The following is a 115,343-nucleotide window of genomic DNA, read 5'->3' on the forward strand; positions in this document are numbered from 1 at the left end:
AACGTAATTAACTCTTTTATCGCTTCAGGAGCTCCACCGTGCTTTACGTGATTTACGCTGAAGATATTGCCGATTCCCTGGAAAAACGTCTTTCCGTCCGCCCTGCCCATCTGGCCCGTTTGCAACTGCTGCACGATGAGGGCAGATTGCTGACTGCGGGTCCACTGCCGGCTGTTGATAGTAACGATCCGGGCGCCGCAGGATTTACGGGTTCAACGGTCATTGCGGAATTCGAGTCGCTGGAGGCCGCCAAAGCCTGGGCGGAGGCGGATCCCTACGTTGCGGCGGGAGTGTATCAAAAGGTCGCGGTAACGCCTTACAAGAAAGTCTTCTAAAAGTAGTCAAGGCTCCCGAGGGAGCTTTTTAAAACATTGCAACACAATGAAATAAAAGGATTTATTTCAGGTCACGTCCACATACTGACCACATTGATACACAAAGCCCCGCTATGCGGGGCTTTGTGTATTGATCTGTAGGTGAAATGGGTAATAATCTGCTCCAATATGGTCGATTCTAAGCCGAAAAGCACGAAGCTTTAGCCAAGATGATGAATTGATAAGAACTGAAATTCACTATATCTTTAATGTCTATCTATCCGTTACGTAAGCGCAGAGAGCAGAATTTCAATCGCATATTGTTATTTATAATCGGCTTTGTTTAACATGATGATAATGTTTTCAAAGAAAGCTATCATCGATTCAATACAATGGGGCTGCCTCTTGTGCAAAAATTAACTATAAATTAGATAACTAACCATCAACATTAAACCACCTTATTTGGATAAAACATGAAATTTTTAGATGACATTATTTCTTCAATAGCTGGAAACGCTAAAACAAGGATAAATGATCCTTTCATTGGAACTTTTTTTTGTACTTGGATTGCTTGCAACTGGAATCACTTAGCCTTGCTTTTCTGGGGTGAAGGAAAAATTGCTGACCGCATAAATGCATTTTACAACTACTTATATGAAACTACTTTTTTTGAATTAAATTACATTTTTTTCATTCCATTTCTCATTACCTTATTTTACCTATTACTATTCCCTTGGGGGGCTTTAGCTATTAACTTTATCCAGCGCTGGGCTAGTGAAAAACTACATGGGCAAGCTGTCGATATCGAATTAACTAAAATAAGCCAACAAAAAGAGCTCAACAAAGAAAAACTTTTATCAGATCCTAATAAACAGTTCCTTGAACAACTGGTTCAACAGGATATTAATAAGAGAAATGAAATTCTAGAACACCTACGACAAAGAGGGTCACGCTTAGCTGCTAAGGCACTTGAGGCTAACGATAGAGCAAAAGAACAATCGTTAAAAACTCAAGAAGCGGAGAATAATGAAAAAGCATCAGCATTAGACTTAGAGAAAAAAACTAAGCAGGCAGAATTAGATAAGATTAGATTTGAAAGTAGCACTGCAAAGGCTAGGGCAGCCTTAGCTTCTCACCGTTTTCCTTCGGCATATTTTCTCATGTTAAAAATTGAAGAGAGTTTAAAAGAAGACGGTATAAAAATCTCACTAGAGTCATTAAGCAATATTGTCTCTGCCTTGTTTGGATATGAAAACTTCGAAGAATTACTGTCAGATAAAAACTTTAACAATGAGGTATTAGACAAGATTGAATTTGTCTATTATGACGATGAATTAGCAAAGCGCCTTGAGGATATTGTTTTAGATGAAGACTCAGATAATGATGATTTATCTGCAGACATGATTTTTAATCATCTCGAAATTATCTTCGACGATCTACCTTATTCATTAATATCTGCTGATGAGCTTGCTGAAAAATGTAAAGAAACCTTCGAGAATAATCGTTACGATGTATTTCAAACTGAGGGACTTTCAGGTCCAATAGCAGAATCAGATACTATTTTTGATGAAATTGATGATATTAATATTGAGCAGTTTGAATTTGATAATGGTTTTTATACAGATCTCTCTGCGAATGCTAGTGGTTACCATTACAAAGAAGACGGTGTTTCAGGACGAAGCATGTCAGTTTTGGTCCAGATGAAGAGTAATGTTCTAGTTGGAAAATTCGGCCTAGGTGCTATTGAGGAAGGGGATATTTCAGGCTCTTTAAATGATTATGACTAGTTTTTCTAGCTTTATTTTTTAGTGCTAAGTCGAGGGTTCCACATACATTTTGTAAGCCCCCGCATCTGTGGGGCTTTCTCGTTAATCACAGCCAGTGCATCTTTTGCTGGCCTGATGTTGTAGGGTGCGCAGGCGCTGGCACTACCTCACCCGGCGAAACGATAAACCGTTCGACCGTTTCAGTCGTGACAAAGGTGCAGCTGCAGTTGATGTTAGTGCGCTGATGGTAACGCTCTTTCGTCATGTCAGAAAAATAGCGGCTTGTGCGAGCATGTGCGGCGTAATGGCATTTAGGGCAATGAAACATGGCGAGCACCTTATTTTAATTTCCAATGCGCTAATTTTAACCATTAAAACCTATAATAACAAACACTTAAAATGTTACTCTTGATTTATTTCTTCGCTTTCGTACTCCACATCCGAAACCTTAACCTCAAGCTCTAAGCCCGTCGTGTAGCCGTTTCCGTTGAGGTTGTGCACCACCCGACTGATTAGCCATGCCTGCTCGTCTATAACGCGCTTAAAGCCTTTCACGGTAACCGGCGTTTCAGGAAATAAATCTGCGCGCCCGGTGGCAAGCGTAATAGAAAACTCGGCCACGCCGCGCTGTATTTTATCCCGCTTCGCCTGAGCCGCTCGCGTGGCCTGCGCCTTTGTCGCATAGATGGTCGTCAGCTCTAACATGTTATCAGACTCACCGGCCATGTACTTTCCCTCGCGAGCTTCCTGTTCTTTCTTCGCTTTGGCTTTGGCCGTGGTTTTGACGGCTTTTGGGTGCTGCAGCGCGCGCAGGTGATGCTCTTTGGGTTTGCGCTTAAGCTTCACCTTCTGTTTTTGCGGCTTCGGGTCTCTGGTGTGCAGCCATTTTGCCGTAACGCCGGTGTACGCTTCGCGGTCGGCGATAGCGAATGAATGTCGATCGCCGTCGCCGCGTTCAACCGTCATTTGCGGGATGGGTTTGCCACTGGCCGTGACGCCGCTCCCGGCTTTCAGGAAAAGCAGCTTACCGGCTTTTATCGAGACCGTTGCGCCGTTACGTTCAGCCAGGCGGGATAAAAATACCGCGTCCGATTCCTGGGTCTGGTCAGCGTGCGGCACCGCGATCGCTTTCAGTGTGTCGGCAACGCTGGCCGTCAGCTTGTTGCGCTGGGCGATGGTTTCCACAATCACGCCGAGCGTGGTGTCGTGCCATGACTGCTCCCGGCGTGAGTTGAGCGAGCCGCGAAAATCAGCACTGCGCCCCCGGATGGTCAGCGTATCCGGTGCGCCCCGGTGCTCGATTTCATCGACGGTAAAACTTCCCTTATTCAGCAGCGCCGAGCCCTGCCAGCCGAGCCAGAGCGTCAGGGATGCACCACGCAGCGGAAGCTCGACCAGACCGTCGGAGTCGTCGAGCTCGATATCGAGCTGGTCGGCCTCGAATCCGCGGTTATCCGTCATGGCCAGGCCGATAAGCCGGTCGCTGAAATTCTGCGTGATGTCGTTGCCATCCAGCTTGAGCATAAACGCCGGTGCAATTTGCGACCCGGCCTCAATCTTAATACCCGATACCCTCACGAGATAATACCGACACGGTGACGCAGGCAGGCTCCGGGCTGATCACGGAAATATCCGCGACCCGTCCGTCGGCGCTGCGGCCATGAAACTGATACGCACCGGTAGACCCGGCTGTCGTCAGCCCCTCCGGTGCCTGCTGAATGCGAAGACGATAATCGGTATCGGACTCCATCACGGCAGGCGTCGGCGGCAGCGTGGTTTCATCTGCAGGCGTGATGACTAAGCGCTCAACGCCGGAATTAGCGCCTAACTGGTCAAGGTCAGCGCCTGCGGAATAGGCCAGCATGACCGCACGCGCCGCCTCGTTAACACGCTGACGCCAGATAACCTCCCGATAGGCGTTCTCCTGCAGCAGCTTCACGAGCGGCTCAGACTCAAGCGTCAGTGTGCGCGCGATCGCCTCCTGCTGGTCTTCGGGATACAGCGAGACAAGCGTCGCCTTGCGCTCTTCAAGGATGGTTTCATAATCCAGCTCTTCCACGACATCGGGCGCGGCAAGCTGACTCAGGTCAACAATTGGCATGGCGTTTAACTCAGTGGGATGGTTAGGGAAAAGGGCTGGCCGGACGTCGCACGCGTGCCGGTAATATCGACATACAGCCCGCCGTCATTCTCTGCGCGCTCAAAGGTAATGGACGTCAGGCTGATGCGCGGCTCCCACTTCTGGATCGCGGGATAGCACACGGCCATAATCTGCAGACGCAGCGCCGGGTTTTGCGGCAGGTCAATCAGAGCTGAAAGCAGCGAGCCATATTCGCGACGCATTACCCGCGAGCCGATGGGTGTGACGAGGATGTCGCGCACGCTCTGCCTGATGTGCTCAGCCTCAGAGATACTGAGGCCGGTCTGGTTATTCATGCCGAGATAGCGAACCGTCATTTTGTCCCCTTAGTCCGTTCATCGCCGCCCTTCACGCCGCCGTGGTCGTGGTCATCCTTCTGCACCCCATTGGAGGTGAATTTGCCGCCGGTGTGGGTGATATCCCCCTTCATCGTTCCGCCTTTCTGCACTTCGAGTGAGCCGGTGATGAGCTTGTTGGTGCAGACCACTTCCGGCGTAACGAGCGTGATGCGGGTCTCGGCTTTCACAATCACCACCGGCGCGCTCGCCGTTATGAAGTTCAACGCGGTAACGTTGACGGTTTTGATACCGGAAACGATAAGCGCCTCGCTTTCGGATTCGTACTCGATGACCGCCCCATCGGGAAAGGCGATATGAAACGTATCGGGCGAGGCAGACGGCGCGGGGTTGTCGTCAGAGAAAATACCGCGCAACACAAATGCGGTGTCGAGCTCGCCGCCGATCGCAAGCAAAAGCACCTGCTCGCCCACCGAGGGAGCCCACCACGACCGCGAACGACTGGTGCGCGCCGTCAGCCAGTTGAGCCACGTCGTCTGGATTCCCCCGGTCTGGACACGACAGAGCCACCCGACGGGGTCGACGTCGGTCACAATGCCGGTGCGAATGAGGTTGCGGATCGCGCGTACGATTTCCTGCAGAGAATTTAAATTATTCATGGGGGAAAGGATGCCGCCGGGCAGCGTCAGCGGCAATCGAGGCTAGTTTTATGAGGGATGAAACAACATATGGTATTTTGAGCAATACTAACCTGACACAAGTGAGTCATGCCAGCCACATAAATAATCACTCTCTTCATAAATAGAAAGATAACGCATTGGAATATTTTAACGACTTAATAAAATTACACAGTTAAATCTAAAAGCCACGCATTTAATATTCCATCCATCCCCAGCAACAAGGCGCCTTCAGAATAGTAAATAATCACAAGCCAATGGTGATAGAATCAATCCACCAAACCAGCCTGCCTCCGCTCCCTCAATACTTTCGCAGCCTCATCTAATAAGAGCATATTTTGCACTTCGCTTAACCCCCGACCTTCTTTCAAATTATTTCTAATCGTGGACATCTCAATATCACTTGCCGAATAGAGACTTTCAACCTCACCCCGTAATTTCTGAATGGAACTGCCATCATTAAGCGTGAAAAATCTTTCCATCACAGACAATGACTCTATAATTAAATCCTGAACCTTATTACTTTCTTTTTTTAACAAAGCGATTGAGTTTTTCAAATTATCTAACTCAATTAACATGGATTGCTTGGAGGTTTCAAGCTCTTCTGTTACCAACGCTTCCCGTTTGCCACGTTCAATTTCCGCTTTAATATCGGCATCAATTTTCGCGTTTTCAGCCTCAACTGCTCTATCGGATTGAACTTTGAGTTTAGATAATTTCTTAGAATCTTCATAATCTGCTGATTTACTTAAGAATACATTATCTCTATGTTTATCCTCTGCCCATTTATGAGCTTTAGACAGCAGCCACTGAGCATAAGGAGTTACAATTGCCAAACATCCTCCAGAAACTACAGGAGCAACCATGAAATGAAGATAAAAGTATTGCTGGGATAAAATATAATCAATCCTGAACTTTACAGGTGCATCGCTCATAAACAGTATTGCTAGGTTTGGCCAGTTAAACCAGAACCACGCCAATATTATAAAACCCCACAAAGGATTTTTAATTCTTTCTTCTAACACGTGCTTTACAGACTCTACTACGCCGCCACTCATTTTCAGCTCCTGTAATTGTTTATTCCGTATCATAATCTGTAAAATCTTTTTTAGGAACCATCTTTATTAATGATTTACATCTAGAATGGCCAATCAGTGCAAAAAATCACTTTAAAGTCAATGCCAGCGTCTCGCCCTCAGAATCACCTAAATAAGCAGAACGTAAAGAAGGATTTATCGGCTCAAATGGCTTATAACCAAGCTTTCAATAAAATGCTGCTCGACGCGAGTAACCCCAAGTAACTGGCGTTCCGGATATTGCACATCCCACGGTGAGGGTTTGGCCGATCTTTTAGTCCATAATGATGAACCCGCGCGATACGCTGCACTTTGCCGATAAATTCCACTACTGCACTGTTATCACGGCCACTGGCTTTATGTACCGGCTCGTGCGCAACTTCTGAAACATCGCCCTTTTGATTCGCCCCGTCTTTGCCCTCAGCGGCTGACGCTTTCGCGCCTGATAGGGTGAGCCGTCTGGGGCTTTCTGCTGTTTAATCCGTTGCTGTTGCGCAGTTCTGAGTTGCTTCGCAATTTAATCGGCGAGTTTCCGACGCCCTGCAGGTGACAGAGAGGCAATCAGCCCGGCTAGCCGATCGTCAAAGGGTTTTAAATCACTCATCCCACTTGCTCACCAGCTCGCCGTTGTTATACAGCTCTTTTGGCGGGGTAACTGGTTCAGGCAATGGCGGCTCCGGGGCATAGCTGACATGCAGCGCGTCGTTTTCCTCTTTGATGATGGTGCGCTCGGTAAGCTGCAGGCTGATACTGATATCAACGTTGTCACCGTCGTTTAAATCCCTTGGAAGCGATAGCTTTTTTCCTCCTCTCATCCAGCGTGCAGATATCCGGCTGGTTTTCTCTGAGCCACGCCGCCACCGGCACGAATATCAAATCCGGGTCGCCGACAAAATCACACACGAGCACATTCAGGGTGTAAACCTTCTCGTGTGACAGCGAGGCCGCGAGGCGCGCATCGATATTCCCTTCGTCGGCGAAGATGCGCATCATTTCCGGGTTGGTTTTTAGCTGCGGCACGGCGTCAGTTAAGGCTTTGCGCAGGCTGCGTGCTTTCTTCATCGATTTTATCCTACATGCGTTACGGCACTCTTTCACCACGCAATTTATGATTAACGGGGGCAACATCATCACATTGCAGAGAATCTTGGGTCATACGAAAATTGCACAGACGATGGTCTACGCGCACTTCGCTCCTCAGTACCTGCAGGATGCGATTTCGCTGAATCTGTTGAAAGGTGCGGATGGTCGTCAGGGTGCCCACAATGCGTCCACACCCTCGCCGTTTATTATGTCTTTTGACTGCTTGTAGTAAAACGTGAAGCCTTATCTGCCGCGGCTTTCCAGCTAGTCAGACATTAAAAAGGCTCCCGAGGGAGCCTTGAATCACTGCAGCGATGCCAGCCTGGCAGCAAAACCAACAAACAACAGCCCGATTAAACCGTTGCCCAATTTGGCCAGTTTCTTTTTGGTTTTCAGATAACGGGTGACAAATGCCCCTGAGAAGATCAAAAAGCTCATATAAATAAAGCTAATCAGCTCCAGCGTCAGTGCCAGAATCATAAAAGAGACGCCGGTATGTTTGGCGTTGACATCAATAAACTGCACAAAGAAGGAGACATAAAACAGAATCGCTTTCGGGTTGGTCATACTCAATACCAGCGAGCGTTTCATGATCATTTTTGCCGGCTCCGCGCTGCCGGATTCGCCCTGCTGCTTATGCGTAATAACTGACCAGAGGATTTTTCCACCGAGCCACAATAAATAAAAAGCGCCCATATAGCGAACCACGTTAAAGAGAACCGGGGTCGTCTGAATCAAGGCTGCCACGCCCGCCCAGGCGAGGAACATCAGTACCGCATCACCAATAAAAACGCCACTTGCTGCAAGGTATCCCTTCTTCACACCGTGCCCAATTCCGGTTTTCAGCACAAACAGCGTATTAGGCCCGGGCACCAGTACGATAAAAATCGCACCGACGACATAAGTCCAAAAATTCACCACACCAAATTCTGCAAACACCTTTCACTCCTGTTGAAATTGCATAACCCGGCTATCTCCGGGTGACACCTGACTGACGAAGAGACGTTTTTTAACAACGCGCTTATATCGTCATGCAATGCGCCGAGAGGGTCAAAATATAGTCAATAAAGGCCGGTAAAGATGGCTGTTGTGTATATTCCCTCAACGCATCCACGATAAATAACGCAATAATTACCCAGAGAAATGGATTCATTGTTGTTATATCTGCGATACGGGGGCTATATCATACAGCAGCGGGCAAGGAAATTAACCCGATTAAGCGAAACGGTGGGAAAACTTAAAGGGTGAAGAGAACATCGGGCACCGCTGAGGGTGCCCTGGTATCGTTCACTGAATCTGAACGGCGAACAACAACGAATTTCGTTGGCGGTTCACACTGCATTTCCTGATGGCGTGGATACGCATATTGCGGCGGGATTGTGCTTCCAGCCACCGCGACTTGCGGCGGCTGCTCTGTCGCAACATGCGCCAGCGCCCTACTTCAGTTTTACTGCGCTTCATGTTTACAACTCTTGCCTTAACAGAGGCGCCATTATAGACCCTTACCAGACGCAAACCAGCGCTTTTATCTGCCGTTTTTATTTGCCAGAAAAATCCTGATGCGTAAACTCATAACAATACGCTTTCAAAAGGATTTTTTTTATGACGACCTTCTACACCGTGGTGAGTTGGCTGGTCATTCTGGGATACTGGCTGGTGATAGCCGGGGTAACGCTGCGCATACTGATGAAGCGCCGCGCCGTGCCGTCCGCGATGGCCTGGCTGTTGATTATCTATATTCTGCCTCTGGTGGGGATTATCGCTTATCTCTCCGTCGGGGAGCTGCACCTGGGGAAGCGTCGCGCCGAGCGTGCCCGTGCCATGTGGCCCTCGACGGCAAAATGGCTGAACGACCTTAAAGCCTGCAATCATATCTTTGCCGAAACCAACAGTGACGTGGCGTCGTCCCTGTTTAAATTGTGCGAACGTCGCCAGGGGATCGCCGGCGTCAAGGGCAATCAGCTGCAGCTGCTGACCTCTTCCGACGATGTCATGAACGCGCTAATCAGAGACATTCAGCTCGCCCGGCATAACATCGAAATGGTCTTCTATATCTGGCAACCCGGCGGTATGTCTGACCAGGTGGCGGAGTCGCTGATGGCCGCGGCCCGTCGAGGCATCCACTGCCGCCTGATGCTCGACTCCGCAGGCAGCGTCGCCTTCTTCCGTAGCCCCTGGGCTGCGATGATGCGCAATGCCGGCATCGAAGTCGTGGAGGCGCTGAAAGTCAACCTGTTGCGTGTGTTCTTACGCCGCATGGACCTTCGCCAGCATCGAAAAATGGTGCTGATCGATAATTACATCGCCTATACCGGCAGCATGAATATGGTTGATCCCCGCTTCTTTAAACAGGACGCGGGTGTCGGCCAGTGGGTCGATTTGATGGCGCGTATGGAAGGCCCCGTCTCCACGGCCATGGGGATTGTCTACTCTTGTGACTGGGAAATCGAAACCGGTAAACGTATTCTGCCCCCGCCGCCAGATGGCAATATCATGCCGTTCGAAGAGGCCAGCGGGCACACCATTCACACCATCGCCTCCGGCCCCGGCTTCCCGGAAGATCTGATCCATCAGGCCCTGCTTACCGCTGCCTACTCGGCGCGTGAGTACCTGATTATGACGACGCCCTACTTCGTGCCGAGCGACGACCTGCTGCATGCCATCTGTACCGCAGCGCAGCGCGGGGTTGATGTGAGCATTATTCTGCCGCGGAGAAACGATTCGGTTCTGGTGGGCTGGGCCAGCCGTGCCTTCTTTAGCGAACTGCTGGCCGCCGGGGTGAAAATCTACCAGTTTGAAGGCGGCTTACTGCATACCAAGAGCGTCCTGGTCGATGGCGAACTGAGCCTGGTGGGGACGGTGAACCTCGATATGCGCAGTCTGTGGCTCAATTTTGAAATCACGCTGGTCATTGATGACGCCGGTTTTGGCGGCGATCTGGCGGCTGTCCAGGACGACTACATCTCCCGCTCTCGCCTGCTGGATGCGCGCCTGTGGATGAAACGTCCGCTGTGGCAGCGAATTGCCGAACGACTGTTTTACTTCTTTAGTCCGTTGCTGTAAAACGTGCCCAACGATGTTAAACAGGTAGTCATCATGGAAATGGATCTGAACAATCGCCTGACCGAAGACGAAACGCTCGAGCAGGCTTACGATATTTTTCTCGAACTGGCGGTTGATAACCTCGATCCCGCAGACGTTATTCTTTTCAATCTGCAGTTCGAAGAGCGCGGCGGCGCAGAGCTGTTTGATCCGTCAGAAGACTGGGCCGAGCATGTCGATTACGACCTCAACCCGGACTTCTTCGCCGAAGTGGTGATTGGCCTGGCAGATGAAGACGGCGGCGAAATTAACGATATTTTTGCCCGCGTTCTGCTGTGCCGGGAAAAAGACCATAAGCTTTGCCACATTCTCTGGCGCGAATAAAAGAAAAAGGCTGCGATAGCAGCCTTTTTTATTGATGGTGTTCGCTTAGAGCGGGTCAACCTTCAGACAAGAGACCGCGTGGCGGAAGCTCCCTTCCAGCACCGGGCGCGTTTTAGCACACTCCGGTCCGGCTATCGGGCAGCGCGTACGGAACACGCAGCCAGACGGCGGATTAATCGGGGATGGCAGTTCACCTTCCAGCAACTGAATACTTTTGTTCTTCTCCAGATCCGGATCGGGTACCGGCACCGCCGACATCAGCGCTTTGGTGTAAGGGTGCAGCGGATTGTGGTACACCTCATCGTAGGTGCCCAGCTCAACGGCGTGGCCTAAATACATGACCAGAACGCGGTCAGAGATGTGCTTCACCACCGCCAGGTCGTGGGCAATGAAGATCAGCGACAGCCCCATCTCGCGCTGCAGTTTTTGCAGCAGGTTAACCACCTGCGCCTGAATAGAGACGTCCAGCGCCGACACCGGTTCATCACAGATAATCAGCTTCGGCTCAAGGATCAGCGCGCGGGCAATCCCGATACGCTGACACTGGCCGCCAGAAAACTCATGCGGGTAGCGGTTGATCAGGTTTGGCAGCAGCCCTACTTTCATCATCATCGCTTTTACGCGGTCACGCACTTCGGTGCGCGGCATTTTTGGATGATAAGTACGCAGCGGCTCAGCGATGATTTCGCCGATGGTCATACGCGGGTTCAGCGAGGCCAGCGGATCCTGGAAAATCATCTGGATATCGCTGCGCACATTGCGCCACTCTTCCGGCTTCATTCCCAGCAGATCTTTACCAAGCCAGGCAACCTTGCCGTCGGTAGCTTTCACCAGGCCAATGATGGCACGGGCGAACGTCGATTTACCGCAGCCCGACTCCCCTACCACGCCCAGGGTTTCGCCTTCATACAGACGCAGCGTGACGCCATCTACCGCTTTCAGCGTTTTTGGCGGCTGCCAGAACCACTGTTTGCCATCCTTGATGTCGAAGTGCACCTTCAGATCGGCGATTTCGAGCAATACGTTTCTTTTTTCGTCGATAGCGTTCATACCAGCTCCTCGTACGGCTTAAAGCAGGCGCGTAGACGGCCTGGTGCAAATTCCACCAGCGGTGGAGCGCTGTTACAGATCTCCATCGCATGCGGGCAGCGCGGCTGGAACGGACAGCCTTTCGGCAAGCGCAGCAGGTTTGGCGGGTTGCCCGGGATGGTTAACAGAGATTCACCCTCTGCATCGAGACGTGGTACAGCATTCAACAGACCGATAGAGTAAGGGTGCGCGGGTTGATAGAAGACATCGCGCGCTTTGCCATACTCCATGGTACGGCCGGCATACATCACCAGTACCTTATCGCAAATACCTGCCACAACCCCCAGGTCGTGGGTGATCATGATGATCGCGGTATTGAACTCACGCTTCAGTTCATTCAACAGGGTCATGATCTGCGCCTGCACAGTCACGTCCAGAGCTGTTGTCGGTTCATCGGCAATCAGCAGCTTAGGCCGGCAGAGCAGCGCCATAGCGATCATCACACGCTGACGCATCCCGCCAGAGAACTCGTGCGGGAACATGCGCATACGCTTACGCGCTTCGGGCATTTTCACCGCATCGAGCATTTTGACGGACTCTTCAAACGCTTCGGCTTTGCCCATCCCTTTGTGCAGCATCAAGACTTCCATCAGCTGCTCGCCCACACGCATGTAGGGGTTCAGGGAGGTCATCGGATCCTGGAAAATCATCGAAATCTGCTCGGCACGAAGCTTGTTCAGCTCCTGCTCAGGCAAATTCAGGATCTCCCGGCCGTTGAATTTAGCAGAACCGCCAATAACGCCGTTCGCCGCCAACAGGCCCATCAGCGCAAATGCCGTCTGGGACTTACCGGAACCCGACTCACCTACGATGCCCAGCGTCTCACCGGCACGCAGGCTGAAATTGAGATCGTTTACCGCAGTCACATCGCCATCAGGGGTTTTAAAGGTGACGCGCAGATCTTTTACGTCCAGCAGCGCGTTATCCTGCTGCTGTGCAATGGGTGCAGATGCCGTTTCAATAATTGTCATCACGGCGCTCCTTAGCGGTCTTTCGGATCGAGGGCATCACGCAGGCCATCGCCGATAAAGTTGAAACAAAACAGCGTCACGACCAGGAAACCAGCCGGGAACAGCAGCAGCCACGGTGAAACCTCCATGGAGTTGGCGCCATCGCTAAGCAACGCGCCCCAGCTGCTAAGCGGCTCCTGGGTACCCAGGCCGAGGAAGCTCAGGAAAGATTCGAACAGAATCATGCTTGGTACCAGCAGCGAGGCGTACACCACCACCACGCCGAGCACGTTCGGCACAATGTGGCGCACCACGATATTGCCGGTAGAAACACCGCCAACCTGGGCCGCTTCGATGAACTCTTTACGCTTCAGGCTCAGGGTCTGACCACGCACAATACGCGCCATGTCCAGCCATGACACCATCCCGATCGCCACGAAGATCAGCAGGATGTTCTGACCAAAGAAGGTCACCAGCAGGATCACGAAGAACATAAACGGGAAGGAGTTAAGAATTTCCAGCAGACGCATCATTACCGAGTCCACTTTTCCGCCAAGATAGCCAGAAAGTGAACCGTACAGGGTACCGAGGATCACCGCGACGAAGGCTGCGGCAATACCCACCATCAGCGAGATACGACCCCCGATGGCTACGCGCACCAGCAAATCTCGCCCGGAGGAGTCGGTACCAAAATAGTGGCCCGATTCCGCATCAGGGGCGCTGGACATCATGCCCCAGTCGGTATCGAAATAGGTGAATTGCGACAGCATTGGCGCCAGCGTGACGAACAGGGCAATGAGCACCAGCACAATCAGACTGGCAACCGCCGCGCGGTTGTGCATAAAGCGACGGCGAGCATCCTGCCACAGGCTGCGTCCTTCCACTTCCAGCTTTTCACTGAAGTTTTCCAGCGCCTCGCTATTTTTCTTACTTAACATCATCGCGAGCTCCAGGATCAGTAGCGAATTTTCGGATCGATAACGGCATAGAGCACATCGACGATCGCGTTAAAGAGAATAGTCAGCGCACCGACGAGAATGGTCAGGCTCAGCACCAGCGAGTAGTCACGGTTAAGCGCACCGTTAACAAACAGCTGGCCGATACCCGGCAGACCATAAATGGTTTCGATAACCATTGAGCCGGTGATAATGCCGACAAACGCCGGACCTAAGTAGGAGAGCACGGGCAACAGCGCAGGTTTCAAAGCGTGACGGAAAATGATCCGACGCATTGGCAGCCCTTTCGCACGCGCAGTACGGATGAAGTTAGAGTGCAGAACTTCAATCATTGAACCACGGGTGATACGCGCAATACTGGCGATATAAGCCAGTGACAACGCCACCATTGGCAAAATCATGAATTTCAGTGCCCCGCCGTTCCAGCCGCCGCCGGGCAGCCATTTCAGCGTGATAGCGAATATCATGACCAGTAACGGCGCCACGACAAAGCTCGGTATGACGACCCCGGTCATTGCCACCCCCATTACTGCATAATCCCATTTTGAGTTTTGTTTAAGCGCGGCGATGACGCCGGCAGTGACGCCGAGAACCAGAGCCAGCAAGAATGCTGCAGCGCCTAATTTAGCCGAAACGGGGAAGCTCGAGGCCACCAGATCGTTTACGGAATAGTCTTTATATTTAAATGACGGTCCAAAATCGCCGTGCGCCAGCTGCTTCAAATAATTGAAGTACTGGGTGGAGATCGGATCGTTTAAATGATATTTCGCCTCGATATTGGCCATTACCTCTGGCGGTAATGTACGTTCACCGGTAAATGGACTCCCCGGCGCGAGACGCATCATAAAGAAGGAGATCGTAATAAGGATAAATAGTGTTGGAATCGCTTCAAGACAGCGACGTAGGATAAATTTCAACATTGCCCGTACCTTCTGGCGTGTGCCTATATAGTGTCACGATGATTAGACACAGTGGGGCGAGCGCTGCCCGCCCCACTTATTGCCATTAATGCTTGATAATATACAAGTTTTTAACGTAGATATTATCCATCGGGTCTTTACCGGTATATCCACCTACCCACGGTTTCACCAGACGGGCGTTCACGTAGTAGTAGACCGGCACAATCGCGGAGTCTTTATCCAGTTGCTGTTCAGCTTTGGAGTAGAGCTCGGAACGCTGGGCTTCGTCAGTCGCTTTCAGCGTATCGCCAATCAGCTTGTCGAACGCTGGGCTCTTATAGTGTGCCGTGTTGTTCGAGCTGTCGCTCAGCATTGTGTTCAGGAAGGAAGTCGGTTCGTTATAGTCTGCACACCAGCCAGCACGCGCCACATCGAAGGTGCCCTGATGGCGGCTATCCAGGAAGGTTTTCCACTCCTGGTTTTCCAGCTTCACGTTCGCACCCAGGTTCTTTTTCCAGATGGAAGAGACGGCGATAGCCAGTTTCTTGTGCAGGTCAGAAGTGTTGTATAGCAGGCTGAAGGACAACGGCTTGTCAGCGGTAAAGCCCGCTTCGGCCAGCAGTTTCTTCGCTTCTTCGTTACGTTTTTCCTGAGACCAGCCAAACCACTCAGGCTGAGTCAGTTTCGCGCCATCAGTATACGGAGGGGTGTAGCTGTATGCCGGCAGATCGCCCTGGTTTTTCACCTTGTTAACGATAATGTCGCGATCCAGCGCCAGTTTCAGTGCGGTACGAACACGAACGTCATTGAATGGCGCTTTCTGGTTGTTGATTTCGTAATAGTAAGTACACAGATACGGGTCAACATGGACTTCAGCCGGGATCTCTTTCTTCAGTTTCTGGAACAGTTCGATCGGCATGTTGTTATAGGTCATGTCGATTTCACCGCTGCGATAGCGGTTAACGTCAGTCACTTCTGAAGAGATTGGCAGGTACGTTACCTGGTTAATAACGGTCTTGGCGTTATCCCAGTAGTTAGTGTTACGCACCAGGTCGATACGTTCGTTAACAACCCAGTCTTTCAGCTTATAGGCGCCGTTGGTCACGATATTTGCTGGCTGAGTCCACTTATCACCAAATTTCTCAACCGCAGCTTTTGGAACCGGGGAGACGGACGGGTGAACCAGAAGTTTGTAGAAGTACGGAACCGGCTCGCTCAGGGTCACTTCGAAAGTATTATCATCAAGCGCCTTAACGCCCAGATCGGTGACCGGTTTTTTGCCAGTGATGATGTCATCAATGTTGGCAATATGACCGTACTGCAGATAGCTCGCATACGGAGAGGCAGTGTTTGGATCTGCCAGGCGCTGCCAGCTATAGACGAAATCGTGTGCGGTAACAGGAGAGCCATCTGACCATTTCGCATCTTTACGCAGATGGAAGGTCCAGACTTTACCGTCTTTATTTTCCCATTTTTCAGCCACACCCGCTACCGGGTGGCCGTTTACATCAGAGACCAGCAGACCTTCGAAGAGATCGCGGTTAACGTTGGACTCAGGTACACCTTCAATTTTGTGCGGATCCAGAGACTGAACCTCGGCACCGTTGTTACGCACCAGCGTCTGTTTTTCCGCCAGTTGTACTCCAGCAGGAACGTCTGCAGCCATTGCAACGTTGCCTGCGATTAGCGCAGTCAAAATTCCCGCCGCTACCAGACTTTTTTTTGTGATGATGGACATTGTGTTGGTACTCCACTCATTATAATTACTGGTTTTTACCAGCCTGTTTAATTCCCCTGTTGGGGTTTCCTGACAACCCAGGAGTTTATGTGGCTGTCAGGTGTTTTTACTGCCTGCTATCACCGACTTTACTATTACCGGTGGTTCGTTCGACCACCTTATGTCGATTTTTCACACCCCTCTCCTGTCAGAGAGATGTATTTTTTTGTGAAAACGAAAACCTCAAATACAAATGATTCTCATCTTCGTGATATCTGCTGAAATTATAAGGCCGGAAAGTACCAAATGGCTGTAACCGGTGCCAATACATTTTGCAAATTTGTTAAGCAATTCTCTTTTACGAAAGATAATGACGCTTTGTGGGCTACCCTGCCGCGCATCGAAACCAGACAAATATTGCCAACTTTCAATGGGATAAAGAATGATGATGCACCCCGATCGTTATAAATCCAGAGGCGAGAGGCAATCTGTACAAAAAATTAACAACTGTCTATTTTTTAGCACATTCATCTACATGAATCATCAAATTACTAATATCATTTCATTAATCCCTCAGCAAGCCCCAGAGTATGGTGTGAGTAAAATAACAGGCTGGTTGCGTGCAATGTGAGCTTCAGAAGTGAGGATGTATAGACAAACTATTGAAAGTTAAGGGAACAAAATGATGAGTGGAAGTTCTTATCTTTCATGAAATTTTCAACTTTTATTATAGGATTTACTAATAATGATGAAAAAAAGCGAAGCCATTTGCTCCGCTCTTTCGTATGAAATAGTTATGACAAGAGTCCAGGGAATATCGACTTAATTCCAGTGACAATAAATTCAATACCCAGAGCCATTAACAATAACCCCATTATACGGGTAATCACGTTAATACCGGTCTGGCCCAGCAGACGAACCAGCCAGGGTGCCATGCGGAAGACGCCCCAACAACATAACGCAAACAGCGCAATGGCGAGGGAAAAGCCGATCAAGTGCATCCAGTTATGGTATCGGGTTCCCCAGACTATCGTTGAACTGATTGCCCCCGGCCCCGCCATTAAGGGCAGCGCCAACGGCACCACGCCAATACTTTCGCGTATCGCGGTTTCTGATTTCTCTTGTTTGTTCTGCTTATCTTCTCCGAGCTTGCCGCTGATCATCGACATCGCAATGGTAACCACCAGAATCCCGCCGGCGATCCTGAACGAATCGATGGAGATGCCAAAAATCTGCAATATGGAATCGCCAAGATAGAGCGAGGTCAGCAGGATGATCGCTACCGACATGTTCGCGGTAAGGTTAGTTTTGTTCCTCGCTACAGCCGACTGATAGCTGGTCATGCTGATAAAGACGGGAATGATACCGACCGGGTTAACTAACGCGAAAAGACCAATAAAAAATTTAAAATAAGTTTGAAAATCGAAGAGCGAGAGATCCACTGTTAGCTCCGGTAAAACGCAGTGCCTGAAAAATAAGGGCGGGGATAATAACCGCGCTGAAGATACGCTTTTTAGACCCAGACTTCATCACAATATTGCTCAATCCCTGGATTTAGGAATGTAAAATATTTGTATACTGAATGAGTCATTATGGTTCAATAATTTACGGAACTCATTAACACCTGATGAAATCACACGAAATGCCCCTGCTGAAAGGTATCAGCTTATGGATAAATTGATTTGGATCATGATTTTCGTACTCAGAAGTGAGTAATCTTGATTACGCCACCAGGGAGTTTCAATACTACTCAATAAGGTGTTGAAAGGAGGCTCTTTTAGTAAGTCAGGGGTTGCATAAACAAGATAAACCATTGATTTCAATGTGAGTTAAGCAAGTCACTTACGCACTGTCTATACTGTTTGTCGTGTCGAGCAGCTGATTTACTAAAAGAGTTTAACTTTATCAGGAGAGCATTATGGCTGTTACTAATGTCGCTGAACTTAACGCACTTGTAGAGCGCGTAAAAAAAGCCCAGCGTGAATATGCCAATTTCACCCAAGAACAGGTTGATAAAATCTTCCGCGCCGCCGCTCTGGCTGCTGCAGATGCTCGAATCCCTCTCGCTAAAATGGCCGTTGCCGAATCCGGTATGGGTATCGTTGAAGATAAAGTGATTAAAAACCACTTCGCTTCAGAGTATATCTACAACGCCTATAAAGATGAGAAAACCTGCGGGGTGCTGTCTGAAGATGACACCTTCGGCACCATCACTATTGCAGAACCTATCGGCATCATTTGCGGTATCGTTCCAACCACCAACCCAACCTCTACCGCTATCTTCAAATCGCTTATCAGCCTGAAGACCCGTAACGCAATTATCTTCTCTCCACATCCGCGTGCCAAAGATGCGACCAATAAAGCTGCAGATATCGTACTGCAGGCCGCTATCGCAGCGGGTGCACCGAAAGATTTAATCGGCTGGATCGATCAGCCTTCTGTTGAACTGTCCAACGCGCTGATGCACCACCCGGACATTAACCTGATCCTCGCGACCGGTGGTCCAGGTATGGTTAAAGCCGCTTACAGCTCTGGTAAACCTGCCATCGGTGTAGGTGCCGGTAATACCCCGGTCGTTATCGACGAAACAGCGGATATCAAACGTGCTGTGGCATCTGTACTGATGTCTAAAACCTTCGATAACGGTGTTATCTGTGCGTCTGAACAGTCTGTGGTTGTTGTTGATTCAGTATACGATGCCGTTCGCGAACGTTTTGCCAGCCACGGCGGCTACATGCTGCAGGGTAAAGAGCTGAAAGCCGTTCAGGACATCATCCTGAAAAATGGCGCGCTGAACGCGGCTATCGTAGGTCAGCCAGCGTATAAAATTGCTGAACTGGCAGGCTTTACCGTTCCGGCTTCTACCAAGATTTTGATTGGTGAAGTCACGGTTGTTGATGAAAGCGAGCCATTTGCGCACGAAAAACTTTCCCCTACTCTTGCCATGTACCGCGCAAAAGATTTCGACGACGCGGTAGAAAAAGCAGAGAAACTGGTGGCAATGGGCGGTATCGGTCATACCTCTTGCCTGTACACCGACCAGGATAATCAGCCAGAACGTGTTGCTCACTTCGGTCAGAAGATGAAAACCGCACGTATCCTGATCAACACCCCGGCTTCTCAGGGTGGTATCGGTGACCTGTATAACTTCAAACTCGCGCCTTCCCTGACTCTGGGTTGTGGTTCCTGGGGTGGTAACTCCATCTCTGAAAACGTTGGTCCTAAGCACCTGATCAACAAGAAAACCGTTGCTAAGCGAGCTGAGAACATGTTGTGGCATAAACTTCCGAAATCTATCTACTTCCGTCGTGGCTCACTGCCAATCGCGCTGGATGAAGTGATTACTGATGGCCACAAACGTGCGCTCATCGTGACTGACCGTTTCCTGTTCAACAACGACTATGCAGACCAGATTACCTCGGTACTGAAAGCGTCCGGCGTTGAAACGGAAGTGTTCTTCGAAGTTGAAGCGGATCCAACGCTGAGCGTGGTTCGTAAAGGTGCTGAACTGGCCAACTCCTTCAAACCAGACGTGATTATCGCGCTGGGCGGCGGTTCCCCGATGGACGCAGCAAAAATCATGTGGGTGATGTACGAGCATCCTGAAACCCACTTTGAAGAACTGGCGCTGCGCTTTATGGATATCCGTAAACGTATCTACAAGTTCCCGAAAATGGGCGTGAAAGCGAAAATGATCGCGGTAACCACCACGTCCGGTACCGGTTCAGAAGTGACTCCGTTTGCGGTTGTTACCGACGATGCAACTGGTCAAAAATATCCACTGGCTGACTATGCCCTGACTCCGGATATGGCAATTGTTGACGCCAACCTGGTGATGGACATGCCGAAATCGCTCTGCGCATTCGGCGGTCTGGATGCGGTCACTCACGCTCTGGAAGCATACGTCTCCGTACTGGCTTCCGAGTTCTCCGACGGTCAGGCCTTGCAGGCTCTGAAACTGCTGAAAGAGAACCTGCCAGCCTCGTATAACGAAGGGTCTAAAAACCCGGTAGCACGCGAGCGTGTCCACAGTGCAGCAACCATCGCCGGTATCGCGTTTGCTAACGCCTTCCTGGGTGTTTGCCACTCTATGGCGCACAAACTGGGCTCTCAGTTCCACATTCCTCACGGTCTGGCGAACGCCCTGCTGATTGGCAACGTTATCCGCTATAACGCCAATGACAACCCAACCAAGCAGACTGCATTCAGCCAGTACGACCGCCCACAAGCGCGTCGTCGTTACGCTGAAATTGCAGACCATCTGGGTCTGAGCGCACCGGGCGACCGCACTGCCGCGAAGATCGAGAAACTGCTGGCATGGCTCGACAGCATCAAAGCTGAACTGGGTATCCCTAAATCTATCCGCGAAGCCGGTGTTCAGGAAGCTGACTTCCTGGCTCACGTGGATAAACTGTCTGAAGATGCTTTCGATGACCAGTGTACTGGCGCTAACCCGCGTTACCCGCTGATCGCTGAGCTAAAACAGATTCTGCTGGATACTTACTATGGCCGCGAATACACCGAAGGTGAAACTGCTGCGCCTAAAGTTGAAATGCCAGTCAAGGCCGATAAGAAAGCGAAGAAAAGCGCTTAATTAACGGCCCAACAAAAAACCCGCCTTCTGGCGGGTTTTTTTATATATGGGGTTAATTGAGAATTGATTAAGTATTAACGGCGGTAGGCTTCTTGAATTGCGGTCAGGGAGCCTACTACCAGCGCGTCCTTATAATGCTTGCGGCATACCGATACGTAACGTTCGTTCCCCCCTATTACCACCTGCTCCCCTTCTGCATAAGGTTTACCATGCTGATCCAGACGCAGCACCATGCTCGCCTTACGTCCGCAGAAACAGATGGTTTTCAATTCCACCAGTTTATCTGACCATGCCAACAAATACTGGCTGCCAATAAACAACTCACCACGAAAATCCGTACGCAGGCCATAACAGAGCACGGGAATATCCAGTTCATCGACCACTTCTGAAAGTTCATGAACCTGCTGACGGGTTAAAAATTGGCTCTCATCGACCAGCACGCAGTGGATGGGCTGACGCGCATGTTCGGCGCGGATATCCTCCAGCAGGCTGGTCTGCGGGTTATAAAGCCGGGCGGGAGAAGAGAGTCCAATTCGTGAACTGACTTTACCGCTGCCAAAGCGATCGTCAATCTCAGCGGTATAGACGACAGTCCGCATCCCGCGTTCCTGGTAATTGTAGGAGGATTGCAGCAACGCCGTCGACTTACCGGCGTTCATTGCTGAATAGTAAAAATACAGTTGTGCCATTGGCCGTAAAACCCTAATGAATGTGTATTATTCCCGATGCGGCATTGTACCATATTTTGTCGGGGCATCCGTCTGGCCTTGCAACAGGCGGCATAGCCGCGCCGCGATGGAGTTGCTATTAAAATCTAAAATAAAGCGAATGGCATGTAACAAGAACCACTGTAAGTTCTGGAAAATGCAGTTATTTATTGCTTAATGTAATGCAGAAAAAATCCGAAATTAATTAAGAATTCCTAAGGATTACTGTCTATAACGCGCTAATACAAATGGTTGATATTTATCCCTGGAAACTATAATGCTGTGGGAACCGTCACAAAAGAAAGCGATTACCGTCAGGTTAAATCCGCATCTTTTGATAACTAACGTTGCTTTCAACTGAGTAAATTTAAGTTAGCGTATTTAATAATATCGTCAGATATTGGCTATTTTTTGAATTCCTTACATTCTGCCCTATTGCACATATCAATTTATGCCTCTATTATTACCTCAACAAACCCCACAATATAAGTTTGAGATTACTACAATGAGCGAAGCACTTAAAATTCTGAACAACATCCGTACTCTTCGCGCGCAGTCAAGAGAATGCACACTTGAAACGCTTGAAGAAATGCTGGAAAAATTAGAAGTCGTAGTTAATGAGCGTCGTGAAGAAGAAAATGCTGCTGCTGCAGAAATCGAAGAGCGTACTCGTAAACTGCAACAATATCGCGAAATGCTGATTGCTGATGGTATTGATCCTAACGAATTACTGAACAGCATGGCTGCGGCTAAATCTGGCACCAAGGCTAAACGTGCAGCTCGTCCGGCTAAATATAGCTACATCGATGAGAACGGCGAATCTAAAACCTGGACTGGCCAGGGCCGTACCCCAGCTGTTATCAAGAAAGCCATGGATGAACAAGGCAAACAGCTGGACGACTTCCTGATCAAGGAATAATTCAGAACGCTTTATAAAAAATCCCGCTTAAGGCGGGATTTTTTTATGCCCCTCTTTTATTGACAGAGACATCAGGTTACAGATTGTCTTATTAAGACTCATCCTGGTGGGCATAAAAAAAACCGGAGCCATGACTGGCACCGGTTTCAGAGGGGATAAAGCGAGCTTAGTTTTTAATACCCAGTGTCTCTTTCAACCAACCCTTGAATTCTTCACCCAGTGACTGGTGACGAATCCCATATTCTACAAACGCCTGCATGTAACCGAGTTTATTACCGCAGTCATGGCTCTTACCTTTCATATGGTAGGCTTCAACGGTCTCTTTCTCGATCAGCATATCGATACCGTCGGTCAGCTGAATTTCATCACCGGCGCCTGGAGGGGTTTTAGCCAGCAGCGGCCAGATTTCCGCACTCAGGACATAACGCCCTACCACCGCCAGATTAGACGGCGCTACGTCGGCTTTAGGCTTCTCTACAACGCCTACCATAGGTACGCTCTCGCCTGGCTGCAGCGCAATGCCTTTGCAGTCTACAACGCCGTATGCGGTTACGTCTTCGACAGGCTCAACCATAATCTGGCTGCTGCCGGTATCGTCGAAACGTTTGATCATTTCAGCCAGGTTATCCTGAGAAAGATCGGATTCAAATTCATCAAGGATAACGTCTGGCAGAATAACCGCGACAGGTTCATTACCTACAACCGGGTGTGCACACAGTACGGCATGACCCAGACCTTTTGCCAGACCCTGACGCACCTGCATAATAGTGACGTGAGGCGGGCAAATAGACTGAACTTCTTCCAGCAGCTGGCGCTTAACACGTTTTTCCAGCATGGCTTCAAGTTCAAAACTGGTATCGAAATGGTTTTCGATAGAGTTTTTGGATGAATGCGTTACCAGCACAATTTCAGTAATGCCAGCGGCAATACATTCATTGACCACATACTGGATTAATGGCTTATCAACGAGTGGCAGCATCTCTTTTGGAATTGCCTTCGTTGCCGGCAGCATACGGGTTCCTAACCCAGCAACCGGGATAACGGCCTTTGTGACTTTCGAATTTAGGGCAGCCATTGAAACTCTCCTGAACTGTTCAAGTTTTGAACTTATCTGCATAAATAACGCGTTTAGTATATCAGTCTCAGTTACCAGTCCGGGTCTGAAAAGGACGCGCTACCGATTAATTAGGATAAATACGAATGAAACTGGCAGTGATAGTAGCACTGCCCTTGAAACGACGGTAAAGCTATCTGTGGAGATATATTACAAATGCTTATTCCGTAGACAACATTAAGCGTAAACGGCCACCTGCCCCCCAAATTTGACACTGCCAGGATGCGCAGCGGTGACTTATTTGGTTTAGATAGGTATTTCCTAAAGTACCTAAAGGGACGCCGTTACTGACCTGAATATGATGTTCTCCAGTATTAAGCGTGGCATTAAGCCCAGCGGAGACCAAAATCAAATTTTTTAAACCGCTATGGTAATAACCCACCAGCAACGGGAATTGTCCCGGTAAATTTGCCTGACGCAGCAGCTGATTAACCTGTTTAAGCAAGCTGCCCAACTCGGGGAGCCGCTGCCGCTGATGAGAAAGCTGTTCTTGCAATAAACCGTTAAACAATGCGCGCAACAATAAAGCGGCCAGGACGCCATTATCCCCTGCGCGGGTAACATCCAGACAATAAAATGCCAGATCGTTATCCGATAACGGTGCAATATCCAGCACCAGCCCCGGCTTGTCGGCAGCAACCAGTTGGCGATAATTAACTTTGCACTCGGCGATGGTCTGCTGAACCGGAGGCTGTAACTCTTTCAGTAATTTCGCTGCCGCATGGGGGTTATTGACCAGTGCATCCCAGTCCTGGAAGAGGCGTTCTTCCTCTTCCACACGTGAATTGAACATATTGGGATAAAGGCAGGCGAAGACGGTTTCCCGCAGACGATTGAGATCTTTCACTGGTTTGAGCAGTACGTCCTGCACGCCCAGACGAAGCGCTTTCGCGATGTCAGCCATGTTCTCGGTGGCTGAAATCACCAGCACGGGCGTCTGATCGCCTTCATTGCGGAGGTGCTCGACGAGCGCCAGGCCATTCATACGCGGCATGGCGAGATCGCAGATCATCAGATCGGGCTTCATGCCCATCATAATTTCCAGTGCGTCGATACCATCACCGGCCAGTGCAGTTGTTGCACCTAACGATGAGAGCCAGGAGTCAAGCAGTGAACGGAAAACGGGCTCGTCTTCGACAATCAGGATATGTTTTCCGGCCAATGGTTGCGTCATGTTTTCTCCCCGGGCTGACAGTAGATCAATAGTGGCACGCTATCGGTACTATCGCCTGTCAGATTTTGCTGAAGTAATCAAAAAAAGGGGCGCTCAGTGTGTCGTGCGCACCAAAGGTATCAATTCATCCATTTTCTTTTCGACAGCTTGCACGCCTGCCGTAATGGCTGCTTCTGCCCGATGAAAATCGAGCGTCGAGATTTGCGGACAAAAAGGTTGAATCAGAATATCAGGTGGATCGCCCGCCATGCGGTTGCGTTTTAGGCGATTTTCTAGCACCTGGATGGAGGTCGTCATAATTTCCATTGCCGTAGGTGCCGCAACTAATTTACGCGCTGTAAAGCGTCCTAACCGTTCACGAAGGCGTTCATGCCATACTCGCTCCTCGCTACTGGTTTCATCAGAATGCGTGTTTACTGGCATCAGGTCTTGCTGCATAAGATGGGCATCATGCTGGAGATCAACGGCAATAACGATATCCGCGCCCATGGCGCGCGTCAGGGAGATAGGAATGGGGTTAACGACACCGCCATCCACCAGCCAGTAACCATTGTGCGGGACCGGTGCCATTAAGCCCGGCATACTGCAGGAGGCGCGCACGGCAAGGTGGATATCCCCTTCGGTGAACCAGAGTTCCCGGCCGGTGCTAAGGTTGGTGGCAACGGCGCCGAAGGGACGTTGGCAGTCGGCAAAGTCGCTCAGCGGCATAACCTGACGGTAGTGGTTGAAGACACGTTCACCGCGCAGTAACCCGCCACGTTGCCAGGAGAGATCCATCAGGCGCAGCACGTCCCAGTAGCTGAAAGAACGTACCCAGGTTTCCAGCTCGGGTAATTTGCCACAGGAGTACGCAGCACCCACCAGAGAACCAATCGAACAGCCTGCAACTATATCAATTTCGATACCAAGACGTTGTAAGGCATTGATCACACCTATATGCGACCAGCCCCGGGCCGCACCCGACCCTAAAGCCAGTCCAATTTTAACCTTTCTCATTCTTACCGTTTAGCGTCCCCTGGACTCCTGACAATGGCGTCATTGCAACCGCTCAGTTAACATAGTGCCACCCTGGCGTTTTCGCCGTTATTTTAGCTTTCAGGAAGAGAATGGTGTCTCAACTCTGTCCCTGTGGTAGCGCTCTCGAGTATAGCCTATGTTGCCAGCGATATCTTTCTGGTGAACAGGTTGCTCCTGATCCGTCACACCTTATGCGTTCACGTTACAGTGCTTTTGTGAGCCGTGACGCAAACTATCTGATAAAAACCTGGCATCCATCCTGTCAGGCTGAGACTTTTCGCCAGGAGATTGAAGCCGGTTTTGCTCATACCGAATGGCGCGGCCTCACCCTTTTTGACACGGCCAAAGGCCATGACGAAAACGAAGGTTTTGTCAGCTTTGTCGCCCGATTTTCCGAGCAGGGAAAAGCCGGGGCGATTATCGAGCGTTCCCGTTTCTTAAAGGAAGGGGGACAGTGGTACTATATTGATGGTACTCGTCCGCAGTTTGGCCGTAATGACCCCTGCCCCTGCGGATCAGGTAAAAAATTTAAAAAGTGCTGCGGGCAGTAGTCCCTGGCCACCTATAACAAGCCAACAATCAACAGGATTTACCGGCAATGCAATCAATTCAACGCAAAGTCTTGCGCACTATTTGTCCTGACCAGAAAGGTCTCATCGCCCGCATTACCAACATTTGTTACAAGCACGAACTGAATATTGTGCAAAATAATGAGTTTGTTGATCATCGCACCGGACGTTTCTTTATGCGTACCGAGCTGGAAGGGATTTTTAACGACGCCACGCTGCTGGCGGATCTTGATGGTGCGTTGCCGGAAGGTTCGGTTCGCGAGTTAACCCCAGCGGGTCGTCGTCGCATTGTCATTCTGGTCACTAAAGAGGCGCATTGTCTGGGTGATCTGCTGATGAAAGCGAACTACGGCGGGCTGGATGTGGAGATCGCTGCGGTAATTGGCAACCATGATACCCTGCGCACGCTGGTTGAACGTTTTGATATTCCTTTCCAGTTGGTCAGCCACGAGGGGCATACCCGCGAAGAGCATGATGCGTTAATGGCAGATGCCATTGATGCCTATAACCCGGATTACGTGGTTCTGGCGAAATATATGCGCGTATTAACCCCCTCTTTCGTGGCACGTTTCCCGAACAAGATTATCAATATTCACCACTCGTTCCTGCCTGCCTTTATCGGCGCGCGCCCTTATCATCAGGCCTATGAGCGTGGTGTTAAAATCATTGGCGCCACTGCACACTACGTGAACGATAACCTGGATGAAGGTCCTATCATCATGCAGGACGTGATTCATGTGAATCATACCTATACCGCAGAGGATATGATGCGTGCCGGACGCGATGTTGAGAAAAACGTCTTAAGCCGCGCGTTGTATCAGGTGCTGGCGCAGCGCGTGTTTGTCTACGGTAACAGAACAATTATTCTTTAATCCGTTGGGAAATGAATTGATTAGCTTTGCACCTTTACGGATAAAAAGCAGTCAAACAACGTCATTTACCTAAAGGAATGCTTTACAGGGGCGTCTCATTTGATATGATGCGCCCCGCTTCCAACAGGAAGCAGGCCAGTAATAGCATTACCCCGTGGTGGGGTTCCCGAGCGGCCAAAGGGAGCAGACTGTAAATCTGCCGTCATCGACTTCGAAGGTTCGAATCCTTCCCCCACCACCATTATTCACCACAGCAATGTGGTAACACCGGTGAGTTAACGTAAAGTTTGCGCTTATCGGGAAGGGTGAGAACCTTCGACTAAGGTTCGACTCTCGCGAAAGCGAGAGAACGTTGCAAAAAGCAACGGCCCGAAGGGTGAGGAGCGAAGCGACGAATAATCCTTCCCCCACCACCATCTTCACGCAGCACCTCAAAATAGTATTACCCCTGGTGGGGTTCCCGAGCGGCCAAAGGGAGCAGACTGTAAATCTGCCGTCATCGACTTCGAAGGTTCGAATCCTTCCCCCACCACCATCACTTACCTGTCGCTACAAACTTTCTCTTAGTTCAGTGCTCCATATTCTCCGAAACGGGAAGGATGAGAAGCTTCGACCAAGGTTCGATTCGAGCGAAGCGAGAAAGCGTTGCCGCAGGCAACGACCCGAAGGGCGAGGCGCAGCGCGCCGAGTAATCCTTCCCCCACCACCATCACTTACCTGTCGCTACAAACACTCTCTCAATTCACTGATGCACCATTAGCAGCTGCAGTTACATCGGCGGCAACCGGCGTTTCACCGGCGAACTCTTCACAATTGACGTGTTGCACTGGGCATGTTCAGCCAGACCGTCCAGCAGCGTATCCAGTTGACCGATAGAGCGCACCACCAGCCTGATCACAAAGCAATCCTCCCCCGTGACCTTATCGCTTTCAATGCACTCAGGCATGGCCTGAATATACTTATCGACCTTGTGCAGTAACCCTGGCAGCGGCCGAACGCGCACCAGCGCCTGAAAGGTATACCCCAACGCCGCGAGATCCACGCGTGCGCCATAACCCTGAATCACGCCACGCTCTTCGAGCCGCTTCAGACGTTCGGCCGTGCTGGGTGATGTCAGTCCAACCCGGCTGCTAAGCACCTTTAACGACATGCGCGCATCTTCAACCAGACAGGCCAGTATTTGCCGATCGATTTCATCAAGCAGGCTTTCCATCAGTTTCACCTTATTTAAAAAAGCATTTAACCCAATTCGCCTTATTTCCTCTCTGTAAAACATATCAGACTTTTTCGACAATAGAGTCTCAATCAGGAGGTGTGCGATGCAAGATATTCATAATGGCGTCTGGCAGATGGGTCTGGCGATGCTCATTTCAGGCTCAATTGGCGCGTTTGTTCTTCTTTCTGGTCTGCCGGTGACGGACGTCGTTTTCTGGCGCTGCGCGATCGGCGCCGTGACGCTGCTGGCTTTTATTCGGATCGGCAATAAACCGTTCAGCACCCTCACCCGCACTGCGCTGACGTTGGCAGTTATCGGCGGGGTCGCCCTGGTGGTGAACTGGTTACTTCTTTTCGCGGCCTATACGCGCATCTCGATTGGCCTGTCGACCGTGGTCTATAACACTCAGCCTTTCATGCTGGTGATGATGGGGATGTTTTTAGGAGAACGCGTCAGTCTGGTGAAATGGGGGTGGCTGCTGCTCGCTTTTACGGGCGTGGTGATTTTACTCTCCAGTGAACTTACCGGTGGCCATAACGCTGAATGGCTTACGGGCATCGGGCTGGCGCTCGGCGCGGCTTTTTTCTATGCGCTTACAGCAATCATTACCCGTAAGCTCCCCTCCGTCACGCCGCAACATATTGCCTTCATCCAGGTACTGGTAGGCGTGGTGATGCTGTTGCCGATGACGCATATGCCTACGTTTTCGGGCGATTTCCCGTGGCCCATTTTGCTCACCCTTGGGGTCGTCCATACCGGCATCATGTACCAGTTGCTCTACAGCGCGATTCAGAAACTACCAACGCCCATCACCGGCTCCCTCTCTTTTATCTATCCGGTAGTGGCTATCCTGGTCGATAACCTGGTGTTTGGTCACTCACTGAATCTGACACAGCTGGCGGGCGGCGCACTGATACTGTTTGCAGCGGCGGGTAACAATCTGGGCTGGGGCGAAAAAAAACCCCGCGAGTGCGGGGTTGATATCAAAACGGCGGATTAGCGACGGGCACGTACCAGCTGGTATCTGCGCGTCAGGTACTCCACCGGCGCGCTCCAGATGTGCACCAGGCGTGAGAACGGGAACAGCACAAACAGCGTCATCCCCAGCACCAGGTGCACGCGGAAGACAAAGGCCACGCCGTCCAGATGCTCAGAGGCCCCGCCGTGGAAGGTCACCACGGATTGGGCCCACCCCACGAGCTTCATCATCTCACTGCCGTCCATATGCTGCGCAGAGAACGGAATGGTCAGCAGGCCGAGCGCACACTGCACCATCAGCAGGGTAAGGATCAGAATATCCGCGCCGGTAGTCGTCGCACGCACGCGTGGGCTAAACAGACGGCGTTTCAGCAGTAATAAGCCCCCCACCAGGGTCATCACCCCGCAGGCGCCGCCTGCCAGCATCGCCATTTTCTGTTTCACTTCGATCGGCAACCAGGCTTCATACATCCAGTGCGGCGTGAGCATCCCCAGGAAGTGACCGGCGAAAATCCCCAGGATCCCGATGTGGAACAGGTTAGAGGCCAGGTTCATCCCTTTGCGGTCCAGCATCTGGCTGGAGGCCGCACGCCAGCTATACTGGCCATAGTCATAACGCAGCCAGCTTCCCACCAGGAATACGGTGCCCGCAATGTACGGGTAGATGTCAAAGAAGAACATATTAAGGAAGTGCATTATTGCTGTCCTCCGTTAGAGATATTCAAATATTGCGGGGCAACGGCTCCGGCAAAACGACGCTGGTGAGCCGAGATTTCAGACTCGCCGCAATTCTGGTCAGCAAAGAATTTCACCTGCTCCTCTTCCCAGACGGCATCCAGCGCCTGTGGGGTATCATCGCGGGCTTCGTCCGCGATTTTTTCCGCCACTTTTTCACTGTCGATTGCCGCTTTTGCCAGTTTCACCAGCAGTTCGAACAGAACGGCATACGCACTTTCACGCTGTTGCAGACGCGCGTTCAGCAATGCCAGAATCGGCGCGATATCCTGCAAACCGCCCAGCGCCTCTTCTTTCGGCAACTGCGCCAGATACTCCAGATAGAGCGGCAGATGATCCGGCAGCTCACGGCTGTCGAGCTGCAGGCCATGCTGCTCGTACTGCGCCATCAGATCCACCATCGCCTGACCGCGGTCGCGGGATTCACCGTGTACGTGTTCGAACAGCAGCAGCGAGGTTGCGCGGCCACGGTCGAACAGCTGGCTGTAGTCTGCCTGCGCATCAAGCAGATCGCGCGCAAGCAGATCGCGCAGGAACACGCCCAGCTTCTGGGCATCGGCTTTATCCAGATTTTCAGATGACGCGAGTGCATCGAAGAGTTCCTGTTGATGCTGCGCAAGCGCAGCATCCGGGTACTCGAGCAGACGCGAAACAATGACGAGTTCAATCATTGGTGCGGCTCCGTTTTGCTGGTCACATCCATGGCATCGATGCGGCGGCTGTTAAACAGGTTGAATTTGGTGTCAGACCCGTGGCAACCATCACCAAAGGTAAAACCACATCCGCTTTTTTCCGGGAAGGCTTCGCGCGCCTGCTCACGGTGGCTGCTCGGCACCACGAAACGGTCTTCGTAGTTCGCAATCGCCAGATAGCGGTACATCTCCTGCGCCTGCGCTTCCGTCAGACCTACCTCTTCCAGGGCATGGGTATCAATCACACCGTCCACGGTTTCAGTACGTTTGAAGTGACGCATTGCCAGCATACGTTTCAGCGCCAGCAGGACCGGCTGGGTATCCCCTGCGGTGAGCAGGTTCGCCAGATACTGAACCGGGATACGCAGGCTTTCTACGTCCGGCAGAATGCCATTGCTGCCCAGTTCACCTGCGTCAGCCGCAGACTGAATCGGAGACAGAGGCGGCACATACCAGACCATCGGCAGCGTGCGGTATTCCGGATGCAGCGGTAGCGCCAGCTTCCAGTCCATCGCCATTTTGTACACCGGCGATTGCTGCGCCGCGTCGATCACGCTCTGCGGTACGCCATCTTTCAGCGCCTGAGCAATCACTTTCGGATCGTTCGGATCGAGGAACACGTCCAGCTGGCGCTGATACAGATCTTTTTCGTTCTCGGTGCTGGCTGCGGTTTCAATTGCGTCCGCGTCGTACAGCAGCACGCCGAGATAACGGATACGGCCCACGCAGCTTTCGGAACAGACCGTCGGCATACCGGCTTCGATACGTGGATAGCAGAAGATGCACTTCTCGGATTTACCGCTCTTCCAGTTGAAGTAGATTTTCTTGTACGGGCAACCGGTGATACACATACGCCAGCCGCGGCACTTGTCCTGGTCAATCAGTACGATGCCGTCCTCTTCACGCTTGTAGATAGCACCGCTCGGACAGGTCGCCACACATGCCGGGTTCAGGCAGTGTTCGCACAGACGCGGCAGGTACATCATGAAGGTGTTTTCAAACTGGCCGTACATCGCCTTCTGCATGTTCTCGAAGTTTTTGTCTTTCGACAGTTTCTCGAACTCACCGCCCAGATCGTCTTCCCAGTTCGGACCTTTCTCGATCTTATCCATGCGCTGCCCGGTGATCAGGGAGCGAGGGCGCGCAATCGGCTGATGTTTACCTTCTGCGGCGTTATGCAGGTTCTGATAGTCAAAATCAAAGGGCTCGTAGTAATCGTCGATGCCCGGGAGATGCGGGTTCGCGAAGATTTTACCCAGCAGCATGGCACGGTTACCCATGCGCGGCTGAATTTTGCCGTTGATTTTGCGGATCCAGCCGCCCTTGTATTTTTCCTGGTCTTCCCAGTTGGTCGGGAACCCGGTGCCTGGCTTGGTTTCAACGTTGTTGAACCAGGCATATTCCGTACCTTCACGGCTGGTCCAGACGTTTTTACAGGTGACTGAGCAGGTATGACAGCCGATGCATTTATCCAGATTCAGCACCATGCCGACTTGTGAACGAATTTTCATTTTACGCTCTCCTGTACCTGGTCATTACCTTCGCCATCTAACCAGTTAATATTCTTCATCTTACGAACCACCACGAACTCATCGCGGTTAGACCCTACCGTACCGTAGTAGTTAAAGCCGTAGGCCAGCTGCGCATAGCCGCCGATCATGTGGGTTGGCTTCGGCGTAATACGGGTGACGGAGTTATGGATACCGCCGCGCTGCTCGGTAATTTCTGAGCCAGGAATGTTCACGATACGTTCCTGCGCGTGGTACATCATGGTCATACCTGCCGGTACACGCTGGCTCACTACCGCACGGGCGGTTAATGAACCGTTGCTGTTGAACACTTCGATCCAGTCGTTATCTTTAATGCCCAGATCCTTCGCATCCGCCTCGCTCATCCAGACAATTGGCCCACCACGACCCAGCGTCAGCATCAGCAGGTTGTCGCTGTAGGTGGAGTGGATACCCCATTTCTGGTGCGGCGTCAGGAAGTTCAGCGCTTTCTCAGGGTTGCCGTTGGACTTCTCACCCATCACCGCTTTCACCGAACGGGTGTCGATCGGTGGACGGTAAACCAGCAGGCTTTCACCGAAGTCGCGCATCCACTGGTGATCCTGATAGAGGGACTGACGTCCGGTGAGGGTGCGCCATGGGATCAGCTCGTGAACGTTGGTGTAACCCGCGTTGTAAGAAACATGCTCATCTTCCAGGCCTGACCAGGTCGGGCTGGAGATGATTTTACGCGGCTGGGCCTGAATATCGCGGAAGCGGATTTTCTCGTCTTCTTTATTCAGCGCCAGGTGCGTGTGGTCACGGCCGGTGAACTCGCTGAGCGCAGCCCAGGCTTTCACGGCCACCTGACCGTTCGTTTCCGGTGCCAGCGTGAGGATCATCTCTGCAGCATCAATGGCGGTGTTAAGCATTGGCTGGCCTTTGGCCGGGCCCTCTGCTTTGGTGTAATTGAGCTTACGCAGCAGGTCCATTTCGCTCTGGGTATTCCAGGCAATCCCTTTCCCGCCGTTACCGATTTTCTCCATCAGCGGGCCGATAGAGGTAAAGCGCTCGTAAGTTGCCGGGTAGTCACGTTCCACCGGAATAATGTGCGGCGCGGTGACGCCCGGGATCAGGTCACACTCGCCTTTTTTCCAGTCCTTCACGTCCAGCGGCTGCGCCAGTTCGGCAGCAGAGTCATGCTGGATTGGCAGCGTAACCACGTCGGTCTCTTTACCCAGATGACCCACGCACACTTCGGAGAATTTCTTCGCGATGCCTTTGTAGATTTCCCAGTCGCTTTTCGATTCCCATGCCGGATCAACGGCGGCAGACAGAGGATGAATAAACGGATGCATATCCGAGGTATTCATGTCGTCTTTTTCGTACCAGGTCGCGGTTGGCAGAACGATATCGGAGTACAGGCAGGTGCTCGACAGACGGAAGTCCAGGGTCACCACCAGATCCAGCTTGCCGTCCAGGCCGTTATCTTTCCATTCAACCTCTTCAGGCTTCACGCCGCCCTGCTTGCCGAGATCTTTGCCCTGGATACCGTGGTCGGTACCGAGCAGGTATTTCAGCATGAACTCGTGACCTTTACCGGAAGAGCCCAGCAGGTTAGAGCGCCAGATAAACAGGTTACGCGGGTGGTTTTTACCGTTTTCAGGCTGTTCCGCCGCGAAGCGAATGGAGCCTTCTTTCAGGGATTTGACGGTGTAATCTACCGGCGACATACCCGCTCTCTTCGCCTCTTCTGCGATACGCAGCGGGTTGGTACCCAGCTGTGGCGCAGACGGCAGCCAGCCCATACGCTCAGCGCGCACGTTGAAGTCGATCAGGTGGCCGCTATAACGGGATTTATCCGCCGTTGGCGACAGCAGTTCCTGCGCGGTGACCGTCTCGTAGCGCCACTGGCTGGAGTGGTTGTAGAAATAGGAGGTGCTGTTCATATGACGAGCCGGACGCTGCCAGTCGAGGGCAAACGCCAGCGGCTGCCAGCCGGTCTGCGGACGCAGTTTTTCCTGGCCAACATAGTGTGCCCAGCCACCGCCGCTCTGACCGACACAGCCACAGAAGACCAGCATGTTGATCAGACCGCGATAGTTCATATCGAGGTGGTACCAGTGGTTCAGACCCGCACCAACGATAATCATTGAACGGCCGTGCGTTTTATCAGCGTTCTCCGCAAACTCGCGGGCAATGCGAGTGATCTGCGCGGCTGGTACGCCAGTGATCTGTTCAGCCCAGGCCGGGGTATAGGCTTTCACTTCTTCATAGCCGGTGGCGCAGTTTTCATCATTCAGACCGCGCTCCAGGCCATAGTTGGCCATGGTCAGGTCGTAAACGGTGGTCACCAGGGCAGTTGAACCATCTGCCAGCTGCAGGCGTTTTACCGGCAGTTTGTGCATCAGGACGTTGTTCAGCTCGACCTTATTGAAATGTTCGGTGCCGTCGCCGCCAAAGTACGGGAAGCCAACGTCAGCGATCTCATCCTGGCTGCCCAGCATGCTGAGACGCAGCTCGGTTTCTTCGCCGGAGGTGCCGTCGCGCTGTTCCAGGTTCCATTTACCCTTCTCACCCCAGCGGAAACCGATAGAGCCGTTAGGTGCAACCAGCTCACCATTGCTGTTACAGGCAACGGTTTTCCACTCCGGGTTATTTTCCTGACCAAGCGCATCCACCAGATCGGCGGCGCGCAGCATGCGGCCTGCCGCATAGTAGCCATCGCGCTCTTCGAGCATCACCAGCATCGGGAAATCGGTGTAACGACGCACGTAGTCGGTGAAATACTGGCTCGGTTTATCGAGATGGAACTCACGCAGCATAACGTGGCCCATCGCCAGCGCCATCGCGGCATCGGTACCCTGCTTCGGTGCCAGCCACAGGTCGCACAGTTTGGCGATTTCTGCGTAGTCCGGCGTGATGGCAACGGTTTTGGTGCCTTTGTAACGCACTTCAGTAAAGAAGTGGGCATCCGGGGTACGGGTCTGCGGTACGTTAGAACCCCATGCCAGGATGTAGCTGGAGTTATACCAGTCAGCCGATTCAGGCACGTCGGTCTGCTCACCCCAGGTTTGCGGAGACGCTGGCGGTAAATCGCAGTACCAGTCATAGAAGCTCAGGCAGGTACCACCAATCAGGGAGAGGTAGCGGGCGCCGGAGGCGTAAGAGACCATCGACATCGCCGGGATCGGCGAGAAGCCAGCCACGCGGTCCGGACCGTACGTTTTCACGGTGTAGACGTTAGACGCGGCAATCAGCTCGTTCACCTCTTGCCAGGAAGAGCGAACAAACCCGCCGCGACCACGGGCCTGTTTAAAGCTTTTCGCTTTGTCAGCGTCTTCAATAATAGAGGCCCAGGCATCAACCGGATCGCTGTGCTGAACCTTCGCCTCACGCCACATTTTCATCAGGCGTTTACGCATCAGCGGGTATTTCAGACGGTTAGCGCTGTAGAGGTACCAGGAGTAGCTGGCACCACGCGGGCAGCCGCGCGGCTCGTGGTTTGGCAGGTCCGGACGGGTGCGCGGGTAATCGGTTTGCTGGACTTCCCAGGTCACCAGACCATTTTTAACGAAAATTTTCCAGCTACATGAGCCAGTGCAGTTTACGCCGTGGGTAGAACGCACAACTTTGTCATGCTGCCAGCGTTGACGGTAACCGTCTTCCCAGTCCCGGTTGGTCTCCAGAACCTGGCCGTGCCCATCGGCAAAAGTTTCGCCCTTCTGTTTGAAGTAGCGAAACCGGTCCAAAAATTTGCTCATCGGGTATCTCCTGTGTGGAGCCTGTGGCTCTCTAAATCGACATTGCTGATTTGCCGCGAAGGTAACGCTATGAAAGATGGTGAGAATTGATAACGATCAAGGCGAAGGAGGTCTGGAGCAAAGGACAAACGAAGCCATACCACCAAAGCGGTATAAAAATAAATCGATTAATTCTCTGTTTTTAAAGGATATTATTTATTTATCGTACAATATGTAAGGGGGCATTTCTGCCCGGAGGTATTAAGGGGTAGGTAGCCCTGTCAGACGATGGCGATCACACTGCTGCATGGGCTACCCGACTGCCCACACGGTTAAGTATGTTGTAACTAATTACGGCTAAAAAAAAGCGCGGCATCGAGCCGCGCAAACGGATAATCAAATATTACTTATTTTTATTGGAATTACGGCCATATACCAGCCAGGTCACCAGGACGCAGACGATATAGAAAACAAGGAAGATTTTCATGGCACCGGCCGGTGAGCCGGTCAGCTCAAGGGAGATACCAAAGGCTTTAGGGATAAAGAAGCCGCCAATCGCGCCAATCGCCGAGATAAAGCCCAGCGCCGCGGCGGTGTCGGTACCCGCTTCACGCATCGCCTGCTCTTCACTGCCGCCCTGGGCTTTGACGCGATCCATGGTCAGCTTACGGAAAATAACTGAGATCATCTGGAACGTTGAAGCGCTTCCCAGCCCGGCGGTCAGGAACAGCACCATAAATACCCCGAAGAAGGCAATAAAACTGCCCCCTTCCCCGTGCGATGGCAGCGTCATGAACAGCAGCGCACAGAAGATGGCCATCACCACAAAGTTCACCAGCGTTACGCGGGTGCCGCCCAGTCGGTCAGACACCATACCGCCCAGAGAACGTGCCAGCGCACCAATGAACGGACCAAAGAAGGCGAAGTGCAGGATCTGGACTTCCGGGAACTGCGTTTTTGACAGCATGGCAAAACCCGCAGAGAAACCGATAAAGGAGCCGAAGGTCGCCAGATACAGTAATGCCATCACCCACAGGTGCGCGCGCTTCAGCACCGGTAACTGCTCGCTAAGAGAGGCCTTCGATGCTGACAGATCGTTCATAAAGAACCACGCCGCCAGGGTAAAGACCACGAGGAAGGGTACCCAGATCCAGGCAGCATTTTCGAGGTACAAAGAGGAACCATCCGGTTGCTCAACTCCGGTTCCACCGAAGACAGCGAAGATGGACATGGAAATAGCCAGCGGAGCAAGCAGCTGCATCACGCTCACCCCCATGTTCCCCAGTCCACCGTTAATGCCCAGCGCACCCCCCTGCTTCGCTTTCGGGAAGAAGAAGCTGATATTCGCCATACTGGACGCGAAGTTTGCGCCGGCAAAGCCGCACAGCAGAGAGATGATGACAAAGACGCTAAACGGCGTAGAGGTGTCCTGCACCGCAAAACCCAGCCACACGCAAGGAATGATCATGATGCCGGTACTGAACGCCGTCCAGCGGCGGCCACCAAACACGGGCACCATAAAGGCATAAGGAACGCGCAGCAGCGCCCCGGACAATGATGGTAAGGCCGTCAACATAAAGAGTTGATCGGTGGTAAAATTAAAACCCACTTTGGGTAAGTTAACCGCTACCGCACTGAACAGCATCCAGACGCAGAACGCCAGCAGCAGACAAGGCACGGAAATCCATAAATTACGACTTGCAACACGTTGACCGCGCTGTTGCCAGAATGCCGGATCTTCCGGACGCCATTCTGTAATAACAGCCCCTGTTGCCCGCTCTGGGGCAGATGAGTGACTCATAGACACCTCTGATTATCAAAAGATGCTGCAAACATTAGGGTTTTAAGCTGGCGGTAAGTTGATGCAAATCAAAGGAAAAGTGGGCGAAAATTTGTTAAAAATTTCCACATCACTCGAAGTGAGTAGTATTTAACGCTTAAAAAGGTGTGGTTTTTCACGCTACTGCTCATACCGCCCTCGCGCCTCCTCCCATTCATCATACCTATGGCAATTTGTGGGTAATCCTTTAGAGGTATGGGTATACTCCAGGGTATGCCCGAGAATAAGGCTCCTCCGAGTCCAGGCATTGTCAGGAGCCACACCGCCCTATGTTTAAACGCTGTTTTTCGCCGCTCACCCTGGTTAATCAACTGGTGCTGATTGTGTTGCTGTCTACCGCTATAGGGGTGACCGGCATGGCGATCTCTGGCTGGCTGGTACAGGGCGTGCAAGGTAGTGCGCATGCGATAAACAAAGCCGGATCGTTGCGGATGCAGAGCTACCGGCTACTGGCGGCCGTACCGCTCGAAGAGAAAGATCAACCGCTACTCGACGAGATGGAGAAAACGGCCTTCAGCAAAGACCTGCAAAGAGCGGCACAACGCGACGGGCAACAAGCCCAGCTGCAGGCGCTGCAGGGTTACTGGCACGGCCAACTGGCACCGGGGCTTAAGCAGGCGCAAAGCGCAGACAGCGTGGCCGGCGATGTCGCGACCTTTGTCGGGCGCATCGACGCTCTGGTCACCGCCATCGATCTGAGTACGGAAAAACGCATCGAGCGGGTGGTATTCCTGCACCGGCTGATGACGGTATTTATGTGTTTGCTGCTGGTCTTTACCATCATCTGGCTGCGTGCTAAGTTGCTGCACCCCTGGCGGCAATTGCTGGCCATGGCGCGCGCCGTCACCGAGCGTGACTTTACTCGTCGCGCGAATATTAGCGGTCGCAACGAGATGGCGATGCTGGGCGATGCCCTGAATACTATGTCTGCTGAACTGGCAGAGAGCTATGCGGTGCTCGAACAGCGGGTACGCGAAAAGACCGCCGGCCTTGAACAAAAAAATGAGATCCTCTCTTTCCTCTGGCAGGCCAATCGCCGCCTGCACTCCCGGGTACCGCTGTGCGAACGTCTGTCGCCGGTACTGAATGGGTTACAGAATCTGACTTTGCTGCATGATATCGAACTGCGCGTCTACGACGTGGAGGATGAAGAGAATCATCAGGAGTTTACCTGCCAGTCGGACATGAGTTGCGACGAAATCGGCTGTCATCTCTGCCCGCGACATCTCCCTCCCCTGACCACCAGCGGCACCCCGCTTAAGTGGCGGCTGGCCGATAACCTCTATCAGTACGGGATCTTACTGGCGACGCTGCCCGCTGGCCGCCATCTCAGCCACGATCAGCAGCAACTGGTGGATACGCTGGTCGAGCAGCTGACGGCTACGCTGGCCCTCGACCGACATCAGGAAAAACAGCAGCAGCTTATCGTAATGGAAGAGCGCGCTACCATTGCGCGCGAACTGCACGACTCTATTGCCCAGTCGCTCTCCTGTATGAAGATGCAGGTGAGCTGCCTGCAGATGCAGGACGAGGGGCTGCCTGAGAGCAGCAAACAGCTGTTGAGCCAGATCCGCAACGAACTGAATACCTCCTGGGTACAGCTTCGCGAGCTGCTCACTACCTTCCGCCTGCAGCTGACTGAGCCAGGCCTGCGCCCGGCGCTGGAGGCCAGTTGCCAGGAGTATAGTGCCCGACTCGGTTTCCCGGTGCAGCTTGATTACCAGTTGCCGCCGCGCTTTGTCCCCTCCCATCAGGCGATACATCTGCTGCAAATTGCCCGGGAAGCGTTAAGCAATGCGTTGAAACATTCCGGTGCCACGGCGGTGACGCTGACCGTGAGTCAACATGAAAATCAGGTTCGACTCCGGGTCCGCGACAACGGCTGCGGCCTGCCGGAAAATGCCGAAAGAAGTAACCACTACGGTTTAATCATTATGCGAGACCGTGCGCAGAGTCTGCGCGGGGATTGCCAGGTACGTCGGGTCGACACCGGCGGTACCGAAGTGGTGGTGACCTTTATTCCCGAAAAGCCCCATTTATCTTCTCAAGGAGAACATGATGACTAACCAGGAGCCAGCCACAATCCTGTTAATCGACGATCATCCGATGCTGCGCACCGGCGTGAAACAACTGATCAGCATGGCGCAGGACATTACGGTGGTCGGTGAGGCCAGCAATGGCGAGCAGGGTATTGAACTTGCCGATGCCCTCGATCCGGATCTGATCTTGCTCGATCTCAACATGCCGGGGATGAACGGTCTGGAGACGCTGGATAAGCTGCGTGAACGCTCGCTCTCAGGCCGGGTGGTGGTCTTTAGCGTCTCCAATCATGAAGAAGATGTCGTTACAGCGCTTAAGCGTGGTGCGGATGGTTATCTGCTGAAAGATATGGAGCCGGAAGATCTGCTCAAAGCGCTGCAGCAAGCTGCCGCCGGTGAAATGGTCCTGAGCGAGGCTCTCACCCCGGTGCTGGCCGCCAGCCTGCGCGCCAACCGCGCCACCTCGGATCGTGATGTCAGCCAGTTGACTCCGCGTGAGCGCGATATCCTGAAGCTGATTGCCCAGGGGTTGCCGAACAAAATGATTGCTCGTCGTCTGGATATCACCGAAAGCACGGTAAAAGTGCATGTAAAACATATGCTGAAAAAGATGAAGCTGAAATCCCGCGTTGAAGCGGCGGTATGGGTCCATCAGGAGCGTATTTTCTAATCACTCTTCCGGCAGCAAGTTCCAGCGCGGGTCATCTGCAGGCGCCGCCAGCAGCGGTTCCGTCAGCGCGAGCGTGATCTCATTGGAGGAGACACGCTGCCCCTTTTCATCTTCCACCACCACTGACAACCGCCAGCGGTTACTCGCCCCTTCGCTATCATCCCAGGCGGGCATAATGATGCTCCAGCCATCGCTGTCATTCGCGTTAGCCGGCGAGGTCAGACTCAGCGCCTGAGCATCTCCCTGCCAGTGCAATTGACGCACGCCGTGAGCACTGCGTATTTGCAATTTGAGCATCACCGTCTCGCCCGGTTTCAGATCCCAGGGGGGCGTAGCCAGCCAAACGGAGAGCGTCTTACGCTGGCGAAACTCCATCACCGGCAGGTTCTGGCGCTCAACCGGATCGTAGCGACTGCCACGTAGCGATCGACTTGCGGCGACTTCGCTGGCCGAGAGCTGTTTCTTTAGCGGTACGCCAAAGCGATAATTTACCTTCAGCCCAAGGTTGTTCTGACTGACGCCGCTCTCGCCCTGTTTATGGGCTGCGGTAAAGGTCAACAGCGGGATGGGGGTGTAATCCAGCCCCAGATTCACCGCCAGCGGATTGTGGTAGCCGGTACCGCTGTGAAACAGATCAACGTTATCGCCAAAATATTGTTCGAAGCTGACGCTGGTATTGAGGTGATGGTAGAACGGCAGCCAGGCTCTGGCGGTCACGTCGTACCCCCGCGCCATCCGCTGCTCCTCCAGCGCAGTGGCGTTGCGCCAGCTGGCCAGCGGGTGGTAGTAGTTGGCCGACAGCCGCAAATATTCACCCCACGCCTCGGCCCCTACGCCCGCACGCTGCAGGTTTTCATCCAGCAGGTTGTCATAGAAGGTGTTGTAGCCCACCAGCCAGTTGCCGGCAATCCAACGCTGCCCCACCCCCGCATTACCGACCAGCCCGTCCTCCTGCTGGGTTAAACCCATCTGGCTATAGCTCAGGAAACGGTTGTTATCCTGCCAGGGGATAAACCAGCTACCGTGGCTGCCGGTGAAATTCCCCTCCTGATCTACCAGCAGATCAACGCTGGCGTTGCCCCAGGGCTGAAGCCAGGATTCGATTTGCTGATTGACCTGCTCGCTCACCACATCCCGCACCTGGCCGAAGGCAAACAGCCGGGCCTGCTCCTCGGTTGTCAGGCCGTTGTCGGTCATGCTGGCTTCACCAAAGGCTTTTGCCATCTCCGCCAGATGTTTCTCGCCCTCACCGGTAGGACGGGCGAGGCCGAGATCGGGTAAGCCATCGTTATTGTTATCGAAAGGATTTTGTGCCTGTTCAACGAAGGTGTTAGGCGCAGCAGTAACGCTTCCAGCGAGGGAAAGAAGGATCGGGATCAGGATTCTGACGCGAGGTAACACAGCCATTAATGTCGTAAAGGGGGCCCTGTGAAAATCAAAAACACCCCCATACTTTAACGTTTTGTGACGCCTTTTGCAGCCTTAAGGGGAATTTTCAGGAATAACCTGACACTGCGCCAGCAGCCCTTTTAGCTCCGGAATGCAGGAGCCGCAGTTGGTGCCACAGCGCAGTGCGGCGCCCAGGGCGATTGCCGACTCACATCCCCCGGCAATCGCCTGACGGATCGCCTCCTCCCCGACGCTAAAACAGCTGCAGACGATGCGCCCCTGCGCGGGGCGCTCGTTCGCCCCCTGCCCACTGAGCAGAGCATGCCGGGCATCCAGCGTCCGGGGCGGCTGGTCAAAGGCTTCGCTAATAGCCTGATGCGCCAGTTCAGGGCGTTCGGTGCCGCTCCAGAACCCCAGCATCAGCGCGCCATTGTGCCAGGCCAGCAGGTTACTCTGCGTCCCGCTCTGGGCCACCTGCAGTTGCCAGCCGCGAGCGCTGCAGTGATTCATTAGCTCCTCCAGCAGCGGTCGGTCCGCGGCCAGCGTAAACCGCTGCACACCGGTTGCCGCTTTACGCCACCAGGTGACATAACCGGGCAGTTCCGGCGCCTCGCGGCTGTAGAGCTCCCCCTGCCACCCCGGCTGCCAGGGCATGACCCGAACCGCAGTCTGTTTGCACTCTGGCTGACCGGAGAGCGGATCGCGCCGCCCTTCCACCAGCGCGTTGATCTTCCCCTGACGGGCAAAGACGCTGTTCCAGTGCATAGGGGCGAAGAGCTCGCTGTCGCGCAGGGCCGTGCTGACGCGGATCCGGGCCACCATCACCCCGCGAGGGGAGCTGATGCGGGCCAGACGATCGTCGTGCAGCCCCAGGCGTGCGGCATCGCTGACACTTACCTCCACCGTCGGTTCGTCGCAGTGCTGCATTAATCTGGCTACGTAACCGGTGCGGGTCATGGTATGCCACTGATCGCGCACCCGCCCGCTGTTAAGAATGAAGGGGTACAGCGCGTCTGGCGTGGCGCCGTGCCGCTGCGGCGTAACCGCCACCAGCTGCGCCCGTTGCAGGCGCGCCCTGTCCAGCGGCCACTGCCAGGGGGTGAGCGTATCCCACTGTTCCCGGCTCAGATTTGCCAGCGCTCCCAGATTCAGCGCCCGCGTGCCCGGGTTTTCGAATGCGGTGAGCGCGGCATGTTCACAGAAGATTTCATGGGGATGTTGCCAGCTAAAGGCCGCGCCGTGCCCAAGCTGCTCTGCGATACGGGCGATAATCCACCAGTCGGGTTTCGCCTCGCCTGGGGCGGGCAAAAACGCCCGCTGGCGCGAGATACGCCGCTCGGAGTTGGTGACGGTGCCCTCCTTTTCGCCCCAGCCCAGCGCCGGAAAACGCACATGGGCGAAACGGCTGGTGTCGGTGTCGCGCATCACCTCAGAGACGATCACCAGCGGACAGGCAGCCAGCGCCTGGCACACCGTGTGGCTATCGGGCAGCGACACCGCCGGATTGGTGCCCATGATCCAGACCGCCTTCACCTCACCCCGGGCGATGGCATCAAACAACTCTACCGCCATCAACCCCGGCGTTTGCGCCAGCCGCTCTGTACCCCAGAAGCGGGCCACCCGGCTAAGATCGTCCGGCTCAAAATTCATGTGTGCCGCCAGCTGATTGGCCAGCCCGCCCACCTCGCGGCCCCCCATCGCATTTGGCTGTCCGGTCAGCGAAAAGGGGCCGCACCCTTCGCGATCGATTTTGCCGCTGGCAATATGGACGTTGATGATGGTATTGCATTTGTCGCTGCCGCTGGCGGACTGGTTAATACCCATGGTGTAGAGCGTAATGGCCCGCGGGGCGGCGATAAACCACTGATAGAAGGTCTCCACGACCCTGGTGGGCAGTTCGCAGAAGGCCGCCACCCGGCTCACAGGCCAGTCGCGCGCTTGCTGTTGGGCCTCGCTATCGCCCGCGCCAAGCGCATTGAGCAAGCCGACAAAGAGGCCCGCGTCGCTGCCCGGCGCCAGTTTAATATGCAGGTCGGCGATATCGCAGGTAGCGGTACGGCGGGGATCGATAACCACCACCTTCATCGCCGGGTTCGCCGCGCGCGCCTGCACCAGACGTTGATAGAGCACCGGATGGGTCCAGGCGGCGTTCGAGCCTGCCAGCACCACCAGATCGCTGTTTTCGATGTCCTGATAACTGCACGGCACCATATCTTCCCCAAAGGCGCGCTTGTAGCCTACCACCGCTGACGACATGCAGAGCCGTGAGTTGGTGTCGATGTTGGCGGCGCCGATGAATCCCTTCATGAGCTTGTTGGCAGCGTAGTAGTCTTCCGTCAACAGCTGGCCCGAGGCATAAAACGCCACTGCCTGCGGGCCGAAGCGGTCAATAATTTCACGCAGCCGCTGACCCGCCGCATCCAGCGCCCGGGGCCAGCTCACCGGCTGGTTATCCAGCTCTGGTTGCAATAACCGGCCTGCTAATCCCGTGGTCTCCCCGAGCGCAGAACCTTTGACGCACAGCCGCCCAAAGTTGGCCGGGTGCTGCTCATCACCCCGCACGGTGATGGAACCCGCCTCAACGCGGGCCACTACGCCGCAGCCTACGCCGCAGTAGGGACAGGTGGTTCGGGTTTCACTCATGAGGCCTCCGCGCGCATGAGCAGCGCTTCGCTGCTGACCCACACCTGATTGCCTTCGATTTTAACCGGCCAGGCGCGTACGGCCTGCTCCCCGGTATCACACTGGCGGCCATCGCGCAGGCGAATGCGCGTTTTATAGAGTGGCGAAATCACCACCGGCTCGCCGCCCGCGTCGCCCAGAATACCGCGCGACAGCACATTCGCGCTGCTGCCCGGCTCCAGATCGTCCAGCGCATAGACCGCTTTGCCAAAACGGAACAGCGCAATCTGTTGTTCACCCAGTCGGGCGCCAATTCCGGCCTGCTCAGGGATCTCGTCAATCCCGCAGATCGCCTGCCAGCGTTTGTGCTGAACCGGTGCCGCCTCGTTAACCTGGCTGCGGAACAGAGCCAGACGGTGAGGATCGCCAAGGGTGGTTTGCCATTCGCACTGGTAGGTATCCACTACGCGCGCCATCTCTTGCTCCAGCTCCGCGGCAATACCGAGGCTGTCTTCTATGATCACCTCCCGGAGATATTCCAGCCCTCCTTCAAGGTTATCCATCCAGGTACTGGTACGCTGCAGACGATCGGCGGTGCGGATATAGAACATCAGGAAGCGATCCACCAGACGGATCAGGGTCGCGTCGTCAAGATCGCTGGCGAAGAGATCGGCATGGCGCGGCTTCATGCCGCCATTGCCGCACAGATAGAGATTCCAGCCCTTATCGGTGGCAATCACCCCCACGTCTTTGCTCTGGGCTTCAGCGCACTCGCGCGTACAGCCGGAGACGGCCATTTTGATTTTGTGCGGAGCACGCAATCCCTTGTAGCGATTCTCCAGGGTGACGGCGAGGCCGGTGGAGTTCTGCACCCCGTAACGGCACCAGGTCGACCCCACGCAGGATTTGACGGTGCGTAGCGATTTACCGTAGGCATGCCCGGTTTCGAAGCCCGCCGCAACCAGTTCGCGCCAGATGTCCGGCAACTGATCCAGCCGGGCACCAAAGAGATCGATACGCTGCCCACCGGTGATTTTGCTATAGAGTTGATAACGTTTGGCGATCTGTCCGATGGCGATCAGCCCGTCCGCCGTCACCTCTCCGGCGGCCATCCGCGGCACCACCGAGTAGGTGCCATCTTTCTGAATATTGGCGAAGTAGCGATCGTTGGTGTCCTGCAGGGGCAGATGCGCCGGCTTCAGCAGGTATTCGTTCCAGCACGAGGCCAGTACCGATCCCACCAGCGGTTTACAGATTTCACACCCGTGGCCCCTGCCGTAGCGGCTAATCAGCTGATCAAAGGTATGGATGCGGTTGACGCGAACCAGGTGGTAGATCTCCTGGCGCGAGTAGGGGAAGTGTTCACAAATATCTTTTTTCACCTCCACACCCTGGGCCGCCAGTTGGTACTCCATCACCTGCTTCACCAGCGCGCTGCAGCCGCCGCAGCCGGTGGCCGCTTTGGTGCACTGCTTGATGGCTCCCATATCGCCCGCGCCGCTGCTGACCGCCTGGCAGATATCCCCTTTGCTGACGTTATGACAGGAACAGATTTGCGCGCTCTCCGGCAGCGCCGCCACGCCGAGGGCTTTCGGCGCGTTCCCGGTGCTGGCGGGCAGGATCAGGGTCTCGGGATCTTTCGGCAGCGCAATGCCGTTGAGCATCATCTGCACCAGGGTGGCGTACTCTGCTGCATCGCCTACCAGCACGCCCCCCAGCAGGGTTTTGTTGTCGGCGCTGACCACGATTTTTTTATAGATTTGCTGCGGGCCGTGCATCCACTGATAGCACAGAGCGCCCGGCGTGCGACCGTGTGCATCGCCAAACGAGGCGACATCCACCCCCAGCAGCTTGAGCTTGGTGCTCATATCCGCCCCGGTAAAACCGCTCTCTTCACCGGCAAGGGTGGCGGCGGCTACGCGGGCCATCTGATAACCCGGGGCGACCAGCCCGTAGATCTTGCCCTCCCACAGGGCGCATTCACCAATCGCATAGATATCCTTATCCGGCGTGCGGCACTGGTTATCAATGCAAATTCCGCCGCGTTCGCCGAGCTGAAGCCCGCTCGCCCGGGCCAGGGCGTCCTGGGGGCGGATCCCCGCCGAGAAGACCACCATATCGGTCGCCAGCTCGCCGCCGTCGGCAAAGCGCAGCACCAGACCGGCCTGCGTCATGGCAATTTCGCTGGTCGCTTTGCTGGTGTGTACCCCTACCCCGAGGGCTTCGATTTTGCGTCGCAGCATAGCTGCCCCGTCGTTGTCGAGCTGCACCGCCATCAGATTGGGGGCAAACTCCACCACATGCGTTTCCAGTCCAAGCTGTTTCAGGGCGTTGGCGGCTTCGAGCCCCAGCAGCCCGCCGCCAATGACCACCCCGGTACGCGAATTTTTGGCCTGCGCGGCGATCTGGTCCAGATCGTCGAGGGTACGGTAGACAAAGCAGCCCGGTAGATCATGCCCCGGCACCGGCGGCACAAAGGGATAAGAGCCTGTCGCCAGGACCAGCTTGTCCCAGTGGGTTTCATGCCCCGAGGCAGACCGCACGACGCGCGCATCGCGATCGATCGCCACCACCTGCTGGGAAAGGCGCAGTTCGATCCCATGCCTGGCAAAGAAATCCCCCTCAACCATCGACAGAGAGTCGGCGCTGCGTCCGGCAAAATAGTCAGAAAGATGCACGCGGTCATAGGCGGCGTATCGCTCCTCGCCAAAGACCACTATCTGGTATTGCTGATGCAGATTGTGTTTTACGCACTCTTCCAGAAAATGGTGACCGACCATACCGTGCCCTACCACCACCAACGTTGGTTTTGTCATAGCGTTCTTTCCTGCAACCTGCGGCTGCGTTGTGAATCGATCGAACAGCCAGTCCGCCTGGGCGGGTTCTGACTGAGCCAGTAAGTCCGTGAAGGTTGCCGCGCTGCGGCACTCTCCCAGCAACAGCACGCCCGCAAGCCTGCCGTCGCGGATCAGTAATCGACGATAGTGCCGGGTCAGGGGATCCCAGCTGGTCCAGAGGGCATCCCCCTCTCCGGCCGCGACCTGACCGGCGCTGAAGAGCTCAATCTCTGTCACCTTCAGGCGCATTCCGCTTTCAGAGGCGGCAAAGGGTGCGCCATCTTCCCCTGCCAGCCGCGCCGCCAGCACCTCCGCCTGCGCCAGACAAGGGGCGACCACTCCCCAGGTCTGGCCGTCCAGTTCGCAACATTCGCCAATGGCGCTAACGCCCTCAATGGCGCTCTGCATCTGCTGGTTCACCAGGATGCCGCGCCCGCACGGGACCCCGCTCTCCTGGGCCAGCGCGATACGGGGTTTCACTCCCGTCGCCAGTAGCACGCGGGTGGCACAGAGGTCTCGCCCGGTGCTGAGCGTGACGTGCTGGGGGTGGATCTCGCGGATGGCGCACTCCAGCTCGCTGTGAATACCGCGCTCGCTCAGGGCCTCTTCCAGCAAGGCCCCGGCCTGCTGATCCAGCTGCTGATCCATCAGCCAGGGGCCGCGATGCACTAAAGTGACGTTGTCACAGCTTCGTTTCAACGCCGCGGCGGCTTCAACGCCGAGCACCCCGCCGCCCAGCACCACCGCAGGGCCAGGGGTCGAGAGAATGGCTTCAACATCGGCCTGGGTACGAAAGGTAAAAACATGCGGATGGTGACTGCCCGGGATCGGCGGCACGATGGGCTGCGAGCCGGTGGCGAATACAAGTTCATCCCACGCCAGACTACGCGCATCGGTATGAAGTAAACGGGCCGCGATATCGACCCGAACCACCTGCTCGCCGTTGATGACCTCGACCCCGCGCTGTTGATACCAGTCGTCATCGTGATAACCGATGTCGGCAAACGCCTTCTCGCCCCCCAGTACCGGTGAAAGCTGAATGCGGTTATAGGCGTGACACGGCTCATCGCCGATCGCGGTGATAGTAAAGCGACCTGGAGCACGGGCTGTCAGTGCCTCAATCAGTCGCGTTGCCGCCATGCCGTTGCCGATGATGACCAGTCGCATAGAGAGTCCTCAGGCCGCTTTCGGCTGTTTTTCGTAGAGAAAGTGCAGGATCTGCTGACGCATGTGGTGATACCGGCTATCGTCCGCCAGCTGCACCCGGTTGCGCGGGCGCGGCAGGTCGACGCGCAGGATCTCCCCCACCGTCGCCGCCGGGCCGTTGGTCATCATCAGCACCCGGTCCGAGAGCAGCACCGCCTCGTCGACGTCGTGAGTAATCAACACAATGGTGGTGTTAAGCGCCTGCTGAATGTTCATCACGGAGTCCTGCAGATGGGCACGGGTCAGGGCATCAAGCGCGCCGAACGGCTCATCCATTAGCAGGACTTTTGGCTTCATGGCCAGCGCCCGGGCGATGCCGACACGCTGCTTCATACCGCCCGAGATCTCCCCCGGGCGCTTGTGCAGGGCGTGCCCCATCTGCACGCGGTCGAGATTGTGCTCAATCCACTCTTTACGCTCAGCCTTGCTCATGGTGCGGCGAAAGACCTGATCCACCGCCAGCGCCACATTGTCGAAGCAGGTGAGCCACGGCAGCAGAGAGTGATTCTGGAAGACCACCGCCCGCTCCGGCCCCGGCCCGGCAATTTCGCGGTTATCGCAAATCAGTCCCCCTTCGGTGGGCAACGTAATCCCGGCAATCAGATTTAGCAGCGTCGATTTCCCGCAGCCGGAGTGGCCAATCAGGCTGACAGTTTCCCCTTCGTGGATATCGAACGAGACATTCTGCAGCGCCAGAAACTCGCCGCTGGCGGTGGAAAAACGCTGGCTAACGGCCTGGACCTGAATTAATGGTTTCATGTGCGCTCCTTATTTATCCTGCCAGCTGAAGCGGCGGGCGATGAGCATTAGCCCCTGCTCCAGCAGTAACCCGACCACGCCGATAATGACGATGGCGATGAGAATGTTTTCAACGTTGAGGTTGTTCCACTCGTTCCAGATCCAGAAGCCGATACCCAGTCCGCCGGTTAGCATCTCGGCGGCGACAATCACCAGCCAGGCAATACCAATTGAGAGGCGCACCCCGGTGAGTACCGCAGGCAATACGGCGGGGAAGAGAATGCGGCGCATCACGGTCCACTCGGAGAGTTGCAGCACCCGCGCCACGTTGAGGTAGTCCTCCGGTATGCGGCGTACCCCCTCGGCGGTGTTGATCACCATCGGCCAGATAGAGCAGATAAAAATGGTCCAGCTGGAGGCCGGTTCGGCTTTCTGGAATAGCAGCAGACCAATCGGCAGCCAGGCCAGCGGACTGACCGGGCGCAGCAGCGCGACAAGCGGGGTGAACATGCGTGAGAAGAAGACAAAACGGCCAATCAGGAAGCCAAGAGGGATCCCCACCAGCGCGGCGAGGCCGAACCCCACCGCCACGCGCTGCAGCGAGGCCAGCACATTCCAGCCGATACCCATGTCGTTTGGCCCGTCACGATAGAACGGATCTGCAAACAGGGTTCGCGCCGACTCCAGAGTGCTGAGCGGCGTAGGGAAACCTTTACTGTTGATGGCGGCCAGCTGCCAGCAGAGCACCAGCAACCCAAGACCCAGTACGGCCGGGATAAGCTGTTGTAAAAAACCGTTCATTCGGCGGGCAAATGCCGGGGCGCGCCGACGCACCTGAACCGGCGGCAGCGTAATGACTTCCCCGGTGACGGGCGTCTCCACCGCCGCTTTGGTGTTTTGCAGATGTTTCATATCAGGCCTCCGTACGGTGAATGGCAAAATTGCGGGCATAGGCTTTCGGATCGGTTCCGTTCCAGACGGTGCCGTCCATCAGGGTGCTACTGCGCATGGGTGAAGTGGGTGCGGTGATCCCGCCGACTGCCGTGGCGGCCTCCTGCCAGATATCAGTGCGATTGATGCGGCTGGCGAGAGCGGCATAGTCCGGGTCGCTTTTCAACAACCCCCAACGGCGGAACTGGGTCAAAAACCACATGCCATCGGAGTGCCAGGGATAGCTGACTGCCCCCTCGTCAAAAAAGCGGATCGGGTGACTATCCTGCCAGCGGTCGCCAAGGCCGTTATCGTACGCCCCCAACATTCGGCCCGTGAGATACTGCTCTTTCGTATTGAGCCAGGCCCGGCGGGCAAGAATTTGCGCGGTTTCGCGTTTATTCTCCGGCGAGGCGTCGATCCAGCGTTGCGCCTCCATTACGGCACAGACCAGCGCCCGGGCGGTATTGGGGTGCTGCGCTACCCATGCGCTGCGGGTACCAAGAATTTTTTCAGGGTGATCTGGCCAGATCGCCTGGCTGGTGGCGGCGGTAAAACCAATTCGGTCGTTGATGGCGCGGGCGTTCCACGGCTCGCCGACGCAAAAGCCCACCATGTTGCCGATGCGCATGTTCATCACCATCTGCGGGGGCGGCACCACCACGGTGCGCACATCGTTAAAGGGGTTAATTCCCGCGCTTGCCAGCCAGTAGTAGAGCCACATGGCATGCGTGCCGGTGGGAAAGGTATGGGCGAAGGTGTAGGTCCCCGGCGCCTGCTGCGAGACCTGCTTGTGCAGCCCTTCGGCATCCCGTATCCCCTGCTCCGCCAGATCCATCGACAGGGTAATAGCCTGGCCGTTCTGGTTCAGGGTCATCAGGTTCGCCATCGGCGTGGCCTTACCGGCAATCCCCAGCTCCAGGCCATACAGCAGGCCATAGAGAATGTGGGCCGCGTCCAGCTCGCCCGCGACCAGCTTGTCTCGCACCGCCGCCCAGCTCGCCTCTTTGGTGGGCACGATGGTGATCCCATATTTTTTATCGAACCCTTTGAGGGCCGCGATAGCCACCGGGGCGCAGTCCGTCAGCGGAATAAATCCGACGCGTACGGTTTCCAGTTCTGGCTTATCTGAGCCTGCAGCCCAGGCCGCCTGCATGATGCCGGGTAACATCATCGCCCCGCCTGCCAGCGCGCTGGCCTGTAAAAATCGCCGTCTCGTCCACTCCACCATGCCCACTCCTGAAAAAAAGCCAAAAAAAAGCGTCCGACAGTGCCGAAGCACTGCAGGACGCCTTTATCCCGAAGACTGACGCGCCGCCGTTGGCACGTCGTCGAAAAATGGTTAATGAGTTAATGCAAAGGTGATGCCAGCTTTTAACGGCTTCATTTCCGGGCTTTTTCACGCCAGGCGGAAGCAAAACGCACCCCAACCATGCAGCAAATGCCCACAGACCGTGCAACTACTCTTTTGGTGTTACCTGCCAGAGTGCCTTAACGGTGAGCAGCGCCCGGGCGATATCCACCATGCGCTGGTTCTTGTCCATCGCTATCTTACGCAGCTGACACCAGGCCTGATCTTCGCTCATCTGCTGATGAGTCATCAGCACGCTTTTGGCTTTATCGATGATCTTGCGCTCCTCCAGGGTGTCGCGCATCGATGCCAGCTGCTGCGATAGCTGCTCTATCTCGCGCGCCTGCTGGCGAACCAGCGGTAAGAGTGGCTGAACAGGATAGTGGCCGAGGGGCTCATTGACCGCCGCAGCTTCCGGCGGGTAGTCCTCGGCGTGGGTAATCAGCCGATCGACGGCAATCATCAGATCGGCAATGAGCAGCTCTTCCTGGCTGCGCAGGTGTTCCAGCCGCTCGGTCAGCAGTGAAAACCAGTGCAGGGCCAGCACGCCGTTGTCCGCAGCAGGCTGTCGGGTGCAGGCCAGACGACGCAGCTGTTCCGCCTCCGCGCCGGGGGTGCTTAAGGTGAAATGCTCCTGCAACTGCTGAGGGGTAAGTGAGAGAAAAACGTCAAAGCAGGCCTGCTGGCCATCGATGCGGTCCACCAGCGTCTGGCGCATCTCGTCGCTGAAGAAGCCCTGCGTAAAGCCGATGGCCCCCAGCGCCCGCTCCTGCCCGACCAGCTCTTTGCCCTGCATCAGACTATAAAGGGCAACAAAACGGCCCGCGATTTGCGGATCGTCAATGCTATCATTGAGTTGCGGCACGATACTGAGCAGGTGGCGCAGCGTGCGGCTATAGTGCTCCATGGCGCGGTCAGCCGCCAGGGTGCGGGCCATAATCTGTTCGCGCAGGGTGGGCAACTGTTCAAGATGATGCAGGGCATGGGCCACGCGCTCACAGAGCGCGGCGCTGGCCATCAGCGGTGAGCCCAGCGCCTGCTGTAAAGCGAGCAGCTGTTCATCCACCAGCGCGCGGCTGGCTTTACACTCCGGGGCATACAGCGCACCCTGTGAACAGAGCCAGATATTCGAGGCGCCGCGTTCGCACTGGAGCATATGCGCCAGATGGCTAATGCGGCTGACCAGCGTACCCAGCTGTGCCAGTTTGCACAGCTGCTGTTTACGCATCAATTTTGCGTGCTGTAACCATTCGGTGGCGCCGGGTGGACTGCCCGTTATTTTCATCATGCTTACTCTCCCGGGTCGGTGGTATCAGGATCAGTAAGCAATAACCGTGCCTTATCATTTAACAGGAGAAATTATGCAGAAGATCGTGATTATCGCCAACGGGGCGGCCTACGGAAGTGAATCCCTGTTCAACAGCCTGCGTCTGGCCATCGCCCTGCGTGAACAGGACAACGCGCCGGAGCTGAAGCTGTTTTTAATGTCTGATGCGGTCACGGCAGGGCTGCGCGGCCAGAAGCCTGCGGAGGGGTATAACATTCAGCAAATGCTGGAGATCCTGACGGCGCAAAATGTGCCGGTTAAACTCTGCAAAACTTGCACCGATGGGCGTGGCATCACGGCGCTACCGCTGATTGACGGCGTGGAGATCGGGACGCTGGTTGAGCTGGCGCAGTGGACTCTGTCCGCCGATAAAGTATTAACTTTCTAATAATAACCTTCAGTAGATATATTTTTCTTATGGACGCGGTTGCAGCATCAAGTTTGCCTCTGGGTTGCCGATAGGCTCTTTACAATCACTCAGCAGGTATTTCACTTATGTTCAGGTCAATTCGCGCACGCATTATCGCGGCGGCAGTCGGGTGTCTGTTCGTCGCGTTACTTCTTAACACCGTAATCAACTACCAGGTCACCCGCCTGGATAACCTGCAAACACAGCGCGATATGCTCGCCAGCAGCGGCTCTAGTCATAGCCTCGCCATTGGCGACTGGGTTGCGACCAAAATGACCGCAATTACCTCCCTGCAAAACGTGGCCCTGACCGAAGATCCAGTACCGGTCTTCAAACAGCTGGCGCTGGCAGCGGGTTTTAGTAACGTCTATGTGGGCTATGCGACGAAAACCGCGAAATTTTCTGACCCGACCGGCGTGCCCGCCGATTACGACCCCACCGTACGCCCGTGGTATCAGCAGGTGCTGAATGCCGACGCACCGGCGGTAACGGCCCCCTACGTGGATGCCGGCACCGGTAAACTGGTGGTCACCTTCGCAGTACCGGTTAAAGAGAACGGGACGCTGAAAGCCGTCGTGGCGGGGGATGTGGTGATGGACAGCGTGGTGGCGAACGTGCGCGAGATCCATCCCACGCCGGCCAGCAGCGGCCTGCTGGTCAACAGCGATGGCAGCGTCATTGCCGCCAGCGATCCGGCTCTGACGCTGAAACCCTTTGCAGAAGCCATCAGCGGTGCCGACCTCAATGCCCTGAAAAAAGGGGAAACCTCTACCGGCCTGCTGAAAGGCGCCGAGAAGAACTTTGCCGCCACGCCGATCCCGGGTACCCAGTGGATGCTGGTGGTGGCTTTGGATCAGCACGATGCCACCAGCGGTATGCGCTCGATGCTGAAAGCCTCCGCCCTGTCGCTGGTGATTTTGATCCTGCTCGCCGGCGCGGTAGTGCACGTCACCATTGCCCGCCTGCTTAAACGCCTGTCGGAAATTCGCGACGCCATGCACGCCATCGCCAACGGCACCAACGATCTCTCCCAGCGCCTGCCAGAGCAAGGCCAGGACGAAGTGGCCGAGATTGCCCACGCCTTTAACGCCTTTAGCGACAAGCTGTCGGTGGTGATGGCCCAGCTGCGCGACGCCAGCGCGTCGGTGAAAACCGCCGCCCAGGAGATTGCCGCCGGGAACCACGACCTTTCTGGCCGCACCGAGCAGGCGGCCTCAAGCCTGCGTGAAACCGCCAGCGCTGTCGAGCAGATCACCGCCTCGGTGGCGCAGTCGACGGAGTCGGCGGTACAAGCAAACGATCAGGCCTCCCGTGCCACCGAAGCCGCCTCGCGCGGTGGCAATGTGGTGTCTCAGGCGATCACCACCATGCAGTCTATTGAGAGCGCCTCGGCCAAAATTGGGGATATCACCAGCGTCATCGACGGTATTGCCTTCCAGACCAATATTCTGGCGCTGAATGCCTCGGTGGAAGCGGCGCGCGCCGGTGAGCAAGGGCGTGGGTTTGCTGTGGTGGCGGGCGAAGTGCGTAATCTGGCCAGCCGCAGCGCCCAGGCGGCGAAAGAGATCAAATCCCTGATCGACTCAACCACCCAGAGTGTGGCTACCGGCTCGCGTTATGTGCACCTGGCGGGTGAGAGCATGCAGGAGATCGTGGCCAGTATCGGCAGTGTGTCCGGCATCATGCACCAGATCACCGTCGCCACTCACGAGCAGATGAAAGGGATTCAGGAGATTAACCACGCGGTGAATCATCTTGACCGGATGGTGCAGCAGAACGCCGAGCTGGTTGTACAATCTGCCGCTGCCGCCAGCGCACTGCAGGGCCAGGCGGGCGAACTGGCTGAAACGGCCGGGCATTTCCGCATTTAATCTTAATCTGACGCGCATTCACCGTGAAAATGCGCGTCAGTGAAGCCCTTTCAGAAAGATTGTCATTTTTGTTTAAGGCTTATTCTTTTTTTTGATCAAAATCAGCACTCCAACCCCACCCCTTTGGTGTTATGCAGCGAGTGGATTGTGAACAACATCACGCTCAGGATTAACCGCAGGGAGCGCGTTTTTTCGCATAACGGGGTAAAAAATGGCACTGGTGAAAACAAGTTTAAAACTCTTTGGTGGGGATACGGTGGTGGTGCGCTGCTCAGAGCGTTGTCATATCCATCTGATGAACAGCAAGGCGCCGCAGAAAACGCAGGCAGATATACTCAGCGTACAAAACCGGGATAATGCCTGGCTGACGGTGCCCTATACCGGCACCTGGGAGGTATTAATCGATAGCCATAGCCAGTCGCTGGAGCACTCGATTAGTTTTGTGGCTGCTTAATGCGAAAACGCCCGGCTTACCGGGCGTTTTTTCAGGCGTAACCGGGGCGCAGATGGCTCTCCGGCGGGGTACAGTCCAGTAACGCTCGCACCTTCATTACCAGCTCATTCAGACACTCATCCTGCATTCCCAGACGCGTCAGCTCCTGGTCGAGTGAGAAAAGATATTGTGCGTTCGTGCCCAGCGGCCCGCTGGCGGCAGCGATCAATGGGGCGATAACCTGCGTGCGGGTATCAGATTCATACAGAGGATGCCGCGGATCCATAATGAACACCAGCGCGTTAACGGTACGACCATCGTCAAGTTCCAGTTTGCACCAGCTCGGCATATAGCAGCCGGTGATCATCTCGCGTTTCCACAGCAGCGCCAGCTCCTCTTCAAGAGCGGTATCGGGTAGACGGTAGGCCACCCCCGTGGTGCGTCCGCCCTCTTTCAGTGCAAGCATGCGTCCCGGCTGACAGGCGCTACCGCGTCCTGCCGTCAGGCGCAGACAGAACGCACGGTGCCAGCCCGGTAGCGTACCGGTGGCCGACTCGACAAATTCCAGCGCCGGGTTCCACATTAACGAACCATAGCCGAAGATCCAGACCGGACCCGCGTCCGGACGGCAGGCCAGCGTGGCCGCAAGCGACGCCGCACGCTGTTCAGCCGACCAGAGAAGCGACTCTTCAATCGCACCGAAGGCCGTTTTGCAATCGGCCTTCATTAAGAAATCTCGCGTTAACACATTGCACCTCCGCCACTGCATGCCTCCTTGCGACAACTTTTTTTGAACCATCCAGGTCTTTTTACTGCTCATTTAGAAAGCAGTTCCAGTGACGATATGCAATTCCCTCGCCGCTTGCAACCCGGCGGTAGATTAATCGCCTTATTCGTCAAAGTTTGCAGTGTTGCGGTGTGATAGCGCTCACGCCTGACGCGCGTTTAGCGCTTTTTATGCCACTTATCGTCCTCTCCCTTCTCGTAATCCTGTTTGACGGCGGCCCAGGCGACCTTATGCGCCGTCTCCTCCCGGCTGTCATCACCCCGGCGATCATCCTTATCTTTATATTGATCCCAGGCGCTATTGAAGGCCTCTTTATAGATCTCCTGCGCATGGGCAGGAAGCACATGCTGAACACTATCGGGTAAATCGCTTTTTGATTTATAGGGCATTGTGAACCTCTCTTTTTCTGAACTTATTAAGTGTGGTAGACAACGCCAAATGGCGCCAGAAAAAGAAAGTAACTGTTCGAAAACGATTTATAATTAATTGTTATTCATTATTTATTTAGAAAAGATGCTGAATAATAGCTTCTTTGCTCTAAAAAACTTAAAAACCGTAAAATCAAGTAAAGCATCATCAGAAATTGACTGAATTCTGTTAACTTATTGACCTTCAGTTTCTATCTATAATTACAAGCACCTGCATTGATGGAGAAACACATGACAACCACACATGAGGCGGTTAAGACCCGCCACAAGGAGACGTCACTCATTTTCCCGGTGCTGGCACTGGCTGTGCTGTACTTCTGGGGAAGCACACAGTCACTGCCAGTGGTCATCGGCATTAATATCCTGGCGCTGGTGGGGATCCTTTCTAGCGCATTCAGCGTGGTACGCCATGCGGATGTTCTGGCCCACCGTCTCGGCGAACCTTACGGCTCGCTCATTTTAAGCCTTTCCGTTGTTATTCTGGAAGTTAGCCTGATTTCCGCGCTGATGGCGACGGGCGACGCCGCGCCGACATTAATGCGCGATACGCTCTATTCCATCATCATGATTGTGACCGGCGGCCTGGTGGGCTTTTCGCTGCTGCTGGGTGGGCGCAAATTTGCCACCCAGTATATGAACCTGTTCGGAATCAAACAGTATCTGATCGCCCTCTTCCCGCTGGCGATTATTGTGCTGGTCTTTCCGATGGCGTTACCGGGCGGCAACTTCACCACCGGGCAAGCCCTGCTGGTGGCGCTGATCTCGGCGGCCATGTATGGCGTGTTCCTGCTTATTCAGACCAAAACGCACCAGAGTCTGTTCGTCTATGAACATGAAGATGACGGCGACGATCCGCACCACGGTAAGCCTTCCGCCCACAGTAGCCTGTGGCATGCCGTCTGGCTAATCGTGCACCTGATTGCCGTGATTGCGGTGACCAAAATGAATGCCAATCCGCTGGAGGCGCTGCTCACTGAGCTGAACGCGCCGGTGGCCTTTACCGGCTTCCTGGTGGCGCTGTTGATACTCTCCCCGGAAGGGCTGGGTGCGCTGAAAGCGGTATTAAATAACCAGGTGCAGCGCGCCATGAACCTCTTCTTCGGTTCAGTGCTCGCCACCATCTCCCTGACGGTACCCGTGGTGACCCTGATTGCCTTTATCACCGGCAATGAGCTGCAGTTCGCTCTGGGCGCACCAGAGATGATCGTAATGGTCGCCTCGCTGCTGCTGTGCCAGATTTCCTTCTCTACCGGGCGTACCAACGTGCTGAACGGTGCCGCGCATATGGCCCTGTTTGCCGCCTACCTGATGACAATATTCGCCTGAGTGCGTACCTGGCTTCAGGCCAAAAAAAACCCGCCGAGGCGGGTTTTTTTATTAGTTGCTGGTATCCAGCTCTTCAAAGTTCTTGACCAGATCGTCAATCGCTTTGATCTGTTTCAGGAATGGCTCCAGCTTATCCAACGGCAGCGCGGACGGGCCGTCGCATTTTGCGTTGGCTGGATCCGGGTGCGCTTCGATAAACAGACCGGCCAGACCGGTTGCCATCCCGGCGCGCGCCAGTTCAGTCACCTGGGCGCGACGGCCGCCAGAGGCGGCACCAAACGGGTCGCGGCACTGCAGCGCGTGGGTGACGTCAAAGATCACCGGCGACTGGTTAGAGACGTTCTTCATGACGCCAAAGCCCAGCATATCGACAACCAGGTTGTCATAACCGAAGTTCGCCCCACGGTCACACAGAATAACCTTGTCGTTACCGCCTTCGATGAACTTATCGACGATATTCCCCATCTGACCAGGGCTTACGAACTGCGGCTTCTTCACGTTAATTACGGCGCCGGTCTTCGCCATCGCTTCGACCAGGTCGGTCTGACGGGCAAGGAACGCAGGCAGCTGAATGACGTCAACCACGTCTGCGACTGGCTGCGCCTGTGCGGATTCGTGTACGTCGGTAATGATCTTCACGCCGAAAGTCTGCTTCAGCTCCTGGAAAATTTTCATCCCCTCTTCCAGGCCCGGGCCACGGTAAGAGTGAATAGAGGAGCGGTTGGCTTTATCAAAAGAGGCTTTGAACACATACGGGATGCCCAGCTTCTGGGTCACGGTCACGTAGTGTTCGCAGATACGCATGGCGAGGTCACGAGACTCCAGAACGTTCATGCCGCCGAACAGCACGAACGGCAGGTCGTTCGCTACATTAATGTCGCCAATGCTAACCACTTTTTGTTTCATAGGATTGCCTTATTCAAAGGTGAATCGGAATTATGATTAATGCAGTGTAATCGGTTTGTGCGCGATGGAGTTGATCTGCGCGCGAATCATCTCGCTGATCGGATCTTCCGGGCACTGTTCCACGAAATAGCTCAGATCGTTCAGCGCGACGTGGTCGCACTCCAGTTGAACGTAAATCAGGCCACGATCGCGGATTTCATAAGGGTCTTCCGGATTGAACTGTAACAGCACTTCACTGGCCCGTAAGGCCAGCTCCATCTGCCGCTCTTCCATCAGTGCGGACTTGAGGGTATCCAGCAATTTGCGGATCACCTCGGCGTTGTCGGCTTCGTCCAGATCTTCATTGAACAGCTCAGCCACCGGGCTGATGTTCCCCTTTAACCAGACGTCGAGGGTGTGCTCGTTGAGCGTCTCGCCGTTAAAGGGATTGATTAACCACATTTCGCCGTCCAGCCACTCGCCGCGCAGAATCATCTGCGTCGGGAAAATGACCGGCACCAGTGGAATATCCAGACGGTGGGCCACCCAAAGGAAAATGGCCCCCAGCGACACCGCGCTTCCCTGGCGGTGTTTCAGAACCTGGTCCAGCCACAGGGCATCCGACAGACGATAAACGCCACGTTTATCGCCGAATCCCCATTCGCCATAGAAAAGCGAAATCAGCTTTTCCAGTTGCCACTCCTGTGGACGTGCTTCGCTAATTTCTTCGCGCGCCAGGCTGGCGAGATGTTCCAGTTCATCGTAGACATACTGCGCGTTGAAATCATCGCGGATTATCTCGGATATCTGGACCATTCCATCGCACAACGGCACTTTGTTAAATTCGAAATCGGCTAAGGACTTCATACTTACCCCAGTAACGGTATTCTTGTGGTGGCGAGTTTAATGATGATGTACAGCACCACCAGCCCCAGCAAAAAGGCGATAAACCCCGCCTGCTGGCTGCGCGGACGACGTCGCCCCAGCGCAATAAAACCCAAAACGATGTAGATGATAACGCCAAACAGCTTCTCAGTCAGCCATCCCCCTTCTTGCATAAAGGGTAGATAGCCCGTTTTCCACATTAAACCGACCCCGGAAAAAAACAGGACGGTATCAACGCAGTGCGGCGCAACGCGTACCCAGCGGGCGTTTATCAGCGCATTATTGCTGTAACGCCACCAGTACCGCAGGATGAAAAAACTGATGGTGAGTACCACGGCAGAAATATGCAGGGTGATTAACAGACTAAAACTCATGCCCGTTTTCCCAGCGTCAGGCGTTCATTGCCGCCGTAGTCACGACAGGTCTCCACCGAGGTATAGCCTGCCGCACAAAAGCGTTCACGTACCGCTTCGCCCTGCGTCCAGCCATGCTCCAGTAACAGCCAGCCGTCTGGCTGCAAGTGGTGACGCGCTCTGGTAATGATGTGGTCAAGATCGGCCAGCCCCGCATTGGCCGCCACCAGTGCGGTCAGCGGCTCAAAGCGCACATCGCCCTGCGACAGATGCGGGTCGAGCTCATCGATATAGGGCGGATTGCTGACGATCATTGAGAATGTCTGGTTGCCCAGCGCACTGAACCAGCTACTGCAAAGGACGGTGACGTTGCTTAAGGCGTGGCGGGCCACATTGCGTTGCGCCAGCGCCACCGCATCGGGCATCAGGTCGACGGCGGTGATAGCGCAATCGGGCCGCTCGCTGGCCAGAGCCAACGCGATAGCACCGGTACCGGTGCCGAGATCGAGAATCTCGCAGGGGGTTGCAGGCAGACGCGCCAGCGCCTGCTCCACCAGACACTCGGTATCCGGACGCGGGATCAGCGTGGCCGCAGAGACATACAGCGGTAGCGACCAGAACTCACGCTCGCCGACCAGATGCGCCACCGGCTCGCCGGTTTTGCGTCGGGCCAGCAGTTCATCCAGCTGCGCCTGCTGTTCAGCCGTCAGTGGCGTTTCACCGAACGCGAGAATATAGGTGCGTGCCTTGCCGGTCACATGCTCCAGCAGGATCTCGGCGTCGCGGCGGGGGCTTTCGCTCTCCGCCAGCGCTGCAATAGCCTGCTGTAGCCAGTGGTGAAAATCCATTAATCCTGCTCTGCCAACGCCGCCAGCTGATCGGCCTGGTACTCCTGCACGATGGGCTCAATCAGGGCGTCGAGCTTGCCTTCCATGGTCTCATCCAGACGGTAGATGGTGAGGTTAATACGGTGGTCAGTCACGCGACCCTGCGGGAAGTTGTAGGTACGGTTACGATCGCTGCGATCGCCGCTACCCAGCAGGTTACGGCGGGTAGAGGCTTCAGCCTGCTGGCGTTTTGCCACCTCAGCCGCATGGATACGCGCACCCAGCACCGACAGCGCTTTGGCTTTGTTTTTGTGCTGTGAACGTTCATCCTGACACTCCACCACGATCCCGGTGGGCAGGTGGGTAATACGGATTGCAGAATCGGTGGTGTTAACGTGCTGGCCACCCGCGCCGGAGGAGCGGAAGGTATCGATACGCAGATCGGCCGGGTTGATGTCCGGCAGTTCCGCTTCAGGCAGTTCCGGCATCACCGCCACGGTGCAGGCGGAGGTATGGATACGGCCCTGAGATTCAGTCGCCGGCACGCGCTGCACGCGATGGCCGCCAGATTCAAACTTCAGACGGCCATAGGCACCGTCGCCGCTGATCTTGGCGATCACCTCTTTATAGCCACCGTGTTCGCCCTCGCTGGCGCTCATGATCTCCACGCGCCAGCGACGGGACTCCGCATAACGGCTGTACATCCGGAACAGATCGCCGGCAAAAAGCGCCGCTTCATCACCGCCGGTTCCGGCGCGCACTTCCACAAACGCATTGCGTTCGTCGTCCGGATCTTTTGGCAGCAACAGCACCTGCAGCTCTTGTTCCATCTCTTCGGAACGGGCCCTGGCCTCCTGCAGCTCTTCCTGCGCCATTTCGCGCATTTCCGGATCGTCGAGCATCATCTGCGCCGTTTCAATATCTTCCTGAACCTGCTGCCAGGCGGTAAAGCAACGCGCAACATCGCTGAGCTGCGCATATTCACGCGACAGAGCGCGAAAACGCTCCTGATCGGCAATGGTCGCGGCATCGCCGAGCAGAGCCTGAACTTCTTCATGACGCTCGTGCAGAGCTTCCAGTTTGGCGACGATAGAGGGCTTCATAGGCGTAAGTGCACCTTGTTATAAAATTGGGGGTAGAGGGCGCTATTCCAGCCCGAGGCTGTCGCGCAGAATATTCAGGCGTTCGTCATCCCCGTCACGGGCGGCCTGTTGAAGTGATTTGGTTGGTGCATGGATAAGACGATTCGTCAGTTTCCACGCCAGATCCTGCATGATGACCTGCGGATCGCCGCCCTGTTCGAGGGCTGCCATCGCTTTTGCCGTCAGTTCATTGCGAACCTGTTCAGCCTGGCCACGGTATTCACGGATAGTCTGGCTGGCGCTTTGTGCCCGCAGCCAGGCCATAAATTCGCTGGTTTCTTGCTCGACGATAGTCTCTGCCTGCACCGCCGCCGCCTTACGCTGGGCAAGGTTGTGCGAAATGATGCTCTGCAGATCATCCACGCTGTATAAATACGCGTTAGCCAGCTTGCCTACTTCCGGTTCGACATCGCGCGGGACGGCGATGTCCACCAGCAGCATCGGCTGATTACGACGCGATTTTAGGGCGCGCTCCACCATGCCTTTGCCAATAATAGGCAGCGGGCTGGCGGTAGAGCTGATAATAATATCCGCCTCCTGCAGGCGCGCGTCGATATCGCTCAACGAGACCACTTCGGCCCCGACCTCCTCTGCCAGCGCTTGCGCACGTTCGCGGGTGCGGTTGGCGATGATCATCTTTTTGACTTTGTGTTCGCGCAGGTGACGGGCGACCAGTTCAATGGTCTCCCCTGCGCCAACCAGTAAAACGGTGACCGTGGAGAGCGATTCAAAGATTTGACGCGCCAGAGTACAGGCAGCAAAAGCAACAGATACCGCACTGGCACCAATGTCGGTTTCGGTTCGCACTCGCTTGGCGACAGAGAATGATTTCTGGAACATGCGCTCCAGTTCGCTGGCCTTCAGATGCCCTTTCTGGGAATCCGCAAAGGCTTTTTTAACCTGCCCGAGGATCTGCGGCTCGCCAAGCACCAGTGAATCCAGGCCGCTGGCGACGCGCATTAAATGGCTGACCGCGTCGTTGTCGTGGTGCCAGTAAAGGCTATTTCGCAGCTCATCTTCGTTCAGATTATGGTATTCACATAGCCAGCGAATGAGCGCTTCGTGCAGGTTATCCTGCTCCTCTACGCTCAGGTACAGCTCGGTACGGTTGCACGTCGACAGCACCACGCCGCCCTGCACCATCGGTTGGGCAAGGAGGCTCTCCAGCGCCTGGTCGAGATTATCCGGCGAAAACGTAACGCGTTCTCGCAGTGAAACCGGGGCTGTTTTGTGGTTAATACCGAGTGCTAAAAGGGTCATGTGAGCGGGAGTAGTACCAGCGTTAATAAGGTTAGCAGGTCGCATCATACAGGATGCGCGAGATCAATAAAAGAGACAGCCCCCTTTCGGAGTAATAGCTTAGATCGCGCTTTGAGATAATTTGAACGTAGACGCTACCACGACGGGACGCTAGCATTAACAGTTATAACTGCCACGTATCTCAAGGATTTGTCATCATTATGACCAGAATGATTCGCCTGCTGCCCCTGGCCGCGCTGGTGCTTACTGCATGTTCGATTACTCCGCCAAAAGGTCCGGGTAAAAGCCCTGATTCGCCTCAGTGGCGCCAGCATCAGCAAGAGGTGCGTTCGTTAAACCAATACCAGACCCGTGGCGCCTTCGCCTACCTGTCCGATCAGCAGAAAGTCTACGCCCGCTTCTTCTGGCAACAGACCGGCCAGGATCGCTATCGTCTGCTGCTGCTGAACCCGCTGGGCAGCACCGAAATGGAGCTGCTTGCCCAGCCCGGTACCGTGCAGATCACCGACAATAAAGGTCAGAAATATAGCGGAACGGACGCGGAAGAGATGATAGGTAAGCTGACCGGCATGCCGATCCCTATCAGCAGCCTGCGTCAGTGGATCCTGGGTCTGCCGGGCGATGCCACCGATTACAAACTCGACGACCAGTATCGCCTGAGCCAGGTAAATTACAGCCAGAACGGTAAAAACTGGAAAGTGGTTTACGGCGGCTATGACAATAGCGGCAAAACGGCGCTACCCTCCAGCCTGGAGCTGACCGAGGGCAGCCAGCGTATCAAGCTGAAAATGGATAACTGGATTGTCAAATGATGACCCACTGGCCCTCTCCTGCAAAACTGAACCTGTTTTTATACATTACAGGACAGCGTGCCGATGGTTATCACACGCTTCAGACGTTATTCCAGTTTGTTGATTATGGCGACACGCTCTCCGTTGCGTTGCGCCAGGATGGGCAACTCAACCTGCTGACCCCTATTGAAGGGGTGGAAAACGAAGACAACCTGATTGTGCGTGCGGCGCGCCTGCTGATGAACGCGGCGCAGCAGTCCGGTCGCCTGCCCGCCGGCAGCGGCGCGGATATTCGCGTTGAGAAGCGTCTGCCGATGGGCGGTGGACTGGGCGGCGGGTCGTCTAACGCCGCTACGGTGCTGGTGGTGTTGAATCATCTTTGGGGCTGCGGGCTCTCTGACGATGAGCTGGCCGAACTGGGCCTGACTCTTGGTGCCGATGTCCCGGTCTTCGTGCGGGGTCACGCGGCCTTTGCCGAAGGGGTGGGAGAAGTGCTCACGCCGGTGAATCCGCCGGAAAAGTGGTACCTGGTGGCCCATCCTGGCGTCAGCATTCCGACGCCGGTCATTTTCAAGGATCCGGGGCTAACACGTAATACGCCGGTGCGGTCAATAGAAACGTTATTAAATTGTGAATTCAGCAATGATTGCGAGGATATCGCAAGAAAACGTTTTCGCGAGGTTGATGCGGCGCTTTCCTGGCTGTTAGAATACGCGCCGTCGCGCCTGACTGGCACAGGAGCCTGTGTCTTTGCTGAATTTGACACAGAGACTGCTGCACGTCAGGTGCTCGAGCTGGCCCCGGAATGGCTGCACGGTTTTGTGGCGCGAGGTGTGAACATCTCCCCGCTACGACAGGCCATTCTGGCGCAACCTGAGTTTCGGTGACAACGTCACCCTGTTCCAGACGTTGCATCGCGCTCTTTAATACACCGCCTGGATAGCGTTCGCCTGGCCCGCACAGTTTTTGGCGAAGGTTATCCACCACTGGACGCATGCCTGAGGTTCTTCTCGTGCCTGATATGAAGCTTTTTGCTGGTAACGCCACCCCGGAACTAGCACAACGTATTGCCAACCGCCTGTACACTTCTCTCGGCGACGCCGCTGTAGGTCGCTTTAGCGACGGCGAAGTCAGCGTACAAATTAACGAAAATGTACGCGGTGGTGATATTTTCATCATCCAGTCCACCTGTGCTCCAACGAACGACAACCTGATGGAATTGGTTGTTATGGTCGATGCCCTGCGCCGTGCTTCTGCAGGCCGTATCACGGCTGTTATCCCTTACTTTGGCTATGCCCGCCAGGACCGTCGCGTCCGCTCCGCGCGTGTGCCAATTACCGCTAAAGTTGTTGCTGACTTCCTCTCCAGCGTAGGCGTTGACCGTGTTCTGACGGTTGACCTGCACGCTGAGCAGATCCAGGGCTTCTTCGACGTTCCGGTTGATAACGTATTCGGCAGCCCAATCCTGCTCGAAGATATGCTGCATCTCAACCTGGACAATCCTATTGTGGTTTCTCCGGATATCGGCGGCGTGGTTCGCGCACGTGCTATTGCCAAACTGCTGAACGACACCGACATGGCGATCATCGACAAGCGTCGTCCGCGCGCTAACGTCTCTCAGGTGATGCACATCATCGGTGACGTTGCTGGCCGCGACTGCGTGCTGGTTGATGACATGATCGATACCGGCGGCACCCTGTGCAAAGCCGCGGAAGCCCTGAAAGAACGTGGTGCTAAGCGTGTATTTGCTTATGCAACACACCCTATCTTCTCGGGTAATGCGGTAAACAACCTGCGCAACTCCGTTATTGATGAAGTTGTGGTTTGCGACACTATCCCGTTAAGTGATGAGATCAAGGCGCTGCCAAACGTGCGCACCCTGACCCTCTCCGGGATGCTGGCCGAAGCGATTCGTCGTATCAGCAACGAAGAATCTATCTCGGCTATGTTCGAACACTAATCGGACGCAGCCTGAAAACCCGCTACGGCGGGTTTTTTTGTCTGTGAGTTTTATTTGTATGATTAATGCCTCCTTCACCTGCCATTGATATGACAGATGATGCGCACACGGATGATGATTGTGAAAAACGCTTCCTCTCATGTTCTGCCCTTTCGCGCCCTCATCGACGCTTGCTGGAAAGAGAAGTACACCCTGTCGCGCCTGACGCGTGACCTGATAGCCGGGATCACCGTCGGCATTATCGCCATCCCGCTGGCGATGGCGCTGGCGATAGGCAGCGGCGTGGCACCGCAGTATGGCCTCTACACCGCCGCAGTGGCGGGGATCGTTATCGCCCTGAGTGGCGGATCGCGCTACAGCGTCTCCGGTCCCACCGCCGCCTTTGTCGTGATTCTCTATCCGGTTTCCCAGCAGTTTGGTCTTGCCGGCCTGCTGGTTGCCACCCTGATGTCAGGCGGATTTCTGATCCTGTTTGGCCTGGCGCGCTTCGGCAGGTTGATTGAGTACATCCCTCTTCCGGTGACCCTGGGCTTCACCTCCGGGATCGGGATCACTATCGGGACCATGCAGATAAAAGATTTTCTTGGCCTGCAGTTAACGCATGTGCCGGAACATTACTTGCAAAAGGTGGGCGCGCTGGCGATGGCGCTGCCGACGGTCAATCTGGGGGATGCCGCGATTGGCATCGTCACGCTCGGCACCTTAATTCTGTGGCCACGGTTAGGTATTCGCCTGCCGGGGCATCTTCCGGCGCTACTGCTGGGCTGTGGGGTCATGGGCGTAGTGAACCTGTTGGGTGGGCAGGTGGCCACCATCGGTTCGCAGTTCCATTATCTGCTGGCGGATGGCACGCAGGGCAACGGTATTCCGCAGCTGTTACCCCAGTTGGTTTTACCCTGGGATATGCCGGGTTCTGATTTCACCCTGAGCTGGGATTCCCTGCAAGCCCTGCTTCCCGCCGCGTTTTCAATGGCGATGCTGGGTGCTATCGAATCACTCCTGTGCGCCGTGGTGCTGGACGGCATGACGGGCACTAAACACAACGCCAACAGTGAACTGATAGGCCAGGGGCTGGGGAATATCGTTGCGCCGTTCTTTGGCGGGATCACCGCCACGGCCGCGATTGCCCGTTCTGCCGCCAACGTACGCGCCGGGGCGACGTCGCCCATCTCCGCGGTGATCCACGCCCTGCTGGTGATCCTCGCCCTGCTGGTGCTGGCACCGTTACTCTCATGGCTGCCACTCTCGGCGATGGCTGCCCTGCTGCTGATGGTGGCCTGGAACATGAGCGAGGCGCACAAGGTGGTGAACCTGCTGCGCCGGGCCCCGAAAGACGACATCATCGTGATGCTCATCTGTATGTCCCTGACCGTCTTGTTCGACATGGTGATAGCGATTAGCGTCGGGATCGTACTGGCATCCCTGCTCTTTATGCGCCGCATTGCCCGCATGACGCGACTTGCCCCGGTAAACGTCATTGTGCCCGACGACGTGCTGGTGCTGCGGGTTATCGGCCCGCTGTTCTTCGCAGCGGCAGAGGGGGTGTTTAATGACCTGGAGGCCCGAATCGTAAATAAACGCGTCGTGGTGCTGGAGTGGGACGCAGTGCCGGTACTGGATGCGGGCGGTCTGGACGCCTTCCAGCGCGTTGTGCAACGTCTGCCGGAAGGCTGTGAATTGCGGATCTGTAACCTGGAGTTCCAGCCGCTGCGCAGTATGGCGCGTGCGGGGATCCAGCCAGTTGCTGGCCGCTTGTCATTCTATCCGACCCGCGACGCAGCGTTAGAAACGTTATGAATAGCGGCGCTGCATCATGATGCCAATCGCCTGTTGTAGCCAGTCAAGCACTTCAGGCGTCATCCAGGTCCCTTTCATCAGATGGGGCTCCTGCTCCATCGCCTGGCGAAATTTCTGCTGCGTCACCGGGTCGGTCCCTGCATAGGACTGAAACAGTTCGAGCCACGTTTGCGCCAGAGCCTGCGCCTGTGGGCTCGCGGCTGACAGCCCTTCCCGACAGGCCTGGTGCAGTTCCGCCACCAGCGAGGGCCACTCCATCATCCGATCAAAGTAGTGGGCGCGGGTAAAGGCCATCTCCTGCGGGGTGAGATAGCGCTGCCAGATGGCGAGCTTGCTCTCGGCAAAGGCCCGGGTGATAAAATCGAGGATATTGGCGTTGATACCGGTCTGTTCGCGCATCTGCGGCTCCACGCTGTGCATCTCGTTCAGCCGGGTCAGAAACTCGGGCTTGCCGGCGGTGTCTTGCTCCAGCTGCGTCATCCAGCGGGTGGCTAATGCTGTCGCACGCGGATCATCCACCCCGACGCTCTCTTCCAGCAACGCCTGCGCCTCGGCAACCAGCCCGCTCCAGGTAGCGGCCAGCGCCTCTCCCTGTACGGCAAACGGCAACTGCTGTAACTCTTCTTTGCTAAACCAGCGATCGTACATATTCATTAACTCCAGCGTGTGTAGCCAGGACTCCAGATCGGGCTCGCCGCCGGCGGCCAGTTCGCAGCGCAGGCCAGCCAGCTGCTCTCGCAGGGTATGAATGCTGCGTAGTTGCTTATCCAGCAAGGCAATTTGCCCATCAAGCAGTTCAGCCATAGAGTGCGTATCCCGATCGAGGCAATCCTTTATCTCAGCAAGCTCCAGCCCGGCTTTAGCCAGCACCTGAATACGGTGCAGGCGCTGAACATCCGCCAGGTTATAGAGTCGGTAGCCTGCCGCACTTCTGGCAAAGGGGAGCAGTAAGCCTGTTTGTTCATAGTGGTGAAGTGTCCGGACGGTGATCCCCGCTCGCGTTGCCAACTGCCCAACCTGAATTAACATTGCTGCTCCTTTTTTCGCGCCATCGATGACACTGTGGATCCTGACGTTACGTGAGGGTCAAGGCAAGGGGCAAAAAAAAACGGCTCCCGCAGGAACCGTCTTGATGGCATCCCAGATTAACTGGGCTTATGTTGATCGCGGCGACAACGTTTGTCGTAGTGGCGTACCCACCAGTATTTGTCGCAGACCTGCTCATGGCCGCTGACGCGGGCTCCTGCGAGCCAGAGAACGGCGCCCAGGAAGATGCTCAGTATCGCGCCATGCGCAAAGTATTGTGGCAGGTTAAATTGCGGAAGCTGGTTTAAAATAGAGTAACCGACGCCCCCTACCATGACGATCAATCCCAACCCCATGAGCACGTTACCGAGTAACGAAGCGTTTCTGCGTTTCATGTGTCACCTCCGGAACTTTGGGTTGCAGGGTTAACTATCCCTAATCCTGATGTGCAAAGTATAGACAGCCCCCCTTTTATTGATTGCGGGAGCGATCACATTTATGCACTTTGAGTCAACAAAACTTTACAAATAACCTATTGAGCTACTTGAAAATCTAATGATTCATCGGGGCAATTATTCCATTCCCAAACATCGGGCGGCAGAATTTTGTCAAGCGGCGCGGCAGACAGTACACTACGCGCCAGACTTAGAACCCTCAGGAAGTTAAACGTGACGATTAAATTGATTGTCGGCCTGGCCAACCCTGGCGCGGAATATGCGGCAACCCGCCACAATGCGGGCGCATGGTATGTCGACCTGCTGGCTGAGCGGTTACGTGCCCCCCTGCGCGAAGAGCCGAAATTCTTCGGCTATACCTCCCGCATTAACCTTGCCGGCGCAGATGTGCGTCTGCTGGTGCCGACCACCTTTATGAATTTAAGCGGCAAAGCCGTGGCGGCAATGGCCACCTTTTATCGCATCAACCCGGACGAAATCCTGGTGGCGCATGATGAGCTCGACCTGCCGCCCGGCGTGGCGAAGTTTAAACTCGGTGGCGGCCACGGTGGCCATAACGGCTTAAAAGACATTATTAGCAAACTGGGCAATAACCCGAATTTCCACCGTTTGCGCGTCGGGATAGGCCATCCGGGCGATAAAAACAAAGTTGTAGGCTTTGTGTTAGGTAAACCTCCCGCCTCCGAGCAGAAATTGATCGACGACGCGGTTGACGAAGCGGTGCGTTGTACGGAGATCTGGATTAAAGAGGGCTTAACCAAAGCCACTAATCGTCTGCACGCTTTCAAAGCGCAATAAGCGGCGTCACGCCCCTTTTTTGCCCCGCGCGCTGCGGGTTACGTGTATAATAGGCGTAGTTATTTACTTTTCTTCGACTCGTTATGTTTAACGTGTTAAATATCAAGATATTAAGGTGATTCAGAAATGGGATTCAAATGCGGTATCGTTGGTCTGCCTAACGTTGGCAAATCCACCCTGTTCAATGCGCTCACGAAAGCGGGTATCGAAGCGGCTAACTTCCCGTTCTGTACCATTGAGCCAAACACCGGTGTCGTGCCGATGCCTGACTCACGCCTGGATCAGCTGGCAGAAATTGTTAAGCCACAGCGTATTCTGCCGACGACGATGGAGTTCGTGGATATCGCGGGGCTGGTAAAAGGGGCTTCTAAAGGTGAAGGTCTGGGCAACCAGTTCCTGACTAACATCCGTGAGACCGAAGCGATTGGCCACGTTGTGCGTTGCTTTGAGAACGACAACATTATCCACGTGAACAACAAAGTGGATCCGGCTGACGATATCGATGTTATCAACACCGAGCTGGCGCTGGCGGATCTGGATACCTGTGAACGTGCGCTGCAGCGCGTGCAGAAGAAAGCCAAAGGCGGCGACAAAGACGCGAAAGCGGAACAGGCTGCGCTGGAAAAATGTCTGCCACAGCTGGAAAACGCCGGCATGCTGCGTGCGCTGAAAAACTTGACCGATGAAGACAAAGCGGCGATCAAATACCTAAGCTTCCTGACTCTGAAGCCAACCATGTATATCGCAAACGTCAATGAAGACGGTTTCGAGAACAACCCTTACCTGGATAAAGTACGTGAAATCGCCGCTGCGGAAGGCTCCGTTGTGGTGGCGGTTTGTGCGGCTGTTGAATCCGACATCGCTGAGCTGGACGACGCCGACCGTGAAGAGTTTATGGCCGAGCTGGGTCTGGAAGAGCCGGGTCTGAACCGCGTGATCCGTGCGGGCTACCAGCTACTGAACCTGCAAACGTACTTCACCGCTGGCGTGAAAGAAGTGCGCGCATGGACCATCCCGGTAGGCGCAACGGCTCCGCAGGCGGCTGGTAAAATCCATACCGACTTCGAGAAAGGCTTTATCCGTGCACAGACCATCGCCTTCGACGACTTCATCACCTATAAGGGTGAGCAAGGGGCGAAAGAGGCCGGTAAGATGCGTGCGGAAGGGAAAGATTACGTAGTGAAAGATGGCGACGTGATGAATTTCCTGTTCAACGTCTAATCTCTCCCCTGCCCAAACAAAAATCCACGCCCCGGCGTGGATTTTTTTTTAGCTGTCCTTAGAACTCAACCCTTGCGCCAAGGTTGTAGCGGCGCCCTTCCAGGACCGACGCTTCGTTATAAGAGGTGGAATGAAGCGGATTCGCATCAAACAGGTTATAGATGCCCGCCATTAACGTCAGGTTCTTATTCACCCGATACCGCGTCCCCAGATCCATTACAGCATAGGCTTCGGTCGAGGTGGATTTACCGATATCCGGCGTGTTGCTCCGCCAGCTCGCTTTCGTCCAGAGTTCCAGATCGTTCAGCGCTTCCCAGGTCAGGGAGATATTGGCCATGCTGGTCGGGAATTCGTTCAGCGCATCCCCTTTATACTGGCCGCTCTTCTGCTCGCTGTGGGTATAGGTGTAGTTGACGTTAGCCTTCAGGGTCGGCGTGGCCTGCCAGTCACCGTTCAGCTCCAGACCATAAATTTCCGCATCACTGACGTTAAAGTACTGGGAGACCGATTCGGCTTCATAACCGTTGTAGACACACATCTGCGTCGCGGTCGCGGTACAGATGGTGTAATCGCTGATCTTGTCTTTGAATTTGGTGTGGAAGACTGTGGCATCCAGCGCCAGCGTATCCTTCTGCCAGTAAACCCCCAGCTCGGTGTTGACGCTCTTCTCCGGTTTCAGGTCGTCATTACCGATTCCAATCTCAGAGTAGGGATAGCTGCCATACACGCTGGTAAAGCCGGAGTTGTTCTGACGGAGATCTGGCTTTTTATAGCCCGCAGAGACACCGCCTTTTACTGCCCAGTTTTCATCGAGCGTCCAGTTGCCGTAAAGTTTTGGCGTTACGTGGTAGCCGAAGTAGCTGTCGTGATCCAGACGCGCCGAGGTGGTCATCGTAAAGTCTGGCACAATCATCCAGGCATCTTCAGCGAATACCGCCCAGCCATCGCGGCTGATCTTGCTTACCGGCGTTACCCCTGGCACCTCTTTGTCGGCGATGCCGAAGGTGTCGTCCAGCTCATTACGCGTATAGTTTGCCCCCAGCGTCAGCTTGTGATCGCCCAGGGTGAAAGTGTTGGCACTGTTGGCCTCAAAGTTATTCTGCTTGACGAATTGCGGTGACAAATACGGCACGCGGTACTCAGTACGTGCTTTTTCATAGCTGACAAAGTTCTTCGACTCAAGGATATCACCGTACCAGGCGTGCTGAGACAGCGAGATCGCATCGCGATCGAAACCCCAGTACCAGGGGTTACCGTGGCGGGTTTTCTCCTGATGCCCTTTGACCGCATTGAGATCCCAGAGCTGTGTGTCGGTCGGCGACATGGAGATGGTGGCATCCAGGTTGCCCGCCTCGTGCTTAACAAAGCGCTCTTTATCGGGGCTGTCATCATCGCGACGATCCAGATAATCCGCCGCCAGGCTAACGCCAAGCTTGCCCGGAATAACGGGCCCCATCAGGAACAGATTGGTCTGGTTGGTATTACCGTATTCGCTCTTTTCCTGCAGGAAGTAGTTATCCTCCAGCACGCCGGTCCAGCTATCAAGGTTATAGCCTTTTTTGGTGATCACGTTGACCACCCCACCGATGGAGTCCGAGCCATACAGCGAAGACATAGGTCCACGAATGACCTCTATACGCTCGATGGCCGCGATTGGCGGCATAAAGGCCGCTTCGGTACCAATGTGGTGACCATATGGACGAGATTCACGGGTCCCCTGCTTGATCCCGTTCACCATATACGACGTATAGGACGAGTCCATACCGCGCATCTGCACGTCACCGGTCGCCAGGCTACCGTTGCCGCTGCCCGTTAACACACCCGGCATCTCCCGGAGTGCCTCGGTAACGTTCTGGTTCGAGCGGGTGTTCAGCTCTTTCTCATTGACCACCGAGATGGTGGCCGGTGCTTCGCGGCGCTCCTGGCTGAAACCGGTGGCGGTTACTACCAGCTGATCTTCGTTCGCCGGATCGCTATCGGCGGCGATGGCGGCAGGCGTTATGCCGGTTAAGGCGAGCGAAATCGCCACGGCCATGCGTGTCCTGGTTATCACGACGTATTCCTTAAAGTTGGGTTAAATCGATCTTGAGAACGTAGTCAGCCTTATTCGCCTTCTCATCCTGTTTCACGCTGACATACAACGTGTTGGCATCGGGAGAGAGCACCAGGCTGTTAGGCATCGCCGCCGTTGTAATGGTGTGTTTGACGGCGTTGGTTTTCGCATCGATGACGCTAATCTGGCGATCGTTACGATGGGTGACATAGACCTCGTTGCGCACGCCGTTGTAAAGCGCGGCAATGGAGTTCGGGGTGGCGATGCGTTGCTTTAGCTTGCCGGTCGCCAGCTCGACCACCAGCACATCGCGCGTATTGGTATCTGCGATATAGCCCACGCCCGCTGCGGGGTTAAGCGCAATATTGAGGAAGTAATGGTCGGTCTCTTTGGGATCCACCTTCACGCGCGAAAGCACCTCTGAACTCTTGCCATCCAGGGTCACCAGCTCGCCGCTTCCGGTTACGGCATAGACTTTGTCCGCTGCAGCATCCACCGCAAACCCAACCGGATCCATCCCTTCGAGGGTCTTCGTCAGTGCCTGTTTTTGCGTATCCACGACCCACAGCAGCCCTTTTCCTTTGCCGCCCATGCCGGAGATATAAAGACGCTGATGCTTCTTATCCAGCACCGCTTCGCGCGGATGGATCCGTTTCTTAGGATCGCTGGCGTCACTCAGTTGCAGGGTTTTGATCGCCTTGCCGCTGCGGGTATCCAGCGCGGTGATGGAGCCATCCAGCGCATTGCCCATCCAGAGCACGTGGTTCTCCTGATCGAGCGCCAGCGCAAAGATACGCCGTTCGGTATCGATGCTCTTTTTCACCGCCAGAGAGTCTGCAGCCAGTTCGAAAAGGATGCCGGTGGTTTTGTCGGCCGCAAAAGAGGGGGAAGAGGCGGCATAGATCGTCTGCCGGGCGTTGTCATAGGCCAGTTCGTAAACCCCGTGCCCCAGCGCCTGGGAGTGAAAATCCTTTTCGCTAAATGTTTTTGCTAACGCTGAACCAGAGTACAGGGCCAGCGCAATAGCCACTGCGTAGAATGCTTGTTTCTTACGTTGTTGAATTGTCATGTCATTTTTCTTTACATTTAATTACGTAAAGCAAATGATAATTATTATTAATATCATATTCAATTGCACTGCAAGCTTAAATACCTACCAATTTTTGCCTTATTTGCGCATTTATTAACCACCGGATATTAAAATGCCAACCCGATCCCGCTTTTCCTCACGAAAGTACGGTGTCAGTGACCCAATGTTTACTTTTCTCCACGTCTAAAAATGCTATTACTAATAAGCAACATTTATGTAGCAATTTCAGATCAGTCAGGAGTTCCAATGAATAAGAAAAGACGCTCCGTTCCCGGCATCCGTCATTACGATGGCCCCGCTGGGGGATGGGGAGCGCTGAAAGCCACCGCCATCGCCGTACGCACTCAGATGGATGCCCTGGAAGCCCCTGCTACGCTGTTACGCACTAACCAGCCCGACGGCTTTGACTGCCCCGGCTGCGCATGGCCCGATAAAGAACACAAATCCACCTTCCAGTTTTGTGAAAACGGCGCAAAAGCCGTCACCTGGGAGGCGACCACCAAACGCGTCACGCCGGAATTTTTTGCCAACAACAGCGTCTCCTCGCTGTGGGCTAAAAGCGATTATGAGCTGGAGGGCTATGGCCGCCTGACCCACCCGATGGTGTATGACAAAGCCAGCGACACCTTCCGCCCGGTTGAGTGGCAAGAGGCATTCAGGCGAATCGGTGAGAAACTCCGTCAACTCGAGCCCGATGCCGTTGAGTTCTATACCTCTGGCCGGGCCTCGAATGAAGCGGCGTTTTTACTGCAGCTTTTTGCCCGCGAGCTGGGCACCAATAACTTCCCGGACTGCTCCAATATGTGCCACGAAGCCACCAGCACCGGCCTGCCGCGCTCAATCGGCATCGGCAAAGGCACCGTATCGCTGGAGGATTTCGATAAAACCGAGCTGGTTATCTCTATCGGCCATAACCCCGGGACTAACCACCCTCGGATGATGGGCACCCTCCATGAGCTGTCGCGCCGCGGCGTGCCGATCATCGTCTTCAACCCGCTGCGTGAACGCGCTCTGGAGCGCTTCGCCGATCCGCAAAGCGTGGTTGAGATGGCAACCCTGGGTTCGACAGACATCGCGTCAACCTACTTTCAGGTCAAAGCAGGCGGCGATGCCGCCGCGCTAAAAGGGATCGCCAAACATCTGCTGGAAAGAGAAGTACGTGAGGGCGGGATCCTCGACCAGCCGTTTATCGATGCACATACCCAGGGATTTGCCGATTTCGCCGCGGATATCGCAGCCACGGGCTGGGAAGAGATTGAGCAAGAGTCCGGGTTAACCCGTGAGGATCTGGACGCGGTAGCGCGCGCCTACGCTAAATCGAACGCCACTATCATTACCTATGGCATGGGCGTTACTCAGCACAACAAAGGCACCGCTAACGTGCGCCTGATTGCTGACCTGCTCCTGCTGCGCGGCAATATTGGAAAGCCCGGTGCGGGCATCTGCCCCCTGCGTGGCCATTCAAACGTACAGGGCAACCGCACGGTGGGCATCACCGAAAAACCGACCGCCGCCTTCCTGTCCCGTATCGAAGAGGTGTTTGGCTTTACCCCGCCGACAAAACATGGCCACGATGCGGTGATGGCCACCCAGGCGATGATCGCCGGGGAAGCCAAAGCGCTGATTTGCCTGGGCGGTAACTTTGCCGTGGCGATGCCCGACCATGAACAGGCGTTTCCGGCACTGCAGAAGCTCGACCTTAGCGTCCACGTAGGCACGAAGCTAAACCGCACCCACCTGCTGGTGGCGAAAGAGACCTGGCTCTTCCCGTGCCTGGGACGCACCGAGCTGGATATGCAGCGCACCGGGCGTCAGTCGATAACGGTTGAGGACTCCATGTCGATGGTACATGCCTCGTCGGGAAAACTCCGTCCCGCCTCGCCTCACCTGCTCTCAGAGCCGGCCATTGTGGCCGGGATGGCGAGAGCCGCCCTGCCCGACAGCAAAGTCAACTGGGAGGAGCTGGTCGCTGATTACGATCTGATCCGCGATCGTATTGAGCAGACTATTCCCGGCTTTACCGACTACAACCAGCGCATCCGCACGCCGGGCGGTTTTCGCATGCCCTTACCGCCTACCGAACGCGTCTGGCCTACCCCAAGCGGCAAAGCGATGTTCTCGGTCTTTGAGGGGGTTGATGAGAACGCCAAAGGGGTGGGCGAGAGTGTACTGCGCCTCATAACCCTGCGCAGCCATGACCAGTACAACACCACCATTTATGCCATGGATGACCGCTACCGCGGGGTCTTTGGCCGCCGCGATATTCTCTTTATGAACGAAGAGGACATGACGGAACGTGGGCTGGAGCATGGCGACAGGGTAGATATCGAAACCGCGCTGCCGGGTCACGCCCAGCGTCTGGAAGATATTACGGTGGTCGCCTACAGCATCGCCCGGGGCTCGGTTGGGGCCTATTATCCGGAAGCCAACGTGCTGGTGCCGCTGGATTATCTTGATAAAGAGAGCGGCACTCCTTCTTACAAATCGGTACCCGTTCGCCTTACGCTGCGCTCGAAAGAGATCCGCCCGCTGTAGCGTTTGTCATGCCGGGCAGTACGCCCGGCATAAATTTTACTGTCGCGCATTCCCCGTTTTCTGAAGATAATCACCCGGTGAGGATAAAACGGGACGCGCGATGTTAATGAAAACACAACCACTCCACAGGGATGCCGTTTTGGCGTTTCGCGCAGGCGTATCGGCCTGTTTACCAACCATTCCGGGCTACTGGAGCATTGGCTTTGCCGCCGGCGCCATAGGCACCCTTTCCGGTTTCACCACCCTACAAACCGCACTGCTGGCCAGCCTGCTTTACGCCGGGTCGGCGCAGTTTCTGTTTTACTCCCTCTGGGCGACGGGGGCAGAGGTCGCCTCGGTGGTGTTCAGCGTTCTGCTGGTCAACCTGCGTTATTTACTGATGAGTTCAGCCATGAGCGTCTTTTTTCGCGAACACACTACCCTGCAAAAGATCGTGAGCGGCCTGCTGTTAACGGACGAAACCTTCGGCGTGGCGGTACAACATGGCAGCCAGCAAAGCAAAGTCCGCTTTGCCTGGATGTTCGGGCTGAACGTGGCCGCCTGGCTAAACTGGATCCTGGCCTGCGTGGTAGGGGCATGGCTCGCCGCTGCGCTGCCAGCGGCATTGATGGAGGGGCTGAGCTTTAGCCTGGTGTCGATGTTTATTGGCCTGGTGCTGATGCTATGGTTTGCCAGCCAGCGCAAAATTCTGGAGACCTTCAGCATTTCGGCGGCGGTTATCGTCACCCTCTTCACCGCCGGGCAGACCGATATCAGCATTGTTATTATCATTGCCGCCTCGGTGGCCGCGACCCTGTCGACCCTGGGTCTGCGCCTGTTCTACAAAGGAGAGCGCTAATATGGAGCGAAATATTCTGCTGGCGATCGTCGCGTCTGCCCTGGTGACCGCCCTGATGCGCACTATACCGATTTTGCTGCTATCACGTTTTCGGCTCGCCCCGGTGGTGCAACAGTGGCTGAGCTTCATCCCCGCCGCGATCATGGCGGCGATCATCACCGCCGAGCTGCTGGGTAAACCGGCGCTTACTCCCTCCGGCATGAGTCTCTCCCTCGTGGCGGCCATCGTCGCTGCGGTGGCCGGGGTGGCGACCCGGAGCCTGTTTGCCACGGTCATCGTCGGCATGATGGCCTTCACCGCACTCAATTTCTTTTTCGGATAGACGCGTGACCCCGAGCCCGGCGGCGGCATCACGCCGGGTCAACAGCACTTGCCACGCCTCGCGCGCCATTGCGCTAAATCCCCTGATCAGCACCCTTTGCGCCGTCGGGCTGTGAGCGACCTCCTCCAGTGCGCCGCGTAATGCCGACAGCGTCGCATCCGACGTGCCTGCCGGGGTGATGAGCGGCAGCCCCGGCGCGAGTGGGCTACGGCCGATAATAGATAACCCCTGCAACAGCTCCGGCTCATGACGCTGTAATAGCGCCCAGGTCACACAGTCGATCGCGGCAATATCCGCCTGCCCTTCGCGTAGCGCCACCAGCGACTGGCGATGGCTGCCGCTAAAGAGGGTCGCGGCGAAAAAATGCGTTTCAACGCCGAGCCCGGCGATCATGCCCAACAGCACGTTATAACCGGACCAGGAGTCGGGGGCGTTACACACCACCCGTCGGCCACGAAAATCCGCCAGGGTTTTGCCCCCCTCTCCTGAGCGGGCCACCAGCCAGCTGCGGTAATGAACGCCTTCGCATCCCAGCGCCGAGTAATGAAACGCCCCCACCACCTGCACATCGGGTAGTTGGGTCATTAAAGGAAAGCCGCAACTCTGGCTCAGGAGCAGATCGGGGCTGCGCCAGTGGTGGAGAAGGTCCCTGGGCAAGACGGGTTGAAGATGATCGACGGCCAGCCCCTGCTTCACCAGTTGCGTTTTTACCGCCAGCCAGAAGGCCTGGTTGTCATCCGGATTAACCGCGTACATGGGAAAGGCGAGCGGACTGCTCATCCGCGCCTACCGGATGGGCAGTGACATCCAACGGGCGTTTCCAGAACTGGCGTAACCATTCGCTATCCCCCCCTTACCACAATTTCCTGGTTGCGCCGGTGATAACGTACCCTGTCGCGCAGCCACACCGTGCGAAGACCGTACCAGGGCACCCCCGGCAGGTCGTGATATAGGGAATGATAGTTGAGATTAAAAACCGCAGCCGCCGATAAAGGAACTCACTCCGCTTGCCCGGTTACCGGTTTAACCCGCACGCCGGCAAAGACCATCACCATCGCAGCGACCAGCAGCACGCCGCTGGCGGTAAAGACGCCGCTGGCACCGTTAAGATCAAATACCGCTCCGCCCCCTGCCGCACCGGCGCTGATGGCCAGTTGAATGGAGGCCACCATTAACCCGCCGGCACTTTCCGCTTCATCTGTGACCGTAGTGGCAAGCCAGGTTGACCAGCCCACCGGCACCAGCCCAAAGGCAAACCCCCACAGCGCTACCAGCAGACCATCCAGCATCGCCAGGTGCCCGAAAGCCGCCATCAGCAGTGCCAGGATACCCATGGAAAAAGGCACCAGAGCCAGCGTGAGACGGAGGTTTCGCGCCAGCAGGTGTCCGGCAATCGAGGTCCCCACAAAGTTGGCAATACCAAAACCGAGCAGGATCAGAGAAATGGTCTCGACGCTCGCCTGGCCTACGGTCTCAAGGAAGGGGCGCAGATAGGTGAAGAAGGCAAAATGACCGCTGAAGATGAGGATGGTGGCCAGCAGGCCGCCGACCATTCCGGGGCGGCGGAGTACATGCAGCAACGTGCGCAGGCTGCCGCTGTTTTCCGGACGCATAGCAGGCAGTACCCACAGCTGCCAAAGCAGCGCCAGGCCGCTGGGGATCGCACAGAGGATAAAGACGTTACGCCAGCCAATCAGGCTGCCAAGATAGCTGCCGAGCGGTGCGGCGACCACTGTGGCAATCGACACGCCGGAGAAGATGATCGCCAGCGCTTTTGGTACATCGGCGGGGGGTACCAGGCGCATGGCGGTGGCCGTGGACATCGCCCAGAATCCGCCTATCGCCACGCCCAGCAGCAGACGGCCTGCCAACAGTACCTCCAGCGAAGGGGCAAATGCCACCAGCAAGCTAGAGACAATCTGCATGATTGAGAAGAACATTAACACCCAGCGCCGATCGATGCTTTTGGTCGCCGGGGTGATCAGCAAACCCGTCACCAGCGCCACCAGCGCAGTGGCAGTCACGGTCTGCCCTGCCACGCCCTCGCTAACGCCCAGGCTTGCCGCCATTGGAGTTAGCAGGCTGGCAGGCAGAAACTCGGCGGTAATGAGCCCGAAGACCCCCAGCCCCAGTGACCAGACCGCACGCCAGGCGGGTCTGGCAGGGGTTAAGGCCTGGCTGGCCGCGATAGATGAATTCATCTGTTATTCTCCGGTTATTAAAATGTGACATCTGTCGCAAATAATAGGAAGTTCACCCCGGACGATCTATGACATATAATCTCCAATTATTGATTAATCGTCCGGAGTTGCCGTTATGACCCTCCATGCCCCTGATTTGATCAGCGAAATGCTGCGCGGAATGCGCCTCTCCGGGGTGAAATATCGCCGTATCGAAGCCAGCGCCCCCTTCGGCGTAGCGTTCAGCCATGCGCCCGGAAAGGCGCAGTTTCACTTTATTAGCCGGGGTCCGGCGGTACTGAAAATGGAGAGCGGCGCAACCTTTGCCCTCAACAGCGGCGATGCGCTGTTTATTCCCAACGGTAATTCACATGCCCTGCTCTCGGACGAACATGCCGACGTTACGCCGGTGTCGGCCTTCCCCAGCGAGCCGATTTGCAATTCGGTATGTGATATTCACTGCGAGCTGTGCCCGGACAGTGAGAATGTGATTATTTTCAGTGGATGTATGGATTTCGAACTGGGGGGGATGCAGCCGCTGATCCGCGCCATGCCGGAAGTGATGATGGTCAGCCGACTCATGTCCACCTGGCCTGAAATTCACCCGTTACTGGCCGCGATGGAGCGCGAATCGACAGCCCAGCAGGTGGGTTTTGCCGGGATACTCGCCCGTCTGGCAGACGTGGTAGCCGCGCTGATCGTGCGCGGCTGGGTTGAATCCGGCTGCGGCAAAGCCACGGGTTGGGTACAGGTGCTGCGCGACCCACGTCTGAGCCGGGCGATTTATGCCATGCACCAGCAGCCAGGCATAAACTGGAGCGTGGCGGAGCTGGCCAGAGAGGCGGGGACATCGCGCTCGGTCTTTGCTGAGCGTTTTCTCTCCGCCACCGGCACGACGCCGGCCAAATATCTGGGCGAGCTTCGGATGCGGCTGGCGATCCAGTATATCGGGCAGGAAAATCAGGCCATCGAGACCGTGGCGCTGCGCCTGGGATACAGTTCGCTGGCGGCCTTTAGCCGGGCGTTTAAGCGTATCGTCGGCCATTCGCCGGGGGCGCTGCGCGAGACAAGCCAGGTGCCTGAGGAGATTTGACCCTCTCGCCCCCGGCCTGGCGCCGGGGTACGAAGGGTGATGTACGCGGGGGTTAGAGCCAGTTTTGCCCTGGGGTTGCCCCCTCGCTGCGCTCATCGCGCGGTACCTCAATCAACAGCGAAGAGAGGTGTTTTGCCCACAGTCCGGCAACCCATTTCACGCCGCGCGCCGTAAAGCGAGCCTGAGACCAGCTGTGCTGGTTTTCACCCACGCCGCTGTGCAGGGTAAAATAGCCCGCCTCAATATGATGCTGCGGCGGTACCAGGGTTCCCCCCACGCGCTGCATGATATTACGCTCCAGTAAAAATGCCCGGAACGCAGGCTCTTTCGCGTTCAGCATTTTACAAAGCTGACGAAAGCCCAGCGATGTATTCACGCTAATGAACTGATCAAAAAAGGCGGCCTTTGGGGCGGAACGGGCAAGTTCCTCCTCCGCACGCTGGCGTTTTTCATACTGCTCGGCCCACGCGCGCGCCGCCGCTGCCGGATTAGTGAAATCAGGAAGATTGACGCTTTTCTCTCGCTCCTGCCAGCGATCCAGCATGGTGGCGGTAAAGGCCGGAGAGATGCGCGACACCGTCAGCAGTGAGTCGCGTTTGTTCAGCAAAAACTCCTGCCGCATTTCACCTTCACGCTCATAAACACTCGCCGTCACCGGCTGCGAAAGACGTTGCGCCGTTTCCAGGCTTTTAACCATGCGCTTCACCTCGGTATGGGTCATACCGATCACCTTCGCGATTTCACGGCTGCTGATGGTGGCAGGCTGCTCATAGGACGGGAAACTTTCAACAGGAATTACCATAGGATTCACCCCTCACTCATACAATACTCGGGTAATTTGCTCTAATAGTATACAAATGCCTGTTTAAATATCCAGTATATTTTTTGCCCGTTTTACGACGCGTGCTGGCCTACCACTAACCGGATCCCATCTTTATGATCTTTAAGGTGAATGCTGTTCAGACGTGCCGAAATGCGCGGTATCACCCTTGCCATGCTCTCCACTTCCCTTCACGCGCTGGAGCTGTATGACCTCCCCGTGCTGCCAGGCGTTGGCCCCCTTCGCCACCGGGTGCGCGACGATATCAGCGCGCTGACGTTTAATCTCCTGCGTATTGATCTTCAGACGACGATCGCGATCCGCCAGCAGCCCAGGATCGAGTTGCCCTTCTCCCGTGAAGCCCATCATCAGTGCCGGTATACCCAGCGGCAGGTTTTTATCCCGATCGGTATGCCAGGTGTGCCAGGTCTTGCCGTAGGTGTTCACAATTTTTTTCATTAACGCCTTATCCGCGACGGCAGGCAGCCCCGGCGCCACCAGACTCCCTGATTTCACTTCGTACTGATGGCTGTGCCAGAGTTTTTTCTCTTCTGGCGGTAAGGTGTTAAAGAGACGTTCGCTGATGATGTACTCCACTCCCATCAGCCGGGCATCCCGGGTATTACCATCATAAATGACCGCCTGCATGACATCGTCATTCAGTACCGTCACATAATGATGGGCCTCCATTTGTCCATTTTTATCCCCGCTATAGAAATGGAAACCATCCAGATAAGCGCTAATGGCATCAATAGGGGGGCGAGACTGAATGACTTGCGCACCCGTTTCCAGCGTACTGAGAGTCGCGGAGGTCTTCTCTCCGGGGATCGGCGTTTGCGGCGGCGTGTTATTCGCCCCGCAGCCGACAAGCATCACCATGGCTGGAACGAACAGAGACAGAAATTTCATGAGCACTCCCTTTATGTTAACCCGGTTATGAAGGTAGTGCAGGCTCGGGAATTAATCCGGTGAAAAGGCAAAAAAGCGCACTTTTACTCTGGCACCTGCGCAGCGGTAAATTGTCTGTAACTGCGCAAAATGCCGTATCCGGCACGCGAAATGTTTCAGATTCGTCTAAGGTTTTCAAGTGATTGATGACAGCGGACACGCTGCTCAGCAACTTAAGGAGAATCACCATGATAACACCTCAACTGCGCCCTGCGCTGCGGCTGGCAATGGGTGGCATATTGCTTGGTTTTAGCGCCTGTAGCCTTGCCGACGATGCCCCTGCCGGGCAGCCGCAATCCCCTGATATCCTGTTTGGTCCGCTGTTTAATGATGTACAGAGCGCCAAGCTCTTCCCCGACCAGAAGACCTTTGCCGATGCGGTGCCAAAAAGCGATCCGCTGATGATCCTGGCCGATTACCGTATGCAGCGAAATCAGTCCGGCTTCGATCTGCGCCATTTTGTGGATATGAACTTCACCCTGCCCAAAGCGGGCGAAAAGTATGTTCCCCCCGCAGGACAGAGTCTGCGTGAACATATCGATGGTCTCTGGCCCGTGCTGACGCGCACCACCGATACCGCCGGCAAATGGGACTCCCTGCTTCCGCTGCCTAAGCCGTACGTAGTGCCGGGCGGCCGTTTTCGTGAAGTCTATTACTGGGACAGCTATTTCACCATGCTGGGGCTGGCGCAGAGCGGCCACTGGGATAAGATTGCCGATATGGTGGCGAACTTCGGGCATGAGATCGACGCCTGGGGACACATTCCTAACGGCAACCGCAGCTACTACCTGAGCCGCTCCCAGCCGCCTTTCTTCTCACTGATGGTAGAGTTACTGGCGACCCACGATCCCGAGGCGCTGAAGCAGTACCGTCCTCAGATGGAGAAAGAGCATGCCTACTGGATGGAGGGCGTCGATGCACTCCAGCCGGGCCAGGCTAATCAACGCGTGGTGAAACTGGAGGATGGATCCATTCTCAACCGCTACTGGGACGATCGTGACACGCCGCGTCCGGAGTCGTGGATGGATGATGTGACTACCGCCAAAAACAACCCCGATCGACCAGCGACGGAGATCTACCGGGATCTGCGTTCTGCGGCCGCTTCCGGCTGGGACTTCAGTTCGCGCTGGATGGACGACCCGAAAAAGCTGGGCACCATACGCACCACCAGCATTGTGCCGGTGGATCTGAACGCCCTGATGTTCAAGATGGAAAAACTGCTGGCAAAAGCCAGTCAGGAAGCGGGTGACAGCGCCGCGGCCAGCAAATATGACGGCCTGGCGAGCGCACGTCAGAAGGCGATGGAGAGCCACCTGTGGAATGATAAAGAGGGCTGGTATGCCGATTACGACCTGAAAACCAAAAAGGTCCGTAACCAGCTGACCGCCGCTGCACTCTTCCCGCTGTATGTGAATGCGGCTGCGCAGGATCGCGCCGATAAAGTGGCGAAGGCCACCGCGTCGCGTCTGCTGAAACCCGGTGGCATTACTACCACTACCGTTAACAGCGGTCAGCAGTGGGATGCCCCAAACGGTTGGGCGCCGCTGCAGTGGGTCGCAACCGAAGGGTTGCAGAACTACGGGCATAAAAAAGTGGCGATGGATGTGACCTGGCGCTTCCTGACCAACGTACAGCACACCTACGACCGGGAGAAAAAATTGGTGGAGAAATATGACGTCTCTACCACCGGCACGGGTGGCGGTGGCGGCGAATATCCGCTGCAGGATGGTTTCGGCTGGACTAACGGCGTGACCCTACAGATGCTGAGCCTGGTTTGTCCTAAAGAGAAACCGTGCGATAGCCTGCCCGCAAACCAACCCGCGGCAAACGATGAGCCTGCCCCGCAGGCTCAGGCCGCGCAATAAAGAAAAAGGCCCTCAGATGAGGGCCTTTTTTACGACGTTATGCGCGACGTAACAACCTGAATATACCCAGCACAACGATGGCGCCGACCACGGCGACCAGGAAACTGTGCAAATTAAAACCAGATACACTGCCGCCGATACCGAACATGGTGGCCAGCCAGCCGCCCACGACAGCACCCACGACGCCCAGGACACAGGTCAGAATAAAGCCGCCGCCATCACGACCAGGCATAATAAACTTGGCGATAACGCCAGCAACCAGACCAAATACAATCCAGGCGATGATACCCATAGCGATGCCCTCTTGCTTTGAAAGGTGCGCGAGACACCTGTCCGCGCAGGTAATGTAAGTATAGGCAATGGTGAGAAAATCATTTTCTTCTCACTGACTTAATTCGCCCGGCTCGGCGAAAAAAATCCCTGGTTTGTATTAAGTTCTGCGCAGGTGCTGCCGATAACTCAGGGATAGTCTCTCAATATCGAGGAGCCCCAGGGCGTGAGTAATTACAGTGAGCAGTTCCTGAAAAACAATCCGCTGGCTGTGTTAGGTGTATTACGGGACCTGCAAAAAAATGATGTCCCGGTGCGTATTAGCTGGGGCAACAACCAGTTTATTAGCAAGATTCTCGACCTCTCACCTGATAACGTGATTATCGACCTGGGTAGCCAGGACTATGAAAACCGCGCGGTGCTGCGCGCCGAGAGCCTCTGCGTCACGGCAGATACCAAAGGCGCCAAGGTTGAATTCACGCTGCCGGCATTTGAAGAAGGAGAGTATCAGTCGCTGCCTGCTTTCGTTGCCCCCCTGCCCGATTCCGTCTGGTTTATTCAGCGTCGCGAGTTTTTCCGTATTCCTGCGCCACTGCACCCTGCTTACTACTGCAGAGCCAAAATGCCGGACAAGAGTGAACTGCGCTTTCGCCTGTATGACCTCTCGCTGGGGGGGATGGGCGCATTAATGGAGGGCGCGAAACCGGAGTCGCTGGTGGAAGGAATGCGTTTTTCGCAGCTTGAACTGGATATGGCGAACTGGGGGGTATTTCGCGTCGATGCCCAGCTGATCTCCGTGAGCGAGCGGCAAGTGGTGGACGGTAAAAACGAGACCATTTCTACCCCGCGTCTCAGCTTCCGCTTCCTGAACGTCAGTCCGGCGGTTGAGCGCGACCTGCAACGTATCATCTTCTCACTGGAACGCGATGCGCGCGAGCGCGCGAACAAAGTGCGCTGAGGATAACCGGGCAGCGTGGGGCTGCCCGGCCTGTTTTTACATCGCGTCCATCGCTTTCTGTACTTTCCAGATATAGCGCGGTGCCTGCGGAGCCGGATGGTTTTGCACTACGTGATCGTAAAACTCCTGCTTATTAAGATCGTTGATCTCGCTTATTGCCTTTTTACGATCCGACGAGAAGGTTCGCAGTAACGCGCCTGCCCCGTTCACGTATGAGACCACCAGCGCATATTGCATCACTTCCGGATCTTCAATTCCCTTCAGAATGCCGTGTTCGAGAATACTCAGATAGGCCGTGCCCATCGAGATATTGCGCTCCGGGTTTTTCAGCTCGCTGGTAGAGGGCTCACCCTTCCAGCCCATATAGCGATACACTTCGCGCCCGGCCGTGGAGGCTTTAAGCTGCATCAGCCCAACCGCGTTGGATTTACTCACCAGCGTCGGATTACCACCCGACTCCACCGCGATAATAGCGGTGATCAACCGTGGGCTCACCCCCCATGCCGCACCGGCTTTTTCGGTGATAGGCATCCACTGCATAGCGCGTTTGACCGGCACTTCCGGGTTCCAGGGTTGTTGTTTGTAATCCTGCTTCGACGAACAGCCCGCCAGCAATACCATCAAAAAAGCAAACCATCTCAATTTCACGTCATCTATCCTTATGGCCAGTCATCGCAGCTGCCCTCTCATCCACTTGCTGAAGGGCAATAACAAGCGGCATGATATATACATTTGGTTTTATAAGTCAGCAAGGAAATGCCATGTCTCAGTTTCATCTTATCGCTCCGTCCGGGTACTGCATAAACCAGGAGGCGGCGCAGCGGGGAATAGCGCGTCTCATTGAGAGCGGCCATAGCGTACAAAATCAGACAATTGTACCCCGCCGCCAGCAACGTTTCGCCGGCACCGAAGCGCAGAGACTGAACGATATCAATGCGCTAGCCACGCTGCCCGGCGCTGATCAAATTGTGATGGCGGTACGCGGCGGCTACGGTGCCAGCCGCCTGCTGGAGCAGATTGACTGGGCAGGGCTGGCGAGACGTCAGCAGCAGGATCCGCTGCTCATCTGCGGTCACAGTGATTTTACCGTGATTCAGTTGGGTCTGCTGGCACTGCACAATGTCATCACCTTTAGCGGCCCCATGCTGGCGGGCAATTTCGGCGCCCCGACGCTGGATGCCTTTACCATCGATCATTTCTGGCGGGCGCTGAGAAATCCTACCTTCACCCTGGACTGGCAGGGTCAGGGCCCCCGTTGCACCTGCGAGGGTCAACTCTGGGGCGGCAACCTGGCGATGCTGGTATCGCTGATTGGCACCCCCTGGCTACCCGTCATTGAGAACGGCATCCTGGTGCTGGAGGATATCAATGAGCATCCGTTCCGTGTTGAACGCATGCTGTTGCAGCTACATCATGCGGGTATCCTCGCGCGCCAGCGGGCGATTGTACTGGGCAGTTTTAGCGGCGCAGCGGCCAATGATTACGATGCCGGCTACGATCTGCAAACCATGATCGATTACCTTCGTAGTAGAGTAGCGGTACCGGTGATCGCCGGACTCGATTTCGGCCACGAACAGCAGACGGTCACGCTGCCGCTGGGTGCGCAGGCAGTCCTTTTAAACGATGAAAAGGGCACCTCTTTGACGGTTAGCGGCCATCCGGTCATAAAGTCATAAAAAAAGGTGCTTAACCGCCTCATTTAAACGCTGTGAGTGTCGTTAATATGTTAGGGTTTTAATAACAGTCACAGCGTCAGGCGGGAGTAAGCAAACATTGGATGCCGCAGCAATAATCAGTCTCTTTATCCTGGGTTCAGTTCTTGTAACCTGTAGTATTTTATTAAGTTCGTTTTCTTCCCGTCTCGGCATACCTATTCTGGTTATTTTCCTGGCTATCGGCATGCTCGCAGGCGTTGATGGCGTGGGCGGTATTCCTTTCGATAACTACCCCATGGCGTACATGATCAGTAACCTCGCGCTGGCGGTGATCCTCCTTGACGGCGGCATGCGCACGCAGGCGAGCTCCTTTCGCGTAGCGCTGGGCCCGGCCCTGTCGCTGGCCACGGTCGGGGTGCTTATTACCTCAGGCCTGACGGGAATGATGGCGGCATGGTTATTTAAGCTGGATATCATGGAGGGGCTGCTGATTGGCGCCATTGTCGGCTCTACCGACGCCGCCGCGGTGTTTTCTCTTTTGGGAGGCAAGGGGCTCAACGAACGTGTCGGCTCCACGCTTGAGATTGAATCCGGCAGCAACGATCCCATGGCGGTATTTCTTACCATCACGCTGATTGAGATGATTCAGCAGCACGAAACCGGCCTCAGCTGGATGTTCGCCTGGCACATCATCCAGCAGTTTGGTCTGGGGATCATTATCGGTCTCGCCGGGGGGTATTTGCTCCAGCAGATGATTAACCGTATTTCGCTGCCTGGCGGTCTCTACCCCTTACTGGCGCTCAGCGGCGGGATTTTGATCTTTGCCCTTACCACCGCGCTGGATGGCAGCGGCATCCTGGCGGTTTATCTGTGCGGCTTTTTGCTGGGTAACCGGCCTATCCGTAACCGGCACGCCATTTTGCAGAACTTCGACGGGCTAGCCTGGCTGGCACAAATTGGCATGTTCCTGGTGCTGGGGCTGCTGGTGACCCCGTCCGATCTGCTGCCAATTGCCGTACCGGCGCTGCTCTTATCGGCATGGATGATCTTCTTCGCGCGTCCACTGTCGGTGTTTGCTGGCTTGCTGCCGTTCCGCGGATTTAACCTGCGCGAGCGCATCTTTATCAGCTGGGTTGGTTTACGCGGCGCGGTGCCGATCATCCTCGCCGTCTTCCCGATGATGGCGGGGCTGGAAAACGCCCGCTTGTTCTTCAATGTGGCCTTCTTTGTGGTGCTGGTCTCGTTACTCTTCCAGGGGACCTCGCTGGGCTGGGCGGCCAAAAAAGCCAAAGTGGTGGTGCCGCCGGTCGGCTGGCCGGTCTCCCGCGTCGGGCTGGATATTCATCCGGAGAACCCGTGGGAACAATTTGTCTACCAGCTCAGCGCCGATAAGTGGTGCGTGGGCGCGTCATTGCGCGACCTGCACATGCCCAGCGAAACACGCATCGCCGCGCTGTTTCGTGATAACGCTCTGCTGCACCCGACCGGCAGTACGCGCCTGCGCGAGAACGATATTCTCTGCGTGATTGGCCGCGAGCGAGACCTGCCTGCGCTGGGCAAGCTGTTTAGCCAGTCGCCGCCGGTGGCGCTGGATCAGCGCTTCTTCGGTGATTTTATTCTGGAGGCCAGTGCCAAGTTTGCCGACGTGGCCTTGATCTACGGTCTTGATGAAGGTCTGGAGTATCGCCAACAACAGCAGACGCTGGGTGAGATTATTCAGCAACTGCTAGGCGCCGCGCCGGTAGTGGGTGATCAGGTGGAGTTTGCGGGGATGATCTGGACCGTCGCTGAGAAGCAAGATAATGCAGTCCTGAAGGTGGGTGTTCGCGTTGCTGAGGATGCTGAAGAGTAGCGGTCTTGCTTACGGCAATCTGAAGTTTGTAATGCCGATCAGTTAAGCACGGGGAATTGTTCCGTTCACCTCATGTCCAGCGGAATATAGCATTACACCACCCGTGAACGTGACAAGGGGGACCATCGGGTCCCCCTTGTCAATCCCTACGTCCCTGAGCAGGCCCAGAGGTAATGGCATAAAACGGAGATGGTTTAGTTAACGGAACAATGCCAACCGACTTAGCTGGCTGGCATGACAATCCGCGTTAAGTTACACCGTCACGACCGGTACCCGCGGTGCCAGGGCGCACATCAACTCGTAACCTATGGTGCCTGCCGCTGCGGCGACATCATCAATTTTTATCTCGTTGCCCCAGAGCTCAACCGGTGAACCGATACCCGCCTGCGGGCACGGCGTTAAGTCAATGGCCATCATATCCATTGAGATAGCGCCAACGGTGCCGGTGCGTACCCCATCCACCCATACCGGGGTACCGTTGGGGGCGATGCGTGGATACCCGTCGGCATATCCCCCCGCCACGATGCCGATCCGCTGCTCCCCGCTGGCGCGGTAGCGGCTGCCATAACCTACGGCATCACCCGCCTTCAGGGTCTGTACGCCGATAATTTCGCTGCGCAGGGTCATCACCGGTTTTATTCCGCTATTGGCTACATCCTGCCACTGACCCGACGGCGAGGCGCCGTACAAAATGATGCCGGGGCGTACCCAGTCGAAATGGGCCTGAGGATGCCAGAGCGTGGCCGCCGAGTTAGAGAGCGAGCGCGGGCAGTTAAGCCCCTCGGCCGCCTGTTCGATACGCGCCATTGGCGCGGTAATTCCGTCGGGCAGTTCTGATTCGGCGAAGTGGGACATTAAGGTCATTTCGCCCACATTCTGCATGGCGCGCAGCTGCTGCCAGACGCTGTGCACCCGCTCAGGTGGGAAGCCCAGCCGATTCATGCCGCTGTTGACCTTCACGTAGATATCCAGCGGCGCGTGCAGTTTCGCATTTTGCAGAACTTTGACCTGCCAGTTGCTGTGAATGCTGGTGGTAAGACGATATTTATCCAGCAGGGGTAACTCATCCGCATGGAAGAACCCCTCGAGCAGCAAAATCGGCCCTTTCCAGCCGCGCTCACGCAGCAGGATCGCCTCTTCAAGATTGAGTAAGGCAAAACCATCGGTAGCACTTAAGGCGCTCCAGATGCGATCCAGACCATGGCCATATGCATTGGCTTTGACCACCGACCAGACGCGTGAAGCTGGCGCAGCGCGACGCACAACCTGCAGGTTATCCTTCAGGGCCTGCAAATCGATCTGTGCCAGAACGGGACGGGACATGACGACTCCTTTATTAGTTATGTGCGCCGTGCAGGTGTTGTGCGCGTGACGGAGAGTATCCCGGACGATAGCGCGCCACACTTAAATCATCAAACGGAATTGCCGGCGTCCGCCCGGAGATCAAATCGCTCAGCAGCTGACCAGAGCCACACGCCATGGTCCAGCCCAGCGTGCCGTGGCCGGTATTGAGCCACAGGTTTTTAAACGGCGTGCGGCCTACCACAGGCGTACCGTCCGGCGTCATCGGACGCAACCCGGTCCAGAAAGTGGCCTGCTCGATAACACCGCCGCGTGGGAAAAGATCCCCGACGACCATCTCGAGCGTTTCACGCCGCGGCTGCAGCAGCTCGGTGTTAAAGCCGACAATTTCAGCCATGCCACCCACGCGGATGCGGTTATCAAAGCGGGTGATGGCAATTTTATAAGTCTCATCGAGAATGGTCGAAACCGGGGCGCCACTCTCCTCTTTCACCGGGATGGTGAGCGAGTAGCCCTTCAGCGGATAGACCGGAATGTCGACAATGCCTTTCAGCATGGCGGTGGAGTATGAGCCAAAGGCCATAACGTAGGCGTCAGCTTTGACCACCTCTTCCCCGCATTTCACGCCGTAGATTTTTTCCCCTTCGTACAGCAGCTGATCGACAGCGGTGTTGTAACGGAATTTCACCCCTGCCTGCTCCGCCATCAGTGCCAGGTTCTGGGTGAAGAGCTGGCAGTCGCCGGTTTCATCGTTAGGCAGACGCAGGCCGCCGGTCAGTTTATGCGCCACGTCCGCCAGCGCAGGCTCAATTTGGGCCAGTTGACTGGCTTCCAGCAGTTGATAAGGCACGCCCGCATCCTCCAGCACCGCAATATCACGGGTGGCGTTCTCGTACTGCTGCGCCGTGCGGAACAGCTGCAGGGTGCCGCCCTGCCGTCCTTCATACTGGATATTGGTGCTGGCGCGCAGCGCTTTCAGGCAGTCGCGGCTGTATTCGGCCAGGCGCACCATGCGGCCTTTATTCTCCATATAGTGGCGCGTGTCGCAGTTACGCAGCATCTGCCACATCCACTTCAACTGAGACTGGGTGCCATCCAGGCTTATCGCCAGCGGCGCATGGCGCTGGAACATCCATTTAATCGCCTTCAACGGCACACCGGGTGCCGCCCATGGCGCCGCATAGCCTGGCGAAATCTGCCCCGCGTTCGCGGCGCTGGTCTCCAGGGCCGGGCCCGGCTCCCGATCGATGACGGTCACATCATGTCCCGCCTGACTCAGATACCAGGCGCTGGTTACGCCAACGACGCCACTTCCCAGTATGACAACACGCATAGCCACTCCGTTAATAAGCAAAAGAACAATCTTCTGATTACAGATTGATAACTCAGATGAAAATATTATTCAACATACGGCTTTTTTATGGTGACTTATCTCACACCTTCCCCATCAGGCGGGGATGGGCGTTATTTGGCATCTCCTGCTACGCGTCATTTTTAACCAGTATAAAATTCTGCCGGCACCCCATTTCACCCCGTATTGAAAACGGGAAATCGCAAAGAAAAAAATCCTGCGCCAGCACGCTTTTGAATGGGGTGTTCTATGCTTGAAAAGAGGTTCTCCAGACAGAGAGAGCTAATCACAATGAGGGCGCGCTAATGGCTACTATTGATTCGATGAATAAGGACAGCACACGTCTCAATGACGGACCCGACTGGACCTTCGAGCTGCTGGATGTCTATCTGGCAGAAATCGATCGGGTGGCAAAGTTGTACCGTCTGGATACCTATCCTCATCAGATTGAGGTCATTACCTCCGAACAGATGATGGACGCCTACTCCAGCGTCGGGATGCCCATCAACTATCCGCACTGGTCATTCGGCAAAAAATTTATCGAAACCGAACGCCTCTACAAGCATGGCCAGCAAGGGCTGGCGTATGAAATTGTGATTAACTCTAACCCCTGCATTGCCTATCTGATGGAAGAAAACACCATCACCATGCAGGCGTTAGTGATGGCCCACGCCTGTTACGGACACAACTCTTTCTTTAAGAACAACTATCTGTTCCGTAGCTGGACCGACGCCAGTTCGATTGTTGATTATCTGATTTTCGCCCGAAAATACATCACCGAGTGCGAAGAGCGCTACGGCGTGGATGAGGTGGAGAAGCTGCTCGACTCTTGCCACGCGCTGATGAACTATGGTGTGGATCGTTACAAACGCCCGCAGAAGATCTCTTTGCAGGAGGAGAAAGCGCGGCAGAAAAGCCGCGAAGAGTATCTGCAAAGCCAGGTGAATACGCTATGGCGTACCCTGCCAAGACGCGAGGAGGAGAAGGCCATGCCCGAGGCTCGCCGCTATCCCTCCGAGCCGCAGGAGAATCTGCTCTATTTTATGGAGAAAAACGCCCCGCTGCTGGAGTCCTGGCAGCGTGAGATTCTGCGCATTGTGCGCAAGGTGAGCCAGTATTTCTATCCGCAGAAACAGACCCAGGTGATGAATGAAGGCTGGGCCACCTTCTGGCACTACACCATCCTTAATCACCTGTATGACGAAGGCAAAGTGACCGAGCGCTTTATGCTGGAGTTTCTGCATAGCCACACGAATGTGGTGTTCCAGCCGCCCTATAACAGCCCCTGGTACAGCGGGATCAACCCCTACGCGCTGGGCTTTGCCATGTTCCAGGACATCAAGCGTATTTGCCAGACGCCGACAGAAGAGGACAAGTATTGGTTCCCGGACATCGCCGGTTCAGACTGGCTGACAACGCTCCACTTCGCGATGCGCGACTTTAAGGATGAGAGCTTTATCAGCCAGTTCCTGTCCCCCAAAGTGATGCGCGACTTCCGCCTGTTCACGGTCATGGATGACGATCGCAATAACTATCTGGAGATTTCCGCGATTCATAATGAAGAGGGATACCGTGAGATTCGCAATCGCCTCTCCTCTCAGTACAACCTGAGTAACCTTGAGCCCAATATTCAGGTATGGAATGTGGACCTGCGGGGCGACCGTTCATTAACGCTGCGTTATATCCCGCATAATCGCGCGCCGCTGGATAAGGGACGCAAAGAGGTGCTGAAACATGTGCATCGTCTGTGGGGATTTGACGTCACGCTGGAGCAGCAAAACGAGGATGGCAGCGTGGAGTTACTGGAACGTTGCCCTCCGCGAATGAACACGCTGTAAACAAAAAAGCCTCTCGATGAGAGGCTTTTTTTTAGTGACCGTGAATGGCCAGATCGCCGGGCAGCGTCTTCTGCATACGGTGCCAGATCTCACCACTCTCATGACCGTAGCGGCGTACGGTTTCGTATACCTGATCGTGCTGGTTTTCTGAACAGAGCTCGCTGAGCTTGTGGTAAAAACCGAGCGCCAACGCGCGGGCTTCCGGATTGGCGAAGTAGTGACGCCCAATGCGGGTATACAGACCTTTCATTCCGTTCAGGATCAGCCCGTAAATTGGGTTGCCGGAGGCAAAGGCCAGGCCGCGGAAGATGTTGTAATCCAGGGTGGCAAAGGCATCGGCATGATCTTCAACTTCGGTTGCACGGGCCAGCACTTCCAGCGCCTGGTCCGGATGCTGGCGGAATGCCGTGCGGATGAAGATAGTCGAGATGTTCGTGCGCACAGAGAGCAGGTTATCGATCAACTGCGGTACACTTTCATGATCGAGGCGCGCCAGCGTTTCGAGGATGTTCAGCCCTGATGTCTCCCAGAAGTTATTCACTTTAGTCGGTTTGCCATGCTGGATCGTCAGCCAGCCATCGCGGGCCAGACGCTGCAACACTTCACGTAAGGTAGTACGGGTAACGCCAATCAGTTCAGAGAGTTCTCGTTCAGCGGGAAGGATCGATCCAGGTGGGAAACGGTTATTCCAGATGCTTTCGATGATGTACTCTTCCGCGAAACCCGCCGGGCTTTGCGCCTTAATGACCATAGTGAGATTTCCATTACACAGCTTTTTGCTAATGGACTCATCATACCAGAGGCAGGCAGAGGCAGATAGCGCAGCGACGCGAGAAAAAAGGGATCGCTGTTCTATTTTTGTCAATTTACGTCTGCCTCCATGCCCCCTGTGCAGCTCAGTTGCGTATACTTAAATTGTAATTATGTGATGGGCAAGGAAATCTGCTGTGGAAATCTCTTATGGGCGCGCTTTTTGGCGCAATTTTTTAGGTCAGTCGCCGGACTGGTACAAACTGACTCTTCTCGCATTTTTGATTATCAACCCGGTGATCTTTTTCATTCATCCCTTCACCGCGGGCTGGCTGCTGGTGGCGGAGTTTATTTTCACCCTGGCGATGGCGCTAAAATGTTATCCGCTGTTGCCCGGTGGGCTGCTGGCCTTCGAGGCGATCGTGATCGGCATGACCAGCGCGGACCACGTGAAAACAGAGCTGGCGAATAATCTGGAAGTCTTGCTGCTGCTGATGTTTATGGTGGCAGGGATCTTCTTTATGAAGCAGTTGCTGCTGTTTATCTTCACGCGCCTGCTGCTGAGCATTCCGTCAAAGACCCTGCTCTCCCTTGCTTTCTGCTGCGCAGCCGCATTCCTGTCGGCGTTTTTGGATGCGCTGACGGTAGTGGCGGTGGTCATCAGCGTCGCCGTGGGCTTTTACGATATTTATCACCGGTTCGCCTCCTCGCGCCCGGCAGAGACGCTACAGGATGACAGCCATGTCGATGCCCAACAGCGCGATGTGCTGGAGCAGTTTCGCGCCTTTTTACGCAGCCTGATGATGCACGCCGGGGTGGGTACCGCGCTGGGTGGCGTCATGACCATGGTCGGCGAGCCGCAGAACCTGATTATCGCTAAAGCAGTGGGCTGGGGCTTTGGTGACTTCTTCCTGCGCATTGCACCCGTTAGCGTGCCAGTTCTGGTGTGCGGGCTCTTCACTTGCTGGCTGGTGGAAAAGAGAAAATGGTTTGGCTACGGGACTGAACTGCCTGCCCCGGTACGCCAGGTGCTGCAGGATTATGATGCGAAAAGCCGCAGCCAGCGGACTCGTCAGCAGACGCTTAACCTGATTGTCCAGGGGGTCATTGGCGTCTGGCTGATCATTGCCCTGGCGTTTCATCTTGCTGAGGTAGGCCTGATTGGCCTGTCGGTGATTATTCTCGCCACCTCGCTCACCGGCGTGACCGACGAACACGCCATCGGCAAGGCGTTTACCGAGGCGCTGCCTTTTACCGCTCTGCTGGCGGTCTTTTTTGCGGTGGTGGCGGTCATTGTTGATCAGCAACTGTTTGCGCCTATTATCCACTTTGTTCTGCAGGCCGAGCCGGACGCGCAGCTCACGCTGTTTTATCTCTTTAACGGCCTGCTGTCGTCGATTTCGGATAACGTCTTTGTAGGCTCGGTCTATATTAACGAAGCCAAAGCGGCGCTGGAGAGCGGAGCCATTGATCGCCAGCAGTTCGAGATGCTGGCGGTGGCGATCAACACCGGGACTAACCTCCCCTCGGTTGCCACTCCAAACGGTCAGGCCGCCTTCCTCTTCCTGCTCACCTCTGCGCTGGCCCCACTCATCAGGCTCTCTTATGGCCGCATGGTATGGATGGCGTTGCCCTACACGGTGGTCTTAACGCTGGTTGGTTTGTTGTGCGTCAAAATTATGTTGATTCCTCTTACCCACTGGATGATCGGGGCGGGTATACTGGCCGCGCAATAAGTCAGTCAAACCGGGCAGTCAGATGCCCGGTTTGACTTTCCGCATGATAAATATCCGATTACGTTTTATTTTTCGCTGAGCAGGTGGCGTGTGAAATGAATTCGTTTACACTGCGCTTTCTAAGCATGTCCCAGGGAAATGATTATGTTGAGATTTTTGAACCAGTGCTCGCGCGGTCGCGGAGCGTGGTTATTGATGGCGCTGACCGCCTTTGCGCTGGAAATGGTCGCGCTGTGGTTCCAGCATGTGATGCTGCTGCAACCCTGCGTGATGTGTATCTATGAGCGTTGTGCACTATTTGGCATTATGGGTGCCGGTCTGGTCGGCGCTATCGCGCCGAAGACGCCGTTACGCTACGCGGCTATCGCCATCTGGTTATACAGCGCCTGGCAAGGCGTTGAGCTGGCCTGGCAGCACACCATGATCCAGCTGCACCCCTCGCCGTTTATGACCTGCGATTTTGCCGCTCGCTTCCCAGGCTGGCTGCCGCTGGATAAATGGCTGCCGCAGGTGTTCGTGGCATCGGGCGACTGCTCTGTGCGTCAGTGGGAGTTTCTGTCACTGGAGATGCCGCAGTGGCTGGTTGGTATTTTTGCGGCTTACTTCATCGTGGCGCTGCTGGTACTGATTGCCCAACCCTTCAAACCGAAAAAACGCGATCTGTTTGGTCGGTAATGAATGCGAATAAAAAAACCCGCCTCGGCGGGTTTTTTTATGCTTAACGATTGGGATGATTCAAAATGTGGTCTTCCCAGTCGCGCACCTCAGACTCTTTCACCGCAATATGGCGTACCGAAATACGCTCGCCGTGCATCGCCGCTTTCGAACCGGTTAATAACGGGTGCCACGTCGGTAAACCTTTCCCTTCCGCCAGCAGACGATAGGCGCAGGTATGCGGCAACCACTCGAAGGTTGGCAGGTTATCGCGGGTCAATTTTATGCAGTCCGGCTCAAGCTCGAAGCGACGCTCATAATTACGACACTGACAGGTTTTAATATTGAGTTGGTTGCAGGCGACGTTAGTGAAATAGATCTCATCAGAGTCTTCATCCATCAGCTTATGCAGGCAGCACTGCCCGCAGCCATCGCACAACGATTCCCACTCCGCGTCGGTCATTTCGTCGAGAGTTTTGCTTTGCCAGAAAGGGATTTCGCTCATAAGGATGTCCACACGTCAAAAAGAAAGCGCACCTTATAACCAGTCTGGCACGGGGATGCAAGTTTTGCCGCCCATTAGCGGCGGCAAGCTGTGCTTACAGCACGCGGGTTTTCAGCGACTGGCCGTTAAAAGCCACTTCCAGTTCATCCCCGCTGTTCAACGGCCCAACCCCATCCGGGGTGCCCGTCAGGATCACATCACCCGGTTTCAGGGTGAAGAAACGGCTCATATAGGCAATAAGCGGGACGATTTTATGGATCATGTCTGCCGTGGTGCCTTCCTGACGCACTTCGCCGTTCACCTTGAGGCTGAGCGGGGTATTTTGTGGATCGTCAGGAAATTCAGAAACAGGCACAAATCCGGAGATCGGGCAGGAATTATCAAAACCTTTGGCTTTTTCCCACGGCTGACCGGCTTTTTTCATTTTGCCCTGTAGGTCGCGCAGCGTCAGATCCAGCGCCACACCATAACCCGCAATCGCCTTCTGGACATGCTCTTCCGAGGCCTGACGAAGCGTTGCGCCAATCAGTACCGCCAGCTCAACTTCATGATGGACTGATCCCAGCCCCTGCGGCAGGGCCAGCGGCTGGCGAATATCGCAAAGCGCTGTTTCAGGCTTAATAAACAGCACGGGTTCGTCCGGAACCGCGCTACCCATTTCCTGAATATGCTTCGCATAATTACTGCCTACGCAAACTACTTTACTTACAGGATAATCGAGTAATGCCCCTTGCCAGTTATGATGCTGATACATAATCGTCCCCTAAAAGGTTAATGTGACGCTGACAGATAATTCTGAACTACTTTTTTCCCTGCTCCGCAAGATGCTGTTTAAGTAAATTCTCCGGAGGAGGAGGAAGTTGTAAATAATAGCCTTGCTCGGCCAGTGCGGTTTTTACTTTTTCGAGGTCGGCATTGATCAATTTTTTACGGCCATCCAGCGGCAGAAGCATCGCCAGCTGGCGTGGACCAAACTGCTTCAGTAATTCTTCAGGTACGCGGGAAAAATCGTCTTTTTTTTCGACATACAGATAAGCCTGGTCGCGTTTGGTACTTCTATAGATCACACAAAACATACTTTTACTCTGAATTAATGGGTGGTTGCTTGCCTCAATATAATAGTGACTATAACATGCCTGATACTCTTCGGAATATCGCGTCGGATACGTCGCGGTTCAAAGCAAATTGAGTAAGGCCAGGATGTCAAACACGCCCATCGAGCTTAAAGGCAGTAGCTTCACCTTATCAGTGGTTCATTTGCATGATGCAAAACCCGAGGTTATTCGTCAGGCGTTAGAAGACAAAATCGCTCAGGCGCCCGCATTTCTAAAACATGCTCCCGTGGTCATTAATGTTAGCGACCTTGACGCACCGATCAACTGGCAGCGCCTGCAGCAGGCGGTGACCTCTACCGGACTACGGATCGTGGGCATTAGCGGCTGCAAAGATGCCGAACTGAAAGCTGAAATCGATCGGGCTGGCCTGCCGCTGTTGAATGAAGGCAAAGAAAAAGCCCCACGCGCCGCCCCCACCGAGGCCGCTCCGCCTGCCCCGCCGGTTGAAATTGATAGCACAGTCACAAAAACGCGATTGATTGATCTGCCGGTTCGTTCCGGTCAGCGCATTTATGCGCCAAACTGTGACTTAATTGTGACCAACCACGTTAGCGCGGGCGCGGAACTGATCGCGGATGGCAATATTCATATTTATGGCAGCATGCGTGGACGCGCGCTGGCCGGCGCCAGTGGCGATCGCGACGCGCAAATTTTTTGTACCCACCTGTCGGCGGAGCTGGTTTCCATCGCAGGGGTTTACTGGCTGAGCGATAAAATCCCGGCCGAATTTTATGGCAAAGCGGCGCGTCTGCAACTGGCAGATAACGCTTTGACTGTTCAACCGTTGAATTGATCCCTTTTTAACAAGGAATTTCTATGGCACGCATTATTGTTGTTACTTCGGGTAAAGGAGGCGTTGGCAAGACCACCTCCAGCGCGGCCATCGCTACTGGTTTGGCCCAGAAGGGAAAGAAAACCGTCGTTATCGATTTTGATATCGGCCTGCGTAACCTCGACCTGATCATGGGCTGCGAGCGTCGCGTGGTGTACGACTTCGTTAACGTTATTCAGGGCGATGCCACCCTAAACCAGGCGCTGATCAAAGATAAGCGCACGGAAAATCTCTATATCCTCCCCGCGTCTCAGACGCGCGACAAAGACGCGCTGACGCGTGAAGGCGTGGAGAAAGTGCTGGATGAGCTGAAAAAGATGGAGTTTGACTTCATTGTTTGCGACTCGCCGGCAGGGATTGAAACCGGTGCATTGATGGCGCTTTACTTTGCTGATGAAGCCATCATTACCACCAACCCTGAAGTCTCGTCTGTTCGTGACTCCGACCGTATCCTGGGTATCCTGGCGTCCAAATCCCGTCGTGCGGAAAATGGACAGGATCCAATCAAAGAACACCTGCTGCTCACCCGCTACAACCCGGGCCGGGTCAACAAAGGTGACATGCTGAGCATGGAAGACGTGCTCGAAATTCTGCGCATTAAACTGGTGGGCGTTATCCCGGAAGATCAGTCCGTGCTGCGCGCGTCAAACCAGGGTGAACCTGTTATTCTCGACGCCACCGCCGACGCGGGTAAAGCTTATGCTGATACCGTGGACCGTCTGCTTGGTGAAGAACGTCCTTTCCGCTTCATTGAAGAAGAGAAGAAAGGTTTCCTCAAACGCCTGTTCGGAGGATAAGTTATGGCATTACTGGACTTTTTTCTCTCGCGGAAAAAAAGCACCGCCAACATCGCGAAAGAGCGACTGCAAATTATTGTGGCGGAACGACGCCGCAGCGACGCTGAGCCGCACTACCTGCCTCAGCTGCGTAAAGACATTCTGGAAGTGATTTGTAAATACGTGCAGATTGACCCGGAAATGGTCTCTGTACAGCTGGAGCAACGGGACGGGGATATCTCGATTCTGGAGCTCAACGTCACCCTACCAGAAGCGGAAGAGTCACGTTCCTAGTGACGTATAGCGCCGGGCAGCGCGCTGCCCGGCCTACCCTTCTTACAGCGGATAGTTTTTCAGCAGTGCGTTCAGGCGTTCAGCCATCAACTCCCCGCGCCAGCCTGCCATCAGCTCCGGCAACCCGTTCTGCGGTTTTAACTGCCAGTGCCAGTTGAGCAACTGATTGATTTGACGACGTGACGCCAGCAGCTCTGCGCTGAGTTTGCTTTCTGTCGCCACCTCCTGGACCAGCGCCTTGATCTCTTTAAACGCTTTACGGTAGCCAGGCATGTCCATAAGATTCAACAGCGGTTCCGGCAGTTCGTCTTCCGGGATCTCCTGCGCTTTGGCCACCAGCGCCAGTAACGTTTTGCCGTGGAAACGGATCTCGCTGCCGGAGAGGCCAATGCTGTCCAGCTCACCCATGCTGCCCGGCATAAAGCGCGCCACGCCCCAGAGATGTTCTTCCCGCACCACAAAATTCACCGCCATGTCGCGGTCGCGGGCTTTACGCAGACGCCATTCCGCCAGCAACTGCAGACAAGCCAGCTGGCGCGTACGCAGCTGTGAAGCGTTATTGATGTCGCGCCAGGCGTCTTTCGGGTCGACGGTCTCCTGACGACGCTGCTGTGTCATCCGGCACTCGTCCAGCGCGGCTGGCAGCCAGCCAGAGGCTTCGGCCTCTTTCATCAGCTGTCCGGCAATGGGCAGCAGATAGAAAACGTCGGCGGCGGCGTAATCAAGCTGACGCTCGGTAAGCGGACGCGCCAGCCAGTCGGTACGGGATTCGCTCTTATCGATAGCCAGTCCGGTGTACTCTTCGACCATCGCGGCAAAGCCCCAGGAGAGCGGACGACCGGAGAAGGCGGCCAGAATCTGAGTGTCGATAAGCGGTTGCGGCATAATGCCGAAGGTATTCAGGAAGACTTCCAGATCTTCACTCCCGGCATGCAGATATTTGGTCACAGCGGTGTTCAGCATCAGCTCGCGCAGCGGCGCCCAGTCGGTGATGCCCAGCGGGTCAATTAAGGCCAGCCGTTTGCCATCATACATCTGGATCAGGCCCAGCTGTGGATAGTAGGTGCGGGTACGAACAAACTCGGTATCCAGGGCGATAGCGGGTGCATCACGCGTGACATCGCACAGGGAGGCCAGCTCGTCGTTGGTGGTGATCATCTGGTAATTCAAAACAAGTTCTCTTTGGTTTGCGCCCATAAAAAAACGCCGGCTTAGCCAGCGTTTTGGGGTGACTCACACGAAGCTCAGGCCTTATTGTCGCTTTTGGCGCGCGCTTCGTCACGTAATTCTCGTCGTAATATCTTGCCGACGTTGGATTTTGGCAGTTCATCACGAAACTCAACCAGTTTCGGGACTTTATACCCGGTAAGCTGGCGTCGGCAGAAGGTAATCAGCGCCTCTTCGGTCAGCGACGGATCCTTTTTCACCACGAAAATCTTCACCGTTTCGCCGCTTGTGCCGGCCGGTACGCCCACAGCGGCTACCTCCTGCACCCCGTTGTGCTGCATAACCACTTCTTCGATTTCGTTGGGATAGACGTTGAATCCGGAGACCAGAATCATATCTTTTTTGCGATCGACAATACGCAGGAAACCCTCGTCATCCATCACGGCGATATCGCCGGTATGAAGCCAGCCGTCTTTGATGATCTCATCGGTGGCGTCCGGACGCTGCCAGTAACCCAGCATGACCTGAGGCCCCTTCACGCAGAGCTCACCGGGCTCGCCTGGCGCCACTTCGTTATCGTTATCATCCACCAGTTTGGCTTCCGTCGAGGGCACCGGCAGGCCAATGCTGCCGCTGTGATAGTCAATATCGTGCGGGTTGACGCTGACCAGCGGCGAGCACTCGGTGAGCCCGTAGCCTTCAAGCAGATATTGGCCGGTCAGTTTCACCCAACGTTCGGCAACCGCCTGCTGCACCGGCATACCGCCACCGGCAGAGAGGTGCAGGGTTGAGAAATCGAGTTGCTGGAACTCTTTGTTGTTCAACAGTGCATTAAACAGGGTGTTGACCCCGGTCATGGCGGTGAAGGGGTATTTCGCCAGCTCCTTCACCAGGCCCGGGATATCGCGCGGGTTGGTAATAAGCACGTTTTGTCCGCCCAGTTCAATAAAGAGCAGGCAGTTCATGGTTAGTGCAAAAATGTGATACAGCGGTAGCGCGGTGATCACCAGCTCTTTGCCACGATGGAGCAGCGGGCCGTAGGTGGCGTTTACCTGTTCGAGGTTGGCCAGCATATTTCGATGGGTCAGCATCGCCCCTTTCGCTACGCCGGTGGTGCCGCCGGTATATTGCAGAAACGCCAAATTTTCCGGGACGATTTCGGGTTTAACATACTGCATGCGGTAGCCCGTCTGCAGGGCCCGGCGGAAGGAGATAGCATCTGGCAGGTGATATTTGGGTACCAGCCGCTTAACGTATTTGACGACGAAGTTCACCAGCGTACCCTTCGCGGTGGAGAGCTGATCGCCCATCCGCGTCAGGATCACGTGTTTGACCTGAGTTTTGTCCACCACTTTTTCCAGCGTGTGGGCAAAGTTAGAGACGATAACAATCGCCGCCGCACCGCTGTCATTCAGCTGGTGCTCCAGCTCACGTGGGGTATAGAGCGGGTTGACGTTAACTACGATCATGCCTGCTCGCAAAATGCCAAACAGCGCGACCGGGTATTGCAGCAGGTTTGGCATCATCAATGCCACCCGATCCCCTTTTTGTAACCCTAAGCCTTGCTGGAGATAGGCGGCAAAAGCCCGGCTGCGCTCTTCCAGTTTGCGGAAGGTCATGACCTCGCCCATGTTCACGAACGCGGGCTGGTCGGCATAGCGTGCCACCGAATGTTCAAACAGTTCAACCAGGGATTGATAGCGGTCAGGATTGATCTCCGCAGGAACATCCGCGGGATAACGGTTTAGCCAAACCTTATTCAATGAATCACCTCTGAAATGAGTATTTGTCGTCATCACAACCCCGGTTAAATACAAAGTGTTAACATTATATTAACTCAGCGTACCAGTTTATTAATTGTCCGCTTTTCGGGTTGCGAAGCACGTCACTATTTATTTTTGTTATATCCGTATAAAACGAGAAACAGCGGCGAGGCCGCTGTTTCTTTTTCAATAATAACAGTAAGTTACTCTGTTACTACGTTCTGAACGCGAGCTGGACCGGGGTTATACCAGCCCCAGCCACCGTAGCCGCCATAACGGTACGGATGGGGTCCCCAGTACCAGGGATCGATAGGCTGCGGCGGCATCATGACCTGTTGCGTAACATGCCAGCGTTTGTAGCCGTTGGCCTGCATGGTCATAAATTTATAGGGGGTGCTGCCCACCTTGCCTTCCGCCGTACCGGTGATAGGACCCACGACGGTGACCAGTTGCCCACGGAAATCAACCGGGTCGAGAAACCCGTTCACGTCCGCATAGATACGGCCACGTGACGCTTCGCCCAGTATCGGACGCGCGCCGCTATCGAGTGCGACCGTGGCAATCTCCAGCCGGGTTTTACCCTGCTGGTTGTACACCTCGACCACCTTACCGCCAAAACGCGCTTCCTGGCCGACGTAAAGTTCAGGTGCGTTCATCACCCGGACCAGATCTTGCTGCGGCGTCGGACTACTGCCCTTGATGGCGTCCGGTACCGATACGCATCCACTCAATGCCAGCGCCACCGCGCCGGCCGCCAGAAGGCGTACTACATAATTATGAACCGCCATGATGCGACCCCTTTTTCTCAGTTCCTGATACTGAGATTCACTCGCGGCCTGGAAGTTTCTTCCATGCCACCTCGTTTCGTAAATAAACTGGTTCGGCCTTCTCTACCGCCACCGTTTTACCTGCTGCCAGCAGCTGGCAGGCGATGGGGAGCATGTCTTCGGCTTCAGGCAGCAACATCTCGCCCTCTTCCAGCGTTACGCTACTCGCCTGCGCCATATCCGGCCAGGCTTTCCAGCCCGTACCCACCGTTGCCCAGACGCCGGAAAGCTGCTTCAACCGTTCGCTGACGGCTTCCGGCTTGAGTACCGCTTCACTCTCTTCACCGTGCCAGACGCCCTGTTCATCACGGGTGTACTCCGCCCAATAAACTTCACCCATGCGGGCATCAATGGCGGCCAGCACGCGGGTGGCGCCAGTTTTACGCCAGGCGCCCTGCGCCATGGTTGCCAGGGTAGAGACGCCAATCATTGGCAGCCCTGCACCCAGCGCCAGCCCTTGCGCAATACCGATGCCAATACGCACGCCAGTAAAGCTCCCCGGGCCGCGGCCAAAGGCCAGCGCGTCGAGGTCGGTTAAAGTGGTGTCGCCCTGAGTCAGGATCATCTTTACCAGCGGTAAAATGCGCTGGGTGTGTTCTCGTGGGCACTCTTCGAAATGAGCAGAGATGGCACCGTCATTCCACAGGGCAACAGAACAGGCCTCTGTGGCGGTATCAATAGCCAGAATTCGCATCAGTTGTCGCGCTCTCGCAGTGGGTCAATACAAAATGGCGCGCATCTTAGCACACTCCAGGGCAAATTACTCCGCCGATGGCGCGGCCAGGAAACGCACTGCTCGGTTGATGTCCCGCGTACGCGGCGCGGGCGGCAGACTGGCAATAAAGGTTGCACCGTAAGGGCGCATCACCAGCCGGTTGTCGCAGATCACCAGCACGCCCCGGTCGTCTATATCGCGGATAAGACGCCCTACCCCCTGTTTAAGGGTGATCACCGCGTCCGGTAGCTGCACATCGTCGAAGGGATCGCCTCCGCGCAGGCGGCAATCCTCCATACGGGCCTTCAGCAACGGATCGTCCGGCGAGGTAAAGGGCAGCTTATCGATAATGACCAGAGAAAGCGCATCGCCGCGGACATCCACCCCTTCCCAGAAGCTGCTGGTTGCCACCAGCAGGGCATTGCCGTGGCTAACAAACTGCTGCAACAGTTGGCCTTTGCTGGTCTCACCCTGTAACAGCACCGGCAGGGTCATGGTGGCGCGGAACTGCTCTGCCAGGTCGCGCATCATGGCGTGAGACGTGCAGAGCATAAAGCAGCGCCCGTTGTTCGCCTCGATCATCGGTTTAAGCATCGCCGCCAGGTGGCGCGCCGCGCCGGGCTGATTCGGTAGCGGCAGGTTGCGTGGCACGCAGAGCAGCGCCTGAGTCGCGTAGTCAAACGGGCTGGGTAGCAGCAGCGACTCCGCCTCGTTAATCCCCAGTCGTTCGGTGAAGTGGTGCAGGTCATCATTTACCGAGAGGGTCGCCGAGGTGAAAATCCAGCTCCCCGGCTTGTCGGCCATGACTTCTTTGAATTTGTCCGCCACGGTAAGCGGCGTAAGGGCCAGGGTGAAATGGCGCGAGTTACATTCGTACCAGTAGCTGTATCCCGGCTGGTTGATCTCTTTCAGGCGTTTAAGACGGGCACGGTAGAGGGTGGCGCGTTCAAAGGCGGCGTCCAGTAATGCGGAGCGGCCCAGAGATAATTTCGCCACGTCATAGCAGAGCTCCAGCGCATCATCCAGCAGCAGGAGTGCGCGCTGAATAGTATTGTCTGCCAGAAGTTCACGCAGATTGCCGCGAAAGCCCGGATCGCCCAGCTGCATGCGGAAATCCTGTGTACTCTGCGCCAGACGGTCCGCGCATTTTTGTAACTGCTGGGTATCCTTCAGTTCGGTGCGGTAAGCGATAGTGAAATCTTTGGCCAGATCCAGCAGCTGACGGCTGGAGAGGGACTGGCCGAAATATTGACTGGCAATATCCGGCAGCTGATGGGCCTCATCGAAGATCATCACGTCAGCCTCGGGGATCAGTTCACCAAAGCCGCTCTCTTTCACCACCATATCGGCCAGAAAGAGGTGATGGTTGACCACCACGACGTCAGCGTCCATCGCCGTCTTACGCGCTTTCACCACGAAGCAGTCTTTATAGAGCGGGCAGTCGCTACCGAGGCAGTTATCGTTGGTGCTGGTGACCAGCGGCCAGGCGGCAGAATCTTCGGCCACGCTGGCGCAGGTGCTGATATCGCCATCCTGGGTCTGGTTGGCCCAGGCGCGAAGGATGATGACATCGCTCAGCGTTTGTACCGGCAGATCGCCCCCCGCCAGCGCTTGTTGCTCCAGGCGTTCGAGGCAGAGGTAGTTTGAGCGACCCTTCAGCAGCGCCAGCCGACCTTTATATTTGAGAGCCTTGGCCACGGTGGGCAGATCGCGACTGTAAAGCTGATCCTGAAGCGCTTTCGAACCGGTCGAGATAATGACCTTTTTCTTCGCCCGTAGCGCAGGCGCCAGATAGGCGTAGGTTTTCCCGGTCCCGGTCCCCGCTTCCACGACCAGCGGCTGCCCGTTATCGATCGCGCGCGCGACGGCATGCGCCATCTGGCGCTGGGGCTCACGCGGTTTAAAGCCAGGAATTGCTTTTGCTAACTGCCCGTCTGCTGCGAAATCGTCTGCCACTCTGCCCCCTGTAATTTTGCACAGGGGATTATGTCAGGCTGCCGGGCCTTGCGCCAGTCGATAGTGACGGCGGCGAGACAATATGGCAGTCTTGCCCGGCAATGAAAAAATAACGAGGAGACGTTTATGACAATTGTGCGCATTGATGCCGAAGCCCGCTGGTCTGATGTGGTGATCCACAACCAGACCCTCTACTACACCGGGGTACCGGAGAATCTGGATGCCGACGCCTTTGAGCAGACGGCCAACACCCTGGCACAGATTGACGCTATCCTGCAAAAACAGGGCAGCGATAAATCGAAGATCCTGGATGCGACCATTTTTCTGGCGAATAAAGATGATTTTGCGGCCATGAACAAGGCCTGGGATGCGTGGGTAGTCGCGGGCCACGCGCCGGTACGCTGCACCGTACAGGCCACGCTAATGAAACCGCAATATAAGGTTGAGATTAAGATTATCGCCGCGGTATAACGCGCCGGTTATTCTTCTTCATCATCCTCAAAACGCGCCACGATCCGCTCGCCGGTATGGGTGGCGCGAAGTTCTTCTGCCACCTGCGCAATGGCCTGGCCGCTGCTCATCCCCTCGGACATTAACGTCTGAATGCGTTCAACTGCTTTCTGCTGCTGCTCGTGGCTCAGTGAAGGTAAACCTGCAAACATCATTAACTCCTGCTAGATTATCAGCGCTAATTATTTCACGCTGCCCGGTTGTTTGCTATAGATGAACTCGATATCCCCCACCGTTATTTCGTTACCCTGGCGTTCAGACGCCGCTGAAGCATGGTTTGCGCCGCTGAGCCATCAACCCTGGGCGATGCTGCTGCATTCCGGCCACGCTGACCATCCCTATAGCCGGTTTGATATTCTGGTGGCCGATCCCGTCGCCACGCTGGTTACCGAGGGTGAGCTTACCCGAATAACGCGGGAGACGGTGATCGAATCGTCTGGCTGCCCATTGAGCTTGCTGCAGCAGACGCTGGATGACCTGGGCCTGCCTGCGGATCCGCACCCCGATCTGCCTTTTCAGGGCGGCGCGCTGGGGCTCTTTGGCTACGATCTGGGTCGTCGCTTTGAAACACTGCCGCAGCAGGCAGTTGACGACATCAGCCTGCCGGATATGGCTGTGGGGCTGTACGACTGGGCGGTCATTGTTGATCACCATAAACAGGCCGTATCGCTGGTCTGCCATGGCGATGCGAAGGCGCGACTGGCGTGGCTGGAAGCACAGCGTCCCCCGACCAGGCAAACCCCGTTTCGCCTCACTTCTGACTGGCGCGCAAACATGACCGCGCTGGAGTATGACGCAAAATTCCGCCAGGTGCAGGCTTATCTGCACAGTGGCGATTGCTATCAGGTGAATCTTGCCCAGCGTTTTCAGGCTCACTATCAGGGTGATGAGTGGCAGGCATTTACTCGCCTGAATGCGCAGAACCGCGCCCCCTTCAGCGCCTTTATGCGCCTTGAACAGGGGGCGATTCTGAGCCTGTCACCTGAGCGCTTTATTCATCTGGCCGAGGGCGAAATTCAGACCCGCCCCATTAAAGGCACGCTACCGCGTCTTACCGATCCCGATGACGATCGCCAGCAGGCGGAAATACTGGCCGCCTCCCCGAAAGATCGCGCCGAAAATCTGATGATCGTAGATTTGATGCGTAATGATATCGGGCGCGTGGCCGAACCCGGCAGCGTGCGCGTGCCCGAACTGTTCGTGGTGGAGCCTTTCCCGGCGGTTCACCATTTAGTGAGTACGATTACCGCGCGCCTGCCCGCATCGCGCAGCGCCTGTGATCTGCTGCGGGCGGCATTTCCGGGGGGGTCGATTACCGGTGCGCCAAAGGTGCGGGCGATGGCAATTATCGACGAACTGGAACCCCAGCGCCGTAACGCCTGGTGCGGCAGCATCGGCTATATCAGCCTCTGCGGTACCATGGATACCAGCATTACCATCCGCACCCTGACCGCCTTTGCCGGGCAGCTATACTGCTCTGCAGGCGGCGGTATCGTGGCTGACAGTGAGTCGGCGGCGGAGTATCAGGAAACCTTTGATAAAATAAACCGCATACTGCAACAACTGGAGAGTTAAAGCGTGGAGACCCGCAATCTGACCCTGGATGATTTTTTATCGCGTTTTCAGTTATTACGGCCGCAGGTCAATAGCGCCTCGCTTAATCAGCGCCAGGCCGCGGTGCTGATCCCGGTGGTACGCCGCGAAGAACCCGGACTGTTGCTCACCCAACGCTCCCCGCTGATGCGTAAACATGCCGGTCAGGTTGCCTTCCCCGGTGGCGCAGTAGACAGCAGTGATGCTTCGCTGATTGCCGCCGCGTTGCGCGAAGCGCAGGAAGAGGTGGCGATTCCGCCCGAGGTTGTGGAAGTGATTGGCGTGCTCCCGCCTGTCGACAGCGTGACCGGGTTTCAGGTTACGCCGGTGGTGGGGTTGATTCCGCCAAATCTGCACTATCACGCCAGTGAAGATGAAGTGGCGGCGGTATTTGAAATGCCACTGGCGGAGGCCCTGCGCCTGGGTCGTTATCACCCCCTCGACATTCATCGTCGCGGCCACCATCATCGGGTCTGGTTATCCTGGTACCAGCATTATTTTGTCTGGGGCATGACGGCAGGCATTATTCGTGAACTGGCGCTGCAAATTGGCCTGAAGCCTTGACTATACTTTACATTCCCGACTTTTTACTGTGTTTGCGATCGCTCTCTCGCTATTAGTAAAACCGCCGTTAGCCATTAGTTTAATTCATGTGAATAGTTGAGCTGACGATCAGGTTCCCTCTTACACTATGCGCAGTTATAACATCGTTACTGGAAACCCGGTAACCCTGTCAGGAGTGTTAAAGTGATTAGTATATTCGACATGTTCAAAGTGGGTATTGGCCCCTCCTCTTCCCACACTGTCGGCCCTATGAAGGCCGGTAAACAGTTCGTCGATGACCTGGTCGAAAAAGGATTACTGGAAAGCGTTACCCGTGTTGCCGTAGATGTCTATGGCTCGCTCTCTTTAACGGGTAAAGGCCACCACACCGATATCGCCATCATAATGGGTCTGGCCGGAAATATGCCGGATACCGTTGATATTGACGCCATTCCGGCGTTTATTCGCGACGTTGAAACGCGCGGCCGCCTGCTGCTGGCTAACGGCCAGCACGAAGTCGATTTCCCGCAGGATGACGGCATGCGTTTTCGCAGCGACAACCTCTCACTGCACGAAAACGGCATGCAGATCCACGCCTTTAACGGCGATAAAGTGATTTACAGCAAAACCTATTACTCCATCGGCGGTGGTTTCATCGTTGATGAAGAGCATTTCGGCAAAGATACGGCGGGTGATGTCAATGTCCCCTATCCGTTTAAATCCGCCCAGGAGATGCTGAACTACTGCAAAGAGACCGGCCTGTCGCTTTCCGGCATGGTGATGCAGAACGAACTGGCGCTGCACAGTAAGAAAGAGATCGAAGAGTACTTTGCGAACGTGTGGCAGACCATGCGTGCCTGTATCGATCGCGGTATCAATACTGAAGGCGTGTTGCCTGGCCCACTGCGCGTGCCGCGTCGTGCCTCGGCGCTGCGTCGCATGCTGGTGACCACCGACAAATACTCCAACGACCCGATGAACGTGGTGGACTGGGTAAACATGTTTGCCCTGGCCGTCAACGAAGAGAACGCAGCCGGTGGCCGCGTTGTGACGGCCCCAACTAACGGCGCCTGCGGGATCGTGCCGGCGGTACTGGCTTATTACGATCACTTTATCGAATCCGTGAGCCCGGACATCTACATTCGTTACTTCCTGGCCGCGGGTGCGGTGGGCGCGCTCTATAAGATGAACGCCTCCATTTCCGGCGCGGAAGTGGGTTGTCAGGGTGAAGTGGGCGTGGCCTGCTCGATGGCTGCTGCCGGTCTGGCTGAGCTGCTGGGTGCCAGCCCGGAACAAGTATGCGTTGCCGCTGAGATTGGCATGGAGCATAACCTCGGCCTGACCTGTGACCCGGTCGCCGGTCAGGTGCAGGTACCGTGCATTGAGCGTAACGCCATTGCGTCGGTGAAAGCGATCAATGCCTCACGCATGGCGATGCGTCGTACCAGCGAGCCGCGCGTTTCACTGGATAAGGTTATCGAAACTATGTACGAAACCGGGAAAGATATGAACGCGAAATATCGCGAAACTTCCCGCGGTGGCCTGGCTATCAAGGTGCAGTGCGACTAATCCCCCCTTTCGCCCATCTGCAACGGATGGGCGAAATTTCTCCCCTCGTCTCGTCTCCTTAATAGTTCCCCACTACACTTGCTGTATTGCCTGCGGCATTGGGTGCCCCTGGCTTACCGGATGACCCCTGCATGCAAACTGCGCAAAGGATAATCACCCATTATCGTCGAAAACGCCTCGCGGTTTGCGTGGTGGTTGCGGTTCTCACCCTGATTACGACCCTTGGCATCCGCTTTATTTCACAACGTAATCTCAACCAGCACCTTACTGTCGCCTTTGTCACCCACGCCGTCGAGGCGCTGGATAAAATTTTGCTGCCGTTGCAAGCCAGCCGTGAAACGCTGCTGCCGCTGGTAGGACGACCATGCCTTTCTACCCACTTGCTGTTGCGCCGACATGCCGCCACCCTGCAGACCGTGCGCACGATCGGGCTGGTTAAAGACGGGATCCTTTACTGCTCCAGTATTTTTGGTCAACGCGATGTACCTGTTCGCCAACTCCAACCTGCGCTTCCCTTCCCGGAACCTTTACTGGTGCTCTCGACGGATCGGTCACTGCTGCATGGTAGCCCCATTCTGATCCAGTGGTATCCGCTGCCTGGTAACAGCCAGAACGGGGTCATGGAGGGGGTCAATATCGATCTGATTGCCCGCATGATCCTCGAACCGCAAGCCCCCCTGATTAACGAAGTTGCGCTGAGCGTAGGCAATAAACACCTGCGTTACGGATCGAATGTCTCTGATACCCTGACACACAATGCTGGCGACAAAATTTATCGCCAGCCGTCGGGTAATTTCCCCTTTACCATCACCGTCAGCGGCCCGGGCCCTACGGCGTTAGCGTTAAAGGATCTTCCTGGCCAGTTGCCACTGGCTCTGCTGTTAAGCCTGCTACTGGGCTATATCGCCTGGCTGGCCACCGCAAACAGGATGAGCTTTACCTGGGAGATAAATCTCGGCCTTGCCGCCCGCGAATTTGAGCTGTTCTGCCAGCCGCTGATGAATGCGCGTAATCAGGAGTGCGTCGGCGTGGAGATCCTGCTGCGCTGGAACAATCCGCGCCAGGGGTGGATCTCCCCTGACGTGTTTATCCCCCTGGCTGAGGAACATAATCTGATTATTCCCCTCACCCGCTATGTCATCACGGAAACCGTACGCCAGCTGACGGTATTCCCGGCGGATCCTGGCTTCCATATCGGAATCAATGTTGCCGCCAGCCATTTCCGCCATGGCGTGCTACTGCGTGACCTGAATCACCACTGGTTTAACGCCCGCCCTGTACAACAGCTCATAATTGAACTGACCGAGCGCGATGCCCTGTTGGACGTGGATTGCCGCCTGGTACGGGAATTACACCGAAAAGAGGTCAAACTGGCGATTGATGATTTTGGCACCGGGAATTGCTCGCTCTCATGGCTGGAAAAGCTGCATCCGGATGTCCTGAAAATTGATAAGTCATTTACGGCTGCGATAGGGACGGACGCGGTGAACTCTACCGTGACCGATATCATTATTGCCCTTGCACAGCGGTTGAACATTGAACTGGTGGCGGAAGGGGTAGAAACCCCTGAACAAGCGCGTCATCTTCGCCAGCGCGGGGTGCACATTTTGCAGGGATATTTTTATGCGCGACCGATGCCGCTAAGAGACTTTCCGGAGTGGCTGGCGGGGAGTTCGCCCCCGCCAGCGCCGCATAACGGGCAGATCATGCCCGCGATGCCGCTACATTAATTACTCGTCTTCTTCGTGCTCTGACTGCTCTTTAACAATACGCACCAGATCCACACGGTAGTCGTTCGCCGTCACAATGGTGATCTTCAGCGGCGGCAGTTCCAGAACATCACCGGTACGCGGGATCTGACCATTAATGGCAATGACCAGACCGGCTACGGTGGCGATATCGTCATCATGGTTAGTCAGGTGCTCCAGCCCCAGCGTGTGTTGCAGCGCATGCAGGTCGGTGGCGCCTTTTACCAGCCAGCCGTCGTTATCGGCAACGATTTCCGGCGTTTCGTCGGCATCCGGGAACTCACCGGCAATCGCCTCCAGCACGTCCAGCGGCGTAACCAGCCCCTGAACCACACCAAACTCGTTGGTCACAATAACAAAGCTACCGCGAGCACGACGCAATACGCCCAGCAGGTTAATCGGGTCGAGCGTTTCCGGTACCACAATGGCCGGCGACGCGGCGGCTATGGCCTCGACATCTACACCCTCTTCCAGCGCAACCAGAAGCTCTTTAGCACGTACCACACCGATAATTTCATCCAGCTCGCCGCGACACACCGGGAACAGACTGTGTGGCGAAGAGAGCAGTTGCTGGCGGATTTCATCCATGCTCAGGCTGGCGTCAACCCAACTGATTTCACCGCGGGGCGTCATGATGCCACGCAGAGAGCGGGAGGCGAGCGACAGTACGCCGTTAATCATGTAGCGCTCTTCTTCAACAAAAGCACCTTCGGGTACCGGCACCGTCACATGGTTCTCGCTCTCCGGCTGAACCGTTGCCTGGCGACGACCGCCCATCAGACGCAAGATGGCATCCGCAGTACGCGCACGCAACGGCTGGTTAGATTGCTGACGAATGAAGTTACGTCGCGCAACCTGGTTGAAGAACTCAATGATGATCGAGAAGCCAATCGCCGCGTACAGGTAACCTTTCGGAATATGGAAGCCGAAACCTTCTGCGACCAGGCTCAAACCAATCATCAGCAGGAAGCTCAGACAGAGCACCACCACCGTCGGGTGTTCGTTGACGAATCGCGTCAGCGGTTTCGAGGCCAACAACATCACCGCCATGGCAATGACCACCGCGGCCATCATGACCGGAAGATGGTTTACCATACCCACTGCGGTAATGACCGCATCCAGGGAGAAGACCGCATCCAGCACCACAATCTGCATTACCACAACCCAGAAGCTGGCGTAGCCTTTACCATGCCCGCCATCATGCTGCCTGTTTTCAAGCCGTTCGTGTAGCTCAGTCGTGGCTTTGAAGAGAAGGAATAGTCCCCCCACCAGCATGATCAGGTCGCGTCCTGAGAAGGTAAAATCCCACACGCTGAAGAGCGGTTTGGTGAGCGTAACCATCCACGAAATAACGGAAAGCAGCGCAAGACGCATAATCAGCGCCAGCGACAGGCCAATAAGGCGTGCTTTGTCACGTTGTTTAGGCGGCAGCTTGTCCGCAAGAATGGCAATAAACACCAGGTTGTCGATGCCGAGCACAATCTCGAGCACCACCAGCGTGAGAAGCCCCA

The 115,343-nt window shown here is 55.3% G+C and carries 101 protein-coding genes, 2 tRNA genes, 2 other RNA genes and 6 pseudogenes (1 of these 111 running past the window's edge); 45 read left to right on the forward strand and 66 right to left on the reverse strand.

Annotation, left to right across the window (positions count from 1 at the left end):
- The first annotated feature begins 38 nt into the window (after positions 1–38).
- Together WFN75_RS08355 and WFN75_RS08360 are read left to right on the forward strand one after the other, a co-directional pair.
- Positions 39–335 (forward strand): YciI family protein, encoded by a 297-nt coding sequence (locus tag WFN75_RS08355; RefSeq protein WP_040075339.1) that lies wholly within the window; start codon positions 39–41, stop codon positions 333–335.
- 452 nt (positions 336–787) lie between these two features.
- Positions 788–2,101 (forward strand): hypothetical protein, encoded by a 1,314-nt coding sequence (locus WFN75_RS08360; RefSeq protein WP_336996012.1) that lies wholly within the window; start codon positions 788–790, stop codon positions 2,099–2,101.
- 85 nt (positions 2,102–2,186) lie between these two features.
- Here the strand turns inward: WFN75_RS08360 and WFN75_RS08365 are convergent, their stop codons facing one another.
- The 8 genes and pseudogenes from WFN75_RS08365 to WFN75_RS08400 form a co-directional block, all read right to left on the reverse strand.
- Positions 2,187–2,408 (reverse strand): DNA-binding transcriptional regulator, encoded by a 222-nt coding sequence (locus tag WFN75_RS08365; RefSeq protein WP_336996013.1) that lies wholly within the window; start codon positions 2,406–2,408, stop codon positions 2,187–2,189.
- 74 nt (positions 2,409–2,482) lie between these two features.
- Positions 2,483–3,604 (reverse strand): phage late control D family protein, encoded by a 1,122-nt coding sequence (locus WFN75_RS08370; protein ID WP_442913278.1) that lies wholly within the window; start codon positions 3,602–3,604, stop codon positions 2,483–2,485.
- A 40-nt stretch (positions 3,605–3,644) separates the two neighbouring features.
- Positions 3,645–4,181, reverse strand: a pseudogene (locus tag WFN75_RS08375) (baseplate J/gp47 family protein); the annotation flags it as partial.
- A 5-nt stretch (positions 4,182–4,186) separates the two neighbouring features.
- Positions 4,187–4,537: a GPW/gp25 family protein gene (locus WFN75_RS08380; protein WP_336996014.1), complete on the reverse strand. Its 351-nt coding sequence runs from the start codon at positions 4,535–4,537 to the stop codon at positions 4,187–4,189.
- On the reverse strand, positions 4,534–5,175 hold the full coding sequence (locus WFN75_RS08385) for a phage baseplate assembly protein V (RefSeq protein ID WP_336996243.1): 642 nt from the start codon (positions 5,173–5,175) through the stop codon (positions 4,534–4,536). The genes WFN75_RS08380 and WFN75_RS08385 overlap by 4 nt, the downstream gene beginning before the upstream one ends.
- A gap of 287 nt (positions 5,176–5,462) precedes the next feature.
- Entirely contained in the window at positions 5,463–6,251 is a 789-nt protein-coding gene (locus tag WFN75_RS08390; RefSeq protein ID WP_336996015.1) for a hypothetical protein, read from the reverse strand.
- A gap of 174 nt (positions 6,252–6,425) precedes the next feature.
- Positions 6,426–6,873: pseudogene (locus tag WFN75_RS08395) on the reverse strand (phage virion morphogenesis protein).
- Positions 6,866–7,331, reverse strand: a pseudogene (locus tag WFN75_RS08400) (phage tail protein). The pseudogenes WFN75_RS08395 and WFN75_RS08400 overlap by 8 nt, the downstream one beginning before the upstream one ends.
- Before the next feature lie 13 nt (positions 7,332–7,344).
- On the opposite strand from WFN75_RS08400, the pseudogene WFN75_RS08405 reads away from it, so the two are divergent.
- Positions 7,345–7,581: pseudogene (locus tag WFN75_RS08405) on the forward strand (tyrosine-type recombinase/integrase); the annotation flags it as partial.
- A 74-nt stretch (positions 7,582–7,655) separates the two neighbouring features.
- On the opposite strand, the gene leuE reads toward WFN75_RS08405, so the two are convergent.
- The 3 genes from leuE to WFN75_RS08415 all read right to left on the reverse strand — a co-directional run bounded on the left by leuE (position 7,656) and on the right by WFN75_RS08415 (position 8,813).
- Complete coding sequence (leuE, locus tag WFN75_RS08410) at positions 7,656–8,291, reverse strand: leucine efflux protein LeuE (protein ID WP_336996016.1); 636 nt, start codon at positions 8,289–8,291, stop codon at positions 7,656–7,658.
- A gap of 82 nt (positions 8,292–8,373) precedes the next feature.
- Positions 8,374–8,505: a KPN_01571 family protein gene (locus WFN75_RS22650; RefSeq protein ID WP_212475710.1), complete on the reverse strand. Its 132-nt coding sequence runs from the start codon at positions 8,503–8,505 to the stop codon at positions 8,374–8,376.
- Between the two features lie 134 nt (positions 8,506–8,639).
- Positions 8,640–8,813, reverse strand: coding sequence for a YciY family protein (locus tag WFN75_RS08415; protein ID WP_154298803.1), 174 nt, complete (start codon positions 8,811–8,813; stop codon positions 8,640–8,642).
- Positions 8,814–8,954: 141 nt separating this feature from the next.
- Between WFN75_RS08415 and cls the strand changes: the two genes are divergently transcribed.
- The gene (cls, locus tag WFN75_RS08420; RefSeq protein WP_336996017.1) at positions 8,955–10,415 is read left to right on the forward strand and encodes a cardiolipin synthase; all 1,461 of its coding nucleotides are present in this window, start codon (positions 8,955–8,957) and stop codon (positions 10,413–10,415) included.
- A 33-nt stretch (positions 10,416–10,448) separates the two neighbouring features.
- Positions 10,449–10,778, forward strand: coding sequence for an HI1450 family dsDNA-mimic protein (locus tag WFN75_RS08425; protein WP_040075277.1), 330 nt, complete (start codon positions 10,449–10,451; stop codon positions 10,776–10,778).
- Positions 10,779–10,823: 45 nt separating this feature from the next.
- On the opposite strand, the gene oppF is transcribed toward WFN75_RS08425, so the two are convergent.
- From oppF to WFN75_RS08455, 6 genes are all read right to left on the reverse strand, one after another.
- The gene (gene oppF / locus WFN75_RS08430; RefSeq protein WP_040075276.1) at positions 10,824–11,828 is read right to left on the reverse strand and encodes a murein tripeptide/oligopeptide ABC transporter ATP-binding protein OppF; all 1,005 of its coding nucleotides are present in this window, start codon (positions 11,826–11,828) and stop codon (positions 10,824–10,826) included.
- Positions 11,825–12,838 carry an ABC transporter ATP-binding protein gene (locus tag WFN75_RS08435; RefSeq protein ID WP_046885200.1) on the reverse strand — a complete coding sequence of 338 codons (1,014 nt, stop codon included), beginning with the start codon at positions 12,836–12,838 and terminating at the stop codon, positions 11,825–11,827. Before WFN75_RS08435 ends, oppF begins: the two co-directional genes overlap by 4 nt.
- An 11-nt stretch (positions 12,839–12,849) precedes the next feature.
- Positions 12,850–13,758 carry an oligopeptide ABC transporter permease OppC gene (oppC, locus tag WFN75_RS08440; RefSeq protein ID WP_040075274.1) on the reverse strand — a complete coding sequence of 303 codons (909 nt, stop codon included), beginning with the start codon at positions 13,756–13,758 and terminating at the stop codon, positions 12,850–12,852.
- Between the two features lie 14 nt (positions 13,759–13,772).
- Positions 13,773–14,693 (reverse strand): oligopeptide ABC transporter permease OppB, encoded by a 921-nt coding sequence (gene oppB, locus WFN75_RS08445; RefSeq protein ID WP_040075273.1) that lies wholly within the window; start codon positions 14,691–14,693, stop codon positions 13,773–13,775.
- A gap of 85 nt (positions 14,694–14,778) precedes the next feature.
- Entirely contained in the window at positions 14,779–16,410 is a 1,632-nt protein-coding gene (gene oppA / locus WFN75_RS08450) for an oligopeptide ABC transporter substrate-binding protein OppA (RefSeq protein ID WP_046885199.1), read from the reverse strand.
- A 773-nt stretch (positions 16,411–17,183) separates the two neighbouring features.
- A complete protein-coding gene (locus tag WFN75_RS08455; protein ID WP_040075272.1) occupies positions 17,184–17,831 on the reverse strand; it encodes a YchE family NAAT transporter in 648 nt (215 codons plus the stop codon).
- Between the two features lie 476 nt (positions 17,832–18,307).
- Here WFN75_RS08455 and adhE point away from each other — a divergent pair, with 476 nt between their 5' ends.
- Entirely contained in the window at positions 18,308–20,983 is a 2,676-nt protein-coding gene (gene adhE, locus WFN75_RS08460) for a bifunctional acetaldehyde-CoA/alcohol dehydrogenase (RefSeq protein ID WP_336996018.1), read from the forward strand.
- A gap of 74 nt (positions 20,984–21,057) precedes the next feature.
- Here adhE and tdk read toward each other — a convergent pair whose 3' ends face one another.
- Positions 21,058–21,672 carry a thymidine kinase gene (tdk, locus tag WFN75_RS08465; protein WP_040075270.1) on the reverse strand — a complete coding sequence of 205 codons (615 nt, stop codon included), beginning with the start codon at positions 21,670–21,672 and terminating at the stop codon, positions 21,058–21,060.
- Positions 21,673–22,195: 523 nt separating this feature from the next.
- On the opposite strand from tdk, the gene hns reads away from it, so the two are divergent.
- The gene (gene hns, locus WFN75_RS08470) at positions 22,196–22,609 is read left to right on the forward strand and encodes a histone-like nucleoid-structuring protein H-NS (RefSeq protein ID WP_040075269.1); all 414 of its coding nucleotides are present in this window, start codon (positions 22,196–22,198) and stop codon (positions 22,607–22,609) included.
- 166 nt (positions 22,610–22,775) lie between these two features.
- On the opposite strand, the gene galU is transcribed toward hns, so the two are convergent.
- The 3 genes from galU to rssA form a co-directional block, all read right to left on the reverse strand.
- Positions 22,776–23,684 (reverse strand): UTP--glucose-1-phosphate uridylyltransferase GalU, encoded by a 909-nt coding sequence (gene galU, locus WFN75_RS08475; protein WP_040075268.1) that lies wholly within the window; start codon positions 23,682–23,684, stop codon positions 22,776–22,778.
- A gap of 199 nt (positions 23,685–23,883) precedes the next feature.
- Positions 23,884–24,897, reverse strand: a complete 1,014-nt coding sequence (gene rssB, locus WFN75_RS08480; RefSeq protein WP_040075267.1) for a two-component system response regulator RssB — start codon at positions 24,895–24,897, stop codon at positions 23,884–23,886.
- Positions 24,898–24,990: 93 nt separating this feature from the next.
- On the reverse strand, positions 24,991–25,893 hold the full coding sequence (gene rssA / locus WFN75_RS08485; protein WP_207291874.1) for a patatin-like phospholipase RssA: 903 nt from the start codon (positions 25,891–25,893) through the stop codon (positions 24,991–24,993).
- Between the two features lie 113 nt (positions 25,894–26,006).
- Between rssA and WFN75_RS08490 the strand changes: the two genes are divergently transcribed.
- The 6 genes from WFN75_RS08490 (at position 26,007) to WFN75_RS08515 (ending at position 28,064) form a co-directional block, all read left to right on the forward strand.
- Positions 26,007–26,465: a YchJ family protein gene (locus WFN75_RS08490; protein WP_336996244.1), complete on the forward strand. Its 459-nt coding sequence runs from the start codon at positions 26,007–26,009 to the stop codon at positions 26,463–26,465.
- Between the two features lie 47 nt (positions 26,466–26,512).
- Positions 26,513–27,355, forward strand: a complete 843-nt coding sequence (gene purU / locus WFN75_RS08495) for a formyltetrahydrofolate deformylase (protein WP_040075264.1) — start codon at positions 26,513–26,515, stop codon at positions 27,353–27,355.
- A gap of 156 nt (positions 27,356–27,511) precedes the next feature.
- Positions 27,512–27,596, forward strand: a tRNA-Tyr gene (locus WFN75_RS08500).
- Positions 27,597–27,639: 43 nt separating this feature from the next.
- A non-coding RNA gene (locus WFN75_RS08505) (RtT sRNA) lies at positions 27,640–27,771 on the forward strand.
- A 34-nt stretch (positions 27,772–27,805) separates the two neighbouring features.
- Positions 27,806–27,890: transfer RNA gene (locus WFN75_RS08510), tRNA-Tyr, on the forward strand.
- 43 nt (positions 27,891–27,933) lie between these two features.
- A non-coding RNA gene (locus WFN75_RS08515) (RtT sRNA) lies at positions 27,934–28,064 on the forward strand.
- A 60-nt stretch (positions 28,065–28,124) separates the two neighbouring features.
- Here WFN75_RS08515 and WFN75_RS08520 read toward each other — a convergent pair.
- On the reverse strand, positions 28,125–28,568 hold the full coding sequence (locus tag WFN75_RS08520; RefSeq protein WP_336996019.1) for an Lrp/AsnC family transcriptional regulator: 444 nt from the start codon (positions 28,566–28,568) through the stop codon (positions 28,125–28,127).
- Between the two features lie 106 nt (positions 28,569–28,674).
- On the opposite strand from WFN75_RS08520, the gene WFN75_RS08525 reads away from it, so the two are divergent.
- A complete protein-coding gene (locus WFN75_RS08525; protein ID WP_336996020.1) occupies positions 28,675–29,571 on the forward strand; it encodes a DMT family transporter in 897 nt (298 codons plus the stop codon).
- Here the strand turns inward: WFN75_RS08525 and narI are convergent.
- From narI to WFN75_RS08550, 5 genes are all read right to left on the reverse strand, one after another.
- Complete coding sequence (gene narI, locus WFN75_RS08530) at positions 29,568–30,245, reverse strand: respiratory nitrate reductase subunit gamma (RefSeq protein ID WP_040075260.1); 678 nt, start codon at positions 30,243–30,245, stop codon at positions 29,568–29,570. The two genes, WFN75_RS08525 and narI, sit on opposite strands and share 4 nt — an antisense overlap.
- Positions 30,245–30,955: a nitrate reductase molybdenum cofactor assembly chaperone gene (gene narJ / locus WFN75_RS08535; protein ID WP_040075259.1), complete on the reverse strand. Its 711-nt coding sequence runs from the start codon at positions 30,953–30,955 to the stop codon at positions 30,245–30,247. Before narJ ends, narI begins: the two co-directional genes overlap by 1 nt.
- On the reverse strand, positions 30,952–32,487 hold the full coding sequence (gene narH / locus WFN75_RS08540) for a nitrate reductase subunit beta (RefSeq protein WP_336996021.1): 1,536 nt from the start codon (positions 32,485–32,487) through the stop codon (positions 30,952–30,954). The genes narJ and narH overlap by 4 nt, the downstream gene beginning before the upstream one ends.
- The gene (locus WFN75_RS08545; protein ID WP_336996022.1) at positions 32,484–36,227 is read right to left on the reverse strand and encodes a nitrate reductase subunit alpha; all 3,744 of its coding nucleotides are present in this window, start codon (positions 36,225–36,227) and stop codon (positions 32,484–32,486) included. Before WFN75_RS08545 ends, narH begins: the two co-directional genes overlap by 4 nt.
- Positions 36,228–36,609: 382 nt before the next feature.
- Complete coding sequence (locus tag WFN75_RS08550; protein WP_040075256.1) at positions 36,610–38,007, reverse strand: NarK family nitrate/nitrite MFS transporter; 1,398 nt, start codon at positions 38,005–38,007, stop codon at positions 36,610–36,612.
- 308 nt (positions 38,008–38,315) lie between these two features.
- On the opposite strand from WFN75_RS08550, the gene narX reads away from it, so the two are divergent.
- Positions 38,316–40,112, forward strand: a complete 1,797-nt coding sequence (gene narX / locus WFN75_RS08555; protein ID WP_040075255.1) for a nitrate/nitrite two-component system sensor histidine kinase NarX — start codon at positions 38,316–38,318, stop codon at positions 40,110–40,112.
- Entirely contained in the window at positions 40,105–40,755 is a 651-nt protein-coding gene (gene narL, locus WFN75_RS08560; protein ID WP_040075254.1) for a two-component system response regulator NarL, read from the forward strand. Before narX ends, narL begins: the two co-directional genes overlap by 8 nt.
- Here narL and WFN75_RS08565 read toward each other — a convergent pair whose 3' ends face one another.
- The 7 genes from WFN75_RS08565 to nasR form a co-directional block, all read right to left on the reverse strand.
- Positions 40,756–42,162: a YchO/YchP family invasin gene (locus WFN75_RS08565; RefSeq protein WP_046885189.1), complete on the reverse strand. Its 1,407-nt coding sequence runs from the start codon at positions 42,160–42,162 to the stop codon at positions 40,756–40,758.
- A 75-nt stretch (positions 42,163–42,237) separates the two neighbouring features.
- A complete protein-coding gene (locus WFN75_RS08570; RefSeq protein WP_336996023.1) occupies positions 42,238–44,787 on the reverse strand; it encodes a nitrate reductase in 2,550 nt (849 codons plus the stop codon).
- On the reverse strand, positions 44,784–48,770 hold the full coding sequence (gene nirB, locus WFN75_RS08575; protein ID WP_336996024.1) for a nitrite reductase large subunit NirB: 3,987 nt from the start codon (positions 48,768–48,770) through the stop codon (positions 44,784–44,786). The genes WFN75_RS08570 and nirB overlap by 4 nt, the downstream gene beginning before the upstream one ends.
- 9 nt (positions 48,771–48,779) lie before the next feature.
- Positions 48,780–49,568 (reverse strand): ABC transporter ATP-binding protein, encoded by a 789-nt coding sequence (locus WFN75_RS08580; RefSeq protein WP_040075250.1) that lies wholly within the window; start codon positions 49,566–49,568, stop codon positions 48,780–48,782.
- A 9-nt stretch (positions 49,569–49,577) separates the two neighbouring features.
- Complete coding sequence (ntrB, locus tag WFN75_RS08585; RefSeq protein WP_040075249.1) at positions 49,578–50,459, reverse strand: nitrate ABC transporter permease; 882 nt, start codon at positions 50,457–50,459, stop codon at positions 49,578–49,580.
- A 1-nt stretch (position 50,460) separates the two neighbouring features.
- Positions 50,461–51,708: a CmpA/NrtA family ABC transporter substrate-binding protein gene (locus tag WFN75_RS08590; protein WP_336996025.1), complete on the reverse strand. Its 1,248-nt coding sequence runs from the start codon at positions 51,706–51,708 to the stop codon at positions 50,461–50,463.
- A 229-nt stretch (positions 51,709–51,937) separates the two neighbouring features.
- A complete protein-coding gene (nasR, locus tag WFN75_RS08595) occupies positions 51,938–53,116 on the reverse strand; it encodes a nitrate regulatory protein NasR (protein ID WP_336996026.1) in 1,179 nt (392 codons plus the stop codon).
- 73 nt (positions 53,117–53,189) lie between these two features.
- Here nasR and WFN75_RS08600 point away from each other — a divergent pair, with 73 nt between their 5' ends.
- From WFN75_RS08600 to WFN75_RS08610, 3 genes are all read left to right on the forward strand, one after another.
- Entirely contained in the window at positions 53,190–53,543 is a 354-nt protein-coding gene (locus WFN75_RS08600; protein WP_040075245.1) for a DsrE/DsrF/TusD sulfur relay family protein, read from the forward strand.
- A 107-nt stretch (positions 53,544–53,650) separates the two neighbouring features.
- Complete coding sequence (locus WFN75_RS08605) at positions 53,651–55,435, forward strand: methyl-accepting chemotaxis protein (RefSeq protein ID WP_046885185.1); 1,785 nt, start codon at positions 53,651–53,653, stop codon at positions 55,433–55,435.
- Between the two features lie 211 nt (positions 55,436–55,646).
- Positions 55,647–55,889, forward strand: a complete 243-nt coding sequence (locus WFN75_RS08610) for a DUF1883 domain-containing protein (protein ID WP_040075243.1) — start codon at positions 55,647–55,649, stop codon at positions 55,887–55,889.
- Between the two features lie 31 nt (positions 55,890–55,920).
- Here the strand turns inward: WFN75_RS08610 and WFN75_RS08615 are convergent, their stop codons facing one another.
- A complete protein-coding gene (locus WFN75_RS08615) occupies positions 55,921–56,616 on the reverse strand; it encodes a gamma-glutamylcyclotransferase (RefSeq protein WP_040075242.1) in 696 nt (231 codons plus the stop codon).
- A 197-nt stretch (positions 56,617–56,813) separates the two neighbouring features.
- Positions 56,814–57,044 carry a putative cation transport regulator ChaB gene (chaB, locus tag WFN75_RS08620; RefSeq protein WP_046885183.1) on the reverse strand — a complete coding sequence of 77 codons (231 nt, stop codon included), beginning with the start codon at positions 57,042–57,044 and terminating at the stop codon, positions 56,814–56,816.
- 270 nt (positions 57,045–57,314) lie between these two features.
- Between chaB and chaA the strand changes: the two genes are divergently transcribed.
- Positions 57,315–58,409 (forward strand): sodium-potassium/proton antiporter ChaA, encoded by a 1,095-nt coding sequence (chaA, locus tag WFN75_RS08625; protein ID WP_046885182.1) that lies wholly within the window; start codon positions 57,315–57,317, stop codon positions 58,407–58,409.
- A 51-nt stretch (positions 58,410–58,460) separates the two neighbouring features.
- Here the strand turns inward: chaA and kdsA are convergent, their stop codons facing one another.
- Genes kdsA through hemA form a run of 6 tightly spaced genes read right to left on the reverse strand, consistent with a single transcriptional unit; the run spans position 58,461 to position 63,761 of the window.
- Complete coding sequence (gene kdsA, locus WFN75_RS08630) at positions 58,461–59,315, reverse strand: 3-deoxy-8-phosphooctulonate synthase (protein ID WP_040075238.1); 855 nt, start codon at positions 59,313–59,315, stop codon at positions 58,461–58,463.
- Positions 59,316–59,351: 36 nt separating this feature from the next.
- Positions 59,352–60,161: an invasion regulator SirB1 gene (gene sirB1 / locus WFN75_RS08635; RefSeq protein ID WP_040075237.1), complete on the reverse strand. Its 810-nt coding sequence runs from the start codon at positions 60,159–60,161 to the stop codon at positions 59,352–59,354.
- A gap of 2 nt (positions 60,162–60,163) precedes the next feature.
- Positions 60,164–60,553, reverse strand: a complete 390-nt coding sequence (sirB2, locus tag WFN75_RS08640) for an invasion regulator SirB2 (protein ID WP_336996027.1) — start codon at positions 60,551–60,553, stop codon at positions 60,164–60,166.
- Positions 60,550–61,380, reverse strand: a complete 831-nt coding sequence (gene prmC / locus WFN75_RS08645; RefSeq protein WP_336996028.1) for a peptide chain release factor N(5)-glutamine methyltransferase — start codon at positions 61,378–61,380, stop codon at positions 60,550–60,552. The genes sirB2 and prmC overlap by 4 nt, the downstream gene beginning before the upstream one ends.
- Positions 61,380–62,462: a peptide chain release factor 1 gene (gene prfA, locus WFN75_RS08650; protein WP_046885179.1), complete on the reverse strand. Its 1,083-nt coding sequence runs from the start codon at positions 62,460–62,462 to the stop codon at positions 61,380–61,382. Before prfA ends, prmC begins: the two co-directional genes overlap by 1 nt.
- 42 nt (positions 62,463–62,504) lie before the next feature.
- The gene (gene hemA, locus WFN75_RS08655; protein ID WP_040075233.1) at positions 62,505–63,761 is read right to left on the reverse strand and encodes a glutamyl-tRNA reductase; all 1,257 of its coding nucleotides are present in this window, start codon (positions 63,759–63,761) and stop codon (positions 62,505–62,507) included.
- A 200-nt stretch (positions 63,762–63,961) separates the two neighbouring features.
- Between hemA and lolB the strand changes: the two genes are divergently transcribed.
- From lolB to dauA, 4 genes are all read left to right on the forward strand, one after another.
- Entirely contained in the window at positions 63,962–64,573 is a 612-nt protein-coding gene (lolB, locus tag WFN75_RS08660; RefSeq protein WP_336996029.1) for a lipoprotein insertase outer membrane protein LolB, read from the forward strand.
- Entirely contained in the window at positions 64,570–65,439 is an 870-nt protein-coding gene (gene ispE / locus WFN75_RS08665; protein ID WP_336996030.1) for a 4-(cytidine 5'-diphospho)-2-C-methyl-D-erythritol kinase, read from the forward strand. Before lolB ends, ispE begins: the two co-directional genes overlap by 4 nt.
- 125 nt (positions 65,440–65,564) lie before the next feature.
- Positions 65,565–66,512 (forward strand): ribose-phosphate diphosphokinase, encoded by a 948-nt coding sequence (gene prs / locus WFN75_RS08670; protein ID WP_040078464.1) that lies wholly within the window; start codon positions 65,565–65,567, stop codon positions 66,510–66,512.
- A gap of 120 nt (positions 66,513–66,632) precedes the next feature.
- Positions 66,633–68,309 (forward strand): C4-dicarboxylic acid transporter DauA, encoded by a 1,677-nt coding sequence (dauA, locus tag WFN75_RS08675; RefSeq protein ID WP_336996031.1) that lies wholly within the window; start codon positions 66,633–66,635, stop codon positions 68,307–68,309.
- On the opposite strand, the gene WFN75_RS08680 is transcribed toward dauA, so the two are convergent.
- Both WFN75_RS08680 and ychH read right to left on the reverse strand, forming a co-directional pair.
- The gene (locus WFN75_RS08680) at positions 68,304–69,338 is read right to left on the reverse strand and encodes a MerR family transcriptional regulator (protein WP_336996032.1); all 1,035 of its coding nucleotides are present in this window, start codon (positions 69,336–69,338) and stop codon (positions 68,304–68,306) included. The two genes, dauA and WFN75_RS08680, sit on opposite strands and share 6 nt — an antisense overlap.
- 116 nt (positions 69,339–69,454) lie before the next feature.
- Positions 69,455–69,730, reverse strand: a complete 276-nt coding sequence (gene ychH / locus WFN75_RS08685) for a stress-induced protein YchH (RefSeq protein WP_046885176.1) — start codon at positions 69,728–69,730, stop codon at positions 69,455–69,457.
- A 273-nt stretch (positions 69,731–70,003) separates the two neighbouring features.
- Here ychH and pth point away from each other — a divergent pair, with 273 nt between their 5' ends.
- Positions 70,004–70,588 (forward strand): aminoacyl-tRNA hydrolase, encoded by a 585-nt coding sequence (gene pth / locus WFN75_RS08690; RefSeq protein ID WP_040075229.1) that lies wholly within the window; start codon positions 70,004–70,006, stop codon positions 70,586–70,588.
- 126 nt (positions 70,589–70,714) lie between these two features.
- Positions 70,715–71,809: a redox-regulated ATPase YchF gene (gene ychF / locus WFN75_RS08695; RefSeq protein WP_040075227.1), complete on the forward strand. Its 1,095-nt coding sequence runs from the start codon at positions 70,715–70,717 to the stop codon at positions 71,807–71,809.
- A gap of 58 nt (positions 71,810–71,867) precedes the next feature.
- Here the strand turns inward: ychF and WFN75_RS08700 are convergent, their stop codons facing one another.
- A complete protein-coding gene (locus WFN75_RS08700; RefSeq protein ID WP_046885157.1) occupies positions 71,868–73,862 on the reverse strand; it encodes a TonB-dependent receptor domain-containing protein in 1,995 nt (664 codons plus the stop codon).
- 10 nt (positions 73,863–73,872) lie between these two features.
- Complete coding sequence (gene yncE, locus WFN75_RS08705) at positions 73,873–74,931, reverse strand: 7-bladed beta-propeller protein YncE (protein ID WP_336996033.1); 1,059 nt, start codon at positions 74,929–74,931, stop codon at positions 73,873–73,875.
- Between the two features lie 267 nt (positions 74,932–75,198).
- On the opposite strand from yncE, the gene WFN75_RS08710 reads away from it, so the two are divergent.
- From WFN75_RS08710 to WFN75_RS08720, 3 genes are all read left to right on the forward strand, one after another.
- The gene (locus WFN75_RS08710) at positions 75,199–77,487 is read left to right on the forward strand and encodes an FdhF/YdeP family oxidoreductase (protein ID WP_336996034.1); all 2,289 of its coding nucleotides are present in this window, start codon (positions 75,199–75,201) and stop codon (positions 77,485–77,487) included.
- Between the two features lie 100 nt (positions 77,488–77,587).
- Positions 77,588–78,325 (forward strand): AzlC family ABC transporter permease, encoded by a 738-nt coding sequence (locus tag WFN75_RS08715; protein WP_212475663.1) that lies wholly within the window; start codon positions 77,588–77,590, stop codon positions 78,323–78,325.
- Between the two features lie 55 nt (positions 78,326–78,380).
- The gene (locus tag WFN75_RS08720; protein WP_286783680.1) at positions 78,381–78,647 is read left to right on the forward strand and encodes an AzlD domain-containing protein; all 267 of its coding nucleotides are present in this window, start codon (positions 78,381–78,383) and stop codon (positions 78,645–78,647) included.
- Here WFN75_RS08720 and WFN75_RS08725 read toward each other — a convergent pair.
- The 3 genes and pseudogenes from WFN75_RS08725 to WFN75_RS08735 all read right to left on the reverse strand — a co-directional run.
- Positions 78,645–79,427, reverse strand: a pseudogene (locus tag WFN75_RS08725) (phosphate/phosphite/phosphonate ABC transporter substrate-binding protein); the annotation flags it as partial. The gene WFN75_RS08720 and the pseudogene WFN75_RS08725 sit on opposite strands and share 3 nt — an antisense overlap.
- Positions 79,390–79,618, reverse strand: a pseudogene (locus WFN75_RS08730) (fatty acid desaturase); the annotation flags it as partial. The pseudogenes WFN75_RS08730 and WFN75_RS08725, both read right to left, overlap by 38 nt.
- 27 nt (positions 79,619–79,645) lie before the next feature.
- Positions 79,646–80,848, reverse strand: coding sequence for an MFS transporter (locus tag WFN75_RS08735; RefSeq protein ID WP_336996035.1), 1,203 nt, complete (start codon positions 80,846–80,848; stop codon positions 79,646–79,648).
- Between the two features lie 115 nt (positions 80,849–80,963).
- On the opposite strand from WFN75_RS08735, the gene WFN75_RS08740 reads away from it, so the two are divergent.
- A complete protein-coding gene (locus WFN75_RS08740) occupies positions 80,964–81,920 on the forward strand; it encodes an AraC family transcriptional regulator (RefSeq protein ID WP_336996036.1) in 957 nt (318 codons plus the stop codon).
- A 52-nt stretch (positions 81,921–81,972) separates the two neighbouring features.
- On the opposite strand, the gene WFN75_RS08745 is transcribed toward WFN75_RS08740, so the two are convergent.
- Positions 81,973–82,722, reverse strand: a complete 750-nt coding sequence (locus WFN75_RS08745; RefSeq protein WP_040075218.1) for a phage antirepressor KilAC domain-containing protein — start codon at positions 82,720–82,722, stop codon at positions 81,973–81,975.
- 141 nt (positions 82,723–82,863) lie between these two features.
- Complete coding sequence (locus tag WFN75_RS08750; protein ID WP_040075216.1) at positions 82,864–83,649, reverse strand: OBAP family protein; 786 nt, start codon at positions 83,647–83,649, stop codon at positions 82,864–82,866.
- 227 nt (positions 83,650–83,876) lie between these two features.
- Between WFN75_RS08750 and WFN75_RS08755 the strand changes: the two genes are divergently transcribed.
- Entirely contained in the window at positions 83,877–85,553 is a 1,677-nt protein-coding gene (locus WFN75_RS08755) for an alpha,alpha-trehalase (protein ID WP_207291901.1), read from the forward strand.
- Positions 85,554–85,590: 37 nt separating this feature from the next.
- On the opposite strand, the gene WFN75_RS08760 is transcribed toward WFN75_RS08755, so the two are convergent.
- Complete coding sequence (locus WFN75_RS08760; protein ID WP_046885150.1) at positions 85,591–85,845, reverse strand: GlsB/YeaQ/YmgE family stress response membrane protein; 255 nt, start codon at positions 85,843–85,845, stop codon at positions 85,591–85,593.
- Between the two features lie 204 nt (positions 85,846–86,049).
- On the opposite strand from WFN75_RS08760, the gene ycgR reads away from it, so the two are divergent.
- Positions 86,050–86,781, forward strand: a complete 732-nt coding sequence (gene ycgR, locus WFN75_RS08765) for a flagellar brake protein YcgR (protein WP_286782399.1) — start codon at positions 86,050–86,052, stop codon at positions 86,779–86,781.
- Positions 86,782–86,817: 36 nt separating this feature from the next.
- Here the strand turns inward: ycgR and emtA are convergent, their stop codons facing one another.
- A complete protein-coding gene (gene emtA / locus WFN75_RS08770) occupies positions 86,818–87,429 on the reverse strand; it encodes a membrane-bound lytic murein transglycosylase EmtA (protein WP_040075211.1) in 612 nt (203 codons plus the stop codon).
- A 113-nt stretch (positions 87,430–87,542) separates the two neighbouring features.
- Here emtA and ldcA point away from each other — a divergent pair, with 113 nt between their 5' ends.
- Both ldcA and WFN75_RS08780 read left to right on the forward strand, forming a co-directional pair.
- Positions 87,543–88,457: a muramoyltetrapeptide carboxypeptidase gene (ldcA, locus tag WFN75_RS08775; protein ID WP_336996037.1), complete on the forward strand. Its 915-nt coding sequence runs from the start codon at positions 87,543–87,545 to the stop codon at positions 88,455–88,457.
- A gap of 97 nt (positions 88,458–88,554) precedes the next feature.
- Complete coding sequence (locus WFN75_RS08780; RefSeq protein ID WP_336996038.1) at positions 88,555–90,288, forward strand: potassium/proton antiporter; 1,734 nt, start codon at positions 88,555–88,557, stop codon at positions 90,286–90,288.
- Positions 90,289–90,540: 252 nt separating this feature from the next.
- Here WFN75_RS08780 and dadX read toward each other — a convergent pair whose 3' ends face one another.
- Positions 90,541–91,611 carry a catabolic alanine racemase DadX gene (dadX, locus tag WFN75_RS08785; protein WP_207291904.1) on the reverse strand — a complete coding sequence of 357 codons (1,071 nt, stop codon included), beginning with the start codon at positions 91,609–91,611 and terminating at the stop codon, positions 90,541–90,543.
- Positions 91,612–91,624: 13 nt separating this feature from the next.
- Positions 91,625–92,923: a D-amino acid dehydrogenase gene (locus tag WFN75_RS08790; RefSeq protein WP_040075206.1), complete on the reverse strand. Its 1,299-nt coding sequence runs from the start codon at positions 92,921–92,923 to the stop codon at positions 91,625–91,627.
- Positions 92,924–93,246: 323 nt separating this feature from the next.
- Between WFN75_RS08790 and WFN75_RS08795 the strand changes: the two genes are divergently transcribed.
- Positions 93,247–94,779, forward strand: a complete 1,533-nt coding sequence (locus tag WFN75_RS08795) for a SpoVR family protein (protein WP_040075205.1) — start codon at positions 93,247–93,249, stop codon at positions 94,777–94,779.
- A gap of 31 nt (positions 94,780–94,810) precedes the next feature.
- On the opposite strand, the gene fadR is transcribed toward WFN75_RS08795, so the two are convergent.
- Positions 94,811–95,530 carry a fatty acid metabolism transcriptional regulator FadR gene (gene fadR, locus WFN75_RS08800; RefSeq protein WP_336996039.1) on the reverse strand — a complete coding sequence of 240 codons (720 nt, stop codon included), beginning with the start codon at positions 95,528–95,530 and terminating at the stop codon, positions 94,811–94,813.
- A 196-nt stretch (positions 95,531–95,726) separates the two neighbouring features.
- Between fadR and nhaB the strand changes: the two genes are divergently transcribed.
- Both nhaB and dsbB read left to right on the forward strand, forming a co-directional pair.
- On the forward strand, positions 95,727–97,265 hold the full coding sequence (gene nhaB, locus WFN75_RS08805) for a sodium/proton antiporter NhaB (protein ID WP_212475646.1): 1,539 nt from the start codon (positions 95,727–95,729) through the stop codon (positions 97,263–97,265).
- Positions 97,266–97,409: 144 nt separating this feature from the next.
- On the forward strand, positions 97,410–97,940 hold the full coding sequence (gene dsbB / locus WFN75_RS08810) for a disulfide bond formation protein DsbB (RefSeq protein WP_040075202.1): 531 nt from the start codon (positions 97,410–97,412) through the stop codon (positions 97,938–97,940).
- A 43-nt stretch (positions 97,941–97,983) separates the two neighbouring features.
- Here the strand turns inward: dsbB and WFN75_RS08815 are convergent, their stop codons facing one another.
- From WFN75_RS08815 to WFN75_RS08825, 3 genes are all read right to left on the reverse strand, one after another.
- Positions 97,984–98,424 (reverse strand): YcgN family cysteine cluster protein, encoded by a 441-nt coding sequence (locus tag WFN75_RS08815; RefSeq protein WP_040075201.1) that lies wholly within the window; start codon positions 98,422–98,424, stop codon positions 97,984–97,986.
- 94 nt (positions 98,425–98,518) lie between these two features.
- Entirely contained in the window at positions 98,519–99,178 is a 660-nt protein-coding gene (locus tag WFN75_RS08820; protein WP_046885141.1) for a fumarylacetoacetate hydrolase family protein, read from the reverse strand.
- A 46-nt stretch (positions 99,179–99,224) separates the two neighbouring features.
- The gene (locus WFN75_RS08825) at positions 99,225–99,500 is read right to left on the reverse strand and encodes a YcgL domain-containing protein (protein ID WP_040075199.1); all 276 of its coding nucleotides are present in this window, start codon (positions 99,498–99,500) and stop codon (positions 99,225–99,227) included.
- A 124-nt stretch (positions 99,501–99,624) separates the two neighbouring features.
- On the opposite strand from WFN75_RS08825, the gene minC reads away from it, so the two are divergent.
- Genes minC through minE form a run of 3 tightly spaced genes read left to right on the forward strand, consistent with a single transcriptional unit; the run spans position 99,625 to position 101,441 of the window.
- Positions 99,625–100,332 (forward strand): septum site-determining protein MinC, encoded by a 708-nt coding sequence (gene minC, locus WFN75_RS08830; protein ID WP_046885140.1) that lies wholly within the window; start codon positions 99,625–99,627, stop codon positions 100,330–100,332.
- Positions 100,333–100,355: 23 nt separating this feature from the next.
- Positions 100,356–101,168: a septum site-determining protein MinD gene (gene minD, locus WFN75_RS08835; protein ID WP_040075197.1), complete on the forward strand. Its 813-nt coding sequence runs from the start codon at positions 100,356–100,358 to the stop codon at positions 101,166–101,168.
- 3 nt (positions 101,169–101,171) lie between these two features.
- On the forward strand, positions 101,172–101,441 hold the full coding sequence (minE, locus tag WFN75_RS08840; RefSeq protein ID WP_040075196.1) for a cell division topological specificity factor MinE: 270 nt from the start codon (positions 101,172–101,174) through the stop codon (positions 101,439–101,441).
- 42 nt (positions 101,442–101,483) lie between these two features.
- Here the strand turns inward: minE and rnd are convergent, their stop codons facing one another.
- From rnd to WFN75_RS08865, 5 genes are all read right to left on the reverse strand, one after another.
- Positions 101,484–102,611, reverse strand: a complete 1,128-nt coding sequence (gene rnd / locus WFN75_RS08845) for a ribonuclease D (protein WP_263616530.1) — start codon at positions 102,609–102,611, stop codon at positions 101,484–101,486.
- A 74-nt stretch (positions 102,612–102,685) separates the two neighbouring features.
- Positions 102,686–104,371, reverse strand: a complete 1,686-nt coding sequence (gene fadD / locus WFN75_RS08850) for a long-chain-fatty-acid--CoA ligase FadD (protein ID WP_336996040.1) — start codon at positions 104,369–104,371, stop codon at positions 102,686–102,688.
- 203 nt (positions 104,372–104,574) lie between these two features.
- Positions 104,575–105,159, reverse strand: a complete 585-nt coding sequence (locus tag WFN75_RS08855) for a Slp family lipoprotein (protein ID WP_040075193.1) — start codon at positions 105,157–105,159, stop codon at positions 104,575–104,577.
- A 37-nt stretch (positions 105,160–105,196) separates the two neighbouring features.
- Positions 105,197–105,892, reverse strand: coding sequence for a tRNA (adenosine(37)-N6)-threonylcarbamoyltransferase complex dimerization subunit type 1 TsaB (gene tsaB / locus WFN75_RS08860; RefSeq protein ID WP_040075192.1), 696 nt, complete (start codon positions 105,890–105,892; stop codon positions 105,197–105,199).
- Positions 105,893–105,958: 66 nt separating this feature from the next.
- Positions 105,959–107,869, reverse strand: coding sequence for an ATP-dependent DNA helicase (locus WFN75_RS08865; RefSeq protein WP_046885136.1), 1,911 nt, complete (start codon positions 107,867–107,869; stop codon positions 105,959–105,961).
- 126 nt (positions 107,870–107,995) lie between these two features.
- On the opposite strand from WFN75_RS08865, the gene WFN75_RS08870 reads away from it, so the two are divergent.
- Positions 107,996–108,340: a RidA family protein gene (locus tag WFN75_RS08870; protein ID WP_040075190.1), complete on the forward strand. Its 345-nt coding sequence runs from the start codon at positions 107,996–107,998 to the stop codon at positions 108,338–108,340.
- Positions 108,341–108,348: 8 nt separating this feature from the next.
- On the opposite strand, the gene WFN75_RS08875 is transcribed toward WFN75_RS08870, so the two are convergent.
- Positions 108,349–108,531, reverse strand: coding sequence for a YoaH family protein (locus WFN75_RS08875; protein ID WP_040075189.1), 183 nt, complete (start codon positions 108,529–108,531; stop codon positions 108,349–108,351).
- A 61-nt stretch (positions 108,532–108,592) separates the two neighbouring features.
- Between WFN75_RS08875 and pabB the strand changes: the two genes are divergently transcribed.
- From pabB to WFN75_RS08895, 4 genes are all read left to right on the forward strand, one after another.
- Positions 108,593–109,954: an aminodeoxychorismate synthase component 1 gene (pabB, locus tag WFN75_RS08880; RefSeq protein ID WP_336996041.1), complete on the forward strand. Its 1,362-nt coding sequence runs from the start codon at positions 108,593–108,595 to the stop codon at positions 109,952–109,954.
- Between the two features lie 3 nt (positions 109,955–109,957).
- Positions 109,958–110,536 (forward strand): CoA pyrophosphatase, encoded by a 579-nt coding sequence (locus tag WFN75_RS08885; RefSeq protein WP_212475635.1) that lies wholly within the window; start codon positions 109,958–109,960, stop codon positions 110,534–110,536.
- Between the two features lie 183 nt (positions 110,537–110,719).
- The gene (gene sdaA, locus WFN75_RS08890; RefSeq protein WP_040075185.1) at positions 110,720–112,084 is read left to right on the forward strand and encodes an L-serine ammonia-lyase; all 1,365 of its coding nucleotides are present in this window, start codon (positions 110,720–110,722) and stop codon (positions 112,082–112,084) included.
- A 131-nt stretch (positions 112,085–112,215) separates the two neighbouring features.
- Complete coding sequence (locus tag WFN75_RS08895) at positions 112,216–113,814, forward strand: EAL domain-containing protein (RefSeq protein ID WP_263616533.1); 1,599 nt, start codon at positions 112,216–112,218, stop codon at positions 113,812–113,814.
- Here WFN75_RS08895 and yoaE read toward each other — a convergent pair whose 3' ends face one another.
- Positions 113,815–115,343 carry the 3' portion of a CNNM family cation transport protein YoaE gene (yoaE, locus tag WFN75_RS08900; protein ID WP_040075182.1) on the reverse strand. The gene runs 31 nt beyond the window's last position, so the window shows 1,529 of its 1,560 coding nt (coding positions 32–1,560); the start codon falls outside the window, past its right edge; its stop codon occupies positions 113,815–113,817.

It is taken from the genome of Leclercia sp. UBA7405 (assembly GCF_037152215.1).
Classification (GTDB): Bacteria; Pseudomonadota; Gammaproteobacteria; order Enterobacterales; family Enterobacteriaceae; genus Enterobacter; species Enterobacter pneumoniae.

Excerpts from the sequence above, each read along its gene's own strand:
- WFN75_RS08895 (WP_263616533.1), top strand. The coding sequence starts at position 112,216 with ATGCAAACTGCGCAAAGGATAATCACCCATTATCGTCGAAAACGCCTC.
- dadX (WP_207291904.1), bottom strand. The coding sequence starts at position 91,611 with ATGTCCCGTCCCGTTCTGGCACAGATCGATTTGCAGGCCCTGAAGGAT.
- prmC (WP_336996028.1), bottom strand. The coding sequence starts at position 61,380 with ATGGATTTTCACCACTGGCTACAGCAGGCTATTGCAGCGCTGGCGGAG.
- WFN75_RS08875 (WP_040075189.1), bottom strand. The coding sequence starts at position 108,531 with ATGTTTGCAGGTTTACCTTCACTGAGCCACGAGCAGCAGCAGAAAGCA.
- WFN75_RS08525 (WP_336996020.1), top strand. The coding sequence starts at position 28,675 with ATGCAAGATATTCATAATGGCGTCTGGCAGATGGGTCTGGCGATGCTC.
- ldcA (WP_336996037.1), top strand. The coding sequence starts at position 87,543 with ATGTCTCAGTTTCATCTTATCGCTCCGTCCGGGTACTGCATAAACCAG.
- WFN75_RS08550 (WP_040075256.1), bottom strand. The coding sequence starts at position 38,007 with ATGAGTCACTCATCTGCCCCAGAGCGGGCAACAGGGGCTGTTATTACA.
- WFN75_RS08745 (WP_040075218.1), bottom strand. The coding sequence starts at position 82,722 with ATGGTAATTCCTGTTGAAAGTTTCCCGTCCTATGAGCAGCCTGCCACC.
- chaB (WP_046885183.1), bottom strand. The coding sequence starts at position 57,044 with ATGCCCTATAAATCAAAAAGCGATTTACCCGATAGTGTTCAGCATGTG.
- nasR (WP_336996026.1), bottom strand. The coding sequence starts at position 53,116 with ATGATGAAAATAACGGGCAGTCCACCCGGCGCCACCGAATGGTTACAG.
- WFN75_RS08580 (WP_040075250.1), bottom strand. The coding sequence starts at position 49,568 with ATGAAACCATTAATTCAGGTCCAGGCCGTTAGCCAGCGTTTTTCCACC.
- WFN75_RS08610 (WP_040075243.1), top strand. The coding sequence starts at position 55,647 with ATGGCACTGGTGAAAACAAGTTTAAAACTCTTTGGTGGGGATACGGTG.
- WFN75_RS08715 (WP_212475663.1), top strand. The coding sequence starts at position 77,588 with ATGTTAATGAAAACACAACCACTCCACAGGGATGCCGTTTTGGCGTTT.
- WFN75_RS08790 (WP_040075206.1), bottom strand. The coding sequence starts at position 92,923 with ATGCGTGTTGTCATACTGGGAAGTGGCGTCGTTGGCGTAACCAGCGCC.
- WFN75_RS08825 (WP_040075199.1), bottom strand. The coding sequence starts at position 99,500 with ATGTTTTGTGTGATCTATAGAAGTACCAAACGCGACCAGGCTTATCTG.
- dsbB (WP_040075202.1), top strand. The coding sequence starts at position 97,410 with ATGTTGAGATTTTTGAACCAGTGCTCGCGCGGTCGCGGAGCGTGGTTA.
- narX (WP_040075255.1), top strand. The coding sequence starts at position 38,316 with ATGTTTAAACGCTGTTTTTCGCCGCTCACCCTGGTTAATCAACTGGTG.
- oppC (WP_040075274.1), bottom strand. The coding sequence starts at position 13,758 with ATGATGTTAAGTAAGAAAAATAGCGAGGCGCTGGAAAACTTCAGTGAA.
- tsaB (WP_040075192.1), bottom strand. The coding sequence starts at position 105,892 with ATGCGAATTCTGGCTATTGATACCGCCACAGAGGCCTGTTCTGTTGCC.
- prfA (WP_046885179.1), bottom strand. The coding sequence starts at position 62,462 with ATGAAGCCCTCTATCGTCGCCAAACTGGAAGCTCTGCACGAGCGTCAT.
- minC (WP_046885140.1), top strand. The coding sequence starts at position 99,625 with ATGTCAAACACGCCCATCGAGCTTAAAGGCAGTAGCTTCACCTTATCA.
- WFN75_RS08565 (WP_046885189.1), bottom strand. The coding sequence starts at position 42,162 with ATGGCTGTGTTACCTCGCGTCAGAATCCTGATCCCGATCCTTCTTTCC.
- WFN75_RS08385 (WP_336996243.1), bottom strand. The coding sequence starts at position 5,175 with ATGAATAATTTAAATTCTCTGCAGGAAATCGTACGCGCGATCCGCAAC.
- chaA (WP_046885182.1), top strand. The coding sequence starts at position 57,315 with ATGACAACCACACATGAGGCGGTTAAGACCCGCCACAAGGAGACGTCA.
- nirB (WP_336996024.1), bottom strand. The coding sequence starts at position 48,770 with ATGCGACTGGTCATCATCGGCAACGGCATGGCGGCAACGCGACTGATT.
- WFN75_RS08755 (WP_207291901.1), top strand. The coding sequence starts at position 83,877 with ATGATAACACCTCAACTGCGCCCTGCGCTGCGGCTGGCAATGGGTGGC.
- WFN75_RS08520 (WP_336996019.1), bottom strand. The coding sequence starts at position 28,568 with ATGGAAAGCCTGCTTGATGAAATCGATCGGCAAATACTGGCCTGTCTG.
- cls (WP_336996017.1), top strand. The coding sequence starts at position 8,955 with ATGACGACCTTCTACACCGTGGTGAGTTGGCTGGTCATTCTGGGATAC.
- WFN75_RS08590 (WP_336996025.1), bottom strand. The coding sequence starts at position 51,708 with ATGGTGGAGTGGACGAGACGGCGATTTTTACAGGCCAGCGCGCTGGCA.
- ychH (WP_046885176.1), bottom strand. The coding sequence starts at position 69,730 with ATGAAACGCAGAAACGCTTCGTTACTCGGTAACGTGCTCATGGGGTTG.
- minE (WP_040075196.1), top strand. The coding sequence starts at position 101,172 with ATGGCATTACTGGACTTTTTTCTCTCGCGGAAAAAAAGCACCGCCAAC.
- sirB1 (WP_040075237.1), bottom strand. The coding sequence starts at position 60,161 with ATGAAGTCCTTAGCCGATTTCGAATTTAACAAAGTGCCGTTGTGCGAT.
- adhE (WP_336996018.1), top strand. The coding sequence starts at position 18,308 with ATGGCTGTTACTAATGTCGCTGAACTTAACGCACTTGTAGAGCGCGTA.
- fadR (WP_336996039.1), bottom strand. The coding sequence starts at position 95,530 with ATGGTCATTAAGGCGCAAAGCCCGGCGGGTTTCGCGGAAGAGTACATC.
- oppF (WP_040075276.1), bottom strand. The coding sequence starts at position 11,828 with ATGAACGCTATCGACGAAAAAAGAAACGTATTGCTCGAAATCGCCGAT.
- WFN75_RS08740 (WP_336996036.1), top strand. The coding sequence starts at position 80,964 with ATGACCCTCCATGCCCCTGATTTGATCAGCGAAATGCTGCGCGGAATG.
- hemA (WP_040075233.1), bottom strand. The coding sequence starts at position 63,761 with ATGACCCTTTTAGCACTCGGTATTAACCACAAAACAGCCCCGGTTTCA.
- WFN75_RS08390 (WP_336996015.1), bottom strand. The coding sequence starts at position 6,251 with ATGAGTGGCGGCGTAGTAGAGTCTGTAAAGCACGTGTTAGAAGAAAGA.
- WFN75_RS08360 (WP_336996012.1), top strand. The coding sequence starts at position 788 with ATGAAATTTTTAGATGACATTATTTCTTCAATAGCTGGAAACGCTAAA.
- ntrB (WP_040075249.1), bottom strand. The coding sequence starts at position 50,459 with ATGAAACATCTGCAAAACACCAAAGCGGCGGTGGAGACGCCCGTCACC.
- WFN75_RS08605 (WP_046885185.1), top strand. The coding sequence starts at position 53,651 with ATGTTCAGGTCAATTCGCGCACGCATTATCGCGGCGGCAGTCGGGTGT.
- WFN75_RS08600 (WP_040075245.1), top strand. The coding sequence starts at position 53,190 with ATGCAGAAGATCGTGATTATCGCCAACGGGGCGGCCTACGGAAGTGAA.
- WFN75_RS08710 (WP_336996034.1), top strand. The coding sequence starts at position 75,199 with ATGAATAAGAAAAGACGCTCCGTTCCCGGCATCCGTCATTACGATGGC.
- WFN75_RS08820 (WP_046885141.1), bottom strand. The coding sequence starts at position 99,178 with ATGTATCAGCATCATAACTGGCAAGGGGCATTACTCGATTATCCTGTA.
- sirB2 (WP_336996027.1), bottom strand. The coding sequence starts at position 60,553 with ATGAGTTTTAGTCTGTTAATCACCCTGCATATTTCTGCCGTGGTACTC.
- WFN75_RS08750 (WP_040075216.1), bottom strand. The coding sequence starts at position 83,649 with ATGAAATTTCTGTCTCTGTTCGTTCCAGCCATGGTGATGCTTGTCGGC.
- yncE (WP_336996033.1), bottom strand. The coding sequence starts at position 74,931 with ATGACAATTCAACAACGTAAGAAACAAGCATTCTACGCAGTGGCTATT.
- WFN75_RS08370 (WP_442913278.1), bottom strand. The coding sequence starts at position 3,604 with ATGCTCAAGCTGGATGGCAACGACATCACGCAGAATTTCAGCGACCGG.
- rssB (WP_040075267.1), bottom strand. The coding sequence starts at position 24,897 with ATGACGCAACCATTGGCCGGAAAACATATCCTGATTGTCGAAGACGAG.
- minD (WP_040075197.1), top strand. The coding sequence starts at position 100,356 with ATGGCACGCATTATTGTTGTTACTTCGGGTAAAGGAGGCGTTGGCAAG.
- WFN75_RS08720 (WP_286783680.1), top strand. The coding sequence starts at position 78,381 with ATGCGCACTATACCGATTTTGCTGCTATCACGTTTTCGGCTCGCCCCG.
- WFN75_RS08855 (WP_040075193.1), bottom strand. The coding sequence starts at position 105,159 with ATGGCGGTTCATAATTATGTAGTACGCCTTCTGGCGGCCGGCGCGGTG.
- WFN75_RS08570 (WP_336996023.1), bottom strand. The coding sequence starts at position 44,787 with ATGAGTGAAACCCGAACCACCTGTCCCTACTGCGGCGTAGGCTGCGGC.
- lolB (WP_336996029.1), top strand. The coding sequence starts at position 63,962 with ATGACCAGAATGATTCGCCTGCTGCCCCTGGCCGCGCTGGTGCTTACT.
- narL (WP_040075254.1), top strand. The coding sequence starts at position 40,105 with ATGACTAACCAGGAGCCAGCCACAATCCTGTTAATCGACGATCATCCG.
- oppB (WP_040075273.1), bottom strand. The coding sequence starts at position 14,693 with ATGTTGAAATTTATCCTACGTCGCTGTCTTGAAGCGATTCCAACACTA.
- WFN75_RS08870 (WP_040075190.1), top strand. The coding sequence starts at position 107,996 with ATGACAATTGTGCGCATTGATGCCGAAGCCCGCTGGTCTGATGTGGTG.
- purU (WP_040075264.1), top strand. The coding sequence starts at position 26,513 with ATGCAATCAATTCAACGCAAAGTCTTGCGCACTATTTGTCCTGACCAG.
- narI (WP_040075260.1), bottom strand. The coding sequence starts at position 30,245 with ATGCACTTCCTTAATATGTTCTTCTTTGACATCTACCCGTACATTGCG.
- pabB (WP_336996041.1), top strand. The coding sequence starts at position 108,593 with ATGAACTCGATATCCCCCACCGTTATTTCGTTACCCTGGCGTTCAGAC.
- WFN75_RS08680 (WP_336996032.1), bottom strand. The coding sequence starts at position 69,338 with ATGTTAATTCAGGTTGGGCAGTTGGCAACGCGAGCGGGGATCACCGTC.
- WFN75_RS22650 (WP_212475710.1), bottom strand. The coding sequence starts at position 8,505 with ATGAATCCATTTCTCTGGGTAATTATTGCGTTATTTATCGTGGATGCG.
- narH (WP_336996021.1), bottom strand. The coding sequence starts at position 32,487 with ATGAAAATTCGTTCACAAGTCGGCATGGTGCTGAATCTGGATAAATGC.
- WFN75_RS08795 (WP_040075205.1), top strand. The coding sequence starts at position 93,247 with ATGGCTACTATTGATTCGATGAATAAGGACAGCACACGTCTCAATGAC.
- WFN75_RS08545 (WP_336996022.1), bottom strand. The coding sequence starts at position 36,227 with ATGAGCAAATTTTTGGACCGGTTTCGCTACTTCAAACAGAAGGGCGAA.
- WFN75_RS08425 (WP_040075277.1), top strand. The coding sequence starts at position 10,449 with ATGGAAATGGATCTGAACAATCGCCTGACCGAAGACGAAACGCTCGAG.
- hns (WP_040075269.1), top strand. The coding sequence starts at position 22,196 with ATGAGCGAAGCACTTAAAATTCTGAACAACATCCGTACTCTTCGCGCG.
- ispE (WP_336996030.1), top strand. The coding sequence starts at position 64,570 with ATGATGACCCACTGGCCCTCTCCTGCAAAACTGAACCTGTTTTTATAC.
- WFN75_RS08815 (WP_040075201.1), bottom strand. The coding sequence starts at position 98,424 with ATGAGCGAAATCCCTTTCTGGCAAAGCAAAACTCTCGACGAAATGACC.
- WFN75_RS08415 (WP_154298803.1), bottom strand. The coding sequence starts at position 8,813 with ATGAAGCGCAGTAAAACTGAAGTAGGGCGCTGGCGCATGTTGCGACAG.
- WFN75_RS08380 (WP_336996014.1), bottom strand. The coding sequence starts at position 4,537 with ATGACGGTTCGCTATCTCGGCATGAATAACCAGACCGGCCTCAGTATC.
- ychF (WP_040075227.1), top strand. The coding sequence starts at position 70,715 with ATGGGATTCAAATGCGGTATCGTTGGTCTGCCTAACGTTGGCAAATCC.
- rssA (WP_207291874.1), bottom strand. The coding sequence starts at position 25,893 with ATGAGAAAGGTTAAAATTGGACTGGCTTTAGGGTCGGGTGCGGCCCGG.
- narJ (WP_040075259.1), bottom strand. The coding sequence starts at position 30,955 with ATGATTGAACTCGTCATTGTTTCGCGTCTGCTCGAGTACCCGGATGCT.
- WFN75_RS08435 (WP_046885200.1), bottom strand. The coding sequence starts at position 12,838 with ATGACAATTATTGAAACGGCATCTGCACCCATTGCACAGCAGCAGGAT.
- WFN75_RS08760 (WP_046885150.1), bottom strand. The coding sequence starts at position 85,845 with ATGGGTATCATCGCCTGGATTGTATTTGGTCTGGTTGCTGGCGTTATC.
- kdsA (WP_040075238.1), bottom strand. The coding sequence starts at position 59,315 with ATGAAACAAAAAGTGGTTAGCATTGGCGACATTAATGTAGCGAACGAC.
- galU (WP_040075268.1), bottom strand. The coding sequence starts at position 23,684 with ATGGCTGCCCTAAATTCGAAAGTCACAAAGGCCGTTATCCCGGTTGCT.
- WFN75_RS08735 (WP_336996035.1), bottom strand. The coding sequence starts at position 80,848 with ATGAATTCATCTATCGCGGCCAGCCAGGCCTTAACCCCTGCCAGACCC.
- tdk (WP_040075270.1), bottom strand. The coding sequence starts at position 21,672 with ATGGCACAACTGTATTTTTACTATTCAGCAATGAACGCCGGTAAGTCG.
- WFN75_RS08365 (WP_336996013.1), bottom strand. The coding sequence starts at position 2,408 with ATGTTTCATTGCCCTAAATGCCATTACGCCGCACATGCTCGCACAAGC.
- oppA (WP_046885199.1), bottom strand. The coding sequence starts at position 16,410 with ATGTCCATCATCACAAAAAAAAGTCTGGTAGCGGCGGGAATTTTGACT.